The organism is Paraburkholderia sp. Tr-20389, assembly GCF_017104565.1.
Classification (GTDB): Bacteria; Pseudomonadota; Gammaproteobacteria; order Burkholderiales; family Burkholderiaceae; genus Paraburkholderia.
In genome coordinates this window covers 115344-230686 of the sequence record NZ_JAAGPD010000002.1, presented here as the reverse complement: position 1 = coordinate 230686, position 115343 = coordinate 115344, and the positions used below count along the sequence as shown (strand labels likewise).

Annotated in this window: 101 protein-coding genes and 1 pseudogene; 56 read left to right on the top strand and 46 right to left on the bottom strand. The window is 60.2% G+C overall.

What is annotated here, in order from left to right; all coding sequences use genetic code 11:
* Positions 1-60: 60 nt before the first annotated feature.
* The gene (locus tag G3N95_RS05400; RefSeq protein ID WP_205968954.1) at positions 61-3648 is read right to left on the bottom strand and encodes an indolepyruvate ferredoxin oxidoreductase family protein; all 3588 of its coding nucleotides are present in this window, start codon (positions 3646-3648) and stop codon (positions 61-63) included.
* A gap of 103 nt (positions 3649-3751) precedes the next feature.
* On the opposite strand from G3N95_RS05400, the gene G3N95_RS05395 reads away from it, so the two are divergent.
* Positions 3752-4657, top strand: coding sequence for a LysR family transcriptional regulator (locus G3N95_RS05395; RefSeq protein ID WP_205968953.1), 906 nt, complete (start codon positions 3752-3754; stop codon positions 4655-4657).
* A 57-nt stretch (positions 4658-4714) separates the two neighbouring features.
* Here G3N95_RS05395 and G3N95_RS05390 read toward each other — a convergent pair whose 3' ends face one another.
* From G3N95_RS05390 to G3N95_RS05380, 3 genes are all read right to left on the bottom strand, one after another.
* The gene (locus tag G3N95_RS05390; RefSeq protein ID WP_205968952.1) at positions 4715-6157 is read right to left on the bottom strand and encodes an MFS transporter; all 1443 of its coding nucleotides are present in this window, start codon (positions 6155-6157) and stop codon (positions 4715-4717) included.
* A gap of 79 nt (positions 6158-6236) precedes the next feature.
* Positions 6237-8195 carry an aconitase family protein gene (locus tag G3N95_RS05385; protein ID WP_205968951.1) on the bottom strand — a complete coding sequence of 653 codons (1959 nt, stop codon included), beginning with the start codon at positions 8193-8195 and terminating at the stop codon, positions 6237-6239.
* Between the two features lie 93 nt (positions 8196-8288).
* Positions 8289-9176: a LysR family transcriptional regulator gene (locus G3N95_RS05380; protein ID WP_205968950.1), complete on the bottom strand. Its 888-nt coding sequence runs from the start codon at positions 9174-9176 to the stop codon at positions 8289-8291.
* Positions 9177-9371: 195 nt separating this feature from the next.
* Here G3N95_RS05380 and G3N95_RS05375 point away from each other — a divergent pair, with 195 nt between their 5' ends.
* The 10 genes from G3N95_RS05375 (at position 9372) to G3N95_RS05330 (ending at position 20803) form a co-directional block, all read left to right on the top strand.
* Positions 9372-9995: a glutathione S-transferase gene (locus G3N95_RS05375; RefSeq protein WP_205968949.1), complete on the top strand. Its 624-nt coding sequence runs from the start codon at positions 9372-9374 to the stop codon at positions 9993-9995.
* 476 nt (positions 9996-10471) lie between these two features.
* On the top strand, positions 10472-11497 hold the full coding sequence (locus G3N95_RS05370; RefSeq protein WP_205968948.1) for a porin: 1026 nt from the start codon (positions 10472-10474) through the stop codon (positions 11495-11497).
* Between the two features lie 177 nt (positions 11498-11674).
* Positions 11675-12649 carry an ABC transporter substrate-binding protein gene (locus G3N95_RS05365; protein ID WP_205968947.1) on the top strand — a complete coding sequence of 325 codons (975 nt, stop codon included), beginning with the start codon at positions 11675-11677 and terminating at the stop codon, positions 12647-12649.
* Positions 12650-12666: 17 nt separating this feature from the next.
* Complete coding sequence (locus tag G3N95_RS05360; protein WP_205968946.1) at positions 12667-13692, top strand: amidohydrolase family protein; 1026 nt, start codon at positions 12667-12669, stop codon at positions 13690-13692.
* A gap of 47 nt (positions 13693-13739) precedes the next feature.
* The gene (locus tag G3N95_RS05355) at positions 13740-14588 is read left to right on the top strand and encodes an amidohydrolase family protein (RefSeq protein ID WP_205968945.1); all 849 of its coding nucleotides are present in this window, start codon (positions 13740-13742) and stop codon (positions 14586-14588) included.
* Between the two features lie 83 nt (positions 14589-14671).
* Positions 14672-15952 (top strand): MFS transporter, encoded by a 1281-nt coding sequence (locus G3N95_RS05350; RefSeq protein ID WP_205969056.1) that lies wholly within the window; start codon positions 14672-14674, stop codon positions 15950-15952.
* 69 nt (positions 15953-16021) lie between these two features.
* A complete protein-coding gene (locus G3N95_RS05345; RefSeq protein WP_205968944.1) occupies positions 16022-17008 on the top strand; it encodes a protocatechuate 3,4-dioxygenase in 987 nt (328 codons plus the stop codon).
* A 40-nt stretch (positions 17009-17048) separates the two neighbouring features.
* A complete protein-coding gene (locus G3N95_RS05340) occupies positions 17049-17906 on the top strand; it encodes an aldolase/citrate lyase family protein (protein WP_205968943.1) in 858 nt (285 codons plus the stop codon).
* Between the two features lie 3 nt (positions 17907-17909).
* Complete coding sequence (locus G3N95_RS05335; RefSeq protein WP_205968942.1) at positions 17910-18806, top strand: phosphate ABC transporter substrate-binding protein; 897 nt, start codon at positions 17910-17912, stop codon at positions 18804-18806.
* A gap of 146 nt (positions 18807-18952) precedes the next feature.
* A complete protein-coding gene (locus G3N95_RS05330; RefSeq protein WP_241018255.1) occupies positions 18953-20803 on the top strand; it encodes a hypothetical protein in 1851 nt (616 codons plus the stop codon).
* 77 nt (positions 20804-20880) lie between these two features.
* Here the strand turns inward: G3N95_RS05330 and G3N95_RS05325 are convergent, their stop codons facing one another.
* A complete protein-coding gene (locus tag G3N95_RS05325; RefSeq protein WP_205968941.1) occupies positions 20881-22416 on the bottom strand; it encodes a methyl-accepting chemotaxis protein in 1536 nt (511 codons plus the stop codon).
* Positions 22417-22672: 256 nt separating this feature from the next.
* On the bottom strand, positions 22673-23656 hold the full coding sequence (locus G3N95_RS05320; RefSeq protein WP_205968940.1) for a hypothetical protein: 984 nt from the start codon (positions 23654-23656) through the stop codon (positions 22673-22675).
* Between the two features lie 649 nt (positions 23657-24305).
* On the opposite strand from G3N95_RS05320, the gene G3N95_RS05315 reads away from it, so the two are divergent.
* The 4 genes from G3N95_RS05315 (at position 24306) to G3N95_RS05300 (ending at position 28991) form a co-directional block, all read left to right on the top strand.
* A complete protein-coding gene (locus tag G3N95_RS05315; protein WP_205968939.1) occupies positions 24306-25331 on the top strand; it encodes a porin in 1026 nt (341 codons plus the stop codon).
* A gap of 260 nt (positions 25332-25591) precedes the next feature.
* Complete coding sequence (locus tag G3N95_RS05310; protein ID WP_241018254.1) at positions 25592-26494, top strand: helix-turn-helix domain-containing protein; 903 nt, start codon at positions 25592-25594, stop codon at positions 26492-26494.
* A 121-nt stretch (positions 26495-26615) separates the two neighbouring features.
* Positions 26616-27794, top strand: a complete 1179-nt coding sequence (locus tag G3N95_RS05305; protein ID WP_205968937.1) for a lactonase family protein — start codon at positions 26616-26618, stop codon at positions 27792-27794.
* Between the two features lie 267 nt (positions 27795-28061).
* Positions 28062-28991, top strand: coding sequence for a hypothetical protein (locus G3N95_RS05300; protein ID WP_205968936.1), 930 nt, complete (start codon positions 28062-28064; stop codon positions 28989-28991).
* A gap of 31 nt (positions 28992-29022) precedes the next feature.
* Here G3N95_RS05300 and G3N95_RS05295 read toward each other — a convergent pair whose 3' ends face one another.
* Entirely contained in the window at positions 29023-29445 is a 423-nt protein-coding gene (locus G3N95_RS05295) for a DUF2844 domain-containing protein (protein WP_205968935.1), read from the bottom strand.
* 655 nt (positions 29446-30100) lie between these two features.
* Positions 30101-31324: a glycosyltransferase family 1 protein gene (locus tag G3N95_RS05290; protein ID WP_205968934.1), complete on the bottom strand. Its 1224-nt coding sequence runs from the start codon at positions 31322-31324 to the stop codon at positions 30101-30103.
* Positions 31325-31658: 334 nt separating this feature from the next.
* On the opposite strand from G3N95_RS05290, the gene G3N95_RS05285 reads away from it, so the two are divergent.
* Entirely contained in the window at positions 31659-33197 is a 1539-nt protein-coding gene (locus G3N95_RS05285) for a methyl-accepting chemotaxis protein (RefSeq protein WP_205968933.1), read from the top strand.
* On the opposite strand, the gene G3N95_RS05280 is transcribed toward G3N95_RS05285, so the two are convergent.
* Positions 33194-33487: a hypothetical protein gene (locus tag G3N95_RS05280; RefSeq protein ID WP_346778358.1), complete on the bottom strand. Its 294-nt coding sequence runs from the start codon at positions 33485-33487 to the stop codon at positions 33194-33196. The genes G3N95_RS05285 and G3N95_RS05280 overlap by 4 nt on opposite strands.
* A 192-nt stretch (positions 33488-33679) precedes the next feature.
* Entirely contained in the window at positions 33680-34708 is a 1029-nt protein-coding gene (locus G3N95_RS05275; protein ID WP_205968931.1) for a LacI family DNA-binding transcriptional regulator, read from the bottom strand.
* A 177-nt stretch (positions 34709-34885) separates the two neighbouring features.
* Between G3N95_RS05275 and G3N95_RS05270 the strand changes: the two genes are divergently transcribed.
* The 3 genes from G3N95_RS05270 (at position 34886) to G3N95_RS05260 (ending at position 38147) form a co-directional block, all read left to right on the top strand.
* On the top strand, positions 34886-35398 hold the full coding sequence (locus G3N95_RS05270) for a gluconokinase (protein WP_241018253.1): 513 nt from the start codon (positions 34886-34888) through the stop codon (positions 35396-35398).
* A gap of 70 nt (positions 35399-35468) precedes the next feature.
* Positions 35469-36821: an MFS transporter gene (locus tag G3N95_RS05265; RefSeq protein WP_205968929.1), complete on the top strand. Its 1353-nt coding sequence runs from the start codon at positions 35469-35471 to the stop codon at positions 36819-36821.
* A 96-nt stretch (positions 36822-36917) separates the two neighbouring features.
* Positions 36918-38147, top strand: a complete 1230-nt coding sequence (locus tag G3N95_RS05260; RefSeq protein WP_205968928.1) for a porin — start codon at positions 36918-36920, stop codon at positions 38145-38147.
* A gap of 130 nt (positions 38148-38277) precedes the next feature.
* On the opposite strand, the gene G3N95_RS05255 is transcribed toward G3N95_RS05260, so the two are convergent.
* Entirely contained in the window at positions 38278-38622 is a 345-nt protein-coding gene (locus G3N95_RS05255) for a c-type cytochrome (RefSeq protein WP_205968927.1), read from the bottom strand.
* Positions 38623-38929: 307 nt separating this feature from the next.
* Between G3N95_RS05255 and G3N95_RS05250 the strand changes: the two genes are divergently transcribed.
* The gene (locus tag G3N95_RS05250; protein WP_205968926.1) at positions 38930-39397 is read left to right on the top strand and encodes a universal stress protein; all 468 of its coding nucleotides are present in this window, start codon (positions 38930-38932) and stop codon (positions 39395-39397) included.
* Positions 39398-39466: 69 nt separating this feature from the next.
* On the opposite strand, the gene adhP is transcribed toward G3N95_RS05250, so the two are convergent.
* The gene (adhP, locus tag G3N95_RS05245) at positions 39467-40492 is read right to left on the bottom strand and encodes an alcohol dehydrogenase AdhP (RefSeq protein WP_205968925.1); all 1026 of its coding nucleotides are present in this window, start codon (positions 40490-40492) and stop codon (positions 39467-39469) included.
* Between the two features lie 550 nt (positions 40493-41042).
* Between adhP and G3N95_RS05240 the strand changes: the two genes are divergently transcribed.
* On the top strand, positions 41043-41348 hold the full coding sequence (locus tag G3N95_RS05240) for a DUF485 domain-containing protein (RefSeq protein ID WP_205968924.1): 306 nt from the start codon (positions 41043-41045) through the stop codon (positions 41346-41348).
* Entirely contained in the window at positions 41345-43006 is a 1662-nt protein-coding gene (locus G3N95_RS05235; RefSeq protein ID WP_205968923.1) for a cation acetate symporter, read from the top strand. The genes G3N95_RS05240 and G3N95_RS05235 overlap by 4 nt, the downstream gene beginning before the upstream one ends.
* Before the next feature lie 202 nt (positions 43007-43208).
* Here the strand turns inward: G3N95_RS05235 and G3N95_RS05230 are convergent, their stop codons facing one another.
* Complete coding sequence (locus tag G3N95_RS05230) at positions 43209-44903, bottom strand: PQQ-binding-like beta-propeller repeat protein (protein WP_205968922.1); 1695 nt, start codon at positions 44901-44903, stop codon at positions 43209-43211.
* A 313-nt stretch (positions 44904-45216) separates the two neighbouring features.
* Positions 45217-46566 carry a response regulator receiver protein gene (locus G3N95_RS05225; RefSeq protein WP_205968921.1) on the bottom strand — a complete coding sequence of 450 codons (1350 nt, stop codon included), beginning with the start codon at positions 46564-46566 and terminating at the stop codon, positions 45217-45219.
* Positions 46567-47013: 447 nt separating this feature from the next.
* Here G3N95_RS05225 and G3N95_RS05220 point away from each other — a divergent pair, with 447 nt between their 5' ends.
* A complete protein-coding gene (locus G3N95_RS05220; protein ID WP_205968920.1) occupies positions 47014-47454 on the top strand; it encodes a potassium channel family protein in 441 nt (146 codons plus the stop codon).
* A 277-nt stretch (positions 47455-47731) separates the two neighbouring features.
* Complete coding sequence (locus G3N95_RS05215) at positions 47732-48148, top strand: universal stress protein (protein ID WP_205969054.1); 417 nt, start codon at positions 47732-47734, stop codon at positions 48146-48148.
* A gap of 57 nt (positions 48149-48205) precedes the next feature.
* Here the strand turns inward: G3N95_RS05215 and G3N95_RS05210 are convergent, their stop codons facing one another.
* Positions 48206-49837 carry a methyl-accepting chemotaxis protein gene (locus G3N95_RS05210; RefSeq protein ID WP_346778357.1) on the bottom strand — a complete coding sequence of 544 codons (1632 nt, stop codon included), beginning with the start codon at positions 49835-49837 and terminating at the stop codon, positions 48206-48208.
* 292 nt (positions 49838-50129) lie between these two features.
* On the opposite strand from G3N95_RS05210, the gene G3N95_RS05205 reads away from it, so the two are divergent.
* Positions 50130-51248 carry an ABC transporter substrate-binding protein gene (locus G3N95_RS05205; RefSeq protein WP_205968919.1) on the top strand — a complete coding sequence of 373 codons (1119 nt, stop codon included), beginning with the start codon at positions 50130-50132 and terminating at the stop codon, positions 51246-51248.
* A complete protein-coding gene (locus G3N95_RS05200; protein WP_241018252.1) occupies positions 51248-53110 on the top strand; it encodes a PAS domain S-box protein in 1863 nt (620 codons plus the stop codon). The genes G3N95_RS05205 and G3N95_RS05200 overlap by 1 nt, the downstream gene beginning before the upstream one ends.
* Before the next feature lie 57 nt (positions 53111-53167).
* On the opposite strand, the gene G3N95_RS05195 is transcribed toward G3N95_RS05200, so the two are convergent.
* Together G3N95_RS05195 and G3N95_RS05190 are read right to left on the bottom strand one after the other, a co-directional pair.
* Entirely contained in the window at positions 53168-53470 is a 303-nt protein-coding gene (locus G3N95_RS05195; protein WP_205968918.1) for a hypothetical protein, read from the bottom strand.
* 222 nt (positions 53471-53692) lie between these two features.
* Positions 53693-55885: a glycoside hydrolase family 28 protein gene (locus G3N95_RS05190; protein WP_205968917.1), complete on the bottom strand. Its 2193-nt coding sequence runs from the start codon at positions 55883-55885 to the stop codon at positions 53693-53695.
* Positions 55886-56722: 837 nt separating this feature from the next.
* On the opposite strand from G3N95_RS05190, the gene G3N95_RS05185 reads away from it, so the two are divergent.
* Positions 56723-56953 carry a hypothetical protein gene (locus G3N95_RS05185; RefSeq protein WP_205968916.1) on the top strand — a complete coding sequence of 77 codons (231 nt, stop codon included), beginning with the start codon at positions 56723-56725 and terminating at the stop codon, positions 56951-56953.
* On the opposite strand, the gene G3N95_RS05180 is transcribed toward G3N95_RS05185, so the two are convergent.
* A complete protein-coding gene (locus G3N95_RS05180) occupies positions 56943-57299 on the bottom strand; it encodes an STAS/SEC14 domain-containing protein (protein ID WP_205968915.1) in 357 nt (118 codons plus the stop codon). The genes G3N95_RS05185 and G3N95_RS05180 overlap by 11 nt on opposite strands.
* Positions 57300-58632: 1333 nt before the next feature.
* Between G3N95_RS05180 and G3N95_RS05175 the strand changes: the two genes are divergently transcribed.
* Both G3N95_RS05175 and G3N95_RS05170 read left to right on the top strand, forming a co-directional pair.
* Positions 58633-58911, top strand: a complete 279-nt coding sequence (locus G3N95_RS05175; RefSeq protein ID WP_205968914.1) for an HU family DNA-binding protein — start codon at positions 58633-58635, stop codon at positions 58909-58911.
* 333 nt (positions 58912-59244) lie between these two features.
* Entirely contained in the window at positions 59245-59607 is a 363-nt protein-coding gene (locus tag G3N95_RS05170) for a VF_A0006 family four-cysteine protein (RefSeq protein WP_205968913.1), read from the top strand.
* Between the two features lie 138 nt (positions 59608-59745).
* Here G3N95_RS05170 and G3N95_RS05165 read toward each other — a convergent pair whose 3' ends face one another.
* On the bottom strand, positions 59746-59928 hold the full coding sequence (locus G3N95_RS05165) for a type II toxin-antitoxin system CcdA family antitoxin (RefSeq protein ID WP_241018251.1): 183 nt from the start codon (positions 59926-59928) through the stop codon (positions 59746-59748).
* A 362-nt stretch (positions 59929-60290) separates the two neighbouring features.
* Between G3N95_RS05165 and G3N95_RS05160 the strand changes: the two genes are divergently transcribed.
* Positions 60291-61850: an alpha-galactosidase gene (locus tag G3N95_RS05160; protein ID WP_241018250.1), complete on the top strand. Its 1560-nt coding sequence runs from the start codon at positions 60291-60293 to the stop codon at positions 61848-61850.
* Here the strand turns inward: G3N95_RS05160 and G3N95_RS05155 are convergent.
* The 8 genes from G3N95_RS05155 to G3N95_RS05120 all read right to left on the bottom strand — a co-directional run bounded on the left by G3N95_RS05155 (position 61831) and on the right by G3N95_RS05120 (position 72232).
* Entirely contained in the window at positions 61831-62628 is a 798-nt protein-coding gene (locus tag G3N95_RS05155; RefSeq protein ID WP_205968911.1) for a hypothetical protein, read from the bottom strand. The genes G3N95_RS05160 and G3N95_RS05155 overlap by 20 nt on opposite strands.
* A gap of 701 nt (positions 62629-63329) precedes the next feature.
* A complete protein-coding gene (locus G3N95_RS05150; RefSeq protein ID WP_205968910.1) occupies positions 63330-64796 on the bottom strand; it encodes a M20 family metallopeptidase in 1467 nt (488 codons plus the stop codon).
* A 46-nt stretch (positions 64797-64842) separates the two neighbouring features.
* On the bottom strand, positions 64843-66006 hold the full coding sequence (locus tag G3N95_RS05145) for a M20 aminoacylase family protein (protein ID WP_205969051.1): 1164 nt from the start codon (positions 66004-66006) through the stop codon (positions 64843-64845).
* 35 nt (positions 66007-66041) lie between these two features.
* Positions 66042-67277, bottom strand: coding sequence for a diaminopropionate ammonia-lyase (locus G3N95_RS05140; protein WP_205968909.1), 1236 nt, complete (start codon positions 67275-67277; stop codon positions 66042-66044).
* A gap of 195 nt (positions 67278-67472) precedes the next feature.
* Entirely contained in the window at positions 67473-68603 is a 1131-nt protein-coding gene (locus G3N95_RS05135) for a Xaa-Pro peptidase family protein (protein WP_205968908.1), read from the bottom strand.
* Between the two features lie 22 nt (positions 68604-68625).
* Positions 68626-69786, bottom strand: a complete 1161-nt coding sequence (locus G3N95_RS05130; RefSeq protein WP_277397993.1) for a Xaa-Pro peptidase family protein — start codon at positions 69784-69786, stop codon at positions 68626-68628.
* Between the two features lie 36 nt (positions 69787-69822).
* Positions 69823-71346 carry an amino acid ABC transporter permease/ATP-binding protein gene (locus G3N95_RS05125; RefSeq protein WP_205968906.1) on the bottom strand — a complete coding sequence of 508 codons (1524 nt, stop codon included), beginning with the start codon at positions 71344-71346 and terminating at the stop codon, positions 69823-69825.
* Between the two features lie 46 nt (positions 71347-71392).
* A complete protein-coding gene (locus G3N95_RS05120; RefSeq protein ID WP_205968905.1) occupies positions 71393-72232 on the bottom strand; it encodes a transporter substrate-binding domain-containing protein in 840 nt (279 codons plus the stop codon).
* Positions 72233-72404: 172 nt separating this feature from the next.
* Between G3N95_RS05120 and G3N95_RS05115 the strand changes: the two genes are divergently transcribed.
* The 9 genes from G3N95_RS05115 to G3N95_RS05075 all read left to right on the top strand — a co-directional run bounded on the left by G3N95_RS05115 (position 72405) and on the right by G3N95_RS05075 (position 80840).
* A complete protein-coding gene (locus tag G3N95_RS05115; RefSeq protein WP_205968904.1) occupies positions 72405-72887 on the top strand; it encodes an Lrp/AsnC family transcriptional regulator in 483 nt (160 codons plus the stop codon).
* Positions 72888-73350: 463 nt separating this feature from the next.
* The gene (locus G3N95_RS05110) at positions 73351-73950 is read left to right on the top strand and encodes a response regulator (RefSeq protein ID WP_205968903.1); all 600 of its coding nucleotides are present in this window, start codon (positions 73351-73353) and stop codon (positions 73948-73950) included.
* A 17-nt stretch (positions 73951-73967) separates the two neighbouring features.
* A complete protein-coding gene (locus tag G3N95_RS05105) occupies positions 73968-75920 on the top strand; it encodes an ATP-binding protein (protein ID WP_205968902.1) in 1953 nt (650 codons plus the stop codon).
* A 158-nt stretch (positions 75921-76078) separates the two neighbouring features.
* Positions 76079-76450, top strand: a complete 372-nt coding sequence (locus tag G3N95_RS05100; protein ID WP_205968901.1) for a response regulator — start codon at positions 76079-76081, stop codon at positions 76448-76450.
* A 65-nt stretch (positions 76451-76515) separates the two neighbouring features.
* Positions 76516-78567, top strand: a complete 2052-nt coding sequence (locus G3N95_RS05095; protein WP_205968900.1) for an alkyl sulfatase dimerization domain-containing protein — start codon at positions 76516-76518, stop codon at positions 78565-78567.
* A 69-nt stretch (positions 78568-78636) separates the two neighbouring features.
* Positions 78637-79104 (top strand): hypothetical protein, encoded by a 468-nt coding sequence (locus tag G3N95_RS05090; protein WP_346778356.1) that lies wholly within the window; start codon positions 78637-78639, stop codon positions 79102-79104.
* A 247-nt stretch (positions 79105-79351) separates the two neighbouring features.
* Positions 79352-79669, top strand: a complete 318-nt coding sequence (locus tag G3N95_RS05085) for a hypothetical protein (protein ID WP_205969063.1) — start codon at positions 79352-79354, stop codon at positions 79667-79669.
* Between the two features lie 7 nt (positions 79670-79676).
* On the top strand, positions 79677-80441 hold the full coding sequence (locus G3N95_RS05080) for a hypothetical protein (RefSeq protein ID WP_205968898.1): 765 nt from the start codon (positions 79677-79679) through the stop codon (positions 80439-80441).
* 54 nt (positions 80442-80495) lie between these two features.
* On the top strand, positions 80496-80840 hold the full coding sequence (locus G3N95_RS05075; RefSeq protein ID WP_205968897.1) for a hypothetical protein: 345 nt from the start codon (positions 80496-80498) through the stop codon (positions 80838-80840).
* On the opposite strand, the gene G3N95_RS05070 is transcribed toward G3N95_RS05075, so the two are convergent.
* Positions 80777-81496: an oxidoreductase gene (locus tag G3N95_RS05070; RefSeq protein WP_205968896.1), complete on the bottom strand. Its 720-nt coding sequence runs from the start codon at positions 81494-81496 to the stop codon at positions 80777-80779. The genes G3N95_RS05075 and G3N95_RS05070 overlap by 64 nt on opposite strands.
* Before the next feature lie 438 nt (positions 81497-81934).
* On the opposite strand from G3N95_RS05070, the gene G3N95_RS05065 reads away from it, so the two are divergent.
* Together G3N95_RS05065 and G3N95_RS05060 are read left to right on the top strand one after the other, a co-directional pair.
* Entirely contained in the window at positions 81935-83137 is a 1203-nt protein-coding gene (locus tag G3N95_RS05065; RefSeq protein WP_205968895.1) for an NAD-dependent formate dehydrogenase, read from the top strand.
* A 5-nt stretch (positions 83138-83142) separates the two neighbouring features.
* Positions 83143-83655 carry an HPP family protein gene (locus G3N95_RS05060; protein ID WP_205968894.1) on the top strand — a complete coding sequence of 171 codons (513 nt, stop codon included), beginning with the start codon at positions 83143-83145 and terminating at the stop codon, positions 83653-83655.
* Positions 83656-83732: 77 nt separating this feature from the next.
* On the opposite strand, the gene G3N95_RS05055 is transcribed toward G3N95_RS05060, so the two are convergent.
* Positions 83733-84179, bottom strand: a complete 447-nt coding sequence (locus G3N95_RS05055; RefSeq protein WP_346778355.1) for a GreA/GreB family elongation factor — start codon at positions 84177-84179, stop codon at positions 83733-83735.
* A 1132-nt stretch (positions 84180-85311) separates the two neighbouring features.
* Here G3N95_RS05055 and G3N95_RS05050 point away from each other — a divergent pair.
* A complete protein-coding gene (locus G3N95_RS05050; protein WP_205968892.1) occupies positions 85312-85698 on the top strand; it encodes a zinc-binding dehydrogenase in 387 nt (128 codons plus the stop codon).
* 408 nt (positions 85699-86106) lie between these two features.
* On the opposite strand, the gene G3N95_RS05045 is transcribed toward G3N95_RS05050, so the two are convergent.
* Both G3N95_RS05045 and G3N95_RS05040 read right to left on the bottom strand, forming a co-directional pair.
* Entirely contained in the window at positions 86107-86526 is a 420-nt protein-coding gene (locus G3N95_RS05045; protein WP_205968891.1) for a cytochrome c, read from the bottom strand.
* Positions 86519-88111, bottom strand: coding sequence for a flavin monoamine oxidase family protein (locus G3N95_RS05040; RefSeq protein WP_205969050.1), 1593 nt, complete (start codon positions 88109-88111; stop codon positions 86519-86521). The genes G3N95_RS05045 and G3N95_RS05040 overlap by 8 nt, the downstream gene beginning before the upstream one ends.
* A gap of 263 nt (positions 88112-88374) precedes the next feature.
* Here G3N95_RS05040 and G3N95_RS05035 point away from each other — a divergent pair, with 263 nt between their 5' ends.
* Positions 88375-89127 carry a tetratricopeptide repeat protein gene (locus tag G3N95_RS05035; RefSeq protein ID WP_205968890.1) on the top strand — a complete coding sequence of 251 codons (753 nt, stop codon included), beginning with the start codon at positions 88375-88377 and terminating at the stop codon, positions 89125-89127.
* A gap of 227 nt (positions 89128-89354) precedes the next feature.
* Complete coding sequence (locus tag G3N95_RS40840) at positions 89355-89489, top strand: hypothetical protein (RefSeq protein WP_277397990.1); 135 nt, start codon at positions 89355-89357, stop codon at positions 89487-89489.
* 211 nt (positions 89490-89700) lie between these two features.
* Here the strand turns inward: G3N95_RS40840 and G3N95_RS05030 are convergent, their stop codons facing one another.
* Positions 89701-89904, bottom strand: coding sequence for a cold-shock protein (locus G3N95_RS05030; RefSeq protein WP_201662421.1), 204 nt, complete (start codon positions 89902-89904; stop codon positions 89701-89703).
* Positions 89905-90045: 141 nt separating this feature from the next.
* Here G3N95_RS05030 and G3N95_RS05025 point away from each other — a divergent pair.
* The 8 genes and pseudogenes from G3N95_RS05025 to G3N95_RS04990 form a co-directional block, all read left to right on the top strand.
* Positions 90046-90138 (top strand): annotated as a pseudogene (locus G3N95_RS05025) (IS5/IS1182 family transposase); the annotation flags it as partial.
* Positions 90139-90814: 676 nt separating this feature from the next.
* Positions 90815-91132, top strand: coding sequence for a single-stranded DNA-binding protein (locus G3N95_RS05020; RefSeq protein WP_205968889.1), 318 nt, complete (start codon positions 90815-90817; stop codon positions 91130-91132).
* A gap of 836 nt (positions 91133-91968) precedes the next feature.
* The gene (locus G3N95_RS05015) at positions 91969-93216 is read left to right on the top strand and encodes an oligosaccharide flippase family protein (protein WP_205968888.1); all 1248 of its coding nucleotides are present in this window, start codon (positions 91969-91971) and stop codon (positions 93214-93216) included.
* 82 nt (positions 93217-93298) lie between these two features.
* Positions 93299-94204, top strand: coding sequence for a hypothetical protein (locus tag G3N95_RS05010; RefSeq protein ID WP_205968887.1), 906 nt, complete (start codon positions 93299-93301; stop codon positions 94202-94204).
* A gap of 69 nt (positions 94205-94273) precedes the next feature.
* Complete coding sequence (locus G3N95_RS05005; RefSeq protein WP_205968886.1) at positions 94274-95428, top strand: SGNH/GDSL hydrolase family protein; 1155 nt, start codon at positions 94274-94276, stop codon at positions 95426-95428.
* Between the two features lie 7 nt (positions 95429-95435).
* On the top strand, positions 95436-96710 hold the full coding sequence (locus G3N95_RS05000; protein WP_205968885.1) for a hypothetical protein: 1275 nt from the start codon (positions 95436-95438) through the stop codon (positions 96708-96710).
* Positions 96711-96721: 11 nt separating this feature from the next.
* A complete protein-coding gene (locus tag G3N95_RS04995) occupies positions 96722-98551 on the top strand; it encodes a carbamoyltransferase (protein WP_205968884.1) in 1830 nt (609 codons plus the stop codon).
* Positions 98544-98846 (top strand): hypothetical protein, encoded by a 303-nt coding sequence (locus G3N95_RS04990; protein ID WP_205968883.1) that lies wholly within the window; start codon positions 98544-98546, stop codon positions 98844-98846. The genes G3N95_RS04995 and G3N95_RS04990 overlap by 8 nt, the downstream gene beginning before the upstream one ends.
* A 203-nt stretch (positions 98847-99049) precedes the next feature.
* Here G3N95_RS04990 and G3N95_RS04985 read toward each other — a convergent pair whose 3' ends face one another.
* Entirely contained in the window at positions 99050-99751 is a 702-nt protein-coding gene (locus G3N95_RS04985) for a BON domain-containing protein (RefSeq protein WP_205968882.1), read from the bottom strand.
* A 550-nt stretch (positions 99752-100301) separates the two neighbouring features.
* Positions 100302-101471, bottom strand: coding sequence for a porin (locus G3N95_RS04980; protein WP_205969049.1), 1170 nt, complete (start codon positions 101469-101471; stop codon positions 100302-100304).
* Between the two features lie 418 nt (positions 101472-101889).
* Here G3N95_RS04980 and G3N95_RS04975 point away from each other — a divergent pair, with 418 nt between their 5' ends.
* Together G3N95_RS04975 and G3N95_RS04970 are read left to right on the top strand one after the other, a co-directional pair.
* Positions 101890-102810: a LysR family transcriptional regulator gene (locus G3N95_RS04975; RefSeq protein ID WP_241018248.1), complete on the top strand. Its 921-nt coding sequence runs from the start codon at positions 101890-101892 to the stop codon at positions 102808-102810.
* 384 nt (positions 102811-103194) lie between these two features.
* Entirely contained in the window at positions 103195-103485 is a 291-nt protein-coding gene (locus G3N95_RS04970) for a hypothetical protein (RefSeq protein WP_205968880.1), read from the top strand.
* Positions 103486-103529: 44 nt separating this feature from the next.
* On the opposite strand, the gene G3N95_RS04965 is transcribed toward G3N95_RS04970, so the two are convergent.
* The 4 genes from G3N95_RS04965 to G3N95_RS04950 form a co-directional block, all read right to left on the bottom strand.
* A complete protein-coding gene (locus G3N95_RS04965) occupies positions 103530-104006 on the bottom strand; it encodes a CreA family protein (RefSeq protein ID WP_205968879.1) in 477 nt (158 codons plus the stop codon).
* Between the two features lie 213 nt (positions 104007-104219).
* Positions 104220-105692: a PAS domain-containing protein gene (locus tag G3N95_RS04960; RefSeq protein WP_205968878.1), complete on the bottom strand. Its 1473-nt coding sequence runs from the start codon at positions 105690-105692 to the stop codon at positions 104220-104222.
* Positions 105689-106141, bottom strand: coding sequence for a response regulator (locus tag G3N95_RS04955; protein WP_205968877.1), 453 nt, complete (start codon positions 106139-106141; stop codon positions 105689-105691). The genes G3N95_RS04960 and G3N95_RS04955 overlap by 4 nt, the downstream gene beginning before the upstream one ends.
* 3 nt (positions 106142-106144) lie before the next feature.
* Entirely contained in the window at positions 106145-107656 is a 1512-nt protein-coding gene (locus G3N95_RS04950; RefSeq protein WP_205968876.1) for a PAS domain S-box protein, read from the bottom strand.
* 362 nt (positions 107657-108018) lie between these two features.
* On the opposite strand from G3N95_RS04950, the gene G3N95_RS04945 reads away from it, so the two are divergent.
* A complete protein-coding gene (locus G3N95_RS04945; protein WP_205968875.1) occupies positions 108019-108339 on the top strand; it encodes a hypothetical protein in 321 nt (106 codons plus the stop codon).
* Between the two features lie 23 nt (positions 108340-108362).
* On the opposite strand, the gene G3N95_RS04940 is transcribed toward G3N95_RS04945, so the two are convergent.
* The 5 genes from G3N95_RS04940 to G3N95_RS04920 form a co-directional block, all read right to left on the bottom strand.
* A complete protein-coding gene (locus G3N95_RS04940; protein ID WP_205968874.1) occupies positions 108363-108731 on the bottom strand; it encodes a DUF3564 domain-containing protein in 369 nt (122 codons plus the stop codon).
* 43 nt (positions 108732-108774) lie between these two features.
* Positions 108775-109119: a c-type cytochrome gene (locus tag G3N95_RS04935; RefSeq protein ID WP_205968873.1), complete on the bottom strand. Its 345-nt coding sequence runs from the start codon at positions 109117-109119 to the stop codon at positions 108775-108777.
* A 35-nt stretch (positions 109120-109154) separates the two neighbouring features.
* Positions 109155-110186 carry a nitroreductase family protein gene (locus tag G3N95_RS04930; protein WP_205968872.1) on the bottom strand — a complete coding sequence of 344 codons (1032 nt, stop codon included), beginning with the start codon at positions 110184-110186 and terminating at the stop codon, positions 109155-109157.
* Between the two features lie 168 nt (positions 110187-110354).
* Positions 110355-111137, bottom strand: coding sequence for a fumarate/nitrate reduction transcriptional regulator Fnr (gene fnr, locus G3N95_RS04925; RefSeq protein ID WP_205969048.1), 783 nt, complete (start codon positions 111135-111137; stop codon positions 110355-110357).
* Positions 111138-111306: 169 nt separating this feature from the next.
* Complete coding sequence (locus G3N95_RS04920) at positions 111307-111951, bottom strand: response regulator transcription factor (protein ID WP_205968871.1); 645 nt, start codon at positions 111949-111951, stop codon at positions 111307-111309.
* A gap of 373 nt (positions 111952-112324) precedes the next feature.
* Between G3N95_RS04920 and G3N95_RS04915 the strand changes: the two genes are divergently transcribed.
* Positions 112325-112792 (top strand): universal stress protein, encoded by a 468-nt coding sequence (locus G3N95_RS04915; RefSeq protein WP_205968870.1) that lies wholly within the window; start codon positions 112325-112327, stop codon positions 112790-112792.
* A gap of 151 nt (positions 112793-112943) precedes the next feature.
* On the opposite strand, the gene G3N95_RS04910 is transcribed toward G3N95_RS04915, so the two are convergent.
* Genes G3N95_RS04910 through G3N95_RS04900 form a run of 3 tightly spaced genes read right to left on the bottom strand, consistent with a single transcriptional unit; the run spans position 112944 to position 115133 of the window.
* Entirely contained in the window at positions 112944-113777 is an 834-nt protein-coding gene (locus G3N95_RS04910; protein WP_205968869.1) for a universal stress protein, read from the bottom strand.
* Positions 113774-114277 carry a universal stress protein gene (locus G3N95_RS04905; protein ID WP_205968868.1) on the bottom strand — a complete coding sequence of 168 codons (504 nt, stop codon included), beginning with the start codon at positions 114275-114277 and terminating at the stop codon, positions 113774-113776. Before G3N95_RS04905 ends, G3N95_RS04910 begins: the two co-directional genes overlap by 4 nt.
* Before the next feature lie 16 nt (positions 114278-114293).
* Positions 114294-115133 carry a universal stress protein gene (locus G3N95_RS04900; protein WP_205968867.1) on the bottom strand — a complete coding sequence of 280 codons (840 nt, stop codon included), beginning with the start codon at positions 115131-115133 and terminating at the stop codon, positions 114294-114296.
* Positions 115134-115343 lie beyond the last annotated feature (210 nt).

The following is a 115343-nucleotide window of genomic DNA, read 5'->3' as shown; positions in this document are numbered from 1 at the left end:
CGGACGCAAAAAAACCGGGGCGGCTGCCGACAGCAGCACGCTCCGGTCATTCAACCCATCTTACGCGCTAGCCGTCAATCGCTCCGGCGTCCGATAGTCGGCGAGCAGGCGCTCCTTCTTTTTCGCCGCTGCCTGGAGATTGCGTTCCTTCACATGACCGAAGCCGCGAATATCGTCGGGCAGGCTGGCCAGTTGCAGCGCCACGGCAAGGCGGTCGGACGTGAGCGTCGCGCAAAACTCTTCGACGAGTGCGATGTAGTCCGCGATCAATTGCCGCTCACCACGCCGCTCGGCTGTTTTGCCGAACACGTCTAGTGCCGTGCCGCGCAGTCCTTTCATCCGCGCGAGGACGCGGAAGGCGGGCAGCATCCAGGGACCGAAGCGCTTCTTCTGCAGATGCCCGTGTTCATCGCGCTTCGCGAACAACGGCGGCGCCAGATAGAAGCTCAGCTTGTAGTCGCGGCCCGGCTCGCCTTCGAACTGCTGACGCAGCTTCTCCAGATAGGCAGGATCGGCGTAAAGGCGGGCGACTTCGTATTCATCCTTGTAGGCCATCAGCTTCGCGAGATTCGTCGCGATTGCGCGCGTCAGCGGCAGTTTCGAATCGCCGCCGAATTCCACTTCCTTCGCGCGGATCCCGTCGATCACCCGCCGATACTTCTGCGCATACGCTTCGCTCTGGTAAGCCGTCAACAGCGCTTCACGTGCGGCAATCAGCTTGTCGAGCGACTCGGGCATCTGCATGACGATCGCCTGCGGCGCGGCAGCCGGCTTGACGAGTGCGCGAACGGCGGCGTCGCCATGTTGCGCGATATAACGTCCCCAGTTGAACGCCTGCTGATTCCTCTCGACCGCGACGCCATTGAGTTCGATTGCGCGCAGCAGGCTCGACAACTGTAGCGGCAGCCAGCCCTTCTGCCACGCATAACCGAGCAGCAGCGGATTGCTGTAGATCGTGTCGCCGAGCAGCGTCAGCGCGAGCGCGTTGGCATCGACGAACGCGCATCCATCGCCGATGCTGTCACGCAGTTCCGCTTCCGTCTGCGTGCCGGGGAAAGTCCACTTCGGGTTCTTCACGAACTCGGCTGTCGGCGTCGCGCCGCTGTTGATCGCGGCGCAGGTCACGCCGTGCTGGGTGCGCGACAGCACGTCGTTCGATGCCGACACGATCGCGTCGCAGCCGATCACGAGCCGTGCTTCGCCCGTGGCGATGCGTGTCGCGTGCAACGCTTCGGGTGCGGACGCTAGCTGCACGTGGCTCAAAACGGCGCCGCCCTTTTGCGCGAGGCCCGCCATGTCGAGCACGGTGACACCCTTGCGTTCGATGTGCGCAGCCATGCCGATCAGACCGCCGATCGTCACGACGCCCGTTCCGCCGACGCCCGTCACGAGAATCCCATACGGCTTCGCGAGTGCTGGCAGCGACGGCACCGGCAGCGCGTCGAAGTCGATCTTGCCCGCGCCTGCGCTCTTGTCGCCACCGGCCGCCTTGGGTTTGCGAAGCTGCGCGCCTTCCGCCGTGACGAAGCTCGGGCAGAAGCCGTTCACGCACGAAAAGTCCTTGTTGCACGACGACTGATTGATCTTGCGCTTCGTGCCGAGCGGCGTATCGAGCGGCTCGACCGACAGGCAGTTCGATTGCACCGAGCAATCGCCGCAGCCTTCGCACACGGCGTCGTTGATGAACGCGCGGCGTGCGGGATCGGGATACGTGCCGCGCTTGCGACGGCGGCGCTTTTCGGTTGCGCACGTCTGATCGTAGATCAGCACAGTCGTGCCCGGCACGTCGCGCAGCGTGCGTTGCACGACATCCAGCTGGTCGCGGTGATGCACGTCGACGCCGGCAGGCAGAGCGATGCCCGAGTGATACTTCTGCGGCTCGTCGGTGACGATGACGATGCGCTTCGCGCCCTCCGCATGCACCTGATGCGCGATCTGCGGCACGGTCAGCACGCCGTCGACGGGCTGACCGCCCGTCATCGCGACGGCATCGTTGTATAGAACCTTGTATGTGATGTTCGCGTTTGCCGCGATGGCCGCGCGAATCGCGAGCAGACCCGAGTGGAAGTAGGTGCCGTCGCCGAGATTCACGAATACATGCTTGTCGCCGGAGAAGTGCATCTGGCCGATCCACGCGACGCCTTCGCCGCCCATCTGGCTGAAGGTCTCCGTCTTGCGGTCCATCCACATCGACATGTAATGGCAACCGATGCCCGCGAGCGCGCGCGAGCCTTCCGGCACCCTCGTCGATGTGTTGTGCGGACAGCCCGAGCAGAACCACGGCTTGCGTTCGACGGCCACGCGCGGTTTCGCGGCTTCGCGCTCTTTCGCTTCGATGATCGCGACGCGCGCGAGCATGCGCGCGCGCACGTCTTCAGGCAGGTCCGCACGCGCTAGGCGGCGCGCGATCGCCTTCGCGATCAGCGCGGGCGACAGCTCGTAATGCGCGGGCAGCAGCCAGTCGCCGCGCGGCACCGACCATTCGCCGCCTTCATTGTCGCGCTCGTCGAACTTGCCGTAGATCTTCGGGCGCACATCTTCGCGCCAGTTGTACAACTCTTCCTTGAGCGCGTATTCGAGAATCTGGCGTTTCTCTTCGACGACGAGGATCTCTTCAAGACCCGTCGCGAAGGCGCGCGCATCCTGCGCATCGAGCGGCCACACGCAGCCCACCTTGAGCACGCGCAAGCCGATCTTCGCGCAGGTGTCGTCGTCGAGGCCGAGATCGCTGAGCGCCTGACGCACGTCGAGATACGCCTTGCCCGCCGTGATGATGCCGAAGCGCGGCTTGTCGGAATCGATCACGACGCGGTTCAGCTTGTTCGCGCGGATATACGCGAGCGCCGCGTACCACTTTTCGTCGAGCAGCCGCGCTTCTTGTGCGAGCGGCGCGTCGGGCCAGCGGATATTCAGGCCGCCCGCGGGCATCGCATAGTCAGTGGGTGTGACGATTTCGACACGATCCGGATCGAGATCGATCGATGCCGTGGATTCGATCACGTCCGTCACGCACTTCATCGCGACCCACAGGCCGGAGTAGCGGCTCATCGCCCAGCCGTGCAGGCCGTAGTCCAGATACTCCTGCACGTTCGCCGGATAGAGCACGGGAATGCCCGCCGCGATGAACGCATGTTCCGATTGATGCGCCACCGACGACGACTTCGCCGCGTGGTCGTCGCCTGCCAGCACGAGCACGCCGCCGCGCGCATCGCTGCCTGCGGAGTTCGCGTGCTTGAACACGTCACCCGTACGATCGACGCCGGGGCCCTTGCCGTACCACATGCCGAACACGCCGTCGCGCGTCGCGCCCGGCCACAGGTTGATCTGCTGCGTGCCCCAGACGGCCGTCGCGGCCAGATCTTCGTTGACGCCGGGCTGGAAGACGATGTCGTTGGCCTGCAGATGCTTCTTCGCTTTCCAGAGCGACTGATCGAGCGCACCGAGCGGCGAGCCGCGATAGCCCGAAATGAAGCCCGCCGTGTTCAGGCCTGCCTTGAGATCGCGCGCCTTCTGCAGCATGGGGAGACGCACCAGCGCCTGCGTGCCGCTGATGTACACACGGCCTTTTTCCAGCGTGTATTTGTCGTCCAGCGTGACGTTCGATAGATCGGATAGTTCAGACGTAACGGCTCGATCGGGCGCATTCATGGCAGGGCTGTCTCCGGGGGAATCGTGATTTTTCAGCCGAGTATAGGAAGCCGAATTGGTATCGTAAAATCACAAATAGACAATTCTGGTATTCGAAAATCAGATGGCATTCGATCTCACACTCCGGCAGTTGCGCTACTTCGCGGCGGCAGCGCAAACCGGCCAGTTTTCGATGGCGGCCGCCAACGAGCACGTATCGCAATCGGCGATCACCAACGCCGTGCTGGCGCTGGAAAACGGCCTCGGCACGCGGCTCTTCGAGCGCCTGCCGCAGGGCGTCGTGCTGACGCCGGACGGCCAGGATTTCTACAACCACGCGCGCCGCGTGCTGGATGCCGCGCGCGACGCCGTGCACAAACCGCCGTTTCGTTCGCACGATATGCGTGGAACCGTGCGCATCGCCGCTTCCTATACGGTGCTCGGCTATTTCCTGCCCGAGTTGCTGGCGCGTTTTCGCGCGACGTATCCGTTCATCGAATTCGACCTGCGCGACATGGAACGCGTGGATATCGAGCGCGCGGTGCTCGGCGGCGACGTCGATATCGGCGTGGTGTTGCTGTCGAACATTGAAAAGCTCAACCGGTTCGGCAGCCAGGTGCTGATTCGCTCGCGACGGCAGTTGTGGGTCGCGCCATCGCATCCTCTCGCGCAAGTGGACGCGCCGTCGCTCAAGGACATCGCCGCGCATCCGTACATCCTGATCACAGTGGACGAGGGCGAGCAGTCGACGCTGCGCTATTGGAAGAAGAAGGGAATCGCGCCGAACATCGCGTTTCGCACCAGTTCGATGGAAGCGCTGCGCGGGCTGGTGGCGCACGGCTTCGGCGTGACCGTGCTGTCGGATATGGTGTTTCGGCCGTGGTCGCTCGAAGGCAATCGGATCGAAGCTCGGCCCGTGCTCGATACCGTGCCGCAGATGGATGCGGGCATGATCTGGCAGAAGGGCGTGCAGTTGAGCGGCCCGGCTACGGCGTTACAGCAGTTTCTGATTCACGCGTGCGGCACGTGACAGTCGACATGTGCAAGCGGCCCGTGATGCGGGCCGCTTGCACACATACAGCATCGTTTAGTGCGAGATGCTTTCGAGCGATTTGCCGAGTGTGCGCGGGCCCATCAGACCGATCGCGAGAATGACGAGCGTCATCGCCCCGGCGATGAAAACGAACACGCCGTGGACACCGAATTCCTTCAGCGTGAACGCGATCACGAAGGAACTGAACACCGCCGACAGACGGCTCCACGAATAGACGAAGCCCACTGCACGCGCGCGAATCGCCGTCGGATACAGCTCCTGCTGATACGCGTGATAGGTGAACGAGATGATGTTGCCCGCCAGCGTCAGCAACACGCCAAGCGTCACGATCGCGACGGCCGATGCCGCCTGGCTGAACAGCAGGCCGCTGACGATATTCAGCGCCGCCATGCAGACGATCACATGCTTGCGTTCGAAGCGGTCCGCGATCCAGTAGCCGAGCAGCGGCCCGAGCGGCGCGGCAAGACCGATGATGGTGGTGTACAGCAGGCTCGACGTCACCGTGATGCCCTGCTTCACGAGCAGCGTCGGCACCCAGTTCGCGAAGCCGTAGAAGCCGACCGTCTGAAAGATGTGGAAGACGATCAGCATCAGCGTGCGCTTGCGATACGGCGGCTTCCACATGTCCGCGAAGCTGGCCTTGCGCGGAACGGGATCGGGCGTGCCAGGTTCGGGCAGCGGTTGTCCGTATTGCTTCGCGACTTGCGCTTCGAGGCGCGAGAGCACTTCATCGGCTTCGCGGATGCGCCCTTTGTTCGCGAGCCAGCGCGGACTTTCGGGAAGATTGCGCCGGAAGTACCAGACAAACAGTGCGCTGATGCCGCCGAGCAGCGCGACCCAGCGCCAGCCGTCGACGCCGAACGGCGCGGCGGGCACCAGCAGATACGATAGAAACGCGACGACGGGCACGGCCGAAAAGCCGATCGTCTGGCAGATCGCGAAGGCACGGCCGCGCAGATGCTTCGGCGCGAGTTCGGACATGTAGGTGCCGATGGTGATCAGTTCGACGCCGATGCCCATTCCCGAGATGAAGCGCCACAGGTTCAGGCCGCTTGCGGTGTCCTGAAACGCCATCACGGTGTTCGCCGCGACGTACCAGAGCAGGGACCACGTGAAGATCGCGCGCCGGCCGAAACGGTCGGCGAGAAACCCGCACGCGACGGTGCCGAGGAACAGGCCGCAGAAGAGCGCGGCAATGAAGCTCGCAACCCCTGACGTACCGAACAGGCCCGTCGTGGTGGGCGTGAGGATCCCGCTCTTGACGAGACCGGGTGCGATATAGCCGGTAAAGAGCAGATCGTAGAGTTCGAAGAAGAACCCGAGGCTCAGCAGCAAAATCAGCTTCCAGACTGCGCGTGTCGCGGGAAGCCGGTCGAGGCGCGCCGAAATTTCACCCGTACCGGCGGCGGGGGATGCTTCGGCGCGCGCGGAATGATCGGCGGCGCGTAGATCGGAAGCGCCCTCCAGAGTTGTCATGTCTGTCTCCAGTCTCGTAGTTTTGAATGATCCACAACGTTGCGAAGCCTCGGGCAACCGTCTTCGATTGCCCGAGGCTTCACGGGTACTGCGCCTGCAATTCAGCGAACGAAGCGATGCGCCCGGCCAGCGCGCTCGCCACGACGGTCGGCGGGCTCGCGAGCCACACCTGGCCCGGACCCGAGCGGCCGGGGAAGTTGCGGTTGATCGCGCTGATCGTCACCTCACTCGCTTCGGTCGACGAACCCGGTCCGCAGTTCGCACAGGCGCCGCACGACGGTTGCAGCAGGATCGCGCCCACCCGCTCGAAGGCTTCGAGATAGCCGCGCTGGGCGCAGTAGTCCCTGACGTCGGAGGTGCCGAACTGCAGATAAAGCTTCACATCGGACGGCACGCGCAGGCCGCGCGCTGCAGCCCACGCGAGCACTTCGTGATAGTGGTCGAAGTCCTCGCGTTTGCCCGCCGTGCACGAGCCGCCGTAGGCGATATCGACGTGCGGACGTTCCGCCAGATCGCGCAGCGCAATGCCGTTGCCGGGGTCGCCTGGCGCGGCGAGCATCGGCGTGATGCGGGTGCAGTCGATGGCGATCACGTCCGCGTAGGTCGCGCCCTCGTCGCTGTGCATCCACGGTTCGATCGTGAAGTCGATGCCGCGACGCTCCTTGAGAAAACGCACGGTTTCCGCGTCGGGTGCGACGATACCCGTGAAGCCGCCGAGTTCCGCCGTCATGTTCGTGAGGGTCGTGCGCTCGTCCGTCGTCAGTTGCGACATGGCCGAACCCGCGAACTCGAACACTTTGCCCACGCCCGCGCCGGAGCGGATGGCGGGATCGGCGAGCAGATGCAGCACGAGATCTTTGGCCGTCACGCCAGCCGGAATGGGGCCGTTGAAGTCGATGCGTAGCGATTGCGGTACGGCCATCCGCACCGCACCCGTGACGAACGCGTTCGCCATGTCCGTGGTGCCGACACCGAACGCCACGCATCCCAGCGCGCCGCTATGCGGCGTGTGCGAATCCGTGCCGACGATCAACTGGCCCGGCAACGCGTAGCGCTCCGCCATCATCGCGTGCGAGATGCCTTCCGAGCCTTCGTCGAAGCGGCCATCCGTCTCGGACAGATAACCGTGATTGGTCAGCGCGTAGTCCTGCGCGAACTGCCTGTGCGCCGCCGACAATTCCCGCACGTCGGGCAGCAAACCGTTTCTGACGTGCAGCGCGCTCTTGTGCGAATACGACAGATGGTCTTCGAAGGCGAGCATGCTGTCGGGCTGATGCAGCGACAGTGGTTTGCCGAACGTCGCGTGCAGCATGTGCGTCGCCATGCCCGTGTAGTACTCGTGGATGAAGCGCCAGTCGGCGCGAACGAACACGCCGGCGCCGGGCACGAGTGCTGCGCCTGTGCCTTCCGTGCGAAGAGCGTGACGCTCCAGGATTTTCTGCGCGAGCGTGCGCGGCGCGTTATCGGCGGCGACTGCTGCCGGTTCGATCTTGCGCATGTGCTGCGCGCCATAGCGCAACAGGCCGCCGCTGCGCAGGATCGACGCGGACAAGCTGTCGCGCGACGCGACGAGTTCCTCGATGTCGATCGCCTCGCCGCGTTGGATCCGTTCGATCAGTCCGAAGTCCGTCGATGTGAACAGACCGAGGTTATCGGCGTTCTGCCGATAGATCCGTTCGAAGCTCTTCGCGATCACGAGCCTGATGCCCGCGCGAGTTTCCGCGAGCGGACTGTGTTCTCGCGACGAACCCTTTCCATAGCGATTGCCCGCGACCGTCACGCAGAAACCGCCCGCGCGTACGGCGTCGGGGCCGATCGGATTGCGGCCGCCCGTACGAAAGCCGAGATACGGAAAGCGGCCGAGGCGCTCGTCGAAACGGGTGAGCACGCTCATCGGCGTGATCTCGTCCGTCGATACGTCGTCTCTCAGCGTGCCTGCCGACGCTTCCGTCAGGTCGATGCCGCCCAGTTGACGCTCGACCCGCTCTGGATCGTCGCAAAGAAACAGTATCCGGCCCTTCAACTCCAATGTTGCCATCTGATTTCTCCTTGACGGAAATCTAGACGGCGACGGGACCGGAAACGAAGTGCTCGATCGGCAAAGGGGGCATCGCAATTCGCGATGTCCTCGTTAACCCTCGACGAGCGAATCGATCAAGGCCTGCACGGCCTTGAGGCGCGACGACTTTCTCAACGCGTGAACTCTAAGGCTGCGGGTACGCGCCCACGGTTCATCGAGCGGGCGGCGCACGAAACCGCGCGAGCCGGCGAACGCCGACGCCGCGCTCGTCGGCACGATGCCGATGCCGAGCCCGGCTTCGACCATCCGGCACTGCGCATCGAAACTGTTGACCGTCACGAACAGATTGAGCGGCGTGCGCGCGGCATCGGCGCGTTCCTTGAGGATCTGATCGAGCGAACCGCCCGCTTGCAGCGCGACGAGCGGAAAACGGATGACGTCGTTGAACGACGGCGCATCGAGCGCGGCAAGTTCGTGGCCGAGCGGCACGACGACCATCAGCGGATCGTCGGCGAAGTGCCACGACTCCAGGCCGCCCGGTATCTCGCCGCTCGCCGAAATGCCCACGTCCGCGCGATCGTCGACGCAGGCGCGGATCACTTCGTCGCTGATCTGTTCCGTCAATGCGATCTGCACGAGCGGATAGCGAGCCTGAAAAGCCTTCAGGCGCTCGGGCAAGAAGCCGACGATCGCGGACGCGTTCGCATACAGACGCACGACGCCGGCGACTTGGCCACTGAGCGATTGAACCTCGCGTGCCAGCGACTGCAACTGATCGTGAACCGAGACCGCGCGCGTGAACGCGTGACGGCCCGCTTCCGTCAATTCGACACCGGACGGAGAACGGATCAGCAACGCAAGGCCCATTGCCGTTTCGAGGTCGGCGAGGCGCCGGCTCAATGCCGACGGTGCGATGTGATTGCGGCTGGCCGCGCGCGCGATGGAGCCTTCCTGCACGACGGAAATGAACAGCTCCAGGCTGTACGGATCGATGCGCATGCTGCCGGAATCCTTGGAGACTTGCGGGGCTTGTTGTACGGACGTGGCCCATATTAACAGCGGTGCTTTGGCGCGCCGGGTGCGAGCTGGCCGTGCTGAACTGCAACTGCTATGGCGCGGATTCACCAAACTGTACATTGTTGCGGGTATTCAGCGACGCCTAGACTCTTGCATCTGCCGCACTTCGACTTCCATATGATCGAGATACTGGGAAAAGCATCGTCCATCAACGTTCGCAAGGTGTTGTGGACGTGCGCCGAACTGAACCTGAACTTCGAGCGCGAAGACTGGGGAAGCGGATTCCGTTCGACACAGACTCCGGCGTTTCTATCATTGAACCCGAATGGTCTGGTGCCCGTCGTCAAAGATGGAGACGTCGTGCTGTGGGAGTCGAACACCATCATCCGTTATCTCGCCGCGCGCTACGACGGCGCGCATCTTTACCCTGCCGAACCCGTATTGCGCGCGCGAGTCGATCAATGGATCGACTGGCAAGCGGCCGATCTCAACCGCTCATGGAGTTATGCGTTTCTCGGTCTGGTCCGGCAGTCGGCGGCGCATCAGGCGGCGAGCGAAATCGCGCTGTCGATAGACAACTGGACGCGGCACATGCGCATCCTCGAAGGACAGTTGCAGGCAACGGGCGCTTTCGTTGCCGGCAAACAGTTTTCGCTCGCCGATATTCCGATTGGATTGTCGGTCAACCGCTGGTTCGGCACGCCGTTCGAACATCCGCATCTCCCTGCTGTGTCCGAATACTTCGAGCGCCTGAGCGAGCGCCCCGGATTCGGCGCGCATTGCAAAAACGGCTTGCCTTGAGCCGCTCATTCAATCACGCATTCATTCACAAAAGTCCCACTAAAACTCACTTTTATCTAGGGACGCGCGCTCCTTCCTCACATATCGTTACCCCATGGCGACGATACATCGGGCGCTGGTGTCAGAAACCGGCCGCCCGTCACGACTGAGAAGAAGGAGACACCTTGATCGACCCATTCCCGCTTACCCACGCGATCAACGGGCATTCGCATTGCCGCTGATGCAAGCCTGATCGCCGCCTCACTTCGAGTCTCGACATCTGCCGCAGCGCGCGCAGACGTCGCGGCATCGCGTGTCCATTCACGCGTTCGCTTCCATTTCCGCTTTCTGGTTTAGCCAACGGGCAGCGCCCGTCTCGCTGCGCTCATCGCCGCGCATTAGCTAGCACCTGTGCGCAATTCGTAAGCCGCAACTCGCAGTCGATCTCGTCGCGTCATGCCGACGAGCGTCGACCATGACATATCGATCCGGAGACAATGAAAAAACTGGCCCTTCTTGCATCTGCCGTTGCCTCGGCATGCGCGCTCGGCACTGCCCATGCGCAATCGTCCGTCACGCTCTACGGCGTCATCGACAACGGCATCGAATATCAGAACGGCGGCGCGGGCGCCGTCGTCCGCGCTTCATCCGGCGGACTCGCCGCGACCGTGTATGGCATGAAAGGCGAGGAAGACATCGGCGGCGGTCTTCACGTCAACTTCCAGCTGGAGCAAGGCTTTTCCGCAGTGAACGGCCAGGCATCGAATCCCGCCGACGCCTTCAATCGTCTTGCCTGGGTTGGACTTTCCGGCGGGTTCGGCGAGTTGCGCTTCGGGCGGCAAAAGAAGCCCGAGTATCTTTTCCTCAACAACGAAATGGATGCCGTCGGCGTGCAAAGCATCGCGTCGCCGCTGAACAACTTCAACGACGTGACCGTTCGAGCGAGCAACGCAATCACGTATTTCACGCCGACAGCATATGGCCTCACCGCGCAGTTCTCGGTTGCGACGCGCGACGACACGACCAAGCCGTCCAACGGCATCCAGTTCTACAACGCCGCCGCTCGCTGGGTGAGCGGGCACTTCCGTCTCGCAGCGGGCTACGAGCAGCAGGGCAATGCATCCGGTACGTCGCTGCAACGCGTGCTGAGAGCCGCCGCGTCGTACGGCACGGAGGACGCGCGGGTGTATCTCGCGTACCAGTCCGAGCGTCAATCCGACAACAGCGAGAAGCTCGACATCTACTCGCTGTCGGGCTCGTACTCGTTCAGCCCGTTCGACCGGCTCTCGCTGATGTACGGCTATGCACACGACCGCACAGGGCAAGGGAACAACGCGCAGCAGGTGGGCTTGACGTATGCGTACTCGCTGTCCAAATCGACGACGTTGTACACGTCGGCGGGCTTCATCCAGAACCGCAACCAGGCAGCATTTACGCTGAACGGCACCGAGTATTCGGGTATCGACGTCGTGCCGGGCTCCAACGCGAAGGGCGTCATCGTCGGAATGGTGCACCGGTTCTGACGCGGCGGCCTGCTGCCCTGCCGGACACGCCGCGAGCCGGTCGACAAAAGTGCCATTGAATCTGCATTTTGTGTAGGGACACGCGCGCCCCCGTCCAATATTCTGAACCCATCGAGACGCTACGCCAGGCGCCGGGCTGCAGCTTCCGGCGCCGGCGTCGACCCACCCAAGGAGAGGATGTTGACCAGAAAAGTCCCGCTCAAGATCGCGATCGCTGAGCATCCGCATACGTCGGCGATCCGCAACGGTTCCATTCCCATCGAAGGCGTGGACGCGGAGTTCATCACCGTCCAGCCGCAGATCGGCGCGTTCCGCCGCATGGTGCGCGACGTCGAGTTCGACGTGTGCGAACTGGCGCCGACGACTTACATCATCGCGCGTGCCTATGGCGCGCCCTTCGTCGGCTTGCCGATTTTCGTGGTGCGCCGTTTCCATCATGGCGGACTGCTGGTGCGCCATGATGCCGGCATCGAGACGCCTAAGGATCTCGAAGGCCAGAAGGTCGGCGTGCGCGCCTATTCGGTGACGACGGGCGTGTGGACGCGCCAGGTGCTGATCGACGAGTTCGGCCTCGATTCGTCGAAGGTCACGTGGGTGGTCGATGACGAAGAGCACGTGACGCAGCTCAAGCTGCCGTCGAACGTGATTCACGCGCCCGCAGGCAGTTCGCTTGCGGAAATGATGGAGAAAGGCGAACTGTCGGCGGGCTTCGCGGCTGCGGCTGGCATCGGCCGCACGGGCGCGCCCACGGGCGGCTGGAAAGAGGTCGAGGCCGACTATCCGGACCTGCTGCCCAACGCCGCCGAACTCGAAGCCGCTTACTACAGGCGCACGGGCGTTTATCCGATGCACGGCACGATCGTCGTGAAGGACTCGGTGCTGGCCGGGCATCCTTGGATCGCGAAGTCGATTTTCGACGCGTTCGCGCAGGCCAAGAAGGAATGGCTCGCGCGCCTCGATGCGGGGCAAGCGACGGCTGCGAGCGACAAGAAGTATCTGGAGCTGCGCAAGATCGTCGGACATGATCCGCTGCCCTACGGTCTGCAGGAAAACCTCAAGACGATCGAAACGCTCGAAGCCACCGCGTTCAAGCAAGGGCTGACGCCGCGCCGCATGTCGATCGGCGAGCTGTTTGTCGATCCCCGCGTTTGAATCAGGACGGAAGAAAAATGATCATCGATTGCCACGGTCACTTCACGACCGTTCCCGCATCGTTTCGCGCGTGGCGCGCCAAGCAGGTCGAGTTTGCGAACGATCCCGCCAACGCGCCGTCGCGCGACGGCGCGCGCGTCACCGACGACGAAATCCGCGAAGCGATCGGCAACGGCCAGCTCAAGCTGCAACGCGAGCGCGGCAGCGACCTGACGCTGTTTTCGCCGATCGCCGGTCTGATGAGCCACCACCTCGGCAACGAGCGCACGAGCCTGGAATGGGCCGAAGTATCGAACGATCTCGTCTATCGCGTGACGGAACTCTATCCCGACAACTTCGCGCCCGTGTGCCAGTTGCCGCAATCGCCGGGCGCGGCGCCCGCGAATTCGGTGGCTGAACTGCGGCGTTGCGTCGAACAGATGGGCTTCGTCGGCTGCAACCTGAATCCCGATCCGACGGGCGGCTACTGGACGGGTAAGCCGATGACCGACCGCTCGTGGTATCCGCTGTATGAAGCGCTCGTCGATCTCGACGTGCCCGCGATGATTCACGTCGCCGCATCATGCAACCCCTGCTTTCACGGCACGGGCGCGCACTATCTGAACGCCGATACGTCGGTGTTCATGCAGTTGCTGCAAGGCGATCTGTTCAAGGACTTTCCGACGCTGCGTCTCGTGATTCCGCACGGCGGCGGCGCGGTGCCGTATCACTGGGGACGCTATCGCGGCATGTCGCTCGACATGCGCGAGCGTCCGCTAGAAGGGCTGCTGAACAACATCTTCTTCGACTCGTGCGTCTATCACCAGCCGGGCGTCGAACTGCTGACGAAGGTGATTCCCGCCGACAACGTGCTGTTCGGTTCGGAAATGATCGGCGCGGTGCGCGGCAAGGATCCGGCGACGGGCCAGTACTTCGACGACACGAAGCGCTATATCGACGCCTGCGCCGCACTGAGCGATGCAGACCGCGTCAAGATCTTCGAAGGCAATGCACGACGCGTCTATCCGCGCCTCGATGCGCGTCTGAAAGCGCGCGGCAAGTGACATCGGCGCAAGCCTGATGCAATGAGAACAGCATAGAGACAACACTCATGACTTCAATCGTTGATATCCACCCGCACATCATTTCCGACGACGAAGCCAGCTATCCGCCGGCGCCGCTGTTCGGCAAGCGCTCGGAGTGGTCGAAGGAGCGGCCGACCACGGTCGAAACGCTGATCGCCGCCATGGACGAAGCGGGCGTCGCGAAAGCCGCCGTCGTCCATTCGTCGACGACCTATGGCTTCGACAACAGCTATGTGGTCGATGGCTGCGGGAAGTATGCGGACCGCCTCGTCGCCGTCGGCTCGGTGGACGTGTTGCAGCCGGACGCGCCGCAACGCATCCGCGAATGGGTGGAGCGCGGCCTCGCGGGCCTGCGTCTCTTCACGGGCGGCAGCACGAAGGAATTCGACCCGAGCGAACTCGACGATCCGCGTTCGTTCCCGGCGTGGGAACTGTGCGCGGAACTCGGTCTGCCGATGTGCATCCAGACGGGCCCGATCGGATTGCCGCAGGTAACGGCGCTGGCGCGGCGTTTCCGGAAGGTGCCGATCATCCTCGATCATCTGGGGCGTCCCGAAGTGGCCGACGGCGCGCCTTATGCGAACGCGAAAAGTCTGTTTGATCTCGCGTCGCTCGACAACATCTACCTGAAGCTCACGCCGCGCATCTTCGGTGACGTGAAGAAGGAAAAGGCGAGCGCCGAGACTTTCTTTCCGCTCGTCATCGAAGCGTTCGGCCCGGAGCGGCTGGCGTGGGGCTCGAACTTCCCGACCTCGCCGGGCACGCTCGGCGAGATTCTCGCGACGGCGCAGGCGGGACTGGCATGCTTGAGCGACGAAGACCGCGCATGGATCTTCGGCAAGACTGCGCAGCAGCTGTATCCGGCGCTGGCCTGACGCTGCACCGCTGCCGGCTGCGCGCGATGGCGTGCAGCAAAAGCCGGCACGCACAATCAAACAAACGGACGAGACACATGCAGATGGAGACAAGCAAACCTGGGCAGCCAGGCACGGTGAGCCGATGGGCGGTACTCGCGCTCCTTGCGATTGGCGTGCTGGTTTCGTTTATCGATCGCACCAGCATTTCTTCGACGCTGGCCGACACGGGCTTCGTCCGCCATTTCGCGCTGACGGACATCGATCGCGGCTGGATCAACTCGGCCTTCTTCTGGTCGTATGGGCTGTTTCAGGTGCCGATGGGCTGGGTCGCCGACCGCTATGGCGTGAAGTGGCCGTACGCCGTCAGCTTCGCGCTGTGGTGCATCGCGACGGCGCTGATGGGCGCAGTGACGACACTCGCGGGTCTCGTCGTGATGCGGCTGATCGTCGGCGTGGCGGAAGCGATCGTGATTCCCGCGAGCTACCGCTGGATTCGCAACCACTTCGACGAAAGCCAGAACGGACTCGCCGTCGGCATCCTCGCGATGGGCAACAAGTTCGGTCCCGCACTCGGCGCGCCCGTCGCGGCCTGGTTCATCGTCAACTACTCGTGGCAGGTGATGTTCATTGCGACAGGACTGGTCGGGCTGATCTGGCTTGCGCCCTGGCTGCTGCTGGTGCGCAACGACCTGCCGACGAAGGCCGAACTCGCGCTGAAGAACCGCAGCGCGCGCTCGGTGAGCCTCGCCAGCATTCTGTCGAGCCCCGTGGTGTGGGGCGGCATGATCACCAACTTCTGCTACGGCTATTTCACGTTTTACTGCATGACGTGGATGCCCGCGTATCTGGTCGAGCAACGCAATCTTTCGATTTCCCGCTCCGGGCTGTTCACGTTCTTCAGCTTCGCGGGCATCGCGATCGTCGCGGCAGTGGCGGGTTGGGCGGCGGACCGCGTGATCGCCCGAGGACACAACCCGATCCGCGTGCGCAAGGCGTTCACCGTGGTGGGTTTCGTCGGCGGATGCACGGTGCTGCTCGGCGCGTATGCGCATTCCGTCGACATGGCGTTGTTCTGGAACGTGCTGTCGCTGTCGCTGCTCGGCTTCGTCACCGCAAACAACCTGGTGCTGTCGCGCCTCACGCTGATCCCGAAGCAGGCGATCGGTCTCGTGACGGGCGTTCAGCAGGTGGCGACGAGCCTTGCGGGCGGTGTCGCGGCGAGCCTCTCCGGCTGGCTGCTGCACGTGAGCGGAAGTTACGACCTGCCGATGATGGTGATCCTCGGTTTCTTGATGATCGGCGCGACGGCCACGCTGATTCTGTATCGACCGGAATGGGCGCCCAAAGTCACCGAGGCGCACGGATCGCTGCGCGAAGCCTGAGCCTGCACAACACAGCATGGCCGGCACATCCGGCCTTGCGGAACACGTTAATTCACTGAGAACCCTTACATGGCGAAGATCGTATTCGGGATGGCGGTGCCGCATAGCGGCATGCTGGGGCAGGCACCGGAAGACTGGCTCAAGAACGGCGAGCGCGACCGCAACAATCCGGAACTGTGGTTCCGCAATCGGACCTGGACGTATCCCGAACTGGAAGCACACCGCGAAGCCGCATTCGAGAAGTACCTGACACTGGAAGAGCGCACCGCGCGCGCCGCGCGCTGCCGCGTCGCGCTCGACAAGATGGCGGCCGCGTACCGCGACGCGAACATCGACGTTGCGATCATTCTCGGCAAGGACCAGAAGGAGATCTTCACTGACTTCTCGCCGTCGATCGCCATCTACAGCGGCGCGGAAGTGCACAACGGGCCGCCGCAGCGCCCCGTCTATGCACCCGACCGGCACGTGACGCACAAGTGTCATCCGCAACTCGCGACGTATCTGATCGGGCATTTCCAGAAAGAAGGCTTCGATCTGACCGATCTGTTCGCGTGGCCCGACAACGTCTGGATGAAGCCGCTGCCCGAGTATCCCGTGGTGCCGCATGCGTACAGCTTCGTCTATCACCAGATCATGAGCGACGATCCGCCGCCGCATGTGCCCATCATCATGAACTGCTTCTATCCGCCGACGCAGCCGTCGATGTCGCGCTGCATCGAGTTCGGACGCGTGCTGCGCGATGCGATCACCGCATGGCCCGAGGACGTGCGTGTGGGCATCTTCGCGTCGGGCGGTCTGTCGCACTTCGTCAACGACGAGGAGTTCGATCACCGCATCATGAAGATGCTGGGCGAGTACGACTACGACGGCCTCGCAGCCGTGGACGACCGCTCGTATCAGTCGGGCACGTCGGAGATCAAGCTCTATGTGAGCGTGATGAAGGCCATGCAGGAAACGGGTGCCGGGATGACGCTGGTGGACTACGTGCCGTGCTGGCGCACGCCGGCAGGAACGGGCGAAGGCATGGGCTTCATGTACTGGAAAGCCGCCGACTGATCCTCATCGCAGCGATCACAATCACGAGAGAGTAACGAGCATGAGCGACACGCGCCTGAACAGCATCATTCGCGCTTTCGAGTCCGGCAAGCCCGCGTTTGCCGCGTTTTCGAAGCTGGACAAGCAGTCGGCCATCGAGATGAGCGACGCGCCTTATGACGGCATCGTCTTCGAGATGGAGCACAACCCGTACGACGTATCGGTGCTCGGCGATGCCTTGCAGTACATGCTCAACCGCAAGGCGATTGCGGAGTCCGGTTCCGTTGCGGCGCGCGTCACGCCGATCGCCCGCATTCCCGCCAACGGCGCTGAAATGAATCAGGCCTTCGCGAAGCAGGTGCTCGATCGCGGCTGCTATGGCGTGGTGTGGCCGCATGTATCGACGGTGGAGCAGGCCTATAACGCTGTCGCATCGTGCCGCTATGCGCGTCCGAAGAACGCGCCGCTGTACGAGCCGAAAGGCGTGCGCGGCGATGGCCCCGCGAATGCCGCGCGCTACTGGGGCTTGAGCATGGCCGATTACTACAGGAAGGCCGACGTGTGGCCGCTTGCGCCGCATGGAGAAATTCTGGTCGGCCTGATGTGCGAGAGCACGGAAGCGATCGAAAATCTCGACGACATTCTGTCGAATGTGCCCGGCATCGGCTTCATTCTGATCGGCGAAGGCGACCTGAGCCAGCAACTCGGTTATCCGCGCGACTACGAGCATCCCGTCGTGGCCGATGCGATGCGGCAGATCGTCGAGACCTGCCACAAGCACAACGTTGTCGTCGGCAATCCGCATGTGAATGCGAAGAATCACAAGCGGCTGCTCGAAGAAGGGTATCGCTTCCTGATGTCTGCGCCGTTGAAGAGCTATGGCGTGGTCGGCATGGCGCGCGAGATGGCGGGCTATTGAAACATGACGACGACACCCGCTGAGGCGCCGACGCTGCGCACCAATCTGGCGACGTACCCCGTGACGAAGGCGATGAAGGAAGGACGCGTCGCATCGGATATCGTCAAGCTCGACTATTGCGGACCGACGCCCGCGCACAACGGCTTCAAGGCGATGGTGCGCGAGAACGGATTCGACGCAGGCGAACTGGCGATCGTCACTTTCCTTCAGGCCAAGGCGTACGGTAAGCCCTATGTGCTGCTGCCGACGCCGATCTCAGGCCGCTTCCAGCATCATTGCGCGGGCTTCAACATCGACTTCGGTCATCTCGATCCGAAAGATATCGAAGGGAAGAAAGTCGGCGTTCGCACCTACACGCAGACGACGGCGCTGTGGATTCGCGGCATTCTGCGCCACGAATACGGCGTCGATCTCGACAAGGTGAGGTGGATGACGCTCGGCGACGGGCATCTTGCCGAGTATCGCGATCCGAACAACTGCGAGCGCCTCCCGGCAGGTTCGTCGATCCCGCAGATGATGCTCGACGGCGAACTGAGCGCCGCCTTGCTCGGCGAAGACATGCCGAAAGATCCGCGCGTGCGCACGCTCGTTCCCGATGCGCAGGCCGCCGCGAAAGACTGGTTCGCGCGCGAAGGCGTGGTCCCCATCAATCACATGTTCGTCGTGCACGAGGATCTGCCGAAGCGGCGTCCCGACATCGTGCGCGAACTGTACCGGATGATCGTCGAGAGCCGTGCGCTGACGGAAGGCGGCGTGCCCACCGTGTTTCCGCCTATCGGGCTCGAAGCGAATCGCAAGGGCATGCAGTTGGCCATCGACTGGGCGCTCGATCAAAAAATCATTCCACACCGGCTGAGCGTCGACGAACTGTTCGACGACGTCACCGGCAGCCTGCGCTGATTGCGCAAACCAGAACGGAGACGTGGGAGCGGTCGCGCGAGCAGACCGCTCTCCGACATATAACGACAAGGAGGCATTTCGCTGTGTATCTGATTTCGCATTTGAAGAGAGAGCGGCTGGCGTGCAGCGCGGCAATGATCGCCTGCATGGCCATTCCAGCCGCAGCGGCTGCTGCGCAGAGCGGGGATCTGCTGCTCAACCGCATTGGACCCGTGACGTCGGAGCTGTATGTATCGAACGCGGACGGTACGGGTGAACATCGGCTGATTGCATCCGATGGCTTCGACTATCACGCTTCGTTTTCGAAGGACGGACAGTGGGTCGTGTTCACGTCGGAGCGGGACGGACTCGGCGAATCGAATCTGTATCGCGTGAAGATCGATGGTTCCGGTTTGCAGCGGCTTACCGATCACATTGCCGTCGACGATGCCGCCGTCATTTCACCCACCGATCCGAACGTGATCGCATTTGTGTCGTCGCGCAACGGCGATGCGGGATTCGGCACCACCAACATCTGGACGTTGAACATTGCGACGGGTGCGCTGAAGAACGTCACGGGCGCGTTGAAGTTCGACCCGAGCAAGCCGCATAGCTACTTCCGGCCATCGTGGTCGCCGGATGGCAAGTGGCTCGCGCTGTCGTCCGATATCGGCTCCGACTGGCGCGGACATAATCTCCCGGTCGGCTGGGAGCGCACGCAGGAAAGCAGCATCTACATCATCCGGCCCGATGGTTCGGGATGGAAGAAGGTTGCGAGTCATCCCGGCTTCGACGAAGGCTCGCCGTCGTGGTCGCTTGATGGCAAGCGCGTCGTCTTCTATGAAACGCCCGTCGAATCGACGTGGGGCGCGCATCGTCCCGAGGGTATCAATTCTGTCAGCTCGCAGATCGTTTCCGTGGATGTCGGAAACCTTGCGCGATCGGCGTTGACGTCGACGCCCGGCTTCAAGGTGTTCCCGCAATACCTGAGTGATACGAACGTTGCCTATCACGTAAAGGGCGGCGACACGGAGGGCCTCTATACGACAGCGGGCACGTTCCGCTCGACGGCCAATACGGGACTGCGCTCGCCGCGCTATTCGGCGGACGGCAGCAAGATGATCTACGAAAAGGTCACGTTCCGTCCGGCTCGCGCGAATGGCACGCCGCTCTTTAGCTTCGACCGCGCGTGGAACTACCGTTATATCGACGTGTTCCCGCAACTCTCGGCGGATCGCAAGCAGCTGGTGTACACGGAAAAGTCGATCAATTCGTCCATCGCGATCATCAACCCGGATTTCTCCGGCTATGCGCGTATCTACGACCCGTCGACGAGCGGACTCGATGCCGATATGGTGAAGAAGGGACTCGCGGGCGCTTTCCAGCCGACGTGGTCGCCGGACCGGCAATGGGTGGCGTTCGGCGTGGGTGACTGGTTCTTCACGCGCGGCGCGGGCCCCGGCCGTATCGCGCGGATCAAGTCCGACGGCAGCATGAACGGACATCCGGAATTTCTCACGGACGATTCGATCAATGCCGGCTTCCCAAGCTACTCGCCGGACGGCAAGAAGATCGTGTATCGCGTATGGAGCCCGAAGGTGCAAGGACTGCGCATACTCGACGTGGACACGCGCGCCACGACGGTGTTGACCACGGAAGCCGACAATCTGCCTGGCTGGTCGCCGGACGGCACGAAGATCGTGTTCACGCGCAAGCAGATCAACCCGAGCGATCCGAACAAGTTCAACTACGACGTGTTCACGATCAAGCCGGACGGCTCGGGCCTGAGCGGTCTGACCGACGACGGTTCGAACCAGGGGCATGCGGTGTGGACGTGGGATGGCCGCATCGCGTATAGCTCGGGCACGTATGGCTTCAGGGACGAACTCGCGCTGTACGACAACAGCTTTCAGCCCGATGGTCAGAACTGGGTGATGAACGCGGACGGCACCGATCAGCACGCGATCACCGACACGCTGTGGGAAGAAGCGATGCCGATGTACATTCCGAACCCGTGATGCCGCTGCAAGTTTGATAGAAAAAGGGCGCTGTGTTTTCGCACAGCGCCCTTTTTTCATGTGGGAAAGTCGAACGTTCAGCCTAGCCTGAATTGCGAAACAGAAGCACGCAGACGCGCGGCCTGATCGTCGAGCGATCCCGCTGCTGCCGCCGCCTGTTCGACTAGCGCCGCGTTCTGCTGGGTCACTTCATCCATCTGCGAGACGGCGCGGTTCACCTGTTCGATGCCCGTGCTTTGCTCCGTCGATGCCGCCGCGATTTCGCCCATGATGTCGCTCACGCGCGCGATCGATTGCAGGATTTCGCGCATCCGCTCCCCCGCATCGGCGACCTGACTGGTGCCTTCGTCGACACGCACGAGCGAGGTTTCGATCAGCGACTTGATGTCCTTTGCCGCCGACGCGCTGCGTTGCGCGAGCGATCGCACTTCGCCCGCGACGACAGCGAAGCCGCGGCCTTCTTCGCCCGCACGTGCCGCTTCGACGGCCGCGTTCAGCGCGAGGATGTTGGTCTGAAACGCGATGCCTTCGATCACGCCGATGATGTCGCCGATCTTGCGCGACTGTTCAACGATACCCTGCATCGTGCCGACCACCTGATCGACCGCTTCGCCACCGCTCTTGCTCGCCGCCGACGCCTGTAACGCGAGCTGGCTCGCCTGACGCGCGTTGTCGGCGTTGTGCTGCACGGTCGTCGTGAGCTGCTCCATGCTGGCCGCCGTTTCCTGCAGCGACGCCGCCTGCTCCTCGGTGCGCTGCGACAGGTCGGTATTGCCCTGCGAGATTTCGCTCGACCCCGTCGCGATCGATTCGCTCGTCTGCTGGATGTCACTCACGAGTTCGCGCAGTTTCAGCTTCATCTCGTGCAGCGCGTACATCAGACTGTCGCGGTTCGCGCCGGTGAGCCTGATCTCGGCGGCGAGATTGCCCGCCGCGATCTGCGCAGCAAAAGCGGCTGCATCCGAAGGTTCGCCGCCGAGCGTCTTGCGGATGCTCTTCGTCATGTACCAGGCCATCAGGCACACCACGAGAAGAATCGCCGCCGAAATCGCGATCAGGCGCGTGGCCGTGCGCCAGAACGCGGCCTCGATGTTGTCGTAGAAGAACCCCGTTCCGATCCACCAGTTCCACTCGGGAACCGCGACGACGCCTTGCAGCTTCGCTTCGTAATTGCCGTTCTGCGAGCGCTTGATCAGCACGTCGACGAGCGCATAGTGATTCGCCGACAGACCTCGCCGGTACGCGTCCAGATCCGTTTCGCCCGCTATCGCGCCTTTGCCGACCATCCGCACGCCGACCAGTTCGGCGACGGGATGCACGAGCATCAGGCCGTTCGGGTTCATCACCCAGTAATAGCTCTTCTTGTCGGCGTTGAGTGCGTTCAGCGTGCGCTTCGCCGCGGCCTGCGCTTCATCGCGTGTCATCTTGCCGCTCACTTCGAGTTCGCGATACGACTCGACCATGTGCTCGGCCTTCGCGAGCAGGTTCACGGCTTCGGCCTGCCGGTTGGCGATCAGCGCGTTATCGAGTTCATGCAGCGAGACAGCGACGACGCACGCTATCCCCAATAGCGCCGTGGTGACCAGTACGATCAATCGGGAAGAAATTCTCATTGTCTTGAGGCTGGAATAGTTAGGGCTCTGCAAGGTTTATCGGCGGGCCGCGGGAGAAATTGAGTGTCGTGAGGCATCGAAATTCGCCATTTCGCGCTCAGTTCTTCTTATGGCCCGGATGCGCAAAGCGCGGCGATTGCCGCGCTTCGAATGATCAGATGATTGACGGCGCTGCTCCACGCGCCCCTGAAATCGGAACGACGAACGGCAACCCGTGTTGCAGGTCGCCATTCGTCGTGTCGGGCAGGGCTGTCAATCAGAAATGGATTTCGGCCATCAGCATCGGTGCCGACGTGATCGTGCCGACTGTTTCGCTGGTCGGCGAGCCGTACATGTGATGCCAATACTCGTAGCCGACACCCGCATACACCGCGCGAGGATGACCCGCGAACGAGCCGAGGTCCGCGAGCAGCGACACGCGCGTGAGGAATTCCGTTTCCGTCTCGACGCCGAAGCCGTCCTTGCCTTTCGGACCCGTCACGCTGGCGAAGCCGCGGAAGATGAAGGGCACGGGGCCGGCCCTGAACGGAATGAGCCATGAGCTTTCGATATGCCACGCGGTGTTGAAGTGCACGTCGACGCCCGTGATGCCGTTGTGGTTGCTCTCCGTCCGGAACCCTGCCGTCAGATTCAGGAAGCCGCGCGGCAACGCGAATTCGATCGTCGGACCGAATACGAGCATCCGTGCACGCTCCGCATATGCATCGTTCTTCGCGCCGAACTCGAAACCGCCTGTGAGACCCACGTCGCGAATGATGCCGAAGGCCACGGGCTTTCCGAGAATCTTGCCCGCGCTCAGTTCGACGCGGCCGACGCTGTACACCTCCTGCGCACCGCCCGACGACGGGCCGCCCGCTTCCGGGTTCGCCGCGTTGGAGACGAGGTAATCGACGTTGAACGCGTAACTGCCGAACTTGAAGCCGCCTGTCGTCGTGAGGTAGCCGATGTTTTGCACGACCTTGTCATGCACACCCGGATAGTGGAAGTCGTTGCCGTAGCGATAGCCGATATACGTATCGTTCCACGACACGGGCGGCTCGCCGGGTTCTTCGCCTGATTTCAGACTCGGTGCGGTGAGCGGTGCGACCGCATTGGATTGTGTCTGCGGGTTCTGCTGCGTTTGCGGCGGCGGGGAAGCCGCGGGCGCGGTAAATACCTCGGCATGGCCGGGTTTGCTCAGGCAACAGAAGATCGCCGCGCCAACAAGTGACGCGCGCAAAGCTACCGATATGTCTTTCATGTCTCCGTCCGAAATGGATTTGTTATCAACCCCGCGTTGTCCAGCTATCTGGAGGGCGAACAAGGAGCGAGATGTTCGGGGCGTTTTATCAATGCCGGTGAATCGCGAAGCTGTGCCGCGTTCCGAATCTCGATCCGGCCGCACCGTCGACGTCTGGTTAATCGAAGCAACTCCCGGATCAACACAGGAAATCCCGTCGCGGTGGGAAGAAATGCTATTGGATGCATTGCCGTCTGCCTTTACACAAAAATCAGTTTCGCTGGCACTTTTGCGCGGTGTGATATGGCGTCTTCAGCAACGGTTCATTCGCCGAAAAAAATGCCAGCGAATCTGACTTTTGTGTAGGGACGTGCGATCCGGCCGCACCTATTCTTGCTCTCACAAGACCCTGCATCCGGTGGCGGAAGGCTGTATCCGCTGACGGCGAGCGAAGTCGAAAGGAGACAATATTGGCATTCGGAGATCCATCCAGTCTTGCCGTCACTGAGCGCACGCTCATGTCTCATGTCTTCCTTCGCCATGACACCGCGCATGCGTCGAAATCAGCTCTACGAAGTTAATCAACGAACGACACGCACCGTCCCTTCGCCGTGCATGCGCGGAACACGTGCAGATCGTTTCTAAAAACCAGAAGCTGTTCGGAGACAAGATGAAGAGGCTCATTGTTCTGCTATCCGGCGTCGCGTGCGCATGCGCTATAGACGCTGCACACGCTCAATCGTCTGTCACGCTGTATGGCGTGATCGACAATGGACTCGAATATCAGAACCCCGGCACGGCAGCGGTCACGCGCGCGGTATCCGGCGGATTGTTCGCGAGCCGATATGGCTTCAAAGGCAGTGAAGATATCGGCGGCGGCCTGCATGTGAACTTCCAGCTGGAGCAAGGCTTCTCCGGCGTGACGGGCGCAGCTTCGAATTCGGCCGCTGTGTTCAACCGGCAGGCGTGGGTCGGCATGTCGGGCGGTTTCGGCGAGATGCGATTCGGGCTTCAGAACACGCCGCAATACATCTTCATGAACCCCGAACTCGATCCGCTCGCGGTAATGAGCATCGCGTCTCCGATGAACAACTTCAACAGCCTGACCGTGCGCGTCAGCAACGCGATCTCGTACTTCACGCCGACGGTATACGGTCTCACTGCGCAGTTCATGGTTGCGATGCGCGATTCGACGACCAAACCGAGCAACGGCTTGCAGTTCTACAACGCCGCCGTCCGCTATGTGAACGGACCTTTCCATCTGGCGGCGGGCTACGAACAGGCCGCGAACGCAGCGGGGACATCGATACTGAAGATATTCAATGCAGGCGCATCCGTTAAGGTTGGCGCGGCCCGCTTCTATCTGGCCTATCACACGGAGCGGCAAACCGACGACAGCTCGAAGCGCGACGTCTACGAAGCATCGGGTTCGTATCTCTTCGGCCCTGCGGACCAGGTCGCCTTGTTGTATGGCTATGCGCACGATCGCACGGGCCAGGGCAACAACGCGCAGCAGATCGGTCTGTCTTACGAACACTTCCTTTCGAAAGTGACGACTTTGTACGCTTCGGCGGGTTTCATCCAGAACCGCAATCAGGCGCACTTCACGCTGAACGGCACGGCGTACACGGGCGTGACGGTTGCGCCCGGGAACGATACACGCGGCATCACGCTAGGCATCGTGCATACGTTCTGATGCATGGAACAGGGCGCGGCGGACCTTCGGGTAAATCGCAGGTCGCTTCTCATGCAGTCGTATGGGAATATGTATCGTGTGTCCGCGCGCGTGAAGCAATGCCATTTGGGTGCGCGAAGCAGAGCACTTGCATCGCGGTGTTCACGGACAAAACTGGAGACGATGAACCGGCAGGGGCTTGGCCCGCTATGCCGACATGACAATGATGGCCGATACCCGGTCGGCTCGGCCGTCAGAGAGACTTTATGACGTACAGTGCCATGACGAAGGTCCAACCCAAGTGGAACGGTAAAGAGAAGCATGCAACCGTTCCGAAGGTCCGTTTGTACGTCGAGCGCCCGGAAGAGAAGCATTGGCTGGTGCACGTCGGGCATGTCACGGATCGCGGCCGCTGGAAAACTGAGCCTCATGCGCATCCCGCTTACGGCCAGGTGATCTTCGTTCGCAGCGGTCGCGGCGTCATGAACCTGGAAGGTAGCAGCGTGCCTTTCGAAGGGCCCTGCGCGCTGTTGTTGCCGACCGAATGCGTGCATGGCCTCGATTACGAAGTCGACGTCGACCGCTGGGTCGTGACGATCGAAGTCGCCTATCTCGCGCAGGTCAACGCCAAACTTCACGAGTTCATCGAACTGTGGGCTGCGCCCCGCATGATCCCGCTCGCGGATTCGACCGACAACGGCATCGCGTTTTACAGCTTGATTCAACGGCTCAAGGATGAAACCCAGTCCGACTCGGTGGGCCACGTGGTCGGCGCGGAAGCGTTGCTGACGACGCTGCTGCTTATGCTGCTGCGTGAAGCGAGCCTCGATCAGACGACCAGCGAAAGCGCGACGCGCAACGATATCCGGCTGGTCGACCGGTTCCGCAAGCTGATCGATCAGCATTACCGCGAGAATCTGGCGCTGCAAGACTATGCGTCGATGATGGCGGTTTCTCTGGTGCAGCTTCGTGCGGCCTGTGCTTCCGCCACGGAGCAAAGCCCGACCAAGATGATTCACGCACGCATCATCACCGAAGCGAAGCGCGATCTCATCTTCGGCAATATGTCGGTGGAGCAGATCGCATTCGGCCTGGGCTTCGCGGATGCCGCGTATTTCACGCGCTTCTTTCGCAGGGAAGTGGGCCAGGCGCCGAGTCAGTTCCGCGCGACGGCAAGGCAATAGGCGCATTTCGACGTGTCGACGCCGGCGAATCCAAAAATACAAGCGAACCCGCGTTTCGTGCAAGGACGTCCAACACTGAATCCAGTACGCTTGGCCAATTTATCCTCCAGGCTAACCGCTGATGATTCGGTCCCTCCAGAGAAACAGGCTGACGCGTTACGGTTTCGCGGTCGCATTCGTCGCACTGACTGTGTGGACGGGGATGATCGGCGGATGCAAGGGCATCTCCGCACAACGGGCGGATACGCACACCGATCTCGTCTATGTCGGCACGCAGGATAGCCAGATCCACGCGCTGCGCTTCGATCCCTCCACGGGCAAGCTGAACGCGATCGGCGTCGTTGCCACCGGCACGCGGTCGACGTGGGTGACGTCGCATCCGCAATTGCCTGTTCTCTATGCCGTCGATGACGACAACTCGCGAGAAGGCAGCGTCACCGCCTATGCAGTCAACCGTGCAACGGGCGCGCTGACGAAAGTGGACGCGGTCCTCGCGGGCGGCACAGGCACGACCAATCTGCTGCTGGACACGCCCGCCACGACCTTGCTTGCCGCGAACTACGGCAGCGGATCGGTGTCGAGCATCGTGGTGCATGCGGACGGCAGTCTCGGCCCGCTCGTATCGACGGTGAAGGAAACGGGTTCCGGACCGAACCGGCGGCAGGCGAGTGCGCATGCTCACAGTGCTGTGATCGACCCTTCGGGACGTTACGTGCTGGTTCCCGATTTCGGCGCCGATCGTGTGTTCATCTACGGCTTTCAACGCGCGACGCATGCGTTGGCCACCGATGACGAAGCCAGTCCGCATGCTTTCGCAGTAGCGCCCGGCAGTGGTCCACGGCATCTCGCGTTCGGCTCGAACGGACAGTTCGTTTATCTTCTCACCGAGTTGTCGGCGGAACTGATGGTGCTGCGCTGGGATGACACGCAAGGGCGCCTGACTCTCATACAGACCTTGCCCGTCAGCAGCGATGGATTCAAGGGCGTGAAAAGCGGAGCGGAAATTGCCGTGAGTCGCGATGGACGCTTTATCTATGTCGAGAACCGGGCCGAGAACGAACTGATCGTATATCGCGTGAATGGCGAAGCGGGAACGCTTTCGCTGATTCAACGCACGTCGTCGGGCGGCGACAAGCCGTGGGGCTTTGCGATCCATCCTTCGGGGAAATGGATGTTCGTTGCCAACCAGCGCAGCGGCAAGGTCAATGTGTTCGCGATCGATCCCGCATCCGGCAAGCTGTCCGATACGGGGGAGTCGGCGGACATGCCGACTCCCGTCGCGATCGACTTCGTGCGTTGACTGAAGTGTCAGCAGTGACGCTCTTAAGCGTGGCGCTGTGTCATAACTGCACGCGCTGGCCCGGAAAACACGGCCACCTTGTTGAAGAACGGATTCGTCGCCGGTGTGCTTGCCAGTGTTTTCTTCGACAAGATGCTGGGGCTGACGGATCACTGATAAAGGAAGCACGGAGGGGCCGCTTCAGGGCGAATCGCTTCAGATATCTACGGTAAGAAATCAAGGGTGAACCAGTTTCACGCAACTTTGTAGAATCTCGCAGACTCATCTTTGCATGAAGGTACTGTGAGACTACGGATAGCTAAACAAGCGTTTTGTGGATTCGTTGTGCACATAGCGTTTTTCACCGGACTTTTCCTGGCGGCAAGTAAGCCAGCCCACGCTGAATGTCATGGCAAGGAAGCCGTCCAGCATCTGATCCTTCCCACAGCTATCCTGACTGTGCCTTTCAATGCTCCTGTCGGCACGATGCTCGCTTCAGTTCGCGTAGCCGCCGATAGCGACATGCACTTCGCGTGCACGAATCCGCCGAATTCGCGGGCGGTGCGGCTCGCTGCGCGCTGGCAGCCATCGCCGGATATCGCGGGTGTCTACCGTACAGGGATCGCAGGACTGGGCATCCGCATCCGCGCAAAGGGCGGCAGCTTCGCGGGCATCGACGATGCCGCGCGGGATGTTCCCTATGAGGCACCGCTGCCCGGTAATGCGGATAAACTCACCGGCTTTTCCGTGCAGGTCGATTTCATCAAGACGGGTGTCGTCCAGGACGGGACGATAGAAGCCGGTCCGCTGCTGAGCGTGACTGCCGGAGGCGTTGAGCTGGCCGACGTGTCGATGGCGGGCGGCAGCGTCGCCGTCGCCGCGCGGCAGTGCGATGGCTCGCCACGTGCAAGCGGCGCGATCACGACGGGCGTCGGCACGATGGGCAGCTTTTCACAAGAAGCATTGATGTTGAGCGGCGGCTGCGGGGTCGTCGTCAGTGCCGTGATCGAAACCGGCAGTGGCTATCGATTCGGTAACGGAGCCGGGATCTCAGCGAAAACGAATGTGCAGCCGCGCGCACCTGCCGGAAGTTGGGCGAGTGCGCCCGTGGTCGGCGGTCTCGATATGTTCGATCGAACTTCCGGTGGCTGGTCGCGCGACGACCCTGGCGTCGGGTCTATGCAGAACGCAGGAAGGACAATGAACATTCGCCGATAAAGCTTTCGCGCTCGAAACGTTTTCCGACGAGTTAGTTGATCGCGGCTTCTTCCAGACCGGCGGGCAGAGCCTGGCGCAAGTACACACGCCCGGAAGTGTGCTCCTTGCTGTGCCCGATGCGAATGGAAAGGCCGCTCTGTTCGATGTTCAGGTTGTCCGCAAGCGTGCTGCTTTGCGTGCCGGCTGCATTGACGGCCTGCTGATAGCAGGAAACGTAGGCACCCAGCAAACGATCCACAGGCGCAGTCTGCGACTTCTGCTCGTCCCATGCGACGGCGAAAACGTTGCCCGATTGCGATGCGTATTCCTTGACCGTTATGCCCGCGTCCAATGTGGTGATATAGAGCGTATACGGCACATTCGAACGCGTGCGATAGGTGTGCGCGACGGTCACTTTCGCATCGCCATTGGCCTGATAGGCAGGTGAGCCTCCAAGCTCTGCATGGACGTGCATCGTACTCGTCAATCCAATCAAACAGGCAAGCAGGTGCACTGCGTGCTTGGTCATCGCGAACCCCGCGGCGTTAGTTTTATAGTGAATTGTGAACATCGCGTTCATTCGATTTCTGACAACGCGTTGCGACGTTCGACATAAAGTTGAATACGGCTGGTCTCAGCGCGCATAGTACAGCGTCGATGTGACCGATCAATATGGATTACTGGCGAAAAATTTCCCGCGTAACTTTCCTTTTCTTCTCTTCTTCTCGCCGGCACATTCGTCATCAGGACTTTCCTGAGTGAGTTGTCAGGATTTCCGTAATGGAGTTTTAAGCTTGCCGTTTATTTCCAGGCCGGAAAGTGGATATTTGTTTCTCTATGATGCGCAACAGGACGAGTGATATCCGTCTAACGCATCGATCCACCGTTTGACATGAAATCCGCTTTGCTTGATCGGTTGTTGCTGCTGGCGAGAAGTCGCTTTCATCGTGGGCAAGAGAGTCGCCATGATCCACGGCGTACGGTGGTTATTCCACTGACAGTCGATGGATGCAACGTGCTTTACGAGGGAAAGGTGATCCACGAAGCACCCTCGTATGAAGAAGCGATTCTTTATCGCGACCGGCATATCGACGCGTATATGTGAGAGCGCCGACAAGCGCCGGTCAGAATCACATCAACTCGGAAACCGGAATTCCCGTCATTGCGCTGACAGTCAGCGCCGCACTGCGCAACCACTCGAATCTGTCGAGATGCAGGTTCATCAGCGGTTCCATCGTCTTTCGCCGCTGCTCGTCGATAGATAGCAACTCCAGCAATCCGCGTCCGATTGCGGCAACGTCCGAAGGATCATCCACGTAACAGGCTATGTCGCCGGCCGCCTCCGGCACCGACGCGACGCGGCTCGCCAGCACGGGTGTTCCGCAGGCATACGCTTCGAGCGGCGGAATGCCGAATCCTTCGTAATGAGGGACGAAGGCAAGCCCGCGTGCACCGCTGTAAAACGCGGCCATGTCGTCATCGCGAACAAATCCGGCTGGCCGCACGATGTCGACACCGTTTGCCTTGGCTTGTGCGATGCGGGCGTGCGCTGCGCCCTTGTCCCAGCCGTTGGCGCCAACCAGCACGAGCGAATGCGTCCGGTGGATCGCAGCAGGCAGCGAAGCGAATGCGTCGATGAGGTTGACCAGATTCTTGCGCGGTTCGAGCGTGCCGACCGCGAGCAGATAGTCGCCGCATGAAACGCCATATCGCTCGCGCGTCTCGCGCGCAACCGTGGGATCGATGCGGCGATAAACGCTTCTATCGACGGCAGGCGGTGCAACGTGAATCGCAGAAGGATCGACCTGGAAATGATGAGCGATCCGCTGTTTTGTGTACTTGGACACCGCGATGATCGATTGTGCCTGCCGGATAGAGCGTGGCAGAGCGTAGCGCAGCAATTCGACGTTGCCCGTTTCGACGTAGTGAGGGACATCGAGGTGCGCGAGGTCATGGACGACGACAGCCGTTGTGCGTGAACGCATCGGCAGCACCGTGAACGCGGGAAAGTAGTAGTGACCTTTCGGTAGCAATGCGTCCAGCGAGAAGTTCAAACCACGCTTCAGAATCTGATGCGCCAGGCTTTTGGCCAGCGAGCGCAACGGCGCGATGCCCGAGCAGTGCGGTAGCTGCAAAGCGCTGACCCGTTCCATCTGCTTGTGAGGCACGAGTAACGAATACGAGAATCGACCTGCAGCCGCGAGCATGTCGATACCCTGCACGATGCCCGATGCGTAGCGCCCGATCCCGCTGGTGTGCTCGCTGAGCATCGTTCGAGCATCGATCACGAGGTGAGGGCGCGACGAGGACCGCGACAGCGGATTGCAGGTTGCTGCTTCAGCGGTACCACGCATGCCGGATCAGTCTCGCTTCGTTTTTCGATCGGCCGAGTATACGACGCGTGTTACACGCAAGGGCTTACGGCTGTCTTGTCGCATCTTTCCAACTGGTTGCCGCCGGGCGGCAATATTAGCGCCCATCGAAAACCCGCATATGGTGCGCTGAACGTACGCAAACGTTCGATGATCGCGCAGGCACACGTTTGCCTTCTTGTGGCGCGATATGCGCCGCTCGTAAGCTACGCCGCGACTGTGTAATGAGGTCATCCTGATTCCGGTCGCTCGGGGAAGCAAGAGACTGGAATAAGGCCAGGTTCTGTTAAGAGCACATTTCAAATAATTTCATTCGATGAAAGTTGCGATCAAACTGATGTTGATTGTCGGCACGGCGCTCGCCGGTGTCATAGCCATCGCGGCGGTGTCGTTGATTCAACTCGACCACGCGCTGACCGAAAGCCGTACGGCGCAGATCAAGACGCTGCTGACCAAAGCTGAACACCTGGTGCTCTATTACCAGGGGCTCGAAGCAAGCGGCAAACTCAGTCGCGAGGATGCTCAAGCTGCCGCCAAAACGGCGCTCTCGCAATTGAATGCGAACAGCCAGAGCTATTTCTGGGTGACGAATACCGACAGCATCAATATCGTGCACCCCAACCCGAAGCTCATCGGCACGAAGGCGGGCGGCAACAAGACGAGATCCGGCGATCTCACGGACACGCAGGCGTACCGGCAGGGTCTTTCTAAAGATCATTTCGCAATGGTGGACGTGCTGATCAAGCGTTCAGCAGACGGCCCGCTGGAGGCAAAATTGCAAGGCGTGGTTGAGATCCCCGGCTGGCAATGGTGGATCGGCACGGGCTTTTTCTACGACGACATCAACGCGACGTATTGGACGCTTGCCAGAACGCTGATCGCGATCTCGCTCGTGATTTTCATCGCGGTGGGCTGCATGGCGTGGGTGATGACGCGCAGCCTGAAGCGGGAACTGGGTGGCGAGCCGGCGGAGGCGGCCGCGTTTGCTGCGTACATCGCGTCAGGCAATCTGACGGCGAATCTCCGGCTTGCTTCATCGGATCGATCGAGCCTGCTGTTCGCGCTGGGAGAGATGCGGACAAGGCTGATCGATCTGGTGCAGGGGATTCATGGGACGAGTGAATCGATCGCGACCGGCGCGGGCGAGATTGCGCAAGGGAACATCGATCTGTCGCAACGGACCGAGGAACAGGCGGCATCGTTGCAGGAAACGGCGGCGAGCATGGAGCAACTGACTGCAACGGTCAAGCAGAATGCCGACAATGTGCAGCAGGCGAGCGAACTCGCCGTGCTTGCGACCGAGGCGACACGACGCGGCGGTCAGGCTGTCGAAGAAGTCATCACGATGATGCAAGGCATCGCCGATGGCTCGAACAAGATCGGCGAAATCATCGCCGTCATTGAAGGCATTGCCTTCCAGACCAATATCCTCGCGTTGAATGCTGCAGTCGAGGCGGCTCGGGCCGGCGAAGAAGGGCGCGGCTTTGCCGTGGTCGCGGGAGAAGTCCGCGCGCTCGCGCAGCGCAGCGCAACGGCTGCCAAGGAAGTGAAGGCACTGATTCAATCGTCCGCAGTGCGGGTCGATGAAGGCACGACGCAAGTCACGGTTGCCGGGCAACGTATGCATGAGATCGTGCAATCGATCCAGCGGGTCAGCGACATCATGAACGAGATCGCGGCAGCGTCTGTCGAGCAGAGCACAGGTATCGAGCAGGTCAATCGCGCGGTGTCGCAAATGGACGAGGTGACGCAACAGAACGCCGCACTCGTCGAACAGGCCGCAGCCGCTGCAACATCGCTCGATGAACAGGCGGGACGCTTGCGGGAAATGGTGGGGGCATTCCGTCTGCGCTAGTGCGCCGATCGGTCGTCGTCTGAGCGTCGATCGCGTGCACTGCGGTGCGCCCCGCCGAGCGCTAAGTTTTCCATCGGCAAGGTCGTGCCTGCGTCGATCATGTCGGCATAGCTGAAGCGGTAGTGGTCGTGCAGTACCTGCAGGCCACCCGCGCCGTAGCAGAAGTCGGCGAGTGCGATCGTGCGCAGACCGAGCGGATAATAGAGACGCTCCATGCACGTGGTTGGCGCGACATAGTCTGAACCGTCGCCGTCGACGACGTCATCGACGCTGTCGTCACACGACGTCACTGCAAACCCGCAAACGAAAATGGCGAAAACAACGCAGAAGATCGAAGCCCGCATATTGAATGACTGAAGTTGAATCAGCCCTTCAGACAGACCGCTTTGCAAAAAGGTTTTCTGCGCTGGCTTACCGTGGGTTTCGCTGGAAAGACGGCTGATGTGCGTCTTTCCCAGCCAGCGACATCGTCATGCCGAACTTCAGGCGCTTTCCCGCACGACCAGTTCGTAGCCGAGATCGACGACGGGCGACGCGACAGGCTTGTTGTCGATCATCGACAGCAGCAGGTTGGACGCCACGCGTCCGACTTCCGCTCGCGGTGTGCGAACTGTGGTGAGTCGCGGCACGCAATCCGCGGCGCCTGCCAGATCGTTGAAGCCGACGATCGCCACCTGATTCGGAATGTCGATGCCCTGACGGCGCGCTTCGAAGAGCGCGCCCTGCGCGAGATCGTCATTGCCGAAGAAGATGCCGTCGACATCCGGCCGTCGCTGCAGCAACTGGCGGAACAGATCGCATCCAAGCCCGATGGACGAGGGCGCAGGCGTGAGCACTTCGAGTTCGGCGTCGTACAGTCCATTGCGCCGCAGCGCTTCGCGAAAGCCTTCCCCACGCTGCATCATCCGTGAGTCGAGCTGTGCCGCGACGAATGCGTTGCGCCGGCAACCTCGCGCGATCAGATGGTTCGCGACGGCTTCACCTGCCTTCGCTTGCGAGAAGCCGACGCAGTGAACGCCCTCGGCTTTTTCGAGTTCCATGATGTGCACGCAGGGCACGCCGCTCGCCTCGATCAGACGGCGCGCGCTTTCGGTCCGGTCGAAGCCGGTCACGATGAGCCCGCTCGGCGGCGATGCAAGGTAGTGGCGGATCAGGTCTTCTTCCGCGTTGCGCGAGTAGTGCGAATTCCCGATCAGGATTTCGTAGCCGCGTGGACGCAGCACGTTGTGAATCGATTCGAGCACGTCGACGAACACCGCGTTCGACAGCGACGGAATGACGACGGCCACCGTCCCGCTGCGCGACGACGCGAGTGCGCGCGCCGCGGGGTTCGTGACGTAGTTCAGCTCTGCCGCTGCGGCCTTTACCCGTTGCACGTATTCCGGTCCGACGGAACCCACGCCGCGCAGGACGCGCGACGCGGTAATCGAACTTACGCCGGCCAGTTCGGCGACGGCGTCGAGCGTCGGCCGGCCGGTGCTTCGGGTTTTCCTAGGTGTCGAGGTCGCCATGATCGATTTAGGATAGCGCTGTCTCAAGGCTTGCGCAATAGGGCTCGATCAGGAGTGCCCCAAACCGGGGGCGGAACGAGTACCCATATCGCGGCCTTAATTTTTTAGTCTTCCGAGACAGCGCTGTCTCGAACGAAGGAGGTGCATATGATCGGGCACATTTCATCGCTGGTGGTCATGGGTGTCGCGGGCTGCGGCAAAAGCAGCGTCGCTCAGGCGCTGGCTGCGGGGATCGGCGGCGTGCTGATCGAAGGCGACGCCTTTCACCCGCAAGCGAACGTCGACAAGATGGCGCGCGGCATCCCGCTGACCGATGAGGACCGCGCGGGCTGGCTCGACCGGCTCTCGGAGGAAATCGAACGGGTGGTCGGTCGCGGCGAGCGCGCCGTGCTTGCGTGTTCGGCCCTCAGACAGCGCTATCGCAACCGCCTGCGCACCGCGACTTCGTCACTGGGCTTCGTTTTTCTCGATCTGCCGCAGACCGAGGCGCTGCGGCGCGTGGCGCAACGCGAGAGCCATTTCATGCCGGCGTCGTTGGTCGAAAGCCAGTTCGCCACCTTGGAAAGGCCAGTTGCAGAACCGCTGACGCTGACGGTCGACGGCACGCAGTCGCTCGTCAGCATCGTCCGGGAGGCGACGGCGTGGTGCGGGAGCACGCAAACGCACGCGGATTTTTTACAGCCTGCATGAGACAGCGCTGTCTCGACAGATCGAACCAGCCGAAAGACTGGCCGAAAGCAGATTTTTAAAGGAGACCAAGATGGCAAACACATCAGCAGAGACAGGGCAGCGCATTCCCAACCGGCGTTGGGTGATCGGCCTGCTGTTGGGCATTGGCGTGCTCATCAACTATTTCGACCGGATCAACCTGTCGGTGGCGGCGCCGCAGTTGAAGGAGGCGTTCAACCTGTCGCCCGCGGATATGGGGCTGCTGTTCAGCGCGTTCTTCTGGCCGTACGCGTTGCTGCAAGTGCCGGCGGGACTTTTCCTCGACCGCTACGGTGTGACGCGCGTCGGCCGGTGGGGCGCATTCCTGTGGGGCCTGGCGTCGGCCATCACGGTATTCGCGAGCGGCTTCGGCGGCGTGTTCGCGGCGCGCGCGGTACTCGGTATCGCGGAAGCGCCGGGCTTTCCCGTTAGCTCGAAGGCAACGGGCTACTGGTTCCCGCGCAAGGAGCGCGCGCTGGCGACGGCCATCTTCGATGCCGCGGCCAAGTTCTCCAACGTGATCGGCGTGCCGCTGGTCGCCGTCGTGGTGGTGAACGCCGGCTGGCGCTGGGGCTTCGGCGTCACCGCGCTGCTGAGCTTTGCGTACTTCATCGCGTTTCTCCTCATCTATCGCGATCCGAGCAAGGACAGCAAGCTCTCGCCCGCCGAACTCGACTACATCCAGAAGGGCGGCGCGACGCCCGAAGGCACGTCGAGCGCGAGCGTGTTCGGCATGCTCGGCTATCTGCTGACCAAGACGAAGGTCTGGGGTTTGACGATCGGTTTCGCCGCGTATGGCTACTCGTTCTATCTGTTCCTGACCTGGCTGCCGGGCTATCTGGTGCAGACGATGCACATGAGCATCCTGAAGTCCGCAGGGTTTGCTGCGATTCCGTGGGCTGTGGCCACCGTGACCGATCTCGTCGTCGGCGGCTGGCTGATCGATCACCTGATTGCGCGCGGCAAGGACGAGACGCGCGTGCGCAAGGCCGTGCTCGTGACGGGCATGCTGTTCGGCCTCGCGGTATTCGGCGCAACGCAGACGGTCAATCCGGGCTGGGCGATCTTCTGGATCTCCATTGCGCTCGGCGGTCTCGCGGCAGCGGCGCCCGTGGGCTGGTCACTGCCGTCGCTGATTGCACCGAAGGGCGGCGTGGGTACCGTGGGCGGCATCATGAACTTCGCCAACAACCTGATGGGCGTGGCAGCGCCGATCGTGACGGGTTTCATCGTCGGCGCGACGAATTCGTTCACCAACGCGTTCCTGGTTGCAGGCGTCATCCTGGCGGTGGGCATCGTGTCTTTCGTGTTCGTGATGGGACGCATCGAAGCGATTCCCGAGCCGACCGACCGCGACGAAGACGCTCGTCGCGCCACGTCGAAAACGTCGACGCCGGCAGGCTGATCAACGTCAGGCAGGGAGCGGAGCGGACCGCAATAAAAGCAAAATCAGAACAACGAATCAATAACAGCCTCAAAGAGGCATCTGGAGAACATCACAATGAAAAAGAACCGTCAACGACGCCTGATCGGTCTCGCGGCTGTCGCCTCGGTTGCGACGGCTGCGCACGCACCCGCATTCGCGCAGAACAGCGTGACCCTGTACGGCATCGTCGATAACGGTATCGGTTATCAGTCGAGTTCGACGACGCTGGGTTCGACGTCGGGTGGTCACTCGGCGTTCAAGATGATCACGGGCGTGTGGGCGGGCAGCCGCTTCGGCTTGAAGGGCGCGGAAGATCTGGGCGGCGGCACGAAGGCGATCTTCACGCTGGAAGAGGGCTTCAGCGCCAACAGCGGCGCGATGTCGACGAGCAACCTGATGTTCAGCCGTCAGGCGTTCGTCGGCGTGTCGAACGCCACGTACGGCACGCTGACGGCGGGCCGCCAGTACGCGTCGTACTATCAGCTGCTCTCGCCGTACAGCCCGACGACGTGGCTCACCGGCTTCTACGGCGCGCATCCCGGCGACGTGGATGGCCTCGATACGATCTACCGCGCGAACAACACGCTGCTGTACATGTCGCCGTCGATGTACGGCTTCAAGTTCAGCGGATCGTATTCGTTCGCGGGCGTGCCGGGCAGCGTGAACCAGGGCTCGACATGGAGCACGGCGGTGCAGTATCAGCAGGGCCCGGTCGGCCTGGCGGTCGGCTTCTCGCGCATCAACAACTCCACGGCGGGTGGCGGAGCATTCGGCACCGACTCGACGACGTCGAATGCGGGCGCGCAGACGGGCGTGTCGGCGGTGACGAACGGTTATCGCACGGCGCAGGCGCAGCAACGTTTTGCAGTCGGCGCGGGCTACACGTTCAACAGCCAGTTCGATATCACGGCGACGTACACGAACGTGCAGTACATCCCAGGCGCGGGTTCGTCGTTCCGCAATGAGGCAATCTGGAACACGGGCGGCATCGTGCTGCACTGGAAGCCGGCGGCAGCATGGGACTTTGCGACGGGCTATAGCTATACGCGCGCGACGAAGTCCAATGGCATCACGAGCAGCGCGCAGTATCAGCAGTTCAACCTCTCCGAGTACTATTCGCTGTCCAAGCGCACGGGGCTGTATGCGTTGCAGGCGTATCAGCGCGCGAACGGCCAGACGCTCGGCAACAACGGTGCGGGCAACATCATCAACGCGACGGCGACGCTGGGCGATGGCTTCAACTCGACGCCTTCGTCATCGCGCAGCATGGTCGGTGTGGGCGTGGGTGTCGTGCATCGGTTCTGATGCCGGCTGAAGTATTCAACGCATCACGAGGCGCCGCGATTTGCGGCGCTTTTTTTTTGCGTGTGAGTTGTGAGTTAGCTGCGGGTTTGGTGCCGTCATCGCAGGCAGATCGATCGGCGCTATCGGCCCGTTATTGCGACATGACCCACTCGACCAGCTTGTGTGCATCTTCGGCGGACAGCGGGCCGCCGCGTTCGGAAGGCAACGGCATGGCGGTGTCACCCCAATGTGCACGACCGCCCTTTCTTAGCTTGATTTCCAGCATCGCCGTCGCATTGGGTACGCCACGATACCGGTCCGCGATCTGACGGAACGACGGAGCCAGAAAGGGCGCATCCGACGTGTGGCAGAACATGCAATGTTGCTGGTCGACCAGTTCGGTCGGTTCATCGATTCGCGCATGCGCCGCGTCGAGTCCCGCGGCAAAGAGACCTGCGCTGCAGGCAATCAGGATGGACCAGCGGGCGTAGCTCACGGTAAAGCTCCTCTATGGATCTGACGGCGTCGAGCGGTCGATCTTCTCGTGTCGCAGCGTTGACGCGTTCGGCGATGCAGGCCTTACGTTCTATTTATCGTGGCATGGCATCGAGCTACACGCTTGAGGTAAATCAACGGTCTGCGCAAAGCAAAAGCGCGGCGCGCTGTTTCTCGCCGTGCCCGCTAAGATGCGGACCGTTCGGTTGACCTTAATCAAGCAGCGACCCGGGTACAGGGACACACTGGCGTTCATGCAGCGTCGTTGCCGTTCCGGGCAGCCCGCGCATCGTGACTGGAGGTTCATCATGTACGACCGTATCCTCGTTGCGCTTGACGACAGCGCGAGCGCGCAAATGGCGCTCGGCGAGGCGATCAGGCTCGCGAAACTGTCCAGCGGCGTGGTGTACGCGCTGTCGGTCGTGGACCGCGGCAGATGGCCGGCCGAGGCGAACGCACGTTTCGATTTCGAACCTGAGCCGTCCGCCGCGGCAAGCGCTGCCACTCGCATTTTCGAGGAGGCGAACGCGCTCTTCAAAGAATCAGGCGTCAGCGGAAATGTGCGGGCGATCGATGCGTACGGTGAAAGTGTGTCGGAGGTACTGGCGCGCGCAGCTGAAGAATGCGATGCCGATATCATCGTGATGGGTACGCATGGCAGGCGGGGTGCCCAGCGTTTCCTGCTCGGTAGTGTCGCGGAGTCCCTTGTACGCTCGACGGAGCGGCCTGTTCTTTTGCTCCGGCATGACGGTTCTGGCGGGCACGCACAAGCTTGACGCTTCGAGACCTGGCGTCTTGCCTATGCAGTTGCATGGCCCGCGGCCTGGTTCGCGGGCCACGATGTATCAATCGAGTTCCATCACGATTCGTCCATCCACCGTACCTTCGCGAAGCGCGCTGAAGACCGTGTTGATATTCTCCAGACGGTCGCGATGGATATGGGCTCGCACGCTGCCTTGTGCTGCAAAGTCGAGCGATTCCTGAAGATCGCGCCGTGTGCCGACAATCGATCCGCGCACCGTAATGCCGTTGAGTACCGTCGAGAAAATCGGCAGAGGAAAGTCGCCGGGCGGCAATCCGTTCAGTGAGACCGTTCCGCCGCGGCGGACCATGCCAAGGGCCTGCGCGAATGCACTGCGCGATACGGCAGTGACGAGCACCCCATGCGCACCGCCAATTTCTTTCTGAATGAAGGCGGCAGGGTCCGTGGTCGTCGCGTTGATGGCGAGTTTCGCTCCCAGCTTGCGTGCGAGTTCGAGTTTGGCGTCGGAAATGTCGACCGCGACGACGTGCAATCCCATCGCGATTGCGTACTGCACGGCGACGTGTCCGAGCCCACCAATACCCGAGATCGCGAGCCATTGACCCGGGCGTGTGTCCGTCACGCGAATGCCTTTGTAGACCGTGACGCCGGCGCAGAGAATGGGGGCGATTTCATCGAACGCGACGTTGTCGGGAAGATGCCCGACGTAGTTGGGATCGGCGAGTACGTATTCGGCGTATCCGCCGTTGACCGAGTAACCCGTATTCTTCTGGTCATGACAGAGCGTCTCCCAGCCGCTCAGACAATGCTCGCACTGACCGCAGGCCGTATAGAGCCACGGCACGCCGACGCGGTCGCCTTCCTTCACACCCTTGACGCCGCTGCCCACGGCAGCGACGTAACCGACTCCTTCATGGCCGGGAATGAAGGGCAGCGTGGGCTTGACCGGCCAATCGCCGTCGGCGGCGTGCAGATCGGTATGGCAGACACCCGACGCCTTGATGTTCACCAGAATCTGGCCCGGACCGACCTCCGGGACGACGACTTCCTCGATGCTCAGCGGCGCGCCGAACTCTCGGACGACAGCGGCTTTCATGTAGCGGGTCATGTGATGCTCCTCGGAAGAAAGACTCGTGCAGTGTTGCGCAAGCGGACGGCGCGCGATTGATTCAGATCAACGCTCTCTGAGACGACTGCACGGGGCGGCGAACGCATGACGATCGACGGGCGTATTCACGCAAAACACACATTGAACTTGCGATACGTCGAGCCTTGATACATCTCAACCGTGGCTCCGCGCAAGGATCGAAGATAGGAAATGCGCGATGCGTCTTGCGCATACAGGATGCGCTGTGGAGTACTTCGGCTTTCGAGGCTTCTCGTCCTCAGCACGGCGAACGCACGTGCGCGAAAATTTCCACCCTCTCGTAAACCCCTCCCACAGAGTCTGCTTCGCGTAAGAACCGGGTAAGCGGGCGCTCTTAACGTTACACGGAGCGCATCGACACAACGACTCGTCCAAAGCGCATGCGCGCAAGCATTGGATGACGTCCCGTACATGGGAATCCCAGGCACATACGTTCGCCACTCGTTTCGGCTTCGTCCGAACGATGATGGTGTTTATCAGGCAGCGAAAGATATTCATGCAGGAGACGAAGATGGATCTGGAACTCGCAAAGAGAATCAAATCAGGCGCGACGTACCATGAACTCGTGCGAAAACGTTCGAGACTAGGATGGACGCTGACCGCCCTTGTGCTGGTCGTCTACTACGGCTACGTGCTGCTTGTCGCATTCAACAAGGAATTGCTTGCGGCGAAGATCGGCGCGGGCGTGATGACGTGGGGCATGCCGATCGGACTCTTCGTCATCGTGTTCACCGTGGCGATCACTGGCTTTTACGTGCGTCGCGCGAACAGCACTTACGACGAACTCACCGACCGCATCAAACGGGAGGCCGCATGAAGACCCGTCATATCATTCCGGCGAGCGTACTGTTCGGCGTATCGTCAAGCTGCTTTGCCGCCGGCGGCGACCTCGGACAGACGGTCAAGCAGGCAACCAACTGGACCGCGATCAGCATGTTCGTGGTGTTCGTCGTTGCAACGCTCTTCATCACCAAATGGGCTGCGAGGAGAACACGTTCGGCTGCCGAGTTCTATACGGCGGGTGGAGGCATCACCGGCTTCCAGAATGGACTTGCGATTGCGGGTGATTTCATGTCCGCTGCGTCGTTCCTCGGCATTTCGGCTGCGGTTTACTCGAACGGATATGACGGGCTCATCTATTCGATCGGGTTTCTGGTGGGCTGGCCGATCATCACTTTCCTGATGGCCGAGCGGCTGCGCAATCTCGGCCGATTCACTTTCGCCGATGTGGCAGCTTACCGTTTCAAACAGGCGCCGATACGAGCGTTCGCGGCATCGGGCACGCTCGTCGTGGTCGCGTTCTATCTGATCGCACAGATGGTGGGCGCGGGGCAACTCATCAAACTGCTGTTCGGCCTCGAGTACTGGATTGCCGTCGTGATCGTGGGTGCGCTGATGATGGTGTATGTGCTCTTCGGCGGCATGACGGCCACGACCTGGGTGCAGATCATCAAGGCTTGCCTGCTTCTCGCCGGCGCGACGTTCATGGCCTTCATGGTGCTCTGGCAATTTCATTTCAGCCCCGAGGCGCTCTTTGCGAAGGCCGTCGAAGTGCACGAGAAGAAGGCGTCGATCATGGGGCCGGGCAACTTCATCAAGGATCCTGTTTCGGCGATCTCTTTCGGTATCGCGTTGATGTTCGGCACGGCTGGCCTGCCGCATATCCTGATGCGCTTCTTCACGGTGCCGAATGCAAAGGAAGCGCGTAAGTCGGTGTTCTGGGCGACCACGTGGATCGGCTATTTCTACATTCTCACTTTTATCATCGGCTTCGGTGCGATCGTTCTGGTGAGCACGAACCCGGTCTTCAAGGATGCAGCGGGCAAACTGCTGGGCGGTACGAACATGGCGGCGGTGCATCTGGCGAGCGCCGTCGGCGGCAACGTGTTCCTTGGCTTTATTTCCGCCGTTGCGTTCGCGACGATTCTCGCTGTCGTTGCGGGTCTGACGCTCGCTGGCGCGTCCGCTGTTTCGCATGATCTGTATGCGACCGTGTTCAAGCATGGCAAGGCATCGAGTGCGAACGAACTATTCGTTTCGCGCATTACGACACTTGCGCTAGGCATCATTGCTGTCGTGCTGGGCATTGTGTTCGAGAAGCAGAATATCGCCTTCATGGTTTCTCTCGCCTTCGCCGTGGCGGCATCCGCAAATTTCCCCGTACTGTTCATGTCCGTGCTGTGGCGCGGTTGCACGACACGCGGCGCTGCGATCGGCGGCTTTCTCGGCTTGTTCTCGGCGGCGATGCTGACGGTGCTCTCGAAGGCGGTATGGGTCGACGTGTTTCATCACGATAGCGCGCCGTTTCCGTATGCATCGCCGGCGCTCTTCTCGATGGCAATCGGTTTTGCCGGCATCTGGTTTTTCTCGGTGACTGATCGATCCGCTCGCGCGCGCATCGACCAGGCGGGGTTCGAGGCGCAGGCCGTACGCTCGGAAACGGGTATCGGTGCAGTGGAGGGCGCGAGTCATTGACGATTCGCGTAACGGTACGTGTTGAAGATCGTGGATGATCAGACGGTACAGGCTGGAGAGCGAGAGCTTTTGCTTCCGCTATCCGGTCACGCAGCCCGCATCTTCGCGAGTCTGCGAGATCTGTCGAACCGGTTTGCGAGTTTTTGCGATTTCGCGAAAACTCGCCTTCTCTCTAGCGTCGGCGCATGCCCGCAACGCGGGACTACCCTCCGTTTAGCAACCCGAACACCGCCACCCCCGTCGGGGTGCCGACATACACCTTGCCGTTCGCGATCATCGGCGTAATGAACTTGTTGCCCGGGCCGAACTGGTCGCGGCCATTCGCGGCCTGATTGCTGTTGTACAGTTCGGTCGCAAGGTTTGCCGCGTCGTAGGCATGCAGCACAGCGGTATCGCCGTTTTCTACGGCCCACACGATCCCGTTCGCGCTGCTGTTCGCGGAGATGCTCGGCGTCGCGCCCGGCGTGCCGAAGCTCGTCGGCGTCTTGCTGGTAGGCGTCGCAGTCAGTCCGGCGGCGCTTACGCCAAAAGCCTTGATGTTGTCACCAATCGATCCGAAATAGACGGTGTTGTTGTAGTACGCGGGCGCGCCGAATTCCATTCCGACCAGCTCGCCGCCGAGCTGCTGGAAGATGTTGTTGGACCCAGCGTTAAACTTTCCCATCCAGTCGCGATTGACGACATAGATGATCCCGTCCTTGCCGGCCCCGACCGCCAGGTGATGGACCGTTCCACTCGAATCGGTCATGTCCGGCAGCACGAGCGCACCGCCCGAACCCAGATCCTCGTCGGCCTGCGATTCCGTCAGCGTGTTGGACATGACGAAGTAGTCGGTGACTGTCAGGCCGACTGCCGTACCCAGCTTGATGAACGCATTGCCGAAATCGCCGTTCAGCGGGAATCCGCCCGCGTTGAGCGTCGTATCGAACGTGCCATTGGCATCGAGGAAATAAATCGACTGGCCGTCCGACGCCATGCCCGCACCGCTCATCCAGATTGCGCCGGCCGAGCCGTTAGGCGTCAAGTTCAACACGGAAGACTGGTGCAGCGTGTTCGCATCGTAAGAGATTACCCAGCCGTTATACGGCGCGACATCGCAGTGGGAAGTCCAGCCTGTATAGATGTTGCCGTTCAGCAGCAGCAGCGATTGGCGCTCCGCATACTGCCTGGGATCAAAGGTGAGAATGCCCCCCGAGCTGTTTGGGCCGTTGCCGGGGAATGTGGCGTTGATCGTCGTCGGACCGCCGAACAACTCCGCACCCGTGGTGATATCGAGTGCATGGATACGCTGGAAGTAGTGGCCCGATCCATCCTTCGACATGGCAACCACATACATCGCGCCGTTCGGTCCACGCGTGCGATCGATGACGGGTGTCGCGGTAATGCCGATCTGCGGCGAGATCTGGAAACACGAAAGAGAGTCGCTCGGCGTTTCCCCTTGGCCAAGCACGGAGGTCTTCCACAACTGTGCGCCCGTATCGGCATCGAACGCATAGGCGCTGTCGTTTTCGGTCGCGACGAAGAGCACGTTGCGTGTGCTGCCCGCAATCGGCAGATTTGACAGGTACAGCGGCTCGGCATCGACCTTGCCGTCGACGGCGTCGAAGCCGATCTTGCCGAAGCTCGTCGAATTCACGTTCGCCGGCGTCAGCCTGGTTTCCGCTAGTTGCTGACCGGTGCGCGCGATGTCGTTGTGATAGGTGGCGACATCGATCGACAGTGCCGCATTCGCGGTGCCCGAGCCTGAGCCGGAACCCGTCGTCGAGCCTGAGCCAGAACTGGACCCTGCGCCGGAACTGGACGCGCCGCCGCTGTCTCCACCGCCGCCGCTACAGCCGGCGAGCAATGCGACGATCAGCGCTGCGTAAATGCGGCCTTGGCAGCCGTGGGTTTTCATGTGTCACCCCCACCATCAAGCATGCCCCGTCACGATGTAACCCAATTCTTCTTGCGAGGTCGCCGCACAAAACGACATCGTTCATCGCGCACTCCCACCAGCCTTTACATACTTTGCTGTCAGTCGATCGGCGTGGTGTGAATGTTTATAGAGCGTCGTTGAAAGCAGCGTCAGACAAAACGATGGCGACATTTGCCAGTTTTCGCGTGCAGGTCGAAATGCGGCCGCGGGAAATCATCGTGGAAAACAGATGTAAGTGATTTGCGAGCGATTTCGATGCCGCTTTGAACTCGGCTGTTTGCAGTTGTGCCGTTCAGTTTGTTGCGTGAGCGGTGGCCGCGACTACCGCGTCCACGACAACCGAAACATCGGTGCTCCGACTGAAAAAGCGATCTGGCATCGCCCAGTCCTCCACGTCTTCGTTCGAAGCGTATCCAATGACCGTCGGACTCGACCCATGCTCGCGCGCGACCAGCGCGGTCATATCGGCAGCCGACAGCGGATTGCCGATGACGATCACCCGCGGTCGCAATCGCCCCGACGCCGCGCTGGCGCTATCGAGCGAATCGACGCACATGACAATCAGCCCGCGCGTCGCGAGCGGCCGGGCCAGACTGGAGAGCCGCGTTGCGTCACGGTCGAGAAGCAGGACGTCGAGCAGATCGCCCTCCGTGTCGCGTCGCCGGTGGCTCGGTAAGCGTAGTTTCAACGCCCATACGGGCCGCTTCACTTCGTGCCGGAAAACAATCTGACGCCATATTCGCGCAGCGCAAAAGGTGCGCCGGCTCGCCTCGCGAGCCAGCATGGTCTTGCAGTCTGGCAGGTGCACGAACGCGCAGTTTCTGAACCATCGGAGATCGCGGTGAGTATTGCCGGACCAGTGCCTTCCAATCGCGCGATACGGTCCGACGTCGATGATCTCGTGTCCCTCGTCGGAGAGAATGTTCATGGCGGCAGAGACGAACGCTTCGTCCCCCTGGTGATGCAGTTCGCGAACCAATGCCTGGTACCGTTCGAAACATTCACGGGCCACCGGCACCAGTTGATCGATGAAACCGCGCGACGCGAGCAGGAACTCCCCGCCGTACCATCGCGGATTGCGAAGCGATCTGCCTGCCACCGACTCGAGGTCGGCAGCCACACGGTCTGCCCCGTACGCGAAAAATTCCTGATCGGAGATGTCGAAAGCGCCGACTCCCGACATGGCGCAACGCCGAAGCAGGTCGGCGTCTATGCCACATTGGGCGATGATGTCGGTGTCGAGCAACAGCAGGAGCCGGTCTTGAGGTAGCGTGGGCGCGACCTGCTCGAGCAAATCGAGCTTGAAGTGCGAAGCATAAAAGGTCGTCCCTTTGGGTAGCTCCGTGGTCGATCTGAGCAATGTGACGGACGGCTGCGGGCCGGGAGCCAGATGAGACAGATGGGCGTTGAACGCGTCGATCGCGTTAGTGACGACGGTCAACTGCGGCAAGCCCGCTGCCAGCATGCTGCGATTGAGGGTGACTGCCTGCGCTACATAACTGGACGGATCGCAACTGCGCAAGTTCGGACTTCCCGCGCCTTCCTTATCGAGGAAGACGAGTGCATACGGCACTATCCCGGTCTCGGGTCTGCCAACGCACAGTGAATAGGGCGGTGGCCGTGACGGCAGCGTAACGCGCATGAAGTCCTTCCTCGGGGCTGTACGGCACACCCTTTGAGAACGTTCCCATGGTGCCGCGTCAACGAGGGGGCGTTTCGCCAAAGTACCGTATGCGGGCGACACCGACACATTGTTTTTAACGCCATAATGAAATGTTGCACGGAGCCGGCATATTAGGATTGCTGCAAAACCTTGACCACTACCTTGCACGTATGGTCGCGCTTCAGTGCAGTCGACAGTGCGTTATGCGGCTGTGTGGAAAGGCAGCGGCCAGGCTATCAACAGGCCTGTGTTTCTTTCGAGGGCCTTGCGGCATAGTGGTCGCGTTGCGAGGTTCGCCCGACTGCCGCTGAAGTCGCGCCAGATAGTACATTGGCCGGATAGCCAAAGCTTTGAACTTGCGATCTACGCATTCCCGAATGCAGTGACGTATGTCCCAGTGCGTACCCTCTGAAGACGGAGTCAATCATGCTACACAATGTGCTGGCCGCCGCTCCGGCCATGATTCTGTGCCTGCTGCTGCAAGGCGTGGTCGTAGCCATCTGCCTGCGCCGGTACGCTCGCTTCCGGCGCAGCGTGGAGGGTCAGGATTTGTTGTGGGTGGACGTAGTGCTATTGATTACCGTGATGCTGCTGACCTTGCTCTGCAATTTCGCCCAGATGGCAATCTGGGCTGCGCTGTTCATGTTTCTTGGTGAATTCTCCGATTTCGCCACTGCGCTGTATCACTCGGCAGTTAACTTCATCACGCTGGGCTACGGCGACATTGTCATGTCGAAGCGTTGGCGCATGCTTGGCCCAATCGAAGCTGCCAACGGTATCCTGATGTTCGGAGTCTCAACCTCGGTTATGACGGCTGCCGTGATGGATGTGATCAAGTACCATCATGCGCGGTTGCAGAACGAGTAGCCACGAAAAATGCTGCACGCGAGGCTCCGTGTGGCTGGCTGTCCGGCGTTCATCGGCACCAGTACCATCTGCCTGCCCTGACGATGAGGACGTGCCTGATTCCCACAGGGGGCTGAGTCTGGGCACCGACGGGCAACAGGCTGAAGAATGCATCGACGCCACTCGCAAGCGGCACGGTTTATTGACAGCATTTTTATATCCACAAGCCAAAGCTTTTCAGCGTCTTGACGCCCTGCGTGCTGCAATCAAAGCAGGTGAGTTTCACATCGAGAAGAAGATGCTAAAGCTGCTTATCCCGGTGCTTTGCAAGGCGGGTGCGCTCGAAGCGGCGCGTCACGCGGCATTTCTCTTTGCTGAGAAATGCGTTGGGCAGGTCGAGTTGATCGAGGTGCTGGACGAGGTCGGTGAGGGCCGCGCCCTCGCGTTCCAGTCGCGCGCCGCGTTGCGCCACCACGAGAAGCAGTCGATGCGCGACGCGCTGGTGAAGACCTGCGCAGTCCTCGACGACGCAGGCGTGCCCTATACGTGGAAGCGCACTTTCGGGCCGACCGCAAAGACGATCGCCGCTTACGCGGCAATACGCGGCTCCGATGTAATGTTGCTCGACGCGAGCGGACTGGGGCTCTTTCGCCGGTGGCGCGTGCTGGCCGGGCTGTCGCGCCTTAGCCCGGTTCCCATCATGATGCTTCGATGACGCGCGATAGCGCAGTCGGTCGGCACAGCAACAGCCCATCTGCAACGAGATCCGCTGTCACTCCTGCGGCGCAAGAACAAACACAGAAACCGACTGCTTGAGGTGCAACGCCTGTTCCTCGAGCGATTGTGCCGCCGCTGCCGCCTGCTCGACCAACGCGGCATTCTGTTGTGTCATCTGATCCATCTGCGACACCGCCTGATGGACCTGCTCGATGCCGCGGCTCTGTTCATCCGTCGCAGCCATGATCTCGCCGACGATATCGGACACATGTTTGATCGTCTGCTTCAATCGCCCGACCGTTCCTCCGACTTCGACCGCCTGCTGCGCACCTCCCTCGATCAAGGCCACCGATGAACTGATCAGGTCCTTGATCTCTTTCGCAGCGGCGGCAGAGCGTTGTGCAAGATTGCGGACTTCGCTCGCGACGACGGCAAAGCCTCGACCTTGTTCCCCTGCGCGTGCCGCCTCCACGGCGGCGTTCAGTGCAAGGATGTTGGTCTGGAACGCAATGCCCTCGATGACGCCTGTGATATCAGATATCTGGACCGAACTGCTGCTGATCTGCTCGATCGTCCTGACCATCCCCTGCATGGCTTCATTGCCGCTATCGGCCTCATCGGCGGCAGCGGCGGCGAGTATATTGGCCTGTCGCGCGTTATCGCTGTTCTGTCTCACCGTTTGCGTGAGTTGCGTCATGCTCGCCGCCGTCTCCTCCAACGAGGCGGCTTGCTCTTCCGTGCGCGACGACAGATCGCTATTGCCGCTCGCGATCTGACCGGCTGCGACAGTGACGGACTCCGTACCATCGCGGATGCTTCGAACCGAACCGCTCAATTGCAGGTCCATTTTCTTCAACGCATGAAGGAGCTGCCCGAACTCGTCGCGAGCTTCCACGGCAATTCTGTTGCCCAGCTTGCCGCCTGCAATTGCGTTTGCCACGAACATCGCTTGCGTCAACGGTTTTGTCACTGTGCGGAGCAAGTACATGTACGCGCCTGCCGCGATAACCACGCCTCCGCTCACCAACCCGATGGCCAGCCAGAGAATGGATTTGAAAGTCGATTCGCTGACGTCTGTGAATTCCCGGGCCTGAACGAAATTCAACGCGACGTCGTCTTCAATCAGCTTGCTGAGCGAGTTGGATATCTGCGCGTGTTTGTCGATGGCCGCAGAGGCAGCGCTCGTGTCGCCCGATCGGAGCGCAGCGAGTGACGCCTCGGTTGCCGACGCGAATTGTGGCAAGAGACTCTGAATTCCATCGGCGATTTCGCGTTCTTTGGCGCTCGAAATTCCATTCGGATAGTAATGCGTCCAGGCCTTGTTCATGCGCTCTTGCGCTACGCGAATGGCTTCGATGCCCGCCTGAGTATGAGCCGGTTCATGGAAAACCTGGATGCGTCTGAATACGAGGCGAATCTCAAGATGCGCCGCGCGGAGCTCGGATAGATCGCCGATGGGAACCGTATTTCCCGTGTAGGATTCTTTGACGATCGAATTCAACCGCGATACACCGAATACGCCAAAAATCCCGATGGCAACAACGACTATCATGCAAACGCCGAACGCGAGGGCGATCTTGAATTTGACACTCTGAATGAAGGGAGGCATTTCGCTATCCTTACGCCTGTAAATCTGCTCTTTTGTTTGTGGATGATGCTTGCTTTCGGATACTGTGAATGTCGGCACGAATTCCGTCCGGCTGGATAGGCAAAGAAGTCATTCGCGATGAAGAATCTGCTGATATGAATGTAGGGATATCCTGAGCATCGCTTTACGTGTGCCTGTGGCACAGGCGCTTTTCGACGCGAGTCAGGCAGGCGGGCGAGTGCGGAGCCATGTCGCAGGCGTATCGATGCGCTGGTGTCAGCAGATTGTCAGTGCAATTTGACAGCGCTATCCTGCGCGTGATCGATACGCCCAACCGCACACGCCGAGTCATTGCACAGGCGATCGTCAACCGCTTGTCGTGGAAGTCGGAATGAACCGAAGACAGATGTTGGCTGGCTGCGCGAGCGCCGGGATGTGTCTCACCATGGCGCGGGCCGCCTCGGCCTCGGTCGTTGGCATGCGCTCGCCGCGCGTCGTATTCCTGAATCCGGGCGAGCAAGTCGAACGCGCTACGGGCCGGCACTGGCAACTGGTATCGCGGTTCATGACGGCGACGGCTGCGCGCTTCGGCATGCAACTCGAAGTGCTGTACGCGGAGCGCGACCACCTGCTCATGTTGCGCCAGGCGGAGGCCGTCGCCGCGCGAAGCGATCCACCGGACTATGTCGTCATCGTCAACGAGAAGATGGCGGCTCAACCGATGCTCCGCATACTTGCGCGCTCTCCCGCCAAGGTCCTCCTGATTCACAACGACCTCACCGACGCACAGCGTGCACAGACGGGTAACGAACGCGGCGCCATCGCGAACTGGATCGGCACCGTCACGGCCGATGCTTCACAGGGAAGCTTCCGGCTGATGGACTATCTGTGCCGTTTGATTGAGGAGCGTCCCGCTCGCGTGATCGGCATCACCGGCGACCCGATCACGCCCGTTTCCAAAGAGCGGGCACAGGGCGTAGCCGCTGCGCTCGCTCGCCGGTCGCAGGATCGCGTGGAGCAACTTGTCTTTGGTGACTGGAGTTTCGCCGATGGCAGAGAGAAGACCCGCGTATTGCTGTCGCGCTATCCCGACGCAAACATCGTGTGGGCCGCGAATGACTCGATGACGCTCGGCGCCCTCGCAGCCGTGCAGGAACGTCACGCGCAGGTTGTCGTCGGTGGGCTGGGGGCGCTGCCGGAAGCCGTCGAAAGCGTGATGCGCGGCGACCTCGCGGCCATTGTCGCGGGAGACCAGTTCATTGGAGCCTGCGCGATGGTCGTACTGTACGACTATCACCACGGCGTCGATTTTGTGCAGGCGGGCGGCCCGCGCCTGAAGCTCGATTATTTGATGGTGCTGTACGGCCAAAACGCCTCGCGCTACGCCAGGATCGCCTTCGATCAAAACACAGCGCCTGATTTCAGCCGCTTTTCGCGCTATCGGCAGCACGCGGGCCGGTATCACTTCAATCTGCAGATACTGCTCGACTCCGCGTCGAAGGCGGCCTGATGCGCAGCGTCCTTCGTTTACCACCGTGGCTGCTGGGACTGCATACCAAGCTGATGCTATCGCTCGTGTTGCTGATCACGCTGGTCGCAGGCACATCGGCGTTCATGCTGCTCGAACGTGCGCAAGCTCGCCGCCTCGCCGAACTCGAAGAGCGCGCCAACCGGATCGCGGACCTGTTTGGCGAGTCGCTCGCGCAGCCGCTTTGGAACGTCGACCGCGATGCGATCGTGCGACAGCTCAAGGCGCTCGCGCCGAATCCCGAGGTGGTGCGCTTCACCGTCACGGCGACGGGTTACGGCGTGCTCGCCGACGTCAGCAATGCGCCGCAGCCGCCTTCCCAGGAAACGGTGGAACGGGTGCGGCCCATCGAATTCACGCCGCAGGGTGACGCCCCACGCGAGCGGATCGGCGAAGTGCGCGTCGTGCTGACGAAGGCCGTCACCGAACGAAATTTCAGGTTTGCGCGCACGGCCGTTCTCGCGACGCTCGCCCTCATGCTGACCGTGGTGTATATCGCCACCTTTCTGTTGCTGCGTCATCTGGTGCGCGGACCCATCGGGCGGCTGGAAGAGATGGTCGACCGCATCGCGGGCGGCGACCTCGGCGTGCGTTGCACCGTCGAATCCAGCGACGAACTTGGACGTCTCGCCACCCGCATCAACGTCATGGCGGAACGCCTGCGCAACTCGACGGCGTCGTTGAGAGAAAGCGAGCGCAAGTACCGCGGCATCATCGAAAACTCACTGGAAGGGATATTCGTGCTCGACCGCGGCGGCACGCTGCGCGAAGCGAATCCTGCGATGGCACGGTTGCTGGGCTTCCATAGCGTCGAGCGCCTGATGGCGGAGACGGCAGTTTCGCGACCATCAGTTCCGGGCGCAAGGCGCCTGCCGTTTTCCGACGAACAGATCGACCGTCTGTTCTCGCTGCTGGGCGTCGAAGGCGAGGTAGCCGGGCTCGAGATCGAGATGACGCGTGCCGACGGCAGTGCGGTCTGGTGCCTGCTCAACGCGCGTCGTACTCGCCGCGGCGATGAGGGACCTGAGTTGCTCGAAGGGCAGGCGACCGACGTGACCGCGCGCAAGCATGCGATGGAAAGTCTCACGCAGCATCGAGACCAACTGGAAATACAGATTCGCGAACGTCAGCGCACTGAACGTGAACTGCGCGATTCGCGTGAAAAACTCCGGCAGTTATCGGCGCATCAGGAATCGATCCGTGAGGAAGAGCGCAAGCAGATGGCGATGACGATTCACGATGAACTCGGACAACTGCTCACGGCAATCAAGATCGATGTCTCGCTGCTCAGGCTAACGCTGAGCCAAGGGGCAGAGTGGTCGGGCAAACTGGCCGAGATGGGCGAGCTGGCTGAACGGACCATCCGCATCGTGAGGAATGTCGCGAGTCATTTGCGACCGGCCGCGCTGAATTTTGGACTGGTATCGGCACTTGAGTGGCTGGTGCAGGACTATTCGCGCCACAGTACGATCATCTGCCGGTTCACGCTCGAAGGTCTGGAACCCTCTTTGAACGACGATCATGCGACGGCGGTGTTTCGCATCGTCCAGGAGGCATTGACCAACGTGAGCCGTCATGCGCAGGCGTCGCATGTGACCGTTGTACTGCGCGGAGGCGCCGACGGTTTCGACGTTACCGTGAACGACGACGGTATCGGCTTCGACGTGACGGTTGCGACGGAAGGCGGCTCATACGGGTTGCAGGGAATGCGCGAGCGAGCACGCATGATCGGTGCGCAGTTTCAGATCGTGAGCGAACGGGACGTCGGTTCCACCGTGCGGCTTGGCATCCGCCAAGGCGTTGAAGATGCAGACAGGGCTGTCTCGTCAGATGATGGCGTGTGAGAAAGCGTCAGGCTAACGTCGCGCAATATTGTCAGGGCGTAGTTTGTTCAGCACGCGTTACGCGGGCTTGCATTTTACATGCGAGTACTGCGACTTGCGCACGACGGGATCGGGCGTCATCAACGCAGAGCAGGCGAAGCGGGGGCCTTTTTCGGTGGTGGCCGTATAGCTGACGACTCGGGTGCCGAGTGCATCCGGCGAGCCTTCGGCCATGTGCGACAGCGTCACGTCATCGGTCGACGCGAGCCCAAGAACCTCGGTCGTCGCGAGTTGCAGGATCATGACGTCAGGGGCAGGGGATGCACATCCCGCGAGGCCAAGCGTGATTGCCATCGCGACAAAGGTAGTCTGTTTGAACATGAGGAAAGAGACGAACGCGTATCGGATGACTGACGTTGTATCAGCCCTTCTGGGTGGCGTCTCGTCAAAAGCGTTTGAGCTGCCTTACCGTATGTTTCGCATCGTCCGGCGTCGCCGGATTACATCGTCAAGATGCTTCGGGCGCTAAGTAATGCTGTCATCGAAGAGCGGGTCGGCGTGACCGACGTGGACGCGACCGGTTCGCGTCCACGTGCGCCGACATCAGGTCGCCGGTGCGCTCAGCGAGGTGTTGTACGTCGTGCCCGCGATCACCACGTTGGTCAAGGTTATGCCGCTGACGTTACTCGCGAAGATGGGACCCGGCGCGGCCGACGCGGAGGTCGAAGGCGTAGTGGGCACTGCGCCCGTGCACACCGGGTTGCCAAGATTGCAGTTCGAAATGGTAACGCCGCTGATTGGACTCACGGTCGGTACCGGCAGTGCGCCGTTGTAATCGACCGCCTCGGGGCCCTGCATGACGAGCGCCTGAAAGCAGGAGTTCATGCCGGCGACGAAGCCCGCAGGCATCGAGTACGACACCGCGCCCGACACGTTGCTCGCATTCACGTTCGTGATGTTGATGTTGCTGATCACCGAAGGGCTCCAGCGCACCGCGTCGCCGGACGGGCTGTAGTCGCAGTCGAACGTGATCAGACCGCCCTGGCCTGTGGAGGGGTTGGTCGCGAGACCGGCCGTGCCCGTACCCGTGATCTTGCTGATCGCGGCGCCCAGCGAGCCGCCGCCATACTTCCCGGCCAGATTCACGCCGTTGGCCAGCGTGACGCCGTTGATCCACACGTTGTTGATGAACCCGCCGCGGTTCATGTTGCTCTTGAACCGCAGCGCGATGTTCAGCGGATTGCTCGCCCAGTTCTCGTTTTGCATCGTCAGGTTGCGAGCGTAGACGTTGCGCACGCCCGCGCTCATCTCGCTGCCGATGGTCAGGCCGCCGTGGCCGCTTTGCATGGTGCAGTTCTGCACGACGATGTTCTGCATCGGACCGTATTCGGTGTCGAGGTACTTGCCGGACTTGATCGCAATGCAGTCGTCGCCGGTGTTGAACTGAACGTTTTGCACCAGCACATGGTTGCACGCGTCGGGATCGAAGCCGTCGTTGTTCGGTCCGACGCTATCGGCAAACACGCCGTCGATCACCACGTTCGTGCAGTCGGTGGGATGGTGCTGCCAGAACGGCGTGTTCTGCGTGTGGTAGTTCTGCAGGAGCACGTTCGTGCAACCGATGAACTCGACCATGCACGGGCGCAGAAAGTGTCCGTTGCCGAAAATGCGTTTCTCGAATGGCACGCGCAGTTCGGAAAGCGCGGGCAGATAGTTCTGGTCCTGGTTCCAGCCCGTGCCCGTGAGCAGGTCCATCAGCGTAGTCGTCGCGCCGTACTGGTTCGTGAACGAGACGTTGGCCTGCGGGTTCTGGATCTGGGAAGCGGGGAGGCTGGTGAGCGGGACATTGTTCGGATTCGCGTAAGCCTGCGAAGGCGTCGAGGAACCCGCGCTGCCGTAAGTGTTGCTGCTTCCCTTGTAGGTCCACCAGCAGGAGGTCGGCGGCTGGTTGCTCAACTGCATGGGCGTCATGGCCTGACCATTGAGTACGCAGGTGTTGTCGTCGGCAGTCACGGCAATGTTGGTCTGGCGGAATGCGTAGATCGGCGAGCCGAAATTCAGGCAGTCGTTTGCCTGCCAGCGCGTGTGATACAGATTGCCGTTCGCCGTCTTGTAGGGGCCGTTTTTCGCGTAATCGGCCGGGTTCGGGCTGAAATAGATCGTGCAGCCCGATTCCAGATGGAAGTTCACGTGGCTCAAGAGCACGATGGGCCCGCCGCAATACCAGTTGCCGGCCGGCACGACGACCCGGCCGCCACCGGCGCGGCTTGCGTCGACGATCGCGGCGTTGAATGCGGCGCAAGAGTCGTACTGCGTGCCCGTGTAGTCGCATGGCACCATCACGCCTGAGCCTGGGCTTTGCAGGTCGCTGGTGGGATGCGCGGTCTGTTCCGTCCCGCCCGTCACCCATGGAATCTTGCCGCCCGGCCAGGCTGTCGACGTGATCAACGCGGAGGCGGGGAGCGTGCGCGCGCCGTAGCTCGTCACGTGAAACTGGGCGTGGGAGAACAACGATCGGTCTACGTGGGCGAGTCGCCTGAGGATGGCCGTGGCCTGGCCATCCGGGCCCCAGATCGGATCGCTCGCGGGGTGGCCGGGATGCACCGGAGATTGACCTCCGGCAGCGGAAGGGACGGAAGAGATCGAGTCGGCTGCCGCCGCCCCGCGGCTGACCGCGAGCAGGCTTGCCCCTGCAGATGCGCCGGCGAAGGCCATGAATGCGCGCCGACCGCGTGAGGCGGGCGCATTGTTGCGGGCTGCGGGGTGCAGGGGATCGTCTTGGTCATGCGCTGCCATTTGATTCGTTCTCCTGTTTAGTATCGCCGGGGTGGTGAGCTGACCTCAACGGTCATGGGACCGCCTGGCGACGCGGGTGCGAACGGAAGATGCGCGGGTACAGCGAAGAGATCGATCAGGCGCTACTGGCTCGATCAACTCACGGTATTGTTGTCAGACGACATCGTGATCGTCAATCGAATTCAACTAGGGGATGTTCCTGGGTTTTTGGTACTTATGCCGGTATACAGGCAGCTTACAGTTGCGAAATTTGTCAGACGAGCTGGTGAGGCAGCGCCGCTGTGGGAAGGTGCCAACCAAGATGTTGGCCTTGGGCCAGGGCTGAATGGCTCTCGTATCAATCCCCTTCAGTTGCGGACCTCGCGAGGGGAAAGCTGGGAGCTGTCGTTGCGTGGTCATCCTAAGAGAAATGTCGCCGTCGGGACAGGGCGCCGGGCTATCGAGATTACCTGTTTCACATTTCCATCCACCTTCAGCGGCGGATTGCGGCGACAGCGGAAGCAACCGGAAAAAGCGGAAGAACGACCCAAATGCAAATGCTGGCCTTCTGAGAATTTCAATTTAACGATTTGCTTGAGCCTTTGTGCGGCAGGCCGTCAATGAAGAATGTGATTTGGTTTTTTGGAGTTTGAATAAGTACACATCGCTTGTACGGGAAATGACAACTCGTGATTCACCGTCTTCAGCTGCAGGTTTGTACTCAGCACGGTTGGTGTTGAGATGAGTATCGCTTCGGCATACATTGCTTGCCGGTCATAATTGCTAGTCGATATTAACGGCACGTATTTATTTCCTTTCAATTAAAATGCCAAGCTAGGCAACGGCCAGAAGGTAGTTATGAAGCAAGCGTACGGAGCGGGAATCTATTCCACAGATTTCAGCATCGACGGGAAATTCGTTGTGGTCACGACGCGCCTCGGCGTGGACGTTCTCGATGTGGAAAAGAAGTCAATCGCGTCCCACGATCCGGCCTATACCCCGGAATTTCCCTTGCAATCTTGCGATAAAAATCAGACCGCATTAGCTCAGGATTGCTCCAAGATTCCCAAGGCGACGCTCAGGTGTTGATCCAGACGCGCGCCTGCTCCAACTCGTTGACGTGGAACGCCTTGATATCGGCCTTCGTAAAGAACCGCGCCAGATGCATCGAGGCACGGATCCAGCCTGCATCGGCGACTACGGCAGCGCGGTTGACCTTGCGGGCCACCGAAACGCCGAGCGTTATATCGGTCCACAGCGCCTTCGGCTCGATGCCGGTGAAATGCTCGATGCGTTCGAGCACGCGGGTCTTGCCGTTCAGTTCGAGATCGCCACGCATGCGCTCGATGGCTTCGCGCAGTTCGTGGTCGGTGATTTTGCCTTCGACGGAAATTTCGATGACAGGGGAGTCGGGCTCGGTGTGATAGAGGATCATGGCAATACCGCCTGACGGGGAGACGTTACACGCTCAGGTGCGGATGAGCCTGGCGTTCGACAGCTTCTTCATGGTACCCCTTTTCACACTGCCCGGTCAGGCATGTGTAGCGCCGTTTAGAGTAGCTGATGGGTACGCCCCGCTACCATTTTTCCGCCTCCGGCCACGTGTCGCTGCCTGGTCAACCGTTCGGGTGGAGTAAGAGCAGGGACGGGCGGTACTTCGCGGCGGCGGACATTCGACCTCGTCCTTAGACGGCCATTCAAAGGACCATTCCGGCCAGATAGCGGAGCCACACGACAATATCAGGAGGTCGGTTCGTACTTTCACGCCAATGTTCAGACGTGTTCCGGAGATTGAAGCGGCACGTCATATCGGTGGAAAGCGCAGACGCTTCTATGTATGGGTTTGTCCGCATACGCACGGAGTGCGCTTCATCGCCACGTAGGTTCGAAACATCGGTCGGGCGATGGACGTCGCCCTCGCCCTGACCGGGCAGGTAGGGCAAGTCATACACTGCGGTCCCGGGGTGTACGTCGCGCATGTCAGTCGACATGGCCGCCTGGATCGTCAACAATCGGAGTCGGAGCCTTCAACTGACGCCAAACGATCTTCCGCGTTAATCGTAGCGAAATGATGACGGAGCCTCTTGTGGCATGGGACCAATATGCAGCCAATCACCAAACTCAATCCATACTGGGTACAGCACTTTGTTGCTGGTGGGAATAAGAATGCCAGAGCAGCTTCTTTCTGATTTTTCTCATTAGCCCAATCCTTCGAGCCGCTCCAGCCAGTCCACGACGTTACCATGTCATCGAACAGCGTTGTCGGCGGACCGTTAACGTAAGTGGACGCAAGAACTTCGCCTGAAAACGGGGCCGCCGAAATCTTGGCCAGAAACAGAATCGTCGGGGTTCCGGTTGTTCGGTGACAACGTCAGCACGGTCTGGGAGTCGCAAGATTTAATTTAGATGACGTTCATTTACATCGCCCCGTCGATAAGTGGCGTTACCCTAGCATGAACGGCTATTTCCGGAAAATCTCAAGGTCCGCTCACGGGCGATATCGGTCCGCGGGTCCACAACGTCGTCAAACTCGCACTGGATCACAACTGCCTGCCTGGCACAATTTCCCGATTCAACGTTCGTCATCTTGAACCCTCGATTTCGTGTCGTCCACGCCGACTCGCGGAAGGTGCGGGCTTCGCGGTGTTGGACAACAGAGTTGGCGTTGCGCCCCATTAATAGCTTCACGGGTTGCGTAGCGCCGCATGCATGGTAGGGTATGCATTGCTCTTGCCGCAGGCAGGGTCATTTACTAAAGGAACGTAAACATGAACAAGCAGGAACTCATCGATGCAGTTGCCGCCGGCACGGGCGAGAGCAAGGCCAGCACTGGCGAAGCCGTCGATGCCATCATCGAAGCCGTCACGGCTGCTGTGACGCGTGGAGAAACCGTCCAACTGATCGGTTTCGGCTCGTTTTCGACCGGCGCACGAGCTGAGCGTACGGGGCGTAATCCTGCGACGGGTCAGACCATCACGATTCCGGCAGCGAAGACGGTGAAGTTCACGGCCGGAAAAGCATTCAAGGACGCAGTGAACACTGACTGAGCCGCATCGGCATAACGCTGACATCCTCTCCTCGTGCAGGCAGATGGGGGCATGAAGAAGAAGCCCGCCCGCATCCTGGAGTCTTCAGGATACGGGTGACGTCTGCGCGGGGTTCGAGCCAGAAATACGCGTCGAGGGCCGAGCTCGCGACCAGGCACCCGACCGTGCCATTCTGGCGCGGCAGGCCGAATGCGACGCTATGGCCGTTGGCAAGCAGGTGTGGTGCGAACTCACGCGTCTCCACAGAGAGCTTGTCAACGTCTGATCATCGCGCGTCGAAAGCGATCTTGCATAAGCTGCGCAGGTAGAGGTAGCCGCAAGGCATCATCCGACGTGGAGGTCCATCTCGATTGGTCACCGCTTTTGGGGATGATGGCATTGGGAGGCGTGATGCGAAATCTGTGCATCGTGTTGATGCTGGCTTCCTGCGTAAGCACCTCGTCAAGAGCAGATGGATTTGACGGGCAAGACAACAACGACACGTATCGGCAGTGCGTCGCAAAGTCGGCACGAAGCACTGCCAGCATGCTCGCGTTTCAGGTCATGCAGAATGCGTGTCTTAAGCTTTACCGGCAGTCGTCAGCGCTGAGTGACGCTGAGAAAGGCTACTACGCCTGTCTGCTGCGAAATCTGCTGGGAGTAAATAACGACATCCATGCGCAGATGGCTGCAAAGGCCTGTGGAGAACCTCGGTAAGCGGTAGGCTCAAGAGGCGAGCGTTTCCGCTTGCCCCTTTGGCTTGATTGTTTTTTTGCAGCGTCGACCATTTGATCGGCGTTATTCAGCGCGCGGAAGGCCATTCTTTTCGACAAAGTCATTTGCGCTTTTAATGAACTATGCATTCTCCCGCGCCCCGCGACGACCTTCGTCGGCCTCGATCGCGTAGCGCAAAGTCTGCTCGCACATATTTGAGAGATTGACGCACAGTTGCTTTGCTCGCTCAGAAACGTCGACCGGGAGCGTAACATTGGTCGAATTGGGTGACACGGCGGTTGCAACTGCTAAGCGAACCTCCATGTGGATAAACACCGGAAGGCGGACGGCGATGCGTTGTCGGGAGCGGGACCGTGCACGTGATTGCTGAAACGAGGGGCCAGCGCGTGATCATCGAGTCGGTCGACGAAGGTGCTAGTCACCGTAATCGCATACGCAGGCGCGGCTGCCAATACCATTGAGCGGTGCTTTTGTCTGCGATGCGAGGACCCATGCTTCCATATTGTCATCAACGCGTGCTCGTTGTTCTATGCCTGGTTGCGAGCCTGTGCGCTTGCGGGCGCGTCGTCGTCGAGTCAAGAACAACGGAGCCTGCGCAATCCGCGCTCCCATATCCGCCTGCGCTCGCTCAACGCGCAACGCAGGTGCGCGTTCCTCCGCCTCCGATGGGCTGGTCGTCCTGGAACAGTCTGGGCGAAGGCGTGAGCTATGACGTGATCAGGACCGAAGCCGACGGGTTGGCGGCGCTGAACACACACATTACCTCGGGAGCCCGATATGAGTATGTGAACATCGACGAAGGCTGGTGGCGCTCTGGGCAGCGGGATGAAAGCGGTAATTTCATCGTCGACACGACGCAATGGCCCGGCGGAATGCGGGCCATTGCCCGTTACATCCATGACAAAGGTCTGAAGGCGGGCATTTATATCGATGCGGGCCCGCAAGGGTGCGGCAAGCGGCCTGACGGTACGCATTTCGTCGGCAGCGACTTCGCGCACTACGATCACGATTTCCTGCAATTCGCACAATGGGGGTTTGATTTCGTCAAGGTCGATTTTTGTGGGGGCTTGTCAAAAAACTACGATCCCGAGACAACCTATCGGGCCATTGCGCAAGCGATCCGTCGGGCTCATTCACAAACTGGCCGGCTGATGACGTTCAGCCTGTGCGACGGCGGCATGATACCCACCAGCAAATTGTTTCCCGACTACGGCGAGGGACCGTGGGTGTGGGGTGCTGGGGTGGGCACGATGTGGAGAACGACTCGCGACATCACACCGGACTTTGGTAGCGTCACCTATAACTTGGCCGGCAATTACCACCCGGACGGTCAGCATACCGGCTACTACAACGACCCCGACATGATGGTCGCCGCAATGGGGATGTCGGCTGTTCACGATCAGGCGCACGTCAGTCTGTGGGCGATCGCAGGCGCACCGATGATTCTCGGCAACGATCTGGCGAAGCGGCTCGCTGCCGACACGGCAAGGCTGCTGACAAATCCCGAGGTGCTTGCGATCGATCAGGACGCGCTTGGACTACAAGGACTACTGGTGGCGCAGTCCGGCAGCCAGCAAATCTGGGCGAAGCTGCTGGCCGGAACGGGACAGCGAGCGGTTGTCCTGTTCAACAATTCGACGACGGATGCCCAGATGGTGGTCACGTGGGATGCACTCGGACTCGTCCCGTCATCGCAGGCGTCGGTGCGCGACGTCTGGACCCGGAAAGACCTTGGCCGATTCACGGCGTCCTACACGGCTCCGGACGTGCCCGCCGGAGGCGTGACGATGCTCACGGTGAGCGGAACAGAGACAGCGCCGGTAGCGTGGGAGCCGGGTCCGCTGACCGGGACGGCCACTTACTCGCGCTGTCCAGCCTGCCAGAGTGGGCGGAAAATAACGCACCTCGGCACGGCTTCTTTCCGTGGGAGCGTGTCTACTGCGCGCGGGGGCTTCGTCGAAATCGGCTATATCAACGACGGGGTTCAAACTGCCTATGCGCAACTCGCCATGAATGGCAAACGGCCGACCACGCTCGCATTTCCGCCTACCGGCGGCGACGACGGACGGCTGGGCGCCGTGACGGTCTACGTGCCATATGAGCCAGGGTCTAACACGCTTGCGTTGTCGAATGCGGACCCGTCGATTCCCGCGCCGGACATCGGGTACGTCGTGACAGTTGGCGGACCGGTACCGCTCGCGTCAGCTATTTCGACAGCGCATTGAGAGGTGATCGACCTTCGCCGGAATGAACTTTCGAGTGCGCGATGAGCGCCCTGGCTTCGGCGCTGCTCGAATCGATTGACAGGGCATTACTTGCATTCTGCAAAACGCATTGCTGATTGTCCTGTCCGACGCAACTGCGTGCAGCTTTCAATGCCGCGTCACGAGCCTTTTCACGCGAGACCAGATCCAGTTTCAACAGGAGCGCGTCGCGATTGTCCGGTTGCAGCGAAAGCGCCCAATAGACTCCTGATCGGACTGCGTGCAAATCGTTGTTTTCGAGACCGCCGTGCGCTCGCGCAAGCGCCAGCGAAATCAGCCTGTGATTTTTGCCCCCATTTCCCTTGTCTTCCAGCGTCGAACTTTGCGATGGGACGTCTTCATAGTGCGAATCAGGTGACGATGCCTGAGACGGTCGCGGTGCCACTCCTTCAGGTGTTGTAGCGGGCTTCGCCGACGAAGCGACAGTCGCGGGCGGAACAGCGGCTTTGATCGTCGGGCTTTGCTCCGTCGAGTTCGGATAACTCATGGCATTCGACGTCACGACGCCTTGCACGACGCTTGATCTGGCCCGCTGTTCGCGCGTGTCTGTATCGTCAGACCGGCGCAAAAGTACCGCTCCGCCGGAGATGACGACCGCCGCCAGCAACATCAGCGCTGCGGCCCGTTTCGCGACGCGACGATCGGCCCCGCCGTGTGACGGCGCGCGTAGGTCGCCATAGCGATGACCGGTAATCGTCGGCGAAAACGAGAATGTCGATGGCCACGTCCAGTGGCGCACGTGACGCGAGCCGTTGGCGCGCCCGTTCGCTGCGTGTGACGGTGCGACACCGGGCTTCCGTGCAGCTGCATGTTCGCCGAATGCAAGCCGTGCAGGCGAACCGCAATGGGGGCAGAAAGAGGCCTGCCCCGTTACCCTGCCGCCGCAGCACGCGCAGGTTGCCGAATAAACCGGGCCACGAGCGGTACGATCGTTCACCGTTGAAATCTCCTGCTGGTGTGAACACGCGAACGATACGTCACACGTGAAAATGAGCCAGATAAGATGGCTCCGGTGGTCGATCCGTCCGATACGCGAGGTTGTCTTCACCGCGATGACGCGACGACCAGATCGAAGCGCTAGTCCAATATCGGGCAGCGGCCGACCATCGTCAACCCCGAACGGCAAATTCGCGTCAGCAAAAAGCGCCCATCACTCAGCAATTTGCGCAAACCACGGCGAGCGGGTGCGAGCGCTCCTTTCCCAGAGATGACGATGCGTCACTGGCACGCGTATCCCATCCTGACCCGCCGAAACCAGGCGTTGAGCGGTGTTGCCACTCGGTTTATTGGGTGGTTGAAAGCCGAAGCGAAGGCAGGCAGCGAGAGTGATGCGTGGTCCAGTTGAAGCGCGACTGCGGACTGCCGAGTGGAAGCAAAGCGGCATGGGACGCGAAAGGCCCCAGGTTGGCTAGCATCGCGGTGAACGCGGTCAAGCGACTGTCACGCTTCGCGCCGTAGTCGAGACGTGGCGAGCCTTTGACTCGGTAGGAAAGACCCGCGTGCAGACGCAATCGACGCGGCCGCGCCTTCCCCGAGATCCCACCACACGCCCGCCATGACTGCTAGTGCTTCGCGGGCGACCGACGCAAGCATGTGTTCGTTCGGCGCATGCTGCGAACAGGCTGGATAGGAATGAGGAATCCAGAGGGTCGGCAAGCCGAGCGTCTCCGCGAAGACTGCGTTAGGCACGGTCCCGCCGAGGTTAGGGATGAGGGCGGGGCGCTTGCCGCTGGTGTGCTCGATCGACGTCAGCGCCCAACTGACCCAGGGATGCGTGACGTCGAGACGCGTCGCTTTCGATACCGACGTCACCGTCACCTGTACATCCTCGATCCCGCATTGCTCAAGGTGACGCGTAAGGTGTTGCCCGGCATCTTCCCAGTCCGTTCCAACGACGAACCGCATCTGGCAAAACGCCTTCGCAACAGGAGGAATGGCGCCGACGGGAGCCTCGGGATTACCGGCTGTAAAGGCGAGAACTTCGATCGTATTCCATGCGAGAACCCGTTCCGCGACAGTCAGGTTCGGCTCTCCCCAGGCAGGGTCGATGTAAGGCGCGTTGCTGTCTTCGCCGATCCGGATGTCGGCGATTGCATCGCGCACGGCGGCCGGTATGGGTGGAGGCAGAAGCGCCTCGACCAGCAGCCGCCCGTTGTTGTCGACGATCGACGAAATGGCGCTCGCCAGCACCGTCGCTGGATTTCGAAGAATTCCGCCCCAGTTCCCCGAGTGATGGCCACCTTCGCGCAACGCGACAGTCAGTTCGAAGTTCAACTCGCCTCGCGACCCGAGGAAGACGGTCGGACGCTCGGCGGACACACGTGGGCCATCGGACGCGATGAACAGGTCGCCGGCGAGAAATTCGCGTTCGGTGGCGCACAACGCGTCGAGGCCAGGCGAATCGATCTCTTCACCCGTCTCGAAGATCATCTTCACGTTGTAGCCGAGCTTGCCGTTCCGGGCTTCAATCACTGCAGCGAGGGCGGCCAGGTTGATCGAGTGCTGCCCTTTGTTGTCCGCGATTCCACGGCCGTACCAGCGATCGCCTTCGATCGTGATACGCCACGGCTCCAGCCCCACGCGCCATTGCGCATCGTAGCCTCGCACCACGTCGCCATGCGCGTAAGTCACGACGGTAGGCACTGAATCGCTCTCCCATCGCGAGGCGAGAAGCATGGGCGCTTCCACATCGGAAGGATTGCGCACGCATCGCGTCTCGAATCCGAGCCGCTGGAGTGCCGGTGCGATTTCCTCCGAGAGATACGAAAGCAGCGTTGGCGCACGCTCGGGATCCTGGCTTTCCGTCCGGTACGCCACGCGTCGTTCGAGGTCGTGTAGGAACTCGCCGGAGTCGAAAGCTTTCTCTGCCAGTCTGATGGCTGCCTGCCGGTCGCCTGTCTCGTTCATCGTGTGTTCAAAAGCAATTTGCAGTTGTACGGACTGCGCCGGGCGTTTACTTGCCGGCAAGCGCTACCCGCGCGACTTCCGCGAAATAGCGAGCACCCGTATCGAGAATGTCGTCGTTGAAGTCGTAAGCAGCGTTGTGCAATGGAACGTTGCCGTGCTGCGACGAATCACCGTTGCCGATGAAGATGAAGTTGCCCGGCACAACCTGAAGGAAGGCGCCGAAGTCCTCGGAGATCATCATCGGTTGCACGTTGGCGTCGACGTTTTCGGGACCGGCGACGTTGATCGCCGCCGTCACCGCTGGCTCCACGAACTCGGCACTATTGACGGTCGGCGCGAACTCATGCGTATAGCTGAACTCGCACTCGATACCATTCGTCCGGCAGATACCTTCGCTGATTTCGCGCATCCGCGTTTCGAGAAGGCGCTGAACCTCGGGAAGATAGCTGCGCGTGTCTCCTTTGATCGTTACCGTCGATGGAACGACATTGCGAAGTCCATCGGTGATGAACTCGGTGCAGGAGATAACGGCGGAAAGGCTCGGGTCGAGGTTACGCGAGACCACCGTCTGGAGAGCGAGGACGATCTGGGATGCGACGACGATCGGATCGACGCCCATATGCGGACGCGCGGCGTGCGTGCCTCGCCCCCGCACGACGATCACGAAGTTGTCCTCGCTCGCCATGATCCCGCCGCGACGGGTCGCGAAAGTTCCGGCAGCCATGCCCGGCATGTTATGCGCACCGAAGATGGCGTCGACCGGAAAGCGTTCGAACAGACCGTCCGCCATCATTGCCTTCGCACCACGGCCGTGCTCTTCGCCCGGCTGAAAGATGAATCGCACGGTGCCGTCGAAGTCCTTGCGCTCGGCGAGCAGACGCGCGGCGCCGAGAACCATGGCCATGTGCCCGTCATGACCGCACGCGTGCATTTTCCCTGGAGAGCACGAAGCATAGGTCCGGCCGGGCGCGTTCTCCGCAATCGCCAGCGCGTCCATATCGGCGCGCAAGCCGATGGCTCGGGTGCTATTGCCGGCCTTCAGATTTGCAACCAGCCCCGTCCCGCCGATATGGCGATGCACTTCGAGGCCCAGCGCCGAAAGAATCCGCGCGACATAGTCGGAGGTTCGTACCTCTTCGAAGCCCGTCTCCGGATTCTGGTGGAGGTGATGTCTCCAGCTGCGCAAACTTTCCTGCAACGGGCGATCCAGCGCGTGATCTGTTTCAGCAGTGGCGTTCATCGTCATCACCGTACAGTGCAGCCCTGCATCCACTCGTGCTGCCGTGCCAGCACGGATTGAGCGGACTCGCCGACTAGTTCGGAATAGGTGTTGGGCGCCGTGGCGCCTTCCGTGCTGATAACCAGCACCCGCGATTCCGGCGTCAGCCCGACTGCGCGAGCCTGGTCCGGGTTTCGTGCCAACAGCGTCAGGCCGGCGAACCCGGCAGCTCCGGATTCGCCGACGATCAGCGGCGCGTCCCGTTCGGTGCCGCGTGCCAGTGTCTGCATCGCCTGCACCGCGTCATCGTCTGAAATCGTCATGAAATGATCGACGCACGGCTGAAGGAACTTCCACGCGAGCGGAGACGTTTCACCGCAGGCCAGACCTGCCATCACGGAATCCACCGAACCGGTGGCCGTCGTCGCGTAACCTTTGATCGCGCTCTGATAGAGGCAATCCGCCTGTTGCGGCTCGACCACGACGAAAGAGGGGCGTTGCGCGCCGTAGTGCTCCCACAGATACGTGACGATCCCGGCCGCAAGACCGCCTACGCCGCCCTGCAGGAAAACATGCGTGAATGGGGCTTTCGGCGGCGAGCTTTCGAGTTGAGCAACGACTTCGTCGGGAATGACTCCGTAGCCTTGCATCACATCGCGCGGAATTGCTTCGTAGCCTTCGTAAGAGGTGTCGGAGACGACATGCCATCCGTTCGTCTGTGCGAGATGTGCTGCGTGCTCGACCGATTCGTCGTAGTTGCCTGAAATCCGGATGATCTCGGCGTCGTATTCCGCAATCGACTTTTCACGTTCAATGCTCACGTTGGCGTGCAGCACGATCACACAGCGGCATCCGATGGCCTGCGCGGCCGCCGCAAGCGACTTTCCGTGATTGCCGTCGGTCGCGCTGATCACAGTGAGACCTTCCAGCAAGCCGGCGTAGCCGCCATTGATCAATACGCGCGGATCGAACGAAGCTTCCGAACGCCAGAGGCGAGCGATGAGGCGCATCAACGCGACGGGTGCACCGAGCGCTTTGAAGCTGCCAAGAGGCGAGCGGACCGATTCGTCCTTGAGGCACAGCTGTGCAACCCCGACAGATTCCGCTGCGTCCGGAAGATCCCACAGCGGCGTCGCTATCCGGCTGATCTGATCCCAGTGCGAGAGCCAGTTGCCGCTTTCCTGCGCCGACTTTATGTTCATGACTTCGCGCAGGTCTTCTGGATAGGCGCTGCGGGACGCCCGGGGATTGTTCATCAGCATGGCTGCGTTCTACTCCATTTGAGGTGCCGTCAAAGGCACGCGATGATCCTTGGTTTGCCGAATGAATAGCGTGTGCAACAACGCTCGTCAGACACAATAATATTTCAGCGGGCCGGTAATAACGTCTCTATTTTCGCCCTATGAATGAGAGATTTTCTCGACGTTCCAAGCGGTTTCGATTCTCATGGCGGTCTTTCACCGTTCGAAGAGAACGCGCGGGGAACGTGTCAGTCGCTCTCCACCATCCTCCCTGATGACGACCGTCTCGCTTAGCGCGATCCCTGCCGCTGAGGTGTAGACATGGAACACCATGCCTGCTTCGAGTTTCCAGTCAGCCTTCGGTGTGAAGCAACGATGAAGATCGCTGGTTCGCTGAGTGGTGATCGGCGTCAGGCCAAGCGTGTATCCGGTGATGTTCTCGTAGGACTCCCGCAGGCCGGCTTCGACGACGCCGCGGCGGACGATGCTGTCCACCTCGGAAGCAACCGCTCCCGGTCGCATCGCCTCGATCTGCCGATCCTGGATGTCGGCAAGCAGCTTCGTTATTCGCTTTTGTTCGGAGCTGGCGCCGCCTACCGCGACACAACGCATGATGCGAGCGGAGTATCCCCGCAGACGCGGCAACAGTTCGATATGAACCAGGTCCCCGGATTTCAAAGGACGCTCTGGCATGAATCCGTGCAGCGCATCCCAGCCCGTCGCGACGGTAATCGGGCCGATGAATCCGTCGTCGAAACCTAGCCTGTAAACCTGCGCTGCCGTCTCGGCTGCCACGATGCGAGGAAGCACACCCTCACCGATAGAAGAAACCGCATGTTCCAGCGCCTGGTCGACGAGCGCGGACGCTCGCCGCATCAGCGCGATTTCTTCTTCGGATTTGCAACGGCGCAGATCCCAGAGCGAGCGGTTCAGATCATGAATATCCGAGTGCGGAAGCAGCGCGCGCAAGTCCCTCATCCTTGCCACTGTGAACGAGTGCGACTGACAGTCGACAGCCACACGTCCCAGTGTGAAACCCAGCGACTCGGCAGTATCAATCAGAAGCGGCAGCGGATCTTCCCAGTCGAGAAAGCCAACGATGTGCGTGAACCAGCTTCGTTCCCTGGCGGGCGCCATATCCAGTTTTCTCACCAGCAAAACGGGCTCGCCCGTCGCCGGAACCGCGCATGCACGCCACAGGTTTTCAGTCGTCCAGTAGCCGGACAGCCAGCCCATCATTTCCGGCTCGTCCAGAATCGCGACGTCGATCTGCCGAGCTCGCAGTTCTTGCTGAACCAGTTCGAGCCTGTTGCGGTATTCGTCGATAGTGAAACTAAGGTCCGTCATGCTTCATCTCGCGTCGTGATGCTCAATTGATGGTCCACATCTCGCGTGGCGCGCGAATAGTAAGGACTTCGGCGAAGCCGTCTTCCGTAATGGCGATGTTCTCTTCATGAACGATCATCTTTCCGGGCTCGTACTCCATACCGGGTTCGATCGTGATGACCATGCCGGGCTCGAGCAGTGCCTCGTCCGCTGCACTGTGCGATGGAGGCTCGGTGACTTGCAAGCCGAGTCCGTGACCGAGACGTCCGACGTTGTTCCCGCGCATACCCGCCGCTTCGAGAACGTCCATCATCGCCCTCCAGAGGTCACGGACCCTGGTGCCGGCTCTCGCCGCGTTGATCCCGACTTCGGTTGCGACCCAGACTGCGTCGTGAACCCGGCGAGCGTCGTCGGAGATTTTTCCCACCGCGTAGTTGCGGTCGAAATCGCAGAAATATCCGTCGATGGTGGCGCCAACGTCGATGATGAGCACGTCGCCGTCTTTCAACGCTCGCTGGCTTCCGCGCGCGATGATCTGATCGTATCCGCCGGGCCCCGATGCGCACGCCATGTAGGGAACCGTGTGAGCGCCGCCCTGAAGAATGTTCACCGTCAGATCACGGGCTATCTGCGCCTCCGTCATTCCTGGCTTCGCACGTTCCGCGACGGACGCAAAGGCGCAACTGACGATCCGACCGGCTTCGCGGATCTTCCCGATTTCAGCTTGCGACTTGATGTTGCGCACTTCCCAGATGCACGACGATCCGTCGACGGCCTCAGATTTGAGCAGGTCGCGCAGCCGCAGAAAATCGAGAACCGGCATGCGCAACGCAAACTCGCGACCCAGCTCGAAGCCGATCTTTCCGAAGCGTCGCGGCAGATCGTTCAGTGCAGAAGCGAGCAGAGAAACGCCTTCATCTTCGGGCCGAGGCGAAGGCCAGCTCATGACGCTGCCCGCCACACACTGTTGCACGACGACTTCTGCAATCGACGGGACGATCGCGATGGTCGGGCCGGCGGCCTGAACGATCAGGAACCAGGGGCGAGTGGGGCTTTCCCAGAACTGGCTGTCCAGACCCGTGAAATACCGGAAGTTTGCGGGCGTGGTCAGCACCAGCGCATCCATTTCGGCCTTCCGCATTGCAGCCTGCGTCCGCTCCAGGCGAGCATCGAACTCGCTTGTCGGGAAGGGCAAAGAAGTCATCATGTGTGTACCTGTGGAAGCTGATGGGGGCCGCTATCAGGCCGTGGCCGGGAGCAATTCTTCGCGGCATCCGTTCAGGAAGCGGCCCACGCGGGAATCGCGCGGCATGGCGCGGTACTGCGCGGGCGTCATGTCGTGCGCGACGACGCCTCCCTCCATGAAGAGAATGCGGTCGGACACTTTCATGGCGAAGTCGATTTCGTGTGTGACGATGATCATCGTCATGCCTTCCCGGGCGAGGTCTTCGATGACGCGCAATACTTCGCCGACCAGTTCGGGATCGAGGGCCGACGTAGGCTCGTCGAACAACACGATGGAAGGCTCCATCGCCAACGCGCGTGCGATGGCGACGCGCTGTTGCTGGCCCCCGGAGAGCTGGTGCGGATACTTGTACGCATGCGCACCCATGCCGACCTTGTTGAGCAACTTCAGGCCGTGGCGCTCCAGCATTTCGCCCTTCAGGCGCGAGTGATACTGCGGGGCGAGCGTGACGTTCTCGAGGACGGTCCGATGAGGAAACAGATTGAAGCTCTGGAACACCATGCCGATGTGCAGAATTCCCTCGTGATATGCGGCGCGCGACTGATGCGAGAGCGTGTGATTCGAGAGAAACGGTTTGCTGTTCAGTCGCACTTCTCCATCGTCGATCACTTCCAGTCCGTTGAGTGTCCGGATCAAGGACGTCTTTCCCGACCCCGACGGCCCGATGACGGAAATCACTTCGCCCGTCGTCACTTTCAGATTGATTCCTTTCAGCACGTGATGGCTGCCGTAGTGCTTGTTGATATTGATTGCCTCGATGGCCGGCATCGGCTTCCGGTCAACCGCGACAATCGGCACGACCTTGTCCGAGACGGCAGCGTTGCCGGTATGGACGTCTCCGCTTCGGCGCGTGAAATCCAGACGCTTCTCGACATAACTGAGCAGGAATCCGAAGACGGTAACGATAAAGACGTAGTAGATCGCCACTGCGAGCATGGTCTCCAGAACCTTGAAGTTCTGGGTGTAGAGACGCTCTCCGACCAGCAGGATCTCTTCCAGCGAAATGACGGACACCAGCGATGTCAGCTTGACCATGCTGATGTACTCGTTGATGAGTGCCGGAAGCGCGACGCGGAACGCCTGCGGCAGCACGACGAGCCGCTGCAGACCGAGGTAGCCGATTCCGAGCGCTTTCCCGGCCTCGAGCTGGCCTTTGTGCACGCCGGCCAGACCGCCTCGATGAATCTCGGCGACATACGCAGTCTCGCTGAGCGACATGGCGATGAGCCCCGCCCAGAATGCGTTGGAGAAGAACGAGCCGGTCCAGGGGAAGATCTGCGGAAGGTTATAGACGAAGATCAGCAGCACCAGCAGCGGCAGGCTGCGGAAAAACCAGACGTAGCTACGGCACACCCATGCGACCGGCCGCCATGTGGACTGCTTTCCGAGCGCGAGCAGAAAGCCGGCCACGATGCTGATGAGCCATGAAGCCAGACTCAGTTTGATGACTAGCCACACGGCATTCCAGAAATCCGTGTAGGTCAGTAGCGAGAGCGCGTAATGCCAGTCGAAAACCATGGGGTGTCTCCTGCGATGTAAGCCGATTGCTGTTCAGGAACCTTGATTACTGAGCGGTTCCAAGCGCTTTGGCGACTTCGGCCTCGGTCGGTGCAACGACGTTGTATTTCTTCAGAAGCGCCTGGTATTCACCCTTCGCCTTCATTTGAGCGATCGCAGACTCGATCTGTGACTTGAGTTCGATGTTGCCTTTCTTCATCGCGAGGCCGCACACGACAGGATCGAGCGGACCGTTCGACGTGATCTTCAGCCGCCCGCCGGAACGTTCGACAATAAGACCGGCGATCGAAACGTCTTCGTACTGTGCGTCGATACCTTGCGACAGAATGGCTTGGGCAGTCTCAGCGGACGTTTCGTATTCGCGCACCTGCACGGGCGGTTTGCCTTGTGCGACGCAGGCCTTGTCCGACGCCGCATTGATGTACTTGATCCATGCTGCGCCCTTGATCGAGCCGATTCGCTTTCCGCACAGGTCGCCGACGGTCTTCGGATTCAATCCGCCGGAAGAACTCACCATGAGCGAGCCGCCGGTCATGAAATACGGCACGAAATCGACGACCTTGGTGCGTTCCGGCGTGACATAGAGCGCCGAGGCAACAATGTCGTATCGCCCGCCAGTGACGCCCAGAATCAGATTGGCGAAGCGCGTATCGACGAACTTCGTCGAGTCATTCATGTATGACGCGACCTTGCCGACGAATTCGGGATCGAAGCCTGCCGGCTTGCCGTGGTCGAGATACGTGTGAGGCGGCAGCGTCATGTCACTGCCGATGGACAGAACGCCGGGAGTCAGCGTCGCTGCGGCGTGGGCGGCGCCGCACGCCAGGGTAACTGCTGCCGAAACGGCGGCCAGTTTCAGACAGCCTGCAAACGAACGATGCTTCATGCTGGACTCCATGTGTGTCGCGTGGAAAAGCAAGCGCTGCTGTATCACCTTGAAATTGGAAAGAGGTCTGTCTTGACCTGACCGGCGTGATATAACGCTTGTTGAAGAAAGTTTATTTCGGCATTGAATTTAAAAGTTATCTATTATCGATACTCAAACGAGAAAATTTCTCATGGCTACGCGGCGACCCAATTTCGAACTGGATGACTTCGATCTGAAGATTCTGGAGATCGTGCAGCGGAACAATCAGACGCCACACCGTGAGATCGGCCAGCAGATCAATCTCTCGGTGCCCTCGGTCGCGCGACGTCTACAACGCTTGCGGAGTACCGGCGTGATTGCGTCCGATCGCAGTGTCCTGAATCCCGACGCTTTAGGGGCAAGGATCACAGTCATTGCGCACGTGTCTGCCGAGAACGAAGCCATCGAGCTACTGGATGAGATGCGAGCGAGATTCGAAGCGTGCGAGCAGGTTCAGCAGTGCTACTACGTGACCGGCGACGTGGACTTCATTCTGATTCTTTGCTGTCGGGATATGGCCGAGTACACGGCTTTGACCCGCTCGCTGTTTTTCGCTGAAGGGAACGTCAAGAGCTTTCGCACCTTCGTTGCGATGGAGCGCGTGAAGATAACGCTCAACGTGCCGATCGAGTAGGTGTTCTCGCTGGGTGAGCCAGTAGATCGAATCGGTGTCGCGGAGAGTCCGACTCGGAGGACCGCACCAGTCTGTTAGCTGCCATTGGATGCCTTACTGCGTGACCATCCGAGTTGGGTCGATTTGGTGCGTTGGCCGTCGGACCGGGTTAAGCCGTGGCTTCTTTGACTCGCTGGTCTTCTCAAGCTGCAGATACGAGCGTAGCCCTTGAGAATCGTGCTGTTCATGCGTTGGACATGCCTGTTTGAATGCCGGGCAAGATGCATTCGGGCAGCATGAACCCGGACGTGCTGCAAGTTTTTCCGATGATCGTCGACGTTTCGCGTTTCGATACGCATGCCGGAATCATTGCGTATCGCACGACAGTCACGAAAATAATGAAGGACAACTCATCTAAAAAATTGCTATAACAAGAATGGTTCTGAATCGCAGAATGCCGGATTACGCCTGAACGGAGCGCGCTATGACCGAAACCGGGAAGACCGTTGTTCATGTCATCGATGACGATCCTTCTATGCGTTCTGCGCTCACACGCCTTCTCCAGGCAGCCGGTTATTCGGTGAATTGCTACCAGTCAGCAGGTGAGTTTCTCGTTGCCGATCCTGAGGATCAGGCGGGCGCCATCCTGATCGATCTCGAACTGGGCGGCCCCGATGGGCTTGCGTTACAGGGCGCCCTCAATCGGCGAGCACGCGCGTTGCCCGTCATCTTCATGAGCGCGTTCGGCGACGTCACAAGAGCGGTGCAGGCGATGAAAGCGGGCGCGGTGGACTTTCTGGAAAAACCATTCGAGGCCAAGGCGCTGCTAACGGCGCTTCAGCGCGCGCTTTGTACCCGGAACGCTGTGGAGTCGCCGCCGATGACGCAGAGCGTCTGCCTGGAGGACAGAGAGCAGATGGTCCTGCAACGGGTCGCGATCGGACGGCGCACGAAGCAGATCGCCGTAGAACTTGGCCTGAGCGAAAGAACGATAAAGAGCTGCCGTGCCGAGCTGATGAAGAAGCTGGGTGCCACGTCGTTCCCACAACTGATTCTGAAGGCCGAACATCTGCGTCTGATCTGATGCGAGGACATGTTCTCTTGCGCTTCTGGGCACGGGTCGCCATTTTTTTGGTTGGTCTTGCCGTCATCGTGCCTGCGTGCGCCGGGGATGTCGCGAAGGTCGTATTGCTGACGGGTGCCGATCCCGTGCAGCCGGCGGCGCTGGTTCAGATCCAGGCAGTGCGCGAGACACTCGAAGCGTCGCCGTCAAAAGATGTGGAAGTCTACCTGGAAGCGCTCGACGGTTTCCGCTTCGACGGTCAGGACCTGTCGAACGAATACCTCGCATTGCTGGAGAAGAAATATCGCGGTCAGCACATCGATCTTGTGATCGTGATCGCCAACCCTGCCGCTGATTTTGCGCTGAAGTTCCACTCACTGATCTGGTCGACGACGCCTGTCCTGTTATCGAGTGTGCCGGAGGACTGGCTGCGTTCGCGTACGCTGCCCGACGGTTTCTCCGTTATTCCGTATCGAATCGATGCCGGTGAAACGCTGTCGCTCGCGGCGCTGCTCCAGCCGGATGCAAACCGGCTGATCGTCGTCGGCGGGATCGCGGACGTCGATCGGCGGTTTACGAGCCTCGTCATCGAAGCTGCGCGCCACGACCGCGCACGCTGGCAGTCGTCAGAAGCATGGGAGGGTCTACCGATCGACGAACTGAAACGACGGCTATCGGCGCTCGACACGAAAACGGCCGTTGTTTATACGACGATGTATCGCGATCGGGACGGGCATCGCTACTTTCCATATGAGGTTGTCCCTTCGATTACCAAGGCGTCGGCGGCACCCGTCTACGGCTGGTACGCCGTGTATCTGCAATACGGGCTGACGGCAGGCGCCGTCTACGATCTGGCGGAGAATGGCCGCCGAACGGGGCGTGCTGCGCTCTCTGTGCTGGAAGGGCGCAGCACAGGCGCCATCGGCCTGCCTGCGCTGCCGGCCCGCTGCGTGGTCAACGCAAGCGAGGCGGAGCGTTTCGGGCTCGACACGGCGCGTCTGGCCGAAGACTGTAGCCTTGTTGCGCAGCCGCCTTCCATCTATCGCGAGTATCGCTCGACGGTTCTGCTGTCGGCGGGCGTGCTGCTGGCACAGTCCCTGACGATTGCCGCGTTGCTGATGCAGCGGCGCCGGCGCCGCCGCGCTGAGGCGGAGTCGAGCGCGCGCAGCGCTGAACTGGCTCGCGCCGCGCGTATCTCGACAGTGGGCGAGCTAAGTGCATCGATTGCCCATGAGGTCGGCCAGCCTCTTGGCGCGATATTGAGCAATGCCGACGCCGCGGATCTTCTCGTGCGCGCTTCGACCGTCGATGTAGACGAGTTGCAAGCCATACTCGCCGACGTACGCCGGGATGCATTGCGCGCCAACGACGTCGTCAAGCGGTTGCGCGCCCTGCTTCAGAAGCAGAGTGCGGGGTCTCGCCCGCTATCGCTCAACGCCGTAGTCGACAGCGCGCTCGTGCTGATTCGACCCGAAGCGCGGCGCCGTCGCATTCGCGTGGAGATGACACTCGATCCAAAAGGTACGATGGTGCTCGGCGACGAGGTTCAGCTTCAACAGATCGTGTTGAATCTCGCGGTCAATGCGATGGATGCAATGAACCTTATTGAACCAGAACAACGCATCTTGAGCATCGCGATTGGTGCAGTGGACGAACGCGCGGAGCTTTCCGTTGCAGATCGCGGCGCGGGCATCGATGCGGACGACGTCCGTCGGCTGTTCGAGCCTTTCTACACCAGCAAACCGAACGGCATGGGGCTTGGACTTGCGATCGTTCGTTCAATAGTCGATGCACACGGCGGAGACATCGAGGCTGCTTCAAGGCAGGGCGGAGGCGCGCTGTTCACGGTATGGCTGCCGAGGTTCGCTGACGCTTCATGCGAAAGCGGGATCGCAACGAGCTTGCCAAATGCAGGACCAGGCGACGCATCTCGCGCGTATGCGATGGTCAGACCGGCCACTCATCGCGCCGACCAGGGACACGCGATCTGATATCGCGTGCTGCTCGACACACGTCAGCCGGCACCCGTCAGCGGCGAAACAGTAACCGGCGATGAATTGCCCCAAGGGGCAATCGCGTTGCCCCAAGTCCCTATATCTCGCAACGTCGACATGTACAAGAATCGGTGCAACGACAACGTGTTCGATGTATGGATGCGACACCGCCCCTGATCGTGATACTCGAAGACGATACCGGCCTGCGACGCGCGATCGAGCGCCTCCTGACGTTATCGGGTTTCGGTACACGGACGTACGGGAGCGCCGACGGCCCGGATCTGCCGATGCATGCTTCATCCGCTCACTGTCTGGTCGTCGACGTCCAGTTACCCGGACGATCGGGACCTGAGTTCTATGCGGCGCTGCCCGACCCGCGTCCGCCCGTCGTTTTCATCACGGCATTCGACGGTCCGTCGACGCGGCATGAGTTGTCGCGCGTCCAAAAGTACATCCTGCTGAACAAGCCGTTTCTTGGCAAGGAACTGCTTGAGGCAGTCGATGCGGCAACGGGGAAAATCCCTTGAATCGCCGCCCGCCTGCCGCATAAGCGTGCAGGACGGGCACCGTTCAAAGAACCGGAGAGAAGGCTATGAGTCGATCGGATGACGGAGCAAAGGGCGAAGGACGCAGGACGTTCCTGAAAAACGTGGCCGTGGCAGGCATGGCGACGGGGTTCTCGGGTGTGGTCAGCGAGGCGATTGCGCAAACGGCGGAGCCCGGCTCCACGGGAGCGGGATCGAAACCGGCGACGCGCGCGACGCTGTCATTGAACCAGCAGTACGCGGACTACCTCAGCTTCGCCGATACCCAGGACTTCGAAGACGCGAAGCGCGGGCTGGTCGCCACGCTTCCCGAACCCGTCATCATCAAGGGGCAAGGCGATGTGCCCGCATGGAATCTCCAGCAGTTTGGCTTCGTGAGCGGAGGGCCGGAGAACAACGCGCCGCCGACCGTCAATCCGAGTCTCTGGCGTAATGCCAAGCTCAACATGAACCACGGGCTATACACAGTAGTCGACGGCATCTGGCAAGTGCGCGGCTATGACCTGTCCGTGATGAGCATCATTCGAGGCGACAAGGGCTATATCGTCGTCGATCCGTTCATCACGACGGAGGTCGCATCGACCGTCTGGAAGCAACTCGTCATCCCGCACCTGGGCGACAAACCTATTACGCACATCATCTATACGCACAGCCACGTCGATCATTACGGCGGTGTCCGCGGACTGGTGAGCGACCAGGACCTGCAGTCCGGGAAAGTGAAGATCGTGGCGCCGACCGGCTTTACTGAAGCGGCCGTGGGCGAGAACGTCATTGCGGGCAACGCAATGGGCCGTAGAGCCAGCTACATGTACGGTTCGCTGTTGCCGCGCAGCCCGACGGGAATCGTCGACGGAGGGCTTGGCAAGACAACATCCGTGGGCACCATTACCTTGGCGTTTCCATCGATGTTCGCCGAAAAGACAGGGCAGAAAATGACTCTGGACGGCGTCGAACTTGTGATTTTAATGGCGCCGGAATCAGAGGCTCCGTCTGAATTCATGTTCTACCTGCCGAAGTACAAGGCATTCTGCGCGGCTGAAGACGCGACGCACACGCTTCACAATCTGTACACGCTTCGCGGCGCAAAGGTGCGCGACGGTCTGCTCTGGTCCAAGTATCTGCAAACCGCCCTCGATATGTTCGGCGGTGACGCTCAGGTACTTTTCGCCTCGCACTACTGGCCGACGTGGGGCAACGACCGGATCGTTCCGTTCCTGCGCGCGCAGCGCGACATGTTCCGCTATCTGCATGACCAGACGTTGCGAATGTCGAATATGGGCATGACGCCGCTGGAAATCGGCGAAGTCATCCGCCTGCCGGACAGCCTTGCGAAGCACTGGTATTGCCGTAGCTACTACGGCACGGTCTATCACGATGCTGTCGCGCAGTACAACCTGCGTCTCGGCTTCTTCGACGGCGTTCCCGCCAACCTGCACCGCTTGCCGCCTACGGAAAACGGCAAGCATTACGTCGAATTCATGGGTGGAGCGGCCACCGTCCTGCGCAAGGCGCACGCTTCGTATGACAAGGGCGATTACCGTTGGGTGGCAGAGGTTGTGAACCATGTGGTCTTCGCGGATCCGCAAAACGTCGCGGCGAAGCAGTTGCTGGCGGACGCCTACGAGCAGCTCGGCTACCAGGCCGAGTCGGCGTCATGGCGCAACTTTTACCTCACTGGTGCGATGGAGTTGCGCAACGGTGTGAAAAAGCTGCCCGCGCCGGCGCCTCAAAGCCCCGACACGATTCGCGCAATGCCGCTCGATATGTTTCTCGACTTTCTCGGCATCCGGCTCAATGGCGAGCGAGCGGCCGGCAAAACGGTGGCACTCAATCTTTCGCTGACGGACACCAAGGAGACTTACGTGCTAGGTGTGGAAAACAGCGCGCTGCACTACTCCAGGGGTCAAACGTCAAATTCCGTCGATGCGTCGGTCACGATGACGCGCGAAGACCTGAACAACATCATGCTCGGCACGACCAACATGCAAAAGCTCATCATGTCCGGCACGGCCAAGGTGGACGGCAACAGTCAGAAGCTCGGCGAGTTTCTCACGTGGCTCGACAACTTCGATTTCTGGTTCAACATCGTTACGCCGTGAGGGGCTGCCATGTGCGCCATATGCAACTTCAAGATTGAGTTTGGCGTCGGCCATCCGCTTGCGCTCAGCGTGGCTCTCGCAACCCGAAAGGCGATCGAGGCGGGTCTGGTCGAGCCCCTCGACGTCGCAGAGGGCGCGCTTTCTTCCGCGCGGATGCGGATGTCGTCGGTGGAGTCGCTGAATCTGCTGCAGGCGCGTATAGAAGGCGCACATAGCGAGAACGAACTACTTGCGCTACCTGACTTCTACGTGTTCCTCATCGAGAACGATACGTGGGGCTTTTTCCATGCGACCACCGAAGGCTTCGATCCCGACATCGTTCCGGAGATACCCGACGTTACGAGCGACGACCCGACACAGCGTAGCAATATCCTTGTCACGTCGGAGGCGGGGCTGCGCGCGTGGCTCAACGGGCGTCTGAACGCTGGGATCGCATTGCGCGATTTGCTTGCCTATGTCGACGCCCCCGAACCGTCGAAAACGGCGCTTGTGAAAATGTTCCTTCGCGCTGAAGTTGTCATAGCGGAAGCAGGGTGACTGGATCGCATCATGAGCACGCTGACAGGCAAGATCAAACACGAGTTATGTATGGAAGATTTCGTTGCTCAACCGGCAATTCTGTTCGTCGTGCTTCCTGGAAGTTTCATGGATCGGTAGCATTTGCCGCGCTCGTATTGCCTCGCAGGAGTGCTCGTGAAAACGGTCGCATCCTGAAGCCGGGAGCAGACAATTGGACCAAAGTCCAATGTGCAGTTAAACGCTTCGTGACTAAGCTTGTTGTTCGATGGGCAACTCCGGTGCTGCTTATTTTCCGATGTTCGAGTTCCGGGTCGTATCGCACGTCTATCCCATGCGGTTGGGAATGTCGTTCAGGGGAACCAGAATGCAGCTTCCAACCTTGCTTGCCGGACTGGCAAGACCCGTAACGCGCGCTCCTTTTGTCCTCGTTGCAGCCGGCCTGTTGAGTGTCTCGATCAGCGCCCAGGCGCAGACGGATTCGCAGCAAGTGCAAAAAACCAATATCCTGCTGATCGTGGGCGACGACGTGGGTCGCGGTGCTGCGCCAGCTCGCCAGGCAATCTGCCTGGTGCAACGTCGCTGAGGAATGTATGGCAGCGTTCGTCGACCATCCAGCAATACTCTTCGTCGCCCTGCTAGCGCTTTTTATAGGAGCGGTGGCCTTTGGCGCATTTATCCTCAGACGTGTGCTGCCCCTCCCGACCGATGAGCGGGACGACTTCAACGTGGTACAGACATCAACTTTGACGTTGCTGGCGCTGCTCATCGGTTTTAGTTTATCGATGGCTGTGAGCCGCTATGACACGCGCAAGAACCTCGAGGAAAACGAGGCTAACGCAATTGGTACCGAATACGCACGGGCGGATCTGGCCGACACGCCATTGAGCCGCGAGATGAAGGCCGCACTGATCCAATATACCCGCCTTCGGCTTGCGCACTTTCGGACCAGAGACCCGCAGGAGATCGCGAGTAACGAGAGCAAGACTGCCGACCTTCAGGCTGAGCTTTGGAAAATGGCGGCCCAAATGGCCAGAGCCACGCCAACACCGATTGCTGCCACCGTCGTTACCGGGATGAACGATGTGCTCAACTCGCAGGACTATTCCGAGGCCGCGTTGATCAATCGCATTCCGATCGGCACATGGTGTCTGATGATCGTCATCGCGCTGTTTGGATGTGTAGTACAGGGATATGGGGCGAAAGGGAAGTTGCGCAGAGGTCTGCTCATCACGATCCTGCCGGTGACCGTTGCATTGTCGCTGGCGCTCATCGCAGACATCGACAGTCCGCGTGGCGGGATCATTCATGTGCAGCCCCAAAACCTCAACAGGTTGTTGAATTCTTTAGCTAAGTAGCGATCGGTAGCTTGTCGTGTCTGTGATTGCAAGCTCGCTGATGTGGAGTGTGTCGTGACGTTGCCGGACCTGAATGCGATTGCTTCGGTGCTGCTCAAAGCTGTGGTTCATCGACGACTCGTGACATACAGAAAAATGCACGCCTTGTTCAACAAGGATGTTCCATTGACTGCCCGCTATGAGTTGCGTGTGAACGCGGTCTTGCTATTGAGCGACTGCAGGCAACTCGATTATGGCGCCGTGCTGATGCTGGACAGCGGTCTCCCCGGGGATGATTTTGTCGCACGGTTTGAAAGACCGACGATCGATCACACATCGGCTATGGAAAGCGCGCCTCAGTCATCGCGCGGTCGAACGGCCGTCGAACATGCCGTTTGGTCGCCAAGCGCAATTTTATGAACGTTCGCTGCATACACCCATTCGCGGGCCTGGCGCTCAATGAGATCCATGAAAGCAGGAGGGCCGCTGCAGTAAATCTGTGTGTTGGCATGAGTTGGACTCATTGCGTGGGAACTCTTCTGTGCGAACAGATCATCGGACAGTCCGAAATGGTGATAGACCTTGCCGTGATCTCGAAGCGCATCAAGCGCTTCTCGAAGAACTGCACGATCGGCCGATCGGGCGAAGTTGTGCACCTCGAACCTTTGACCCGCGGAGGCAAGCCGCTTCGCGATTCCCGCGATCGACGCAGCGCCTATCCCGCCAGCAAACAGGATAGATCTCACGCGATCGTCCAGAATGGTGGGCTGGTTCTTTGGAAAACCAATAAACACTTCGTCGCGTTCATTCAACGGAAACCTGGATAGCAGGCTATCCGTTCTGCCCTCAGCTTCGTATCTGGTGCCAACCACATAACCATCTGAATGGGATGAAACGCCGAGCAAGGGATAAATTCGTTCCTTGTCGCCAGCGCTATTCAGACAGAGAGTGATACACGCCCCATCGTTAAACGGCGGAAGTGCCGATCTGGACGTCGTGCGAAGTTCAACGGCATGGTACCCGTTGGCAATTTGCCACTTCCGGCCCACGATGACGGGAATCAGGTTATCGCGCATGTCTCCTCCAATAGGACCTGCATCACAGTTGGAACTCTAGCCGATACCGTGTCAGGGATGGAGATCGGAACCGGATGGTGGTGATACCGCAGTGGTGATCGGGCGTTGAAACCCGCGCGGTTAAAGGCTTTGACCGATTAGTGCAACGTTGGTATTTGCAGAGCGTACTTTCTGTTTAAGCGACTGCTTTCAGGTCGATCCATGTGTGACCGTCTATGCACACGATAGACACCGCGCGAGGTTGGGAAAAGCACGCCGTTCCGACGCTTCGAGTAGATCTTCATAAGCCCGCTTTATCAAGTCATGCGTCGAAACGATTAGACCTCTGCTACGCGTCTGGTCAACACTCTGTGCGTCGATCGGCGGCAAGCAGCGCGATCGTACGCGGGCAGCCCCATGGCTCCCGGTTCCTATTCCTTCAGAGCGGAGACAGATATCGTGGCGAAAATTGTTTGTGTGTTGTACGACGATCCGGTCAACGGCATGCCGAGGCAATATGCCCGTGACACCATTCCGGAAATCACGCGCTATCCGGACGGACAGACCACGCCGACTCCCAAGGCGATCGATTTCACGCCGGGGCATCTGCTGGGGTGCGTGTCGGGCGAACTGGGCCTGCGCAAATATCTGGAATCGAAGGACCATCAGTTGGTTGTGACTTCCAGTAAAGACGGCGCCGACAGCGTGCTCGACCGCGAACTGCATGATGCTGAAATTGTTATTTCGCAGCCGTTCTGGCCTGCGTATATGACCGCCGAGCGTATCGCGAAGGCGCCCAAACTCAAGATGATCGTCACTGCGGGTATCGGTTCCGACCATACCGATCTCCAGGCTGCGATGGATCGGGGCATCACCGTCGCGGAAGTCACCTACTGCAACAGCAATAGCGTGGCCGAACACGTCGTGATGACCACGCTTGCTCTCGTCCGCAACTATATTCCGTCCCACGATTGGGCCAACAAAGGCGGCTGGAATATTGCCGATTGCGTCGAACGCTCGTACGACGTCGAAGGAATGCACGTGGGTACCGTCGCGGCGGGCCGGATCGGACTGCGCGTCTTGCGGCTACTCAAGCCGTTCGACATGAAGCTGCACTACCTTGATCGCCACCGCCTGCCAGAGTCGGTGGAGAAGGAACTCAACCTCACGCATCACACGAGCCTTGAGAGCCTGACCAAGGTGTGTGACGTCGTGACACTGAACTGCCCGCTGCACCCCGAAACGGAACACATGATCAATGCGAACACGCTGAAGAACTTCAAGCGCGGCGCCTATCTGATCAATACGGCACGCGGCAAGCTGTGCGATCGCGATGCGATCGTCGATGCGCTGAAGAGCGGTCAGCTGGCTGGCTACGGCGGCGACGTGTGGTTCCCACAGCCCGCACCGGCGGACCACCCGTGGCGCAGCATGCCGCACCAGGGTATGACGCCGCACATCTCGGGCACCAGCCTCTCGGCACAGGCGCGATATGCCGCAGGCACACGCGAAATTCTCGAGTGCTACTTCGAAGGACGCCCGATCCGCGATGAATACCTCATCGTGCAAGGCGGGAAGCTCGCAGGCGTCGGCGCGCACTCGTACAGCGCGGGCAACGCGACGAAAGGTTCTGAAGAAGCGGCTCGCTTCAAGAAGGCCTGAGTCCTATGACGATCCCGTCCGCCGCTCCTGCTGGCGAGCGCGGGGCCTCGACGTGGCGTGCCCAGGCCGGCAGCATACTGCTCGCCGGCCTGGGCGGGTTCATCGCGCTGGCTCTCGTTGGCATGCTCGCAAATAAAACTGCCCAGCCATGGATTCTCGGCTCGTTTGGAGCAACCTGTGTGCTGTTGTTCGGCTTCCCGGCCAGCCCGTTCTCACAACCGCGAAACATCGTCGGAGGACACGTTTTGACGAGCCTGACGGGTTTGCTCTGTTTGCATCTGTTCGGTTCGGGGTACCTTCCCATGGCCGTAGCGGCCGCGTGCGCTCTGATGCTGATGATGGTCACGCGGACCGTTCACCCACCCGCTGGCAGCAACCCGGTGATCATCTTCGCCGCTCAACCGGGTTGGTCTTTTCTGGTGTTGCCAACGACGTTAGGGGCGGTTGCGCTGGTTGCGATTGGCTGGATCTACTGGACCACGATTAAACGGGGCTCATGGCCACTGCGATGGAATTGACGTGGCCATATAGCCTTATCAATCGCGGAAGGATTGCAACTGCCCGGCTACCCCGAGTCGGCCGGTAGGCAAAGGCGTCATTGAGCGAAGTGCCGACTCTCCGGTTGTAGCAGTATCGCCTGGATAACGTAACGGATCTGCACGCCGCTCGGTGGTCGGCACACTACGGTCTGCCCACATCGCCCACCCAAAAGCGAGATGCCGGCAGGCGACAGCACCGACAGATGTCCCATCCGATAGTCCGCCTTGTCGGGATAAACCAACGTCCAGCAATGTGTGTCCGCACTGTTGAGTGCCGCGCATTCGATCATCGTGTTCATCGTGACGACGTCCGGCGGTATCTGCTCGGGGGCGACAAGTAAAGCGGTGGCCTCAATCGTCTCCACCATCGCCCGCTGCTGCGGTGTCGCCGTTGGCAGATTGATGCACGCTTTCAGTTGAGCCAGATCGCTTTCGGACACGATGCGCTCATTTTCCGCAAACGTCTTCATATCAGTGAGATAGTGGGTGTGGGGGAGCAGCACGATTGCCTCCGGCAAGATTGAAGATTGCAGATGTCTGAGCATCGGCTGTCATCCCATATGTCCAGCCAGGACTCATCGAAAAAGATCAGCCGTGTAGCCGTGGGCGATCGATGCACGCAGCGCACGACCTCCCGGTTCACGAACGCGCCGGGACGCTCATCTGGAAAGACCACCTGCATCAGTGGGGCCAGGCGCCGGGTGACCTCGGCAAAGCTCGCGTACGTAGAAGGCTTCGTGGCACCGAGCCAGTAGAGTAGTGCTGCTGTCGGGTTGCCTGCGTCCCGCAGCACAAAGCGAAGAGGCCGCGCGACTGACAGTGAGGTGAGCGTTTGCATGATGGCTACTCCGCGCTTGCGCGAGCGGTGCCAGGTCCGCGGTCCATGATGTTGGTAACCATGGCTCGCTCGGCCGCTTTTTGCAGTCGGTGATCGACCCATATCCTTCCCCATCGTGTCGCATACCCTACCGCCTCCGCTGCCGTGTAGAAATAGTCCAGGGCGCGAAAGTGACATGGTGAGGCGTCCGAGTGTTCAATCACGAGGTCGGCGGCATATAGATCGATGTTTGCGGGCTGCGCATGGGCTGAAAGGCGGTAGCCCTTATATCTCGAGCAGTAACTCCATTGGGCAACGTGTCGCGCCTGCATATCTGCAGGCTGATTTGCGAACTCGATCGCGAGTGTCTTCCCGGCTTGAACAGCCTGCAACGGATGCTTCGCTTGCGTTCTCATGACTTTCCCAGTTTTCCAGCACGTGGTTAACCCCGCCGCGATCACAGCGCGAGAGCAGGCCGCGCGTTATCAGCGCAACGGGAGGCTGTTGGACGCGACACTCGACTGCAGCGTTGCTGCGCGCTACTTGCTTCGCCAAGGCGCGAAACGATGGCGTCGTGTGCCGTCAGGTCTGGTAGAAGGCCCGGCTCTTCGCTGTTATTCGAAGCGCCGGGCGAAGGGAAGTGCTGACTTGTCCGCGGGAAGAACGCGGCTCCGTGTGCGTTTCACAGTCCCCGGGTCTCGATGTCCGCACGTTTCCTCTTCGGGTAGGCCCCGAGAACGGACACACATCAGGACAGCAAGACTCAGGGGGAAATGCACTGTTATGGCCTCAATTAGGTCGCTCTTAAGCGACCAAGGATGCAGACATCCTCATTAAAGCCAGATTGTCAGGAATTTGCAAGCTTTGAATTGACTGCGCGCATCACGGCTCAGCGTATTCGGCAGCGACTTTCGATCGACATCGGGTCGGTAAAGGCAAGGATGCCGCGCATCGTCGCGAGACGGACGAAAACTTTATCCGGCCATGCCACTGAAACCGATCTGCTGCGGATCGTTGTCGAGCAGATCGACATACGCGGCACCATCATGGGCACGCTCGAAGAGATGAAAGCCATGATGCAGTTCATCATCCGTAACGACATCAAGCCGGAGGTGGGCGCTGTCGTGCCGATGACGGAGGCTCGTGCGGCGATCGCAGCGATGATTGAAGGCCGCACGCGGGGAAAGGCCGTCTTCACGCGATGAGCGCGTGGACGGACGCAATCAGGAGGCGGTTGCGAAAATCGGCTTTGTCGGCGCCGGCGTGATTCGCGGCCTCGCTCGCCTGGCGTCGCGGAATGGCGCGACATCGGTCCGATGATCATGACCGTGAGCGTGATTGCCCCGATAACCCGGGCCTTATCATCGCAAGCAGTCTTGGTGGCGGGCGCCGGATACGCGAGACGAAGGGCGGCGCCCGGCTGCCGATCGGCCCTATGTGAAGCTTCACATAAGGCCGAAGACGCGCCACCTGTCTCCTCTGGCAAGTGCCCGTTACTCTCCGATACGAGAGGCGCACGACCCGGTACCTCGTGCCATCACATCAGCTTTGCGAAGCAACGGAGGAGGGTGTGAGAAAGAGAAGTAATACTTCGCCAGCCACAAGGAGCAAACTCAGCGCAAACGCCTGACCTCGCTCGGCGCAACACTGCCAGAAAACCGATTACCGAAATGGGTTCTCGTGTAGTTAACGACAGCAGCGACCTGATCGTCATCCATCTCATCGCCAAACGATGGCATCCCTTTTCGGCCGTGCAGCACATTGACAATGACATACGGCGCTGTTTCGACCGCAGGATTGCCAGCGAGCGCCGGGTAACGCCCCGCACCTTGCGCCCCTTTTCCATCCAGCATGTGACATCCCGCGCATGTAGCGATGTAAAGCGCTTCACCGCTTTCTTCAGTAAAGCGATATCCCGGCGAAATCGTGAACGCGTGTGATCCGTCTTGCGCCACGGCCTCAGCCCACATCGTCGCGGTTCCAACCAGCAAAACCATCGATAGCGCCCTGAGAATCAGCGTCAAGCTATCCATTGACGATTCTCCGATGTAACCGGCTGATCGCATCCAGTGAAGACAGCACGGCGCCTTCCTGCCATGCCGGGATATGAGAGGCGTGTTCTCCGGCAAGGACGATCCGTCCGTCGATCGCACAGAGATTTGCGTAATGCGCCTTTCTCAACTCTTCCGTCCACGCGGCGAAGCAGCCATTCGTGAACGGGGACCGGCTCCAGCTCACCGCAAAGCCCGTCTGGTACTCGCTCGCATATTGCGGATGGATCTGGCTACCCTGGCTCAATGCCACCGCGATACGTTCGCCCGGCGACAACGCGCCTATTTCGTAGCTGGCGGGCCCCCACATGTAGGCGCCGAGCAGAACCGCAGGGCCGGTCGATCCGTAACCTGTCGCCGGATAGCCGATCGTCGCGATCGGTAGGTCGGTGTGCGTGATGCCGCCGTAAATCTGCTCGTCTTCTTCCCAGAATCGCCGGCCGAATTGCAGCCCGATTTTCACCGACGTCTCGTAGGGCACAGCATCGATCGCGGCAAGCATGGCAGGGCCGACCGCAATGTCGATCTGACTCAGGATGGAAAGCGGAATAGTGCACACGAGCCAATCCGCGTGCGCGTTCCGTTCGGTAGCGGTGGTCGTATCGGTATAGCGCACTGTGACGCCGTGCTGGTCCTGCAGGATGGCCGTGACTTTGGCGTTGAACGCTACGGTGCTTGCGACCTGCGCATGAAGCGCATGGGCAATCCTGTCCATGCCGCCGACCGGCTGGAAAATGCTGCTCTGATAGTCCTGCTCGTTACCTGACGAGAGCCATTGCCACAAACGCGATGCAAGCAAAGGGTCGCGCGGAAGCAGATTCGACGGGACGGCGAGGGGCATCAGGCCACCGCCATGCGGGGTCGCGAAGCCGCGGCGCTCGCTGCTTCGCCGCCCCGCCTGATAGGCGCCATCCCGTTCGAGTGCACCCCATTTGCGCAGGGATTCGAGCAGCAGATGCGCATCTTCGGCTGACAACGCATCACCGAGTGCGTCTTTGCGGATGGCTTTGGAAAGCAGTTCGGCGATATAGCCTTGATAGTCGGTCTGCACCGCGCGGAATCGTTGCGGCTTGCCGTCGAAAGCCTCCGCCGAATGCAGGTAAGCGTTGTAATTGACCTGGATAAATGGTTCGAGGGGCACTTTCAGGCGTTTTGCGTAGTCGAGTACGCCCTGGTGGTGATACGGAATGCGCCACGGCCCTGGATTCAGATAAAGCCCGTCAGCGAAATCGCAATACTGGGTGGCACCGCCGAGTTCCGTATAACGATCACCGCCTCTGACAGTCCACGCGCGACCGCCTGCGCGGTTGTTGTACTCCAGCACCTGCACGTGATAGCCCGCGCGCTTCAACTCAAAAGCGGCGACGAGGCCCGCCATGCCTGCGCCGAGCACGAGAATCCGCGTGCCTTTCGGCGCGCCATCGAGCCGGAGCGGTCCAGCGTAGGTCGAGGAAGCGGCGAACCCCAGCGAGCCCATGCTTTGCATCATGGCGGCCGCCCCGAGGTTCCTGCCGATCAGCGTAAGCAACTGACGGCGACTCATCGCGTTTGCGTTCATTCCCGGCATGAGGAGGTGGTCTCCGCGACTGAAGAGAAAACGATGGCGCAAAGTTAGATATTAAAGGGGTGATCTGTTTCTCGTCATGCGTGCGATTGTCCGGTACGAGGAGCGTCGACTGTGCTTCGCTGGTCGGCTACTGAAGGGGGGGCCTCGAAAAAGCACCGGCATGCGCGGGTTCCAGCTGGCTGGCGCCGCGCTTCTGCCACAATAGCCTTTTGCCGCTTCGCTCACGTGCCGCCGGCGACGCACCTCAACCGACCTCCTCGTAAATGCGCATATTCGGAATCAGCCTTTACGTCATCATCGCCCTGTTCTTCGCGGTGCATGCCGTGCGTACTCAGCAGAACATGTACTGGCTGCTGATCCTGTTTCTGTTCCCAGGCTTGGGCAGTCTGGTGTACTTCTTTGTTATTTACTTGCCCGCTCTGCGCCAGTCGCGTGGTGCGATGGCGGCGACGAAAGCCATCTCGCAGCTTGTCGATCCCAACCGGGCGGTGCGCGAGGCGCGGACAGATTTCGATCGTGCGCCGACCGTCGCGCATCGCATGCGGCTAGGTGCAGCGCTGCTCGATGCGGGAAATGCTTCCGAAGCCCTCGAGCACTACCAGGCGGCAGCCAGTGGGCCGTTCTCATCCGATCCCGCTTTACTCCAAGGGTTGGCGCGTGCGCAGTTTGCCAACGGCGATGCTGCGGCTTCGCGGGACACGCTGGAAACACTGTTCACGGTCGATCCTCTCGCCCGCCGGCGGCCGGAGCCGTCCCTGCTCAATGCGCGTGTCCAGGCGGCGATCGGTGCGCCAGGGACACGCGCTGCGTTCGAAATGGCGCTCGCGAGCGCAAGCGACGCTGCACCCCGTTGCCTGTACGCTGATTGGCTAGTGGCGCAGCCCGACGATGCCGACCGCCAGCGTGCGCGCGAACTTTATGCTGAGATCGTGCACGACGCCAGGCATTGGCCGCGGCACGCTCGCGAACATAACAGCGAGTGGCTCCAACGGGCCCAGGCTGCCTTGAGCCGGTAAGCCTTTAGAGCGGTAGAGCTTCGGCCGAGGCGACCCCTGGAGGAGCGAGTGTCAGGTGTAGACCTATCCGGCCTTCTTTCTCGAGACGACGAAGAGTTGAATGAACAGGGCGTGAGAAAGGGTGAGAACGGCTAATTTTCGGCCATTCCAGTTCATCGGCTGAATCGCCAATCAAGCCTCCGCCAACAGGCGGCGACCTGGCTGACTCATTCGTACGGGACACACTGATGAGCCGTGACGAAATGAACCATGCGTTGAATGTGCGCTTCGTTCTCGCGCTTCGTCAGCTAGGCAGCGACGAAAAAAGCAGTGGCAAGGAAGGCACCGGCGAAGCGGGCGCCGCAGAATCCGGTAGCGGCTGAGCCAACCAGTGTTAGCACTCCGGCGCCCGCCGCAGCCTGATTGATGCGGCCCGGTTGTCAGCGGGCGACCTGGTCATGCGCAGGACTTGTCCGTCCCGTTTCGATGACCATCCGGTGCATGGGCATGCCACCATGCGCACGGACGCCTACACGCTACAACTGAAAAACGTGACCCGCCAGGCGGGTCACGTGTCAGGGTATTGTGCGCGGCTTAGAGCGGCTTGATATTGGCGGCCTGCTTGCCCTTGGGCCCCATCTTCACTTCGAAGCTGACCTTCTGGTTTTCCTGCAATGACTTGAAGCCTTCAGTCTTGATTTCGGAAAAATGGGCAAACAGGTCTTCGCCGCCTTCGTCCGGCGTGATGAAGCCAAAACCCTTTGCATCGTTAAACCATTTCACTGTACCAGTTGCCATTTTGAACCTGTAAATGTTGTAAGTCGTATTCTTGACCGCGATATCGCAGGAGCGATCATCCGGTACGGAAGACTTTGTATCACGCCGGGATGATATCTGCCAATCAGCAGGTCCATGGATGGTACATTTTCTCATTGTTCTCGCCACGGTTCAAAGCGCCATCTCATCATCGAAGCGCAGGGCATTCCGCTCGCGGTAATTCTGACCGGCGCCAACCGCAACGACGTCGACGAATATCGACGTCGTCGCCGGCACATCTTCAGGTTTTCGCTCCGCGACCGTTGAGCATGATGCAGTCCACACACGGACATTTTGGCCACTACCCAACTCGTCGCGAAGGCGGCATCTTCGCCCTCGACCTCGACCAGCCGGCGCAGTTCAGGCGAGCCCCCTGCCGGCACTGCGAGGTAGGTCCCGGTACCGACCGGACCCGTCGCGGACGACCGAATGTGCGTCGAACATGGCGCCGAGCACGTCGTCTTCGGAAACGAGCAACCATCCACGAGCGTCGCCCCACGACGGAAATCGTGACGCCCATGCCGTGGCGCTCTCGTGACAGCGGTTTGATCTCGGCACCCAGTCAGTAGGGCTGGGGGCGATGTACGCTATGGGAAAAGCTTCGTGCCGTCGCCGATACAGGATTGTATGCATCGGTTCGGTCATAGCTCCGCATCCCTATCGTGGCACCACCTTGTGCAAGCTTCGTGATCAGCACCTTTGGCGCGCCAACAGCCTTGCCGCAGGATCGACCTGTCGCTGTCGGTCGAAGGCATCGACTAACCCGGTGCCTGGTGCTGGAGGCGTGCGTAATGCATGTATTTGTGCGGACGGCGCTGCGTTTCGTGGGATCATTCGGGCCGTGCCATGCGGTGAGGTTTCTTGCGCGGTACGGCATCATAGGAGAACGACGATGATCGATGGACTGGTGGGCGGGCGCTTGTACGGCGAGGCGCAGATTCGCACGGGGCAGAATGGCAAACGGTTCGTGACCTGCAAGGTACGGGCGACCAACAATGATGGCGATACGATTTTCGTCAACGTGATTGGGTTCGACGATGACGTGCAAACCGCGTTGCTCGCGCTGGCTGACGCAGATAGCGTCGTGCTGAGCGGGGCGTTGATCCCAAAGGTATGGACGGACAAGAACGGCCTGATCAAGCCTGCCTTGGATATGGTCGCCCACAGGGTCACGACGGCACATGAGGGGCGCCGCGAGGGCGATGCTTGATGTGCTTTTTGAGGCCCGTTACTCACTTCCTTGAGATCGTAGGCTAACCGATCCGCAACGGCCTTCTCGGGCGAGTGAGCGCTCGTGAGGATCCTCGACACACAATTCGATCCCCTCTATGCGAAACGCACGAGGGAATAGTCGGCCATGAACGGACCTTCGATAATCACGTCAGGTCTGTCGACAATCGAGTTTCATGCGCGCGTTCAGCCGCGGCTTCGATATTGCGTCGGGAGAACTGCGGAAATGCGCGCCACGCGTCCCAGCGCATCGACTAGCGAGGAAACGGGCACTGGACCCGAACAGCTGAGCGCCGCGCCGATCAGGCATTCATGAATGGCCGCTTCACGGCCTTTTCATGGACCGATTCAGGTCGATACCGATCCGTGGGTCTACAACGTCGTCAAGTTAGCGCAATCGATCACAACTGTCTGCGATGCACAAAATCCCAACTCGACGTTCGTCGTTTTGAATCCTGTTGCGTCCTCGTGTCTTGTCCAGATGAAACGCCGCATCTGCGTTAGCCAACAGTTCATCCGACCGCAGCTACGTTGTCGCAGGTCGCGATGCCTGGTCGATCGGCACTGTTACATCCAAACGCGTGCAAACCTTCCAGCGCAAGCAGCTGCGCAGCTGCCTGTAATGGCGGAACGAAAACCCCGCGAGACCCTCGCCCGTAACCCCGTTTCGTTTTAAGCACTGAGCGAATTAATCGTAAAGTTTGCCGATTTGAACTAGCGAATGGCGTTTGCGTGGCAAAACTTGCCTGTACGTTGTGAAAGTTGGGTGCCGTGGTAGGTCGGCACCCAAAGGGCGATACAAAGAGGGAGAACAGTGTGCGAGCGACCCGGCTACCGGCGTTCTCTTTCAGCGCGAGCTTTGATTCGAGTGCGGCGACATGGGTTCTGCTGCAGCAGGTGTTGATGCGGGGGCTCGTGGCCGTCAAGTTTCTCGCAATCGGCCGCATTCTCGGGCCGGAGGCAATCGGCAGCGTGAGCGTCGCGCTGCTCGCCGTCGCAATTGCAGAGTCGCTGTCTGATACGGGACTTTCGCAGGCGGTGATCCAGGGACAGGCCGCGCCGACGCACGATGAGCTGGGCGCCGTCTGGACCACGCTCGCGACACGCGGTCTGTTGATCGGCGCCGCGCTCATCGCGATTGCGCCGTTGATGAACAGTCAGTTCCATCTGGGCGGCGCGCTGCTGCTCCTGCAACTCGCGGCGCTGTTGCCGCTGCTGCGCGGCGTCGCGTCACCTGCCTATTACGTCGTGCAGCGCGAGCGGCGCTTTCAACATGTCGCGCTTATCGAGATCTCGGCGGCTTTCCTCGATTGCTGTTGCGGGCTCGCCCTCGCGCTCGCGGGTGCGGGCGCGTATTCGGTGTTGCTCGGGATGATCGTCGGCGAATCGCTGAAGACGGCGCTCACGTGGATCACGATGAGTCCGCGTCCGCCCATCCGGTTGCGCTGGTCGGGCATCGGTCATTACATCGGTTTCAGCCGCTGGATCTGGGCGGGCAGTGTCGTCAACCTGATCCTCAACCAGTTCGACAAGGTCGTGGTCGGCAAGCTGCTCGGTCCCGCGCAACTCGGCGCGTATCAGATGTCGTCGCGGCTCGCGCAGATGCTGCTCGCCGATGCCGCGATTGCGATGTCGCAGTACCTGTTCCCGACTTTCGCCGCACGCCATCGCACCGATCCTCACGCGGCCGCGCGGCTCTTCAAGCGCTATATCGGCTTGATCGCGCTGGGGCTGGTGCTTGTCGTGATCGTGCTGCGGCTGGCGGCGCAGCCGCTGTTCGCGCTGATACTCGGCCCAGCCTGGCTGCCTGCCGTGCCGCTCTTCAAGATCTTCCTGATCAACATGGCGATCGGTGCGCTGATCGCGGTGCTGGTGTCGTATCTGCGCGCGGTCGGCGACGCGAAGGCGACCACGCAGGCGTCGATGATCGAGGTCGTCGTGCTGCTCGCCTGTGTCCCGCCCGCGACGCACTACTGGGGCGTCACGGGTATCGCCTGGTCGATCACGGTGGGGCTGAGTTTCGCTGCGGCATGGATGCTTTACAGAATCGCGAGGGTGCTGTGATTCCGCCGACACATTCGCTGCGTGGCGTAGTCGCAATTTCCTGGTGATAGTTGCAGAGTACAAGACGGAAGGCAGGTCAGTCGTGACGGAACCAGACATCTATCCGAGGGCTGAAAAAATGAATTCGAACCTTAGCAACTTGCCGTTCAACAGGTATCAGTTAAACGTTCATTCGCAGAACGGTGAAGATGGCGTGATCGCTGAGTTGCACAAGCGCTTGGGCATCGAGGTCAGCAATGACAGTTGGTGTGTCGAGTTTGGTGCATGGGATGGCATTCACTTGAGCAACACATTTGCTCTTGTAGAACAAGGATGGAACGCGGTTTATATAGAGGGCGATGAAAGAAAATATAAGGATCTGCTCGATACAGCCACGAGGTATCCGAAGATCGTACCGGTGTGCGCCTTTGTAGCACGATCTTCGACTGACGAATCGTCGCTGGATGCAATTCTGAGGAAAACCACAATACCGCCCGAGTTTTCATTGCTATCGATCGACATAGACTCCTATGACTGTGACGTGTGGGAATCCTTGACAGACTATATGCCCAAAATAGTCGTGATCGAAATCAACTCAAGTGTTCCACCGGGGGTAGTCTGGAGGCATAGCGATAAAACGAGTGGAAACACGTTCTCGGCGACGTGCAACGTCGCACGTCGCAAGGGTTATACGCTTGTCTGCCATACGGGAAACCTGATATTTGTGCGGGACGATCTGGTAGGGAAACTGAATATCGATCAACGCTATATCGACTACCCAGAACTCCTTTTCCAGTTTGACGGAATATGGGTGCCAGAAAACCTCTTCCGTGAACCGAAACCAGCCTTCGCCATTGTCAGGGGATTTGCCACCAGACTGATTCCCAAACAACTATTGCCTGTCGTCAAGAAGACGTATAAGGCCCTATTGGACCGTACGTCTGAGAAAAATCACTTGCATGATGTAACGAGTGGTCTCGATGTCCTTCAGGATAGGAGGCGTCGCTGACTTCCAGCGATGAGCGGTCGAGAATGCGGATAAGGGGCGAAGACCCGGAAATCAGGAGACGAGACAATCATGAACGCACACAAACAGGATGGCGAAGCGCCAGGACTGCACCGGCGCTTGATGCGATACGATCCGATCCTTGGCTACCGGTTCGCACCCGGACTTAAACTCCGGATCCCACATGAAGGAGGTGGATACCTGGTGAAAACCAATCGCGATGGTTTTCGCTGTGATCACCAGGTAACTCCACGCAAGCAAACGGCACATCGTGTCCTGGTTTTCGGCGATTCCTACACGGCGGGCGACGGCGTCAGCAACGGCAAACGGTACACCGACGTGATGGAGCAGCAACTGAACGACACCGAGGTGCTCAACTTTGGCTTGAGCGGCAGCGGTACCGACCAGCAGTATCTCGTCTTTCAACAATATGCCGACCAGATCGATTACGACGCCGTTGTGATAAGCGTGCTCGTCGAGAACATTCAGCGCAACGTCGTTCGCGAGCGTGGATGGGCGGACCGCGCCGGTGAGGCGATTCGCGTGCCCAAACCGTGGTTCGAACTCTCTGATGACAACGGCTTGACATTGAAGGGCATACCCGTCCCGCAGCCCTACAGCGAGAACGATTTGTCGCACCCACCGGGAGGCGGCATGGCTTCGTTGCGCTCGAATCTGCGCAAGATGGTCAACAAGATCGGCCCTGATTTCAAAGACCTCTGCCAACGGATAACCAGGTTCCAGCCGCTTCCAGAGTACAACGCCGCGAGTAATGACGGTTGGAGGCTCATGCAGGCCATCCTCGAAAAGTGGGTGTCAGAGTTGCCCGTACCTGCGGTGATAGCCGTCATGCCTGTCTACCAGTACGTAGAGGAAACGGCGAGCTACAAGAATATTCGCAAACGTTTCGACGAACTCGCGCAGTCGGTTGACGTTCTGGTTTATCACGTCATTGATGATTTGCAACGATACCCAGCCGGGCAGAGACGACAACTGCGTTTCCGTATGGACTGCCATTACACCCCGACCGCGCACGACCTCATGGGACGCGCTCTGGCGAAGGTCGTGGCGCCATTGATCCGAGCCGGCGTGCAGATCGAAAATGGCTCGACCTCGGGTGCAATGTCCGGAATCGTTGACGAGCGGCAGATATCGCGGTACAGCGATCCGGGTAAGCAGGAGCCCGGTGGCGGACGGCCGTCGTCTTCGCAAGGCGTTGCCACGTGAGGGACATATGGACGTTCTCGAAGGGGGCGCAAGCGAAGGAGCGTGGGCGATCGTCGACACTTTGTACTTCGACTCGACCCGGCATCGCTTCGTGCGTGGAGACGTAGAGATCGAAGGTCCGCGCATTGCACGGCTTTTGCCGTCACACGCGTCGCAGTGTGCCTGCGTGATGCCGGGCGATAAGACTGCCTGTCTTCCCGGTTTGATCGAAGCCGACGCTACACCGGGTCTTCAGGATTGGGCCCGATATTCACAGCAACTCGCCGCACACGGAGTCACCACGGCGGGCGTGTTTTGCAGCAGCCTTGCAGATTGCGCAGCATGCTATGGGGCTCACAGCCTGCGCCGCCTCTTCTATGTTGAACTCGGGGAAGACGGCGGCAGCGCCGACGGCACGGAAGCGGGTGTACGTATGCTGGAGGGCATTGTTCGCGCGACGAATTTGGTCGGGCGAGAATGCTTCGAGTTCATACCTGCAGTCGTGCCTGGCGAGGTCTGGTCGGCCGAAACGCTGGTTGTCGCCGCCCGGGTTGCTGAGCGACTGGGAAGGCGGCTCTGCGTCCGGCTCAGCTCAACTGCAGCCGACGCGAAGCTCTTCAAGGAATCGCGCTACATCACCGAGGTAGGACTGCTGTCATACCTGTCGCTGCTGTCACAGGCAACGATCTTCAACCTCTCGCAGCTGTCTCGCCGCGACGTAGCGATGGTGAACGAGTCGTCCGCCAACCTTGTTTGCTCGCCCGGAGCGGTCAGCGAATGGCTGCAGGAAGAGCGCTTTGCGCGCTTGTCGTTGAAGGATCGCGCGCTGGCGTTCTCGATCGACCGGCAAACCGCGGTGCGTGGGAGTCGTTACCGGTCGGCGACGATGCTGTCGTCCGCGCTGACCCACCAGTCAGCCGATTCAGCGATGCTAGGCGACTTCGTGGTCGATGCGCTGACGTCCTCGGTGGCTCGCGCGCTCGGCATAGCCGACATCGGCAGGATAGCGGCGGGCATGAAGGCCGACCTCTGCGTGTTTGATCGGCCCGAGAGTCTTGCCGAGAACAGCGGCAGCTGGGACTTTATCGAACTGATCACGTGCAGCGCGCCGCGCGCTGTGCTGATCGGTGGCGTGCCGATGATGCAGAAAGACATCCCAGCATGCGAGCCGGAAGAAGCGTTCCCAAGGACGCGGTTGTCCACAACCTCGGCTGCCAGCGGATATGCGCGCGCCCAGCACGCCGGACGAATGTCAGGCGCCGGTTCCGCGCAGGAACTCACAGCGAGCGAATTTCGATCGTAGAGGAGGGAGCCATGTCCCGACACGTACTCGGAGTTTCAGCCTTCTACCACGACTCGGCCGCAGCGGTCCTGAAAGACGGAAAGATTGTCGCTGCTGCGCAGGAAGAGCGATTCAGCAGGAAGAAACACGATCCGCGCTTCCCTCGTGGCGCAATCAACTACTGCCTTGAGGAGGCGGAGATCGATGGCGGCGACCTTGCGGCGATTGCGTTCTATGACGATCCTGCGTTGACGGCGGACCGGATCATACGGTCGTCGATCGCATTTGCGCCGGAGTCGGAAGCGTTCTTCACGCGTGCGGTTGGCTCTTTCTTCGCCGTGAAGCCCTATTTCAAGGATCTGATCAAGGAGATGTTGAATTGCGACGTGCCCGTCTACTTCGCGCGGCACCACTATTCACACGCAGCATCGGCGTTTTTCCCGTCGCCATTTGAAAGAGCTGCGGTGCTGTGCGTCGATGGCGTTGGGGAGTGGTCGACGACGAGCCTGGGCATCGGGCAAGGGAGCGAGATTGAAATTCTCAAGGAAATCCGGTATCCGCATTCGCTCGGTTTGCTGTACAGCGCGTTCACGTTCTTCTGCGGCTTCAAGGTCAACAGTGGTGAATACAAGCTGATGGGCCTGGCGCCCTATGGAAAGCCCATCTACGCCGGGACGATCAGGGAGCACCTGATCGATATCAAGGACGACGGCTCGTTTCGGCTCAATCTGGATTACTTCGACTTTCACCGGGGATCGACGCTGACGAACGAGCGCTTCGACCGACTCTTCGATGGACCACCTCGTGTGCCTGAGTCGCGAATCACGATGCGTGAAATGGACCTCGCGGCCTCTATCCAGGCCGTGACGGAAGAGGTCATGCTCAAGATCTCGCGTACTTTGCGCGATCTGACGGGCGCGGCGAACCTGTGTCTTGCCGGGGGCGTCGCGTTGAATTGCGTGGCGAACGGCAGGATTCTGCGCGCGGGAATCTTCGATGACATCTGGATTCAACCGGCAGCGGGAGACGCGGGCGGCGCGATTGGTGCAGCGTATCTAGCCGACTTCTATATGCTTGGCGGGACCCGGCCGACGAGCGATGGCGCCGGCGATTCACAACGTGGAAGCTTTCTTGGCCCGGATTTCAGCGACGACGAGATTCTCACGTTCCTGTCGCAGTCGGGCGCCACATATCATCCGCTGGACGATGTCGATACGGGCGCGGCGACAATCGCCGCCTTGCTTGCCGAACAAAAGATCGTCGGGATGTTTGCCGGTCGAATGGAGTTTGGTCCGCGTGCACTCGGCAGCCGCTCGATTCTCGGCGATCCACGCGCAGAGACGACCCAGTCGCGCATGAACCTGAAAATCAAGTTTCGGGAATCGTTCCGGCCTTTCGCACCAGTCATTCTGGAAGACAATACGGCCGATTACTTCGAACTGGATTCGAACAGCCCCTACATGCTTATCGTCGCGCCCCTGCGGAGTGAGCACCGTCGGGTGCCGAAACCATCGTCTGATCCTGAAGACATGCTGCAAATCGTCAATGCGGTGCGAAGTACAGTTCCGGCCATCACGCACATCGACTACAGCGCGCGAGTCCAGACCGTGGAGAAGGAGGTGAACCCGAGGATGTTCTCTTTGTTGAAGGCATTCCAGGCACTGACGGGGTGCCCGCTGCTTGTCAACACCTCGTTCAATGTCCGGGGCGAGCCGATCGTGTGCACACCAGAAGACGCATATCGATGCTTCATGCGCACAGATATCGATGTGCTCGTGATGGGCAACTACATCCTCTACCGCAACGAACAGACGCCGATCGAATCGGACGACTCTTGGAAAAAGGAGTATCAACTTGACTAACGTTGACCCCGGAAGGCTATTCCGTTCGAAACTGGCAGGGCTGAAGCCGCTGGTCGCGCCTTTTCTACTGGAGAAAACGGACTCCATGTGTTCGTCGTATTTTCTCGACGTTTTCGAGCCGGACCCGATCGTAGTCGAGGAAGATATGATCGATTCGCTGGTCGCAATCTGGCGAGACCAAGGACTGGAAGAGCTCGCGCTGTTCGAGCCCGAGTTGCGTAAGATAGCGAGGGCACTTCGTGCTCCAGCCAAAGAGTCTGACGCGATATCGCAATTCGTCTATGCGATGTATTAAGGCTACATCGCAGGGGCCGTCATCAAGGTCATCTGCATGGAATCATTGGTTGTCGACCGATAGACCCGGCACGGCCGAGGAAACCGTCATACCGTAAGATAAGTCCGCCCGGTATGACGGCACATTTGTCCCGACCTGGACGGGGCGAGGAACCCTTTTGCGGATCATCCCTCGTGTCGTCTCGAGATTGCGAGGAAGGATGCTCAGCGTGGCATATGTGGCGCTGAACTCGCACTCAGTTCATCGCGTACCTCTCGCGCGTCAGGATGGTTTTGGGCGGCAGCGATCACGAGCGCGCGCTCGCTGACGACAGGCAACTGGCCGCGCAATGTGACGACCCCATCCCGAACTTCGACCTTGATCGCGTCGGCCCGTATCTCGGCTGCCACGCGCATTGCAGTGCGAATCCGTGCTGAAACTTCCATCTGAACCTGCCGGTCGCCGACACGAAGTTCATTGCTGATCGACGTGATACCCGGAAGTGGCACAAGAACGTTCTCGGCAAGTTTTTGCTGGTACGACCAATCTACCTTGCCAGAAAGGGTAACGCGCCCGTCGCAAACGGACACCGTAACCGCCCCGGATGGCAAACACGCCCGCCATTTCAGCGCATGCAGAACGGTGTCGCGTATCTCAGCGTCGCTGCGGCGTAAGTGCCTGGGCACTTTGACGGTCAGCTCTCCGGTGACGGAGGCAATACCTTGCACCTCTTCAGCGGCTTCGCATGCCGCGATCCGGGCTGCGTAGGTCGACACAGTGCCTCGCAGGACGGCTCGGCAGTTGCGGACGTCAACGCAAATCGGCTCGTGGCACAAGGAAGGATCGCGGCGAATGTTCTCAACGATGGAGTTCGTGAGGTCACAGTCGCGCGGTGAAATGTTGAAGGTCGCTGCTGTTGCGTTCACGCAAGCCTCCGTTCGTCGAATGGTGTGCCTCTGGCGACTCAACCTCGGGCCAACGGCGTCAACGCTATGTCCTGGCTTGACGGCTCGGCTCGGCGATGCATCGCAAGGTTGGATCGAACTGTTTTCGACTGGTGTTCGAGGTGATGATTGATAGTGACTCACTGGGACATGTCCCTGTTCTTGATCTATATCAATCGAATCCAGATGGACGTGTTCTGGAATCGTCGTCGGGGTATTGGACGGCGGGTACAACTGCACCGCAGATGAATTGCCTTGCGCGCGGATCCGCAATACCAGCACCAAGCTCCTTTTGTCAGGCCCCGACGAATCCACTTCGGAGCTGTCAACGCGCCTGAATCGATGCAAGTCAATGGTGCAACCTAGTCGTCGGAGAAAGATCGAGGCGTTAGGGTGACTCGAGATGAATCATGTACGGCCGTATCAGGATGTCTATCGGGAAAACAGCGATGCCAAATAAAAAAGCCGCCCCCGAAGGGGCGGTTAAAACTGGTTGGAGACCAGAGAAGAATCGTGAATAGCGACAAGCCAATCAGAACCGGTGTCGAATACCTGCCGACACGACGTATTGGCTCTTGCTCGTGGAGGGTGCCGCAGTGCCGTTGATCTGCGTCAGGTTCGTTCCCACCTGATTGTCCGCGCCGATCTGCATCACGCTTTCCGCGTAGAAGTCGGTGCGCTTCGAAAGCGCGTAGTCTGCCAGGAAGCCAAACTGGTTCCAGTGTGCCGCGCGATTGCCCGTTGGCGACGTGCCGGGCGTGTTACGCAGGCCTTGCGAATAGGTGTATGCCGCGCCAAGGCTCAGCGCCGGCGTCATGCTATAACGGGCATTGACCTCGTAGTTGTTGTACCGGACCGAAGCGTCGGCGATGTTGTCCTGATAGCGCGTCTGCGTATACACTGCGCCGATGGTTGCAGGTCCGATCGCATAGCTTGCGCCCGCGCCCCAGGTACGCTGGTTCTGGATGCCCGGGAGGTTTGTCAAGGCGAACGTCGGCAGGTTTTGTACTGCGCCGGCTGTGTTGCCGGAGTTCAACCCCTGGATCTGCAAATAGGCAGCGGCGAGTTGCAGACCGGCGTATTGATAGCCCGCGCCGACACTATAAGCGCGGTTGTTCGCAAAGCCGTCCGCCTGGTTCGAAAACCCGTACAACGCGCTGAGCGAAAAGCCCGCGTAGTTCGCGCTCTGGTACTTGATGGCATTGCTGATGCTGAACGAGGCATCGAGGTTGTCGTTGTCACCGCGGTGTGCAAAGTACGTGCCGCCCCAGGAACCGGCGGCGGAGATCGGGCCGAGATAATCGACAACCGAATCGTACTGCCGGCCGAATGTCACCGTGCCGAAATCGCTGTGTGACAAACCAACGTACGCCTGGCGGTTAAAGAAGCTGTTATTCGCGAGTTTGCCATTGGTCACGTCGAAGCCACTTTCGAGATTAAATATCGTCTTCAGACCACCACCGAGATCTTCAGCGCCGCGCAGCCCCCAGCGGCTTTGCTGGAGATTCCCACCCGTCAGGCCGAACATCGACTTGCCGTCCGTCAGACCTCCGGGCGTGACGGGCGAGCTGCGCGAGGCTTCATTGCTCACCCAGCTCAGACCCGCATCGATGACGCCATAGAGAGTGACGCTGCTCTGGGCGTGCGCTGCGCCCGCGAAGGCGGCGGAAGCGGCCGCGACAATCAAGGTAGCTTTTTTCATGTGTGTTCCGTACTGAGCCTGCCAATTCGAAAGAATGCACTGTCTGCATATGCGAGGTAGCCGCGAGGCGTCGCCTGTCAGTTTCTGCATACGTCGCTCACGGCATGGCGAACTATAGAGCTCGAGCCGATATACTTCTTCAAGATTTAATAAAAAACAGTTTTTAAATAACTGGAAAGAAAATAATTTAGGTCTATAAGTCAATGTATCGGCGAATAAAAGCCGTCCCAATAACGATGGTTTAGTGCGGTGGTTTTGCTATTTACTGCTGTTGCGTCGCGACAACACGGTTGCGCGTGAGTGATAATCGAATTGCCAAAGGTAAAGCGGCGTATTGAATAGCATCGCTATTTTTTGCACATTTAGATGTACATAATTAGACCTACTACATTCGATCATGCTGAACAAGTTGCAGGCAATGCGCATATTTTTGAAAGTTGCTGAGAACAACTCCTTTAGTGGAGCTGCATCGAGTCTCAATCTCTCCAATGCGGTCGTCACGCGCTATGTCGCCCTCCTTGAGGCACATCTCGACGCGCGCCTCGTCAACCGCACGACGCGCAGCGTTTCGTTGACGGAAGTGGGCCGCGCCTACGCGAAAGGCTGTCAGCAACTGATGGAGTTGCTCGATTCGATGGAGTCGGCGGTGACGGAAGGCGTAGGCGAACCGACGGGCACCCTCAAGGTTGCGGCGTCTGCCTCGTTTTCACTGGCGGCGCTTGCGCCGATGCTGCATCGCTACCGGATGCGTCATCCGAAGGTGAAGCTGGACATCACGTTGCTTCACAACACGGTCGATCTTGTCGAAGAGGGCTTCGATGTCGGCATCGTTGCGTCCTGGCAGGCCAACGGTAATACGCTGGTCAAGCGTCCGTTGCTGTCTGTGAGCCCCGTCATGGTTGCGTCTGCCGCCTACATTGACCGGCATGGTGCGCCGACCACGCCCGAGCAGCTTGCAACGCACAGTTTTCTTGCGCCGTCGCGAGAAGTGCATGGCGCCGACTGGTCATTTGCCAGTGCAGATGGACGCGAGGAAAGCCTGAATCTCGATTCTGTGTGCAGAGTCAATAGCCTGATAATGCTCAGGCAACTCGTGCTCGCCGATATGGGCGTCGCGATACTGCCCGAAGACTATGTGACGGGTGACATTGCTAACGGCGCCCTGTCGCGTGTGCTGACACAGTATCGTGTGATTAACGGTCACAAGGAACTTTCACTGGTGTACCCCGGGCGGCGCCATGTTTCGACGAAGGTGCGAACTTTCGTGGATTTCACGCTCGAGTACTTTCGCCGTGATTGCTCGGTCGTCCCGGCGCGGTCCGACGTGATATCGGCCTGACAGCGGCTCGCGGCACGTGCGCGAACTCGGGGCACGGAGCCACTTGTTAGCTGATCGCTTACCGTGGATCGTGACGTTGATGAGGATGGCTCATGTCACAGACAATGAGTCAGCCGCTGGACGCAACTCCAAGGCCCCGACGAACCATACAACTCGTGAACACTACGCCATTGGGTCTTCGCATGTTCGGGCCATCGCGACCAGCTACGGCGGTTGCTATGCGTTAAGCCTGATCGTCAGGGATGCTGAGGCTGCTCGCGCGCAGAGGTAGAAGATAGATTGACCGTGCTGGATATCACGCGCCCCGGAATTGATCGGTGTCAAACGTATGGCGTGCGTCACGGGCAGTATGGAGGCGGAGACCATTAAATTTGCGGAGCCGACATGTCCTCGTCCTCGTATTGGGAACTCGAGCGCGATGTTGCGCATCTCAAGGCTGCGATCTCATTGCTCGAACAGACCAGAGGGTATTTCTCAGTGCGCAGCCCCGTCAACGATCCGGCGTACTGGAAAGCACGCCTGAGAACGGTGCTGGGCAGCGCGGAATGTGACGATGCCATCGCTGCGCAGATCGAGCGTCTGCTCGGACGACTAGACCGGATACAAGCCAAAGTCGACGACGATCGCGGCTCCGGCCACAGAGCGGAGGCTCAAGCCTCACACAGGAGCGCTTAGCGCTCTGGCTGGGCCCACACACATTACGGAAGATCTGCTCAAGCTTATTCGCCCGTCTGCCTTCCCCGCATCGGTAACCGGATCATGTCGACGTGACCGGGCAGATCCCCCGACAATTCGTTTTCGGTGTAGCTGAAATACAGCACGGTCAGGCGGTCCGGATCCAATATCCGAAATACGTGCAAAGTGCTGAAAATCGGATCTGTTGATGCGTCGAACACTTGAGCGCGCCGAGGCAACTTGCCCGTCGGTTCCAGTTTGCCCGCCTGATGACAGGAGACTTCAGCGTCCGGTGCGCGCGTGGTCGGGGCGTTATCTCCGAAGCTGCTCTCGTCGTGCGATTGGGAGACGTAACAGGTAACGCCCTTCAGGAGCGGATCGTCATACGCGGAGATACTGATCTGCCCGCCATACCGATGAGAGTGGGTCGCGATTCTCGCTAATTCTTCTCCCTCGGCGGGGAGTGTTATGCACATGGCCAGCGTTGCCGATCTACAGAGTATTGCAAGACAACGTGCCATGATATGTCTCCCGTTCTCGCCTGGAATCCCGGAGCCAAAACCGATGATGGACGTCTGGCCGGTCAATCCAGCTTACGAGGCTCGATCTTTTGAAGATTGACCGATATCAATGGGCGACTTCGTCGGAACCGCTTTGTGCAAAGCGCGTACGACTGTGATCCGATGCTGAAGGATTAGCCGAGGCCTCAATCGAGGCAACGGCGCCGCGTGGCTTTAAGGGCTTTTGGCCTCAACAGCGGAGAGTGGCAGCAAAACGGTTAGAGCGAAGCCCTGGCCGGGAGCGGTCTGGACGATCACTTCGCCGCTCAAGGCTGCGACTCGTTCGCGCATGCCTATTAAACCGAACGAGTTTGGCGACGGTCGAACATCGTTCCGGCAACCGTGCCCGTTGTCGGCGATCCGCACAATACAATGCGATCCGCTGCTGGCGATCTCCAGCGTGACCCGGCTTGCGCCGGCATGGCGTGCCACGTTGGTCAGCGCCTCCTGAACGATCCGGAACACGGCAGTGGAGCTGTCGTGATTGAAGTCGATATCTTCCGCGTCGATATGCTGGACGACGGATATCGGGTATCGCGACGAGAACCGTTCGACGAACCACTCGATAGCGGGCAACAGTCCGAGATCGTCAAGCATGGCGGGACGCAGGTCGGTCGCTATGCGTCGCACGGAGACGACCAGTTGATCGATTAGCGCATAGATATTGCTCATGTCGGCGCTTGATTTCGGCGCGCCGCCATCTCCGGCGCGATTGCCATTTTTCGCGCATTCGATCTTGAGCGCAGCCAGTTGTTGACCGAGATCGTCGTGCAGTTCGCGCGCAATCCGGGTTTTTTCCTCCTCGCGGGCACGCTGAATGTTTGCTGACAGCCGCTTCAGTTCTTCGCGCGATTCTCGCAATGCTTCGTCGGCCAGTCGACGTTCGGTCACGTCGATGATCCATCCGACCATGCGGTAGGGTTCGCCCGACGGATTCCACAGCGCCTGGCCTCGCGCGTGCATCCAGCGGTACTCCCCCGTCTTTACACGTATCCGGTATTCGATCTCGTAGCCGCATTTTTGCGCGAGGTGCGCTGCGAGGTGCGCCCTGACTCGTTCGATGTCGTCTGGATGGATAAAGTCGAGAATAAGCTGGCTGTCGTCGGACAGTTCATGCCCCTCGTACCCCATGATTTCCTTGAATTGAGTCGACAGATAAACGGCGCCTGTCTGCGGGTTCCAATCCCACAGCCCGGCGCTTGCACCCCTGACTGCGAGTTGAAACCGTTCCTCGCTTTCCTTGAGCGCCATCGCGATGCGATGACGCTCTATTGCATAGCGTATGGCACGGCCCAGCTCCGACGGGTTGATATCCCGTTTCGACAGATAGTCCTGTGCACCCTCCTGAATAGCCTTTAGGCCCACCGACATATCTTCAAGTCCCGTTAGCACCAGTACGGGCAGATCGGTGGCATGCTGCTGCAAGGTTCTGAAGGTGCCGATTCCTTGTGTATCCGGCAGTCCCAAATCCAGCAGCACGATATCGAATTGCATCGATTGAATGCGATCGAGCGCACCGGACAGAAGGGTTGCATGGAACAAGCGGTGCTGAAACTCCAGCACATCAGACAGTGCTTCCTCTATGAGCAGGGCGTCCGTCGGGTTGTCCTCAACGAGCAGGACCTGGACTTCCGGTGGCGCATTCATGATCTGGAGGGAGGCAAAGTCACCACGCCGAACCAGAACTCACTGATTCTGCGCACGACTTCGACAAACCTGGTGAAGTCGACCGGCTTGGTTATGTAGCAATTCGCATGTAGGCCATATGTCCTCGCCACATCTTCTTCTGACTTGGAAGTCGTCAACACGACGACCGGGATGTTCATCAGATCGGGATCTGCCTTCAGTTCCTGTAGAACCTCACGCCCGCTCTTTTTCGGGAGGTTGAGGTCGAGAATGATCAAGCCGGGCCGCGGCGCGTCGCTATTTTTGCCTTCCCGCCGCAGAAATTCCATCGCCGCAACCCCATCCTCGGCTACGTGCAAAGGGTTGAGGAGCTTGTAGTAATCGAACGCTTCACGCGTGATCATGACGTCAGTCGGGCTATCTTCGACAAGAAGTATGTGGATCAGATCGTCAGCTGGCTGAGTCGGCATGCGCTACTCCTGCGGATTGTGCTGCGATGGGATACGGGCTTCAGCTTCCGCCTTCAGGCTAAAGAAGACCGTCGTTCCGACGCCCGGTTGGGACTCAATCCAGATGCTTCCTCCATGCTGCTCGACAATACGCTTGCATAGCGCGAGGCCGATTCCCGTTCCGGGGTAGTCGGCCCGGGAATGAAGTCGCTGAAAGATCATGAATATGCGGTCGAAGTATTGCGGGTCGATACCGATACCATTGTCCTGCACTGAAATCACCCAACTGTCGCCTTCACGGCGTGCACCGATGTCGACGCATACCGCCCGATCGACCTGCCGAAACTTGACTGCGTTGCCGACCAGATTCTGAAACAGCAGCGCCAGTTGAGAAGGAATCGCCATGACGGAAGGCAGTGCATCCCGAGTGATCTGCGCGCCGGACTCCTGCAGCACGACGCTCAAGCTCTTCAGTGCCTGATCAAGTGCGGCAGCACACTCAGTCAACTGCTGAACTGCGCCCGACCGTCCGACACGGGAATAGGAGAGCAGGTCGTCGATCAGCTTTTGCATTCGCGTGGCGCCATCTACCGCGTGCGTGATGAACTCGTCCGCGCGCGCATCGAGTTGCCCTTGATAGCGACGCTGAAGCAGTTGCAGCGGTCCCGCGACGGCGCGTAACGGTTCCTGTAGATCGTGGGACGCCACGTATGCAAACTGTTCGAGATCCTGGTTCGAGCGCGCGAGTTCTTCGGTCCGGCGTATGAGTTCCTGCTCCGCGCGCTTTCGCTCCGTAATGTCGACAATGGCGGCGAGCACGAAGGCTTCATTGGAGGTCCTGACGGGGTTGAGCCCGATCTCTACGGGAAACTCCGAGCCATCCTGGCGACGGCCGTACAGATCACGACCCGTGCCCATCGGGCGCGGTTTCAGGTCATGCAGATAGGCAGCCCGGGAAACCTCATGACCTGCCCGAAAGCGTTCCGGCACAAGTGTTTCGATCGTCTTCCCGAAAAGCTGCTCGCGGTTGTAGCCAAACAGGTTCTCGGTCTGCGCGTTCACGAGGACGATCTTTCCTTCCTGATCGATCATTACCATCGCATTCGGCGCAGCTTCCACCACTTGCCGGAAGCGTTCCTCCAGGCGTCTGCGTTCTGTGATGTCTACGATAGCGGCAAGTACAAATATGCCCTCGGTTGTCGTAACGGGGTTCAGCCCGATTTCGACGGGAACTTCAGTACCGTCCTTTCGTAGCGCAAACAGATCGCGACCGGTCCCCATCGGTCTGCTTCGCAGGTCGCCGTAGAACATGCGACGGAACTCGGGATGCGCGCGGCGCATGCGCTCGGGCACGAGCATATCCACACTGTTTCCGATAAGTTCGTTGCGTGCGTATCCGAAGAGCTTTTCCGCCTGCACGTTAACGAGAACGACGAGGCCTTCGCGGTCGGCCATGACCATCGCGTTGGGCGCGGCTTCGACGACCTGGCGGAAGAGCTCGTGAGTCAAGCTGCTCAGTTGCCTGTTCGGTTCCATTTGATTCCCGTCGTTTAGCGATGCAACCGCCGCACCGACGCTGCCTTGCTGCGGCAGCGTTCGTTCCGTGACGGCGATAACTCATTTATAGCTTACTAACGTACGGAATATGATCGCTCGTTTCTGCCCCAGTGTGTGCCGCCGCCAACTTCACACAGACGGAATAGGCATCCGGATTTTCCCTTTCCCGCGGCGACTGTTTAAGGTAGGGGCCGAGGCGGAACTTCTCTGGTACGCGCGAGTACGCGTGGTGAAGCCGGTTGATACAAGTCAACGACGGCAGTCCGGCGCACGCGATGATGTCAGGGTGACACAAGCGATTGGCAAGGCGCGTTGAGTTTGAACATCGGACGGAGGCGAAGATGGGCATTGGCATGCAGATCGTCTATCTAGGCTTCTGTGGGACGGCGCGGCTGGAAGGCGAGGCTGCCGCGCAACTGGTGCGGCTGGAACGGTACAGCGGACTTCTTTCAAATTGCCATCTGGCAATCGAGCAGATTCATTCGCGGTCGGACAGACCAACCTATGACGTTCGCCTCGATCTGATCACTCGCACACGCGACCTCAAACCCATCGAACATTGTTCGAGCGAAGATGCGGAACAGGCTGTCCGCTCTGCGTTCGATGCCGCGGAAAAGGAGCTTCAGGCGACCGAGAATACGACGAAGCAGCGGAGGCAGTAACACGTCTACGGGAAGACGCAGTTTCAGAGGCCACCCTCGGCGAACACACCGTTCTCCGGGTCCGATTCGGTGTTATCGACACATTGAATGTGCCACTTACCGATGATCGGCGCGTGATGAGCATGGCGGTACCACAACGCTTGCCCCGACTCGCCCTCACTCGGAACGCTGACGGAGCCGAGATCGAGTCCCGTGAGTTCACAGATTGCACGGTCATGGTCGGCGCCATGAATGCGCGTGTTTCCTTTCGGGGACGCCAGGCTTCCCCATTCCGGCAGATCGATCACTGCATGTCCTTCCCGTGACCATTTACGCGATTCGCGGTCGAGCCAAAGAACGGCATAAGCTGCGTCAGCGCATTGAAATGTATCGAGGTGAACGGTAATTCTCATTGGTATCTCCCTGATCGGCAAAGGCGTAAAAACGTTGAAACACTCATTGCGACATCACCCACTCGACCAGCTTATGTGCGTCTTCGGCGGACAGCGGACCGCCGCGTTCGGGCGGCAGTGGCATGGGCGTGTCCCCCCAATGCGCACGGCCACCTTTTCTGAGCTTGATTTCCAGCATCGCCCTCGCATCGGGAACATCCCGATAGCGGTCAGCGATCTGTCGAAACGACGGCGCAAGAAAGGGCGCATCCGACGTGTGACAGAACATGCAATGCTGTTGATCGACTAGTTCGGTCGGTTCATCGACGCGCGCATTGGCCGTGTTCAGTCCGACAGCGAAGAGACCTGAGGTGAAGGCAATCAGGATGGACCAACTGGGATGGCTCACGGTAGACGCTCCTCTTCGATTCTGGTGATTTCCCATTAGTCGACGACGTCCGACAAAGATCGTCGCGGCGAGTGATCGACCTGCGGACCGTGGCCCATGCGCAGCAGCAACTGCGGCATTGCATCGACTTTCAGAAGGCTTCTCAGCGTTTCGCGCAGCGCCGTGACTTCGATAGGCTGATTGAGGTACGACGCTGTCAGTCCTTTGGACGCCGCGAGCAGCAGCATCCGTTCTAGCGCCTGTCCGGTCGCCAGCCACGCTTCGCGGTCGTCGCGTTCCGTGGAGATACCGACAAACAGCGGCGACCCTTCGACAAGCCGCTGATGCGTGGCCGGGGCGCCGGCGCCAACGTCAAACACACGTACGACCGACGAAACCAGGGGCGCCGCGAAATTCAGCAGCCCGCCGACAGCCGCGCCATACGCGGGCATGCCGTCGTCCCGGCGATGTGGATGAATCCAGCTCGCGAGCTCCCGCCGAAAGCGCGCATCGGCGAATTGCGCGTGGTCCGCCTCAGCGATCAACCGAGCAATCGCGTGGCGGGTAGTCTCGGCTTCGACGCAGGTCGCAATGGCCCCTTCCGCGTCGCAGGCGGCGGCCAGATCGGACTGAAGGCGCGGGTCTACGGGGGCGTCGACGAATGGCGCCCGGGTTGTCACGCGGGTCGTCAATGCAGCGAAGAGATTGGCTAGCTCCTTGTCGAGATGACCGTCTCTTGAGACTCGCAACTGAGCAACGATGTCGGGATCGGATTCGGAGGGAAAGACGGTGATTGCATAGGACAGCCCGAAATGGCTCAGTGTGACCCTCAGGTTGAGCAGCGCTGCACCGCAACCAATGAGCAGCTCGCGATCGAACGGGTCGACGACGGGCAACGCCCGCGTGCAATCCGCGCATACCTGAACAGCAGGTCCGTCGATGATGAATCGCCACGGCTGCGTGTTGTGATTGGAGGGCGCGAGAACCGCGTACCGCAGCGCGAATCGCAACTGCTGGTCGAGTGGCGCTCGCGCATCGAAATCCGTTTCGTTCAGCTCCCACGCGGACGGGGTTGTCGCGATGTTCATGTGAGATATTCCTTTGCCAGTACGACGTGCACGTCCTTCGCTTTGTGTTTATCGTGGCATGTCACAGCGACTCATCCTTGAGGCAAATCAACGTCTATATTTTGGCGTTGTCGGCCGGCACGCCTCAGTGCCACCAAGGGGGCTCAACCTGCTTCCCGTCGTGCCCGGTCATACGTTCGCGAGCCCTTCCGGGTCGACGATCCGAACCGTCTTTCCGTTGGCATGGACGAGATGCCCACGCTGAAATTTCGAAAACATGCGGCTCACGGTTTCGAGTTTCATTCCGAGGTAGCAACCGATTTCCTCGCGTGTCATGCGCAAGTGGAATTCAGCGGCCGAGAATCCGCGCGCCTTGAAGCGCCTGGAGAGATTGAGAAGGAACGTCGCCACGCGCTGCTCTGCCGACATGGTGCCGAGCAGCATCATTTGCACGGAATCCCGCGCGATTTCGCCGCTCATCATCTGATAGATGTGATGCTGCATGGATTTCACCTCGCGACAGATGATCTCGAGCTGCGCGAACGGAATGATGCAGACGACACTGTCCTCAAGCGCAATCGCGTCGCAGTTGTGCTGGCCGGCACAGACACCATCGAGGCCAAGCGTTTCGCCCGCGATCTCGAATCCTGTCACGTGCTCGCGACCGTCACGGTGCATGACGACCGTTTTGAACGATCCAGCCCGTATCGCGTAGATGCTCTTGAAAGAGTCGCCGGCGCGATACAACGTGTCTCCGCGTTTAACGGCCTTCGTTGAGCAGATGACTGTATCGAGTTTCGCCAGATCTTCGGCGCTCAGATCTGGCGGCATACAGATCGAGCGCATCGAGCACGACGAGCAACGTGTCGTCCCTTGACGCGGCGAATCGCTGTGTTGCACTGGCCGGATTGGAATGACCGCGGCGGCGCGGCCCGAGACTTGATTGGAAGTCAACGTGTTTGCGGCAAGCATCTTTGTCTCCTCAATCCTCGTCTGCGCGCGCATGTGCGCGGCGACTAGCGATGAATCAAGTATCGGCGCTCGTATCGCAAAAAAGTATCGGCGGTGCTTTAAGAGGAGATAGGAGGTAGGGCAGCAGGACTAGGAATAGTCCTACCAACGTTGACGTCAGAAAGCCTATTTACAGCTCGTCGTCCTCGATGATCTTGTAACGAATCGCATAACGTACGAGTGCGTTCTCATTTGGCAACTGCATTTTCTCGAGTACGCGTGTCTTGTGCGTGCTAACGGTCTTTACGCTCACACATAGTTCATGAGCGATTTCCGTAATGCTCTGACCGGCGACGATTCGTCTGAAGACATCGAACTCGCGGTCCGAGAGCCGCTGATGCGGTAGGGCCTCCACCGGCTCGTTCAGGGTTTGCGCCAGGCGTTCGGCCATCGCCAGGCTGATGTACACACCTCCGCCAGCTATCTTCGTGACGGCGTTGACGAGTTCCACGCTTGCGCTTTCCTTCGTGAGATATCCGGATGCGCCTGCCTTGAATGCGCGCACCGCGTACTGCTGCTCGGCGTGCATGGTCAGCACGAGAATGCGTAAGGCGGGTTGCTCGTCCTTGATCTGCTTGATGAGTTCGATGCCGTTGCGACCGGGCATGGTCAGGTCGAGAACCAGCACTTGCGCTTGCGTAGAGCGAATGAGCGCGATGGTGGTGATGCTGTCCCATGCTTCGCCGGACACTTCGAAACCGCTGGCGCTCTGGAGAATGTGGCGCAAGCCGTCGCGTACGAGCGCATGGTCATCGGCCAACAGTACCTTGATCATGGGTGGGTTTCTTCCTGTCTGACAAATTGCAGGGGAAACTTGACCTTTCTCGCGAAGCCGCCGTCGGTCGCGACGACAACGTATTGCTGCTTCACAGGCGTTGCCTGGCACGATTGATGACCGATATTTTTTATTCTACGCGTTCTTATGTCGCCCGCGTGACTCCAGAAAACAATCGCAGGCTGACTGCGGACGTCCTTCATCTCACCGTTCTTGTGCGCTTACATAAAAACTCTGGCCTCCCGCGTCCTGAGAGACAGGCGTTAATTGGATTGACCTGAGTCAATCAGCGAACCGGGCGCAGTAACACACTGCAATTCATGCAGCTTCGCTGCTGTTTCAGTAGCCCGTGCATCGCGACTGGAGGCTCATCATGTACGATCGAATCGTTGTTGCGCTAGACGATAGCGCCAGCGCGGAGATGGCGCTCCGCGAGGCGGTCAGGCTCGCGAAACAGTCCAGAGGTGTGGTATATGCGCTGTCCGTGGTGGACCGTGGCCGATGGCCGGAGGAAGTGCGCCCACGGTTCGAGTTCGAACCTGAGCCTACAGCCGCTTCAAACGCTGCCACTCGCATATTCGACTTGGCGACTGCGCTATTCCGCGATTCGGGCGTCAGCGGGAAGACGCGGGCGATCGATGCTTATGGTGAAAACGTATCGGAGGTATTGGCGCGCGCGGCTGAAGAGTGCGATGCCGACATCGTCGTGATCGGTACGCATGGAAGGCGCGGCGCCCAGCGGTTCTTGCTCGGTAGTGTCGCGGAGTCGCTCGTGCGCTCGACGCAGCGGCCTGTTCTGCTGCTCCGGTACGACGGTTCGGGTGCGCACACACGAGCATGACCGGTCACGACGCGGCGTCTTGCCCATGCGGATGCCGCTCGCGATTCTTCTAGCGTCTTTCCGACGTGGCAGTCGTGTGACACCGCCGCGATCTACGTCGGGGGCACACCATTATTGCGTCACGTTGGTTGTTGTTGTCGCTCACTGGCGCTCAATGCGACATCAGCACAGGCAATGTCATTGATTCCAGCATGGTCCGGGTTACACCGCCGAACACGCGTTCCCGCGCGCGGGAGTGACCGTAAGCGCCCATGACCAGCAGATCGATGTGCATATCCGACGTCCTGTTGAGCAGGGTGACGCCGGCATTCGCACCGATGTGCGTGCGAGTTGTAGAGAACGATGCGCTCACGCCATGCGTGTCGCGCCACGCAGCGACATCGATTCCCACGGGCGCCTCACGAGCTCCGTCAGCGTGTTGCACAAGGTCGACGGTCACGTAACGGGCGCTCTCGAGCAGCGGCATTGCGTCGGCCACTGCGCGAGCGGCTTCGCGGCTGCCGTCCCAGGCAATCAGGACATTTTCGCCCAGCGCTGGCACAGTGCCCGCGTGAGGAACGACGAGCGCGGGGCGGCCCGCATCAAGGATCAGGTTGCCGACGAAATTGGGCGCGACATAAGAAGCAGCGTCTTTCGAATCGTCCTGACCCAGGATCAGCAGGTCGGCATGACGGGCATGGAGCATCGCGACTTCCTGCGCAGTTCCGCGCGGCGCGCGCCATTCGACGCTGCGGTGAGCCGCCCGTTCCGCAGCACCGAGAAAGCTGTCATGCGCTTTCTGCCGAAGTGCGGTGTGGCGGGCTTCGAGTTCCGCGAACGGGCGGCTTTCGCTCTTCCTGAGCGCGCCGGGAAGCAGGTCGGAGCAAACGGCATAAAGCCCAATGAGATGGGCATCCCAGCGCTTCGCGAGATCGAGGGAAAGCGCGATCCGGGCTGCGCTGTGGCGGCTATCGTCAATGTGGACGAGCAGAGTCTTGTAGCTCATGTCAGTTCCTTTTCGATTGGGATGCCGGGCGCCGCTTCTGAGGTCAAGCCGACGGTACGCGCCGGAATCATCAGGACGGGGCAGGTCGCGCCTCGCAACACGCGTTCGGCGACGCTCCCCAGCACCATCCGGCGGAAGCCCCGCCGTCCATGCGTGCCCATGACGATAAGATCGGCATGCCACTCGCTAGCCATTTCATTGATGCGATGGGCGACGTCCTCTCCGGGCGGAGCGACTTCGACGACGCGCGGCGCACCTGCGATGCTACGTCTTGCGATACGAGCGCTCGCATCGGAAGCGATGCGCTTGCCTTCTTCCTCGAAAGCGTCACGGATGATGGAAGGATCGAAACCGGGGACGTCGTAAGCGATCACGGGCACGTCGATCACATAGAGTGGCAGGACCTGAGCACCGTGCTCGGCGGCGAGGTCCAGAGCGATATCGAGGGCGCGCGATGCGGTGTCGCTGCCGTCAAGTGCGATGAGTATGCGCTTATACATGGCAAACCTTCGACGACTAGTGCGAGAAGAGAACGGGTACGGTCATCGACCGAAGCAGCGTTCGCGTGGCGCCGCCCATCACCAGTTCACGCAGACGCGTATGTGCGTAGGCACCCATTACGATCAGATCGGAACCAAGATCCGCCGCCTGGGACAACAGCACCTCCCCGATGGGCGCGAAGCGTTCGACGTTGACCTCACGCACCTCGACCTTCGCACCGTGACGCGCAAGCGTGAGCGCAATGTCGGCGCCGGGAATACGTTGTCCCGGCGGCTCGTCGCGATCGGCATTGACCGTGAGCAGGGTGACGTTTGCCGCATGGGACAGAAAGGGCATCGCGTCGTGGAGTGCGCGCGTCGCTTCGCGGCTGCCGTCCCATGCGATCAGCACATGCTTGCCGCAATCAGTGAACGAACCGCTCGACGGCATCAGAAGGACGGGCCGGCCAGCCGCCATGATCAGATTCTCGACAAACTGCTCGGCGATGAACGACTCAGGATCGTCCACGTCTGTCTGACCCGCGACGACGAGATCGGCAAGGCGCGCGTAGGGCGGCATCGATTCATTTGGATAGCCTTGCGCCGAGATCCACTGGCCGTCGACTTCCAGCCGGGTCAGCTCGGCATGAAAGAGACGTTTGAGTTCGTCGCACCGCTCCTGCCGTTGGCGCTCGTGTTCGACGTAATAGCTGGCCGTGCCGGCCATGATGAAGAGGGCGTGCGAGTCCGGAACGTATGCCGAAAACACACCCGTCAGTCTCGCCTGGAAACGGTGCGCTAACTGCAGTGCCAGTTCGAGCCGCGCGCGTGCATGCGTGCTGGTATCGAGATGAACAAGAATGCTTTTGTAGCTCATCGCCGTGACTCCCGATGGAAGGCGGATTGACGGGCAGTGCCCGTGGTGCAATCGAGTCTATGACCCGGTCGGCCATGTCCGTTGATGCAGATCAACCGTCCACCGGTCCCCGTCCAGCTTGATACATGTCAATCGCGATGTAGTACGCGCGACTAGAGTGGACATCGAAGCGTGTGCCGACTCACGGACCGCTCTCCATAAGGAGCATGG

Excerpts from the sequence above, each read along its gene's own strand:
- G3N95_RS05400 (WP_205968954.1), bottom strand. The coding sequence starts at position 3,648 with ATGAATGCGCCCGATCGAGCCGTTACGTCTGAACTATCCGATCTATCG.
- G3N95_RS05395 (WP_205968953.1), top strand. The coding sequence starts at position 3,752 with ATGGCATTCGATCTCACACTCCGGCAGTTGCGCTACTTCGCGGCGGCA.
- G3N95_RS05390 (WP_205968952.1), bottom strand. The coding sequence starts at position 6,157 with ATGACAACTCTGGAGGGCGCTTCCGATCTACGCGCCGCCGATCATTCC.
- G3N95_RS05385 (WP_205968951.1), bottom strand. The coding sequence starts at position 8,195 with ATGGCAACATTGGAGTTGAAGGGCCGGATACTGTTTCTTTGCGACGAT.
- G3N95_RS05380 (WP_205968950.1), bottom strand. The coding sequence starts at position 9,176 with ATGCGCATCGATCCGTACAGCCTGGAGCTGTTCATTTCCGTCGTGCAG.
- G3N95_RS05375 (WP_205968949.1), top strand. The coding sequence starts at position 9,372 with ATGATCGAGATACTGGGAAAAGCATCGTCCATCAACGTTCGCAAGGTG.
- G3N95_RS05370 (WP_205968948.1), top strand. The coding sequence starts at position 10,472 with ATGAAAAAACTGGCCCTTCTTGCATCTGCCGTTGCCTCGGCATGCGCG.
- G3N95_RS05365 (WP_205968947.1), top strand. The coding sequence starts at position 11,675 with ATGTTGACCAGAAAAGTCCCGCTCAAGATCGCGATCGCTGAGCATCCG.
- G3N95_RS05360 (WP_205968946.1), top strand. The coding sequence starts at position 12,667 with ATGATCATCGATTGCCACGGTCACTTCACGACCGTTCCCGCATCGTTT.
- G3N95_RS05355 (WP_205968945.1), top strand. The coding sequence starts at position 13,740 with ATGACTTCAATCGTTGATATCCACCCGCACATCATTTCCGACGACGAA.
- G3N95_RS05350 (WP_205969056.1), top strand. The coding sequence starts at position 14,672 with ATGGAGACAAGCAAACCTGGGCAGCCAGGCACGGTGAGCCGATGGGCG.
- G3N95_RS05345 (WP_205968944.1), top strand. The coding sequence starts at position 16,022 with ATGGCGAAGATCGTATTCGGGATGGCGGTGCCGCATAGCGGCATGCTG.
- G3N95_RS05340 (WP_205968943.1), top strand. The coding sequence starts at position 17,049 with ATGAGCGACACGCGCCTGAACAGCATCATTCGCGCTTTCGAGTCCGGC.
- G3N95_RS05335 (WP_205968942.1), top strand. The coding sequence starts at position 17,910 with ATGACGACGACACCCGCTGAGGCGCCGACGCTGCGCACCAATCTGGCG.
- G3N95_RS05330 (WP_241018255.1), top strand. The coding sequence starts at position 18,953 with ATGGCCATTCCAGCCGCAGCGGCTGCTGCGCAGAGCGGGGATCTGCTG.
- G3N95_RS05325 (WP_205968941.1), bottom strand. The coding sequence starts at position 22,416 with ATGAGAATTTCTTCCCGATTGATCGTACTGGTCACCACGGCGCTATTG.
- G3N95_RS05320 (WP_205968940.1), bottom strand. The coding sequence starts at position 23,656 with ATGAAAGACATATCGGTAGCTTTGCGCGCGTCACTTGTTGGCGCGGCG.
- G3N95_RS05315 (WP_205968939.1), top strand. The coding sequence starts at position 24,306 with ATGAAGAGGCTCATTGTTCTGCTATCCGGCGTCGCGTGCGCATGCGCT.
- G3N95_RS05310 (WP_241018254.1), top strand. The coding sequence starts at position 25,592 with ATGACGAAGGTCCAACCCAAGTGGAACGGTAAAGAGAAGCATGCAACC.
- G3N95_RS05305 (WP_205968937.1), top strand. The coding sequence starts at position 26,616 with ATGATTCGGTCCCTCCAGAGAAACAGGCTGACGCGTTACGGTTTCGCG.
- G3N95_RS05295 (WP_205968935.1), bottom strand. The coding sequence starts at position 29,445 with ATGCACGTCCATGCAGAGCTTGGAGGCTCACCTGCCTATCAGGCCAAT.
- G3N95_RS05290 (WP_205968934.1), bottom strand. The coding sequence starts at position 31,324 with ATGCGTGGTACCGCTGAAGCAGCAACCTGCAATCCGCTGTCGCGGTCC.
- G3N95_RS05285 (WP_205968933.1), top strand. The coding sequence starts at position 31,659 with ATGAAAGTTGCGATCAAACTGATGTTGATTGTCGGCACGGCGCTCGCC.
- G3N95_RS05275 (WP_205968931.1), bottom strand. The coding sequence starts at position 34,708 with ATGGCGACCTCGACACCTAGGAAAACCCGAAGCACCGGCCGGCCGACG.
- G3N95_RS05270 (WP_241018253.1), top strand. The coding sequence starts at position 34,886 with ATGGGTGTCGCGGGCTGCGGCAAAAGCAGCGTCGCTCAGGCGCTGGCT.
- G3N95_RS05265 (WP_205968929.1), top strand. The coding sequence starts at position 35,469 with ATGGCAAACACATCAGCAGAGACAGGGCAGCGCATTCCCAACCGGCGT.
- G3N95_RS05260 (WP_205968928.1), top strand. The coding sequence starts at position 36,918 with ATGAAAAAGAACCGTCAACGACGCCTGATCGGTCTCGCGGCTGTCGCC.
- G3N95_RS05250 (WP_205968926.1), top strand. The coding sequence starts at position 38,930 with ATGTACGACCGTATCCTCGTTGCGCTTGACGACAGCGCGAGCGCGCAA.
- adhP (WP_205968925.1), bottom strand. The coding sequence starts at position 40,492 with ATGACCCGCTACATGAAAGCCGCTGTCGTCCGAGAGTTCGGCGCGCCG.
- G3N95_RS05240 (WP_205968924.1), top strand. The coding sequence starts at position 41,043 with ATGGATCTGGAACTCGCAAAGAGAATCAAATCAGGCGCGACGTACCAT.
- G3N95_RS05235 (WP_205968923.1), top strand. The coding sequence starts at position 41,345 with ATGAAGACCCGTCATATCATTCCGGCGAGCGTACTGTTCGGCGTATCG.
- G3N95_RS05230 (WP_205968922.1), bottom strand. The coding sequence starts at position 44,903 with ATGAAAACCCACGGCTGCCAAGGCCGCATTTACGCAGCGCTGATCGTC.
- G3N95_RS05225 (WP_205968921.1), bottom strand. The coding sequence starts at position 46,566 with ATGCGCGTTACGCTGCCGTCACGGCCACCGCCCTATTCACTGTGCGTT.
- G3N95_RS05220 (WP_205968920.1), top strand. The coding sequence starts at position 47,014 with ATGCTACACAATGTGCTGGCCGCCGCTCCGGCCATGATTCTGTGCCTG.
- G3N95_RS05215 (WP_205969054.1), top strand. The coding sequence starts at position 47,732 with ATGCTAAAGCTGCTTATCCCGGTGCTTTGCAAGGCGGGTGCGCTCGAA.
- G3N95_RS05205 (WP_205968919.1), top strand. The coding sequence starts at position 50,130 with ATGAACCGAAGACAGATGTTGGCTGGCTGCGCGAGCGCCGGGATGTGT.
- G3N95_RS05200 (WP_241018252.1), top strand. The coding sequence starts at position 51,248 with ATGCGCAGCGTCCTTCGTTTACCACCGTGGCTGCTGGGACTGCATACC.
- G3N95_RS05195 (WP_205968918.1), bottom strand. The coding sequence starts at position 53,470 with ATGTTCAAACAGACTACCTTTGTCGCGATGGCAATCACGCTTGGCCTC.
- G3N95_RS05190 (WP_205968917.1), bottom strand. The coding sequence starts at position 55,885 with ATGGCAGCGCATGACCAAGACGATCCCCTGCACCCCGCAGCCCGCAAC.
- G3N95_RS05185 (WP_205968916.1), top strand. The coding sequence starts at position 56,723 with ATGAAGCAAGCGTACGGAGCGGGAATCTATTCCACAGATTTCAGCATC.
- G3N95_RS05180 (WP_205968915.1), bottom strand. The coding sequence starts at position 57,299 with ATGATCCTCTATCACACCGAGCCCGACTCCCCTGTCATCGAAATTTCC.
- G3N95_RS05175 (WP_205968914.1), top strand. The coding sequence starts at position 58,633 with ATGAACAAGCAGGAACTCATCGATGCAGTTGCCGCCGGCACGGGCGAG.
- G3N95_RS05165 (WP_241018251.1), bottom strand. The coding sequence starts at position 59,928 with ATGGAGGTTCGCTTAGCAGTTGCAACCGCCGTGTCACCCAATTCGACC.
- G3N95_RS05160 (WP_241018250.1), top strand. The coding sequence starts at position 60,291 with ATGGGCTGGTCGTCCTGGAACAGTCTGGGCGAAGGCGTGAGCTATGAC.
- G3N95_RS05150 (WP_205968910.1), bottom strand. The coding sequence starts at position 64,796 with ATGAACGAGACAGGCGACCGGCAGGCAGCCATCAGACTGGCAGAGAAA.
- G3N95_RS05140 (WP_205968909.1), bottom strand. The coding sequence starts at position 67,277 with ATGCTGATGAACAATCCCCGGGCGTCCCGCAGCGCCTATCCAGAAGAC.
- G3N95_RS05135 (WP_205968908.1), bottom strand. The coding sequence starts at position 68,603 with ATGACGGACCTTAGTTTCACTATCGACGAATACCGCAACAGGCTCGAA.
- G3N95_RS05130 (WP_277397993.1), bottom strand. The coding sequence starts at position 69,786 with ATGACTTCTTTGCCCTTCCCGACAAGCGAGTTCGATGCTCGCCTGGAG.
- G3N95_RS05125 (WP_205968906.1), bottom strand. The coding sequence starts at position 71,346 with ATGGTTTTCGACTGGCATTACGCGCTCTCGCTACTGACCTACACGGAT.
- G3N95_RS05120 (WP_205968905.1), bottom strand. The coding sequence starts at position 72,232 with ATGAAGCATCGTTCGTTTGCAGGCTGTCTGAAACTGGCCGCCGTTTCG.
- G3N95_RS05115 (WP_205968904.1), top strand. The coding sequence starts at position 72,405 with ATGGCTACGCGGCGACCCAATTTCGAACTGGATGACTTCGATCTGAAG.
- G3N95_RS05110 (WP_205968903.1), top strand. The coding sequence starts at position 73,351 with ATGACCGAAACCGGGAAGACCGTTGTTCATGTCATCGATGACGATCCT.
- G3N95_RS05100 (WP_205968901.1), top strand. The coding sequence starts at position 76,079 with ATGGATGCGACACCGCCCCTGATCGTGATACTCGAAGACGATACCGGC.
- G3N95_RS05095 (WP_205968900.1), top strand. The coding sequence starts at position 76,516 with ATGAGTCGATCGGATGACGGAGCAAAGGGCGAAGGACGCAGGACGTTC.
- G3N95_RS05085 (WP_205969063.1), top strand. The coding sequence starts at position 79,352 with ATGGGCAACTCCGGTGCTGCTTATTTTCCGATGTTCGAGTTCCGGGTC.
- G3N95_RS05080 (WP_205968898.1), top strand. The coding sequence starts at position 79,677 with ATGGCAGCGTTCGTCGACCATCCAGCAATACTCTTCGTCGCCCTGCTA.
- G3N95_RS05070 (WP_205968896.1), bottom strand. The coding sequence starts at position 81,496 with ATGCGCGATAACCTGATTCCCGTCATCGTGGGCCGGAAGTGGCAAATT.
- G3N95_RS05060 (WP_205968894.1), top strand. The coding sequence starts at position 83,143 with ATGACGATCCCGTCCGCCGCTCCTGCTGGCGAGCGCGGGGCCTCGACG.
- G3N95_RS05050 (WP_205968892.1), top strand. The coding sequence starts at position 85,312 with ATGCAGACATCCTCATTAAAGCCAGATTGTCAGGAATTTGCAAGCTTT.
- G3N95_RS05045 (WP_205968891.1), bottom strand. The coding sequence starts at position 86,526 with ATGGATAGCTTGACGCTGATTCTCAGGGCGCTATCGATGGTTTTGCTG.
- G3N95_RS05040 (WP_205969050.1), bottom strand. The coding sequence starts at position 88,111 with ATGCCGGGAATGAACGCAAACGCGATGAGTCGCCGTCAGTTGCTTACG.
- G3N95_RS05035 (WP_205968890.1), top strand. The coding sequence starts at position 88,375 with ATGCGCATATTCGGAATCAGCCTTTACGTCATCATCGCCCTGTTCTTC.
- G3N95_RS40840 (WP_277397990.1), top strand. The coding sequence starts at position 89,355 with ATGAGCCGTGACGAAATGAACCATGCGTTGAATGTGCGCTTCGTTCTC.
- G3N95_RS05030 (WP_201662421.1), bottom strand. The coding sequence starts at position 89,904 with ATGGCAACTGGTACAGTGAAATGGTTTAACGATGCAAAGGGTTTTGGC.
- G3N95_RS05020 (WP_205968889.1), top strand. The coding sequence starts at position 90,815 with ATGATCGATGGACTGGTGGGCGGGCGCTTGTACGGCGAGGCGCAGATT.
- G3N95_RS05005 (WP_205968886.1), top strand. The coding sequence starts at position 94,274 with ATGAACGCACACAAACAGGATGGCGAAGCGCCAGGACTGCACCGGCGC.
- G3N95_RS05000 (WP_205968885.1), top strand. The coding sequence starts at position 95,436 with ATGGACGTTCTCGAAGGGGGCGCAAGCGAAGGAGCGTGGGCGATCGTC.
- G3N95_RS04995 (WP_205968884.1), top strand. The coding sequence starts at position 96,722 with ATGTCCCGACACGTACTCGGAGTTTCAGCCTTCTACCACGACTCGGCC.
- G3N95_RS04980 (WP_205969049.1), bottom strand. The coding sequence starts at position 101,471 with ATGAAAAAAGCTACCTTGATTGTCGCGGCCGCTTCCGCCGCCTTCGCG.
- G3N95_RS04975 (WP_241018248.1), top strand. The coding sequence starts at position 101,890 with ATGCGCATATTTTTGAAAGTTGCTGAGAACAACTCCTTTAGTGGAGCT.
- G3N95_RS04970 (WP_205968880.1), top strand. The coding sequence starts at position 103,195 with ATGTCCTCGTCCTCGTATTGGGAACTCGAGCGCGATGTTGCGCATCTC.
- G3N95_RS04965 (WP_205968879.1), bottom strand. The coding sequence starts at position 104,006 with ATGGCACGTTGTCTTGCAATACTCTGTAGATCGGCAACGCTGGCCATG.
- G3N95_RS04960 (WP_205968878.1), bottom strand. The coding sequence starts at position 105,692 with ATGAATGCGCCACCGGAAGTCCAGGTCCTGCTCGTTGAGGACAACCCG.
- G3N95_RS04955 (WP_205968877.1), bottom strand. The coding sequence starts at position 106,141 with ATGCCGACTCAGCCAGCTGACGATCTGATCCACATACTTCTTGTCGAA.
- G3N95_RS04950 (WP_205968876.1), bottom strand. The coding sequence starts at position 107,656 with ATGGAACCGAACAGGCAACTGAGCAGCTTGACTCACGAGCTCTTCCGC.
- G3N95_RS04945 (WP_205968875.1), top strand. The coding sequence starts at position 108,019 with ATGGGCATTGGCATGCAGATCGTCTATCTAGGCTTCTGTGGGACGGCG.
- G3N95_RS04940 (WP_205968874.1), bottom strand. The coding sequence starts at position 108,731 with ATGAGAATTACCGTTCACCTCGATACATTTCAATGCGCTGACGCAGCT.
- G3N95_RS04930 (WP_205968872.1), bottom strand. The coding sequence starts at position 110,186 with ATGAACATCGCGACAACCCCGTCCGCGTGGGAGCTGAACGAAACGGAT.
- fnr (WP_205969048.1), bottom strand. The coding sequence starts at position 111,137 with ATGCTTGCCGCAAACACGTTGACTTCCAATCAAGTCTCGGGCCGCGCC.
- G3N95_RS04920 (WP_205968871.1), bottom strand. The coding sequence starts at position 111,951 with ATGATCAAGGTACTGTTGGCCGATGACCATGCGCTCGTACGCGACGGC.
- G3N95_RS04915 (WP_205968870.1), top strand. The coding sequence starts at position 112,325 with ATGTACGATCGAATCGTTGTTGCGCTAGACGATAGCGCCAGCGCGGAG.
- G3N95_RS04910 (WP_205968869.1), bottom strand. The coding sequence starts at position 113,777 with ATGAGCTACAAGACTCTGCTCGTCCACATTGACGATAGCCGCCACAGC.
- G3N95_RS04905 (WP_205968868.1), bottom strand. The coding sequence starts at position 114,277 with ATGTATAAGCGCATACTCATCGCACTTGACGGCAGCGACACCGCATCG.
- G3N95_RS04900 (WP_205968867.1), bottom strand. The coding sequence starts at position 115,133 with ATGAGCTACAAAAGCATTCTTGTTCATCTCGATACCAGCACGCATGCA.